This window comes from Mycolicibacterium sp. SMGY-1XX, from assembly GCF_059132455.1.
The window spans coordinates 973,666-1,087,557 of sequence record NZ_CP101139.1 but is presented as its reverse complement, the minus strand read 5'-3'; the positions used below and the strand labels follow the sequence as shown (position 1 = coordinate 1,087,557).

113 protein-coding genes and 1 riboswitch (2 of these 114 cut by a window edge) are annotated in these 113,892 nt (G+C 67.7%); of the genes, 53 read left to right on the top strand and 60 right to left on the bottom strand.

Going from position 1 to position 113,892, the window contains the following annotated elements:
* The 4 genes in view from NL241_RS05275 to NL241_RS05260 are tightly spaced (at most 30 nt apart) and all read left to right on the top strand, a layout consistent with a single transcriptional unit that may run on beyond the window.
* Positions 1–1,068, top strand: the 3' portion of a protein-coding gene (locus tag NL241_RS05275) for an LLM class flavin-dependent oxidoreductase (RefSeq protein ID WP_494396965.1). Its footprint begins 39 nt before the window's first position; only the last 1,068 of its 1,107 coding nucleotides appear in the window; its start codon lies off the left edge, out of view; the stop codon is at positions 1,066–1,068.
* On the top strand, positions 1,065–2,261 hold the full coding sequence (locus NL241_RS05270; protein WP_494396964.1) for an acyl-CoA dehydrogenase family protein: 1,197 nt from the start codon (positions 1,065–1,067) through the stop codon (positions 2,259–2,261). Before NL241_RS05275 ends, NL241_RS05270 begins: the two co-directional genes overlap by 4 nt.
* Entirely contained in the window at positions 2,261–2,776 is a 516-nt protein-coding gene (locus NL241_RS05265; protein WP_487696166.1) for a nitroreductase family protein, read from the top strand. The genes NL241_RS05270 and NL241_RS05265 overlap by 1 nt, the downstream gene beginning before the upstream one ends.
* A gap of 30 nt (positions 2,777–2,806) precedes the next feature.
* Positions 2,807–3,193 (top strand): YchJ family protein, encoded by a 387-nt coding sequence (locus NL241_RS05260; protein WP_487696165.1) that lies wholly within the window; start codon positions 2,807–2,809, stop codon positions 3,191–3,193.
* Here the strand turns inward: NL241_RS05260 and NL241_RS05255 are convergent, their stop codons facing one another.
* Both NL241_RS05255 and NL241_RS05250 read right to left on the bottom strand, forming a co-directional pair.
* Positions 3,194–4,477 carry an NtaA/DmoA family FMN-dependent monooxygenase gene (locus NL241_RS05255; RefSeq protein ID WP_494396963.1) on the bottom strand — a complete coding sequence of 428 codons (1,284 nt, stop codon included), beginning with the start codon at positions 4,475–4,477 and terminating at the stop codon, positions 3,194–3,196. It abuts the gene before it with no gap.
* Positions 4,474–5,382 (bottom strand): LLM class oxidoreductase, encoded by a 909-nt coding sequence (locus NL241_RS05250; protein ID WP_494396962.1) that lies wholly within the window; start codon positions 5,380–5,382, stop codon positions 4,474–4,476. Before NL241_RS05250 ends, NL241_RS05255 begins: the two co-directional genes overlap by 4 nt.
* A 157-nt stretch (positions 5,383–5,539) precedes the next feature.
* On the opposite strand from NL241_RS05250, the gene NL241_RS05245 reads away from it, so the two are divergent.
* From NL241_RS05245 to NL241_RS05220, 6 genes are read left to right on the top strand one after another with little or no spacing between them, the layout of a single operon-like run.
* Positions 5,540–6,496: an ABC transporter permease gene (locus NL241_RS05245; RefSeq protein WP_487696162.1), complete on the top strand. Its 957-nt coding sequence runs from the start codon at positions 5,540–5,542 to the stop codon at positions 6,494–6,496.
* Positions 6,493–7,341, top strand: a complete 849-nt coding sequence (locus tag NL241_RS05240; RefSeq protein WP_487696161.1) for an ABC transporter permease — start codon at positions 6,493–6,495, stop codon at positions 7,339–7,341. Before NL241_RS05245 ends, NL241_RS05240 begins: the two co-directional genes overlap by 4 nt.
* Before the next feature lies 1 nt (position 7,342).
* A complete protein-coding gene (locus tag NL241_RS05235; RefSeq protein ID WP_487696160.1) occupies positions 7,343–8,929 on the top strand; it encodes a dipeptide ABC transporter ATP-binding protein in 1,587 nt (528 codons plus the stop codon).
* Positions 8,926–10,554 carry an ABC transporter substrate-binding protein gene (locus NL241_RS05230; RefSeq protein WP_494396961.1) on the top strand — a complete coding sequence of 543 codons (1,629 nt, stop codon included), beginning with the start codon at positions 8,926–8,928 and terminating at the stop codon, positions 10,552–10,554. The genes NL241_RS05235 and NL241_RS05230 overlap by 4 nt, the downstream gene beginning before the upstream one ends.
* Positions 10,551–11,741: an acyl-CoA dehydrogenase family protein gene (locus tag NL241_RS05225; protein ID WP_494396960.1), complete on the top strand. Its 1,191-nt coding sequence runs from the start codon at positions 10,551–10,553 to the stop codon at positions 11,739–11,741. The genes NL241_RS05230 and NL241_RS05225 overlap by 4 nt, the downstream gene beginning before the upstream one ends.
* Before the next feature lie 19 nt (positions 11,742–11,760).
* Positions 11,761–12,540 (top strand): adenylate/guanylate cyclase domain-containing protein, encoded by a 780-nt coding sequence (locus tag NL241_RS05220; RefSeq protein WP_487696157.1) that lies wholly within the window; start codon positions 11,761–11,763, stop codon positions 12,538–12,540.
* On the opposite strand, the gene NL241_RS05215 is transcribed toward NL241_RS05220, so the two are convergent.
* From NL241_RS05215 to NL241_RS05205, 3 genes are all read right to left on the bottom strand, one after another.
* Positions 12,537–14,918: an AAA family ATPase gene (locus NL241_RS05215; RefSeq protein WP_494396959.1), complete on the bottom strand. Its 2,382-nt coding sequence runs from the start codon at positions 14,916–14,918 to the stop codon at positions 12,537–12,539. The two genes, NL241_RS05220 and NL241_RS05215, sit on opposite strands and share 4 nt — an antisense overlap.
* The gene (locus tag NL241_RS05210) at positions 14,866–15,552 is read right to left on the bottom strand and encodes a GAF and ANTAR domain-containing protein (RefSeq protein ID WP_487696155.1); all 687 of its coding nucleotides are present in this window, start codon (positions 15,550–15,552) and stop codon (positions 14,866–14,868) included. The genes NL241_RS05215 and NL241_RS05210 overlap by 53 nt, the downstream gene beginning before the upstream one ends.
* A gap of 73 nt (positions 15,553–15,625) precedes the next feature.
* Positions 15,626–16,231 (bottom strand): LpqN/LpqT family lipoprotein, encoded by a 606-nt coding sequence (locus NL241_RS05205; protein WP_494396958.1) that lies wholly within the window; start codon positions 16,229–16,231, stop codon positions 15,626–15,628.
* Positions 16,232–16,365: 134 nt separating this feature from the next.
* Between NL241_RS05205 and NL241_RS05200 the strand changes: the two genes are divergently transcribed.
* On the top strand, positions 16,366–16,827 hold the full coding sequence (locus tag NL241_RS05200; protein ID WP_487696153.1) for an Hsp20/alpha crystallin family protein: 462 nt from the start codon (positions 16,366–16,368) through the stop codon (positions 16,825–16,827).
* A gap of 2 nt (positions 16,828–16,829) precedes the next feature.
* On the opposite strand, the gene NL241_RS05195 is transcribed toward NL241_RS05200, so the two are convergent.
* Genes NL241_RS05195 through NL241_RS05185 form a run of 3 tightly spaced genes read right to left on the bottom strand, consistent with a single transcriptional unit; the run spans position 16,830 to position 19,478 of the window.
* On the bottom strand, positions 16,830–17,432 hold the full coding sequence (locus NL241_RS05195) for a GNAT family N-acetyltransferase (protein ID WP_487696152.1): 603 nt from the start codon (positions 17,430–17,432) through the stop codon (positions 16,830–16,832).
* Positions 17,429–17,881: a hypothetical protein gene (locus NL241_RS05190; protein WP_487696151.1), complete on the bottom strand. Its 453-nt coding sequence runs from the start codon at positions 17,879–17,881 to the stop codon at positions 17,429–17,431. The genes NL241_RS05195 and NL241_RS05190 overlap by 4 nt, the downstream gene beginning before the upstream one ends.
* 10 nt (positions 17,882–17,891) lie before the next feature.
* Entirely contained in the window at positions 17,892–19,478 is a 1,587-nt protein-coding gene (locus NL241_RS05185) for an ABC-F family ATP-binding cassette domain-containing protein (protein ID WP_494396957.1), read from the bottom strand.
* Positions 19,479–19,649: 171 nt separating this feature from the next.
* On the opposite strand from NL241_RS05185, the gene NL241_RS05180 reads away from it, so the two are divergent.
* Positions 19,650–20,090, top strand: a complete 441-nt coding sequence (locus NL241_RS05180; protein WP_494396956.1) for a cupin domain-containing protein — start codon at positions 19,650–19,652, stop codon at positions 20,088–20,090.
* Here NL241_RS05180 and NL241_RS05175 read toward each other — a convergent pair.
* The 4 genes from NL241_RS05175 to NL241_RS05160 all read right to left on the bottom strand — a co-directional run bounded on the left by NL241_RS05175 (position 20,087) and on the right by NL241_RS05160 (position 23,482).
* Complete coding sequence (locus tag NL241_RS05175; protein ID WP_494396955.1) at positions 20,087–20,797, bottom strand: 3-keto-5-aminohexanoate cleavage protein; 711 nt, start codon at positions 20,795–20,797, stop codon at positions 20,087–20,089. The genes NL241_RS05180 and NL241_RS05175 overlap by 4 nt on opposite strands.
* Positions 20,794–21,537: a VOC family protein gene (locus NL241_RS05170; RefSeq protein WP_494396954.1), complete on the bottom strand. Its 744-nt coding sequence runs from the start codon at positions 21,535–21,537 to the stop codon at positions 20,794–20,796. The genes NL241_RS05175 and NL241_RS05170 overlap by 4 nt, the downstream gene beginning before the upstream one ends.
* Positions 21,538–21,613: 76 nt before the next feature.
* Positions 21,614–22,375 (bottom strand): IclR family transcriptional regulator, encoded by a 762-nt coding sequence (locus NL241_RS05165; protein ID WP_487696146.1) that lies wholly within the window; start codon positions 22,373–22,375, stop codon positions 21,614–21,616.
* Positions 22,376–22,402: 27 nt separating this feature from the next.
* Complete coding sequence (locus NL241_RS05160; protein WP_487696145.1) at positions 22,403–23,482, bottom strand: phosphoglycerate dehydrogenase; 1,080 nt, start codon at positions 23,480–23,482, stop codon at positions 22,403–22,405.
* Positions 23,483–23,570: 88 nt separating this feature from the next.
* Between NL241_RS05160 and NL241_RS05155 the strand changes: the two genes are divergently transcribed.
* The 6 genes from NL241_RS05155 (at position 23,571) to lhgO (ending at position 29,705) form a co-directional block, all read left to right on the top strand.
* A complete protein-coding gene (locus NL241_RS05155) occupies positions 23,571–24,104 on the top strand; it encodes a tripartite tricarboxylate transporter TctB family protein (protein ID WP_487696144.1) in 534 nt (177 codons plus the stop codon).
* 3 nt (positions 24,105–24,107) lie between these two features.
* Positions 24,108–25,613, top strand: coding sequence for a tripartite tricarboxylate transporter permease (locus tag NL241_RS05150; protein ID WP_487696143.1), 1,506 nt, complete (start codon positions 24,108–24,110; stop codon positions 25,611–25,613).
* A 33-nt stretch (positions 25,614–25,646) separates the two neighbouring features.
* On the top strand, positions 25,647–26,648 hold the full coding sequence (locus NL241_RS05145; RefSeq protein ID WP_494396953.1) for a tripartite tricarboxylate transporter substrate binding protein: 1,002 nt from the start codon (positions 25,647–25,649) through the stop codon (positions 26,646–26,648).
* 25 nt (positions 26,649–26,673) lie between these two features.
* On the top strand, positions 26,674–27,285 hold the full coding sequence (locus NL241_RS05140) for an RraA family protein (protein ID WP_487696141.1): 612 nt from the start codon (positions 26,674–26,676) through the stop codon (positions 27,283–27,285).
* Between the two features lie 72 nt (positions 27,286–27,357).
* The gene (locus NL241_RS05135) at positions 27,358–28,470 is read left to right on the top strand and encodes an Ldh family oxidoreductase (protein WP_494396952.1); all 1,113 of its coding nucleotides are present in this window, start codon (positions 27,358–27,360) and stop codon (positions 28,468–28,470) included.
* Positions 28,467–29,705 carry an L-2-hydroxyglutarate dehydrogenase gene (gene lhgO, locus NL241_RS05130; protein ID WP_494396951.1) on the top strand — a complete coding sequence of 413 codons (1,239 nt, stop codon included), beginning with the start codon at positions 28,467–28,469 and terminating at the stop codon, positions 29,703–29,705. Before NL241_RS05135 ends, lhgO begins: the two co-directional genes overlap by 4 nt.
* A gap of 16 nt (positions 29,706–29,721) precedes the next feature.
* On the opposite strand, the gene NL241_RS05125 is transcribed toward lhgO, so the two are convergent.
* Positions 29,722–30,600, bottom strand: a complete 879-nt coding sequence (locus NL241_RS05125; RefSeq protein ID WP_494396950.1) for an amidohydrolase family protein — start codon at positions 30,598–30,600, stop codon at positions 29,722–29,724.
* A 33-nt stretch (positions 30,601–30,633) separates the two neighbouring features.
* Positions 30,634–31,410, bottom strand: a complete 777-nt coding sequence (locus tag NL241_RS05120; RefSeq protein ID WP_487696137.1) for a phosphoketolase family protein — start codon at positions 31,408–31,410, stop codon at positions 30,634–30,636.
* A gap of 109 nt (positions 31,411–31,519) precedes the next feature.
* Between NL241_RS05120 and NL241_RS05115 the strand changes: the two genes are divergently transcribed.
* The 3 genes from NL241_RS05115 (at position 31,520) to NL241_RS05105 (ending at position 34,676) form a co-directional block, all read left to right on the top strand.
* Positions 31,520–32,176, top strand: coding sequence for a response regulator transcription factor (locus tag NL241_RS05115; RefSeq protein ID WP_494396949.1), 657 nt, complete (start codon positions 31,520–31,522; stop codon positions 32,174–32,176).
* A complete protein-coding gene (locus NL241_RS05110) occupies positions 32,169–33,734 on the top strand; it encodes a GAF domain-containing sensor histidine kinase (protein WP_494396948.1) in 1,566 nt (521 codons plus the stop codon). The genes NL241_RS05115 and NL241_RS05110 overlap by 8 nt, the downstream gene beginning before the upstream one ends.
* Positions 33,735–34,118: 384 nt before the next feature.
* The gene (locus tag NL241_RS05105) at positions 34,119–34,676 is read left to right on the top strand and encodes a TetR/AcrR family transcriptional regulator (protein ID WP_494396947.1); all 558 of its coding nucleotides are present in this window, start codon (positions 34,119–34,121) and stop codon (positions 34,674–34,676) included.
* Here the strand turns inward: NL241_RS05105 and NL241_RS05100 are convergent.
* The 7 genes from NL241_RS05100 to NL241_RS05070 are packed head-to-tail and all read right to left on the bottom strand — an operon-like array spanning position 34,670 to position 42,460.
* Positions 34,670–35,836, bottom strand: a complete 1,167-nt coding sequence (locus NL241_RS05100; protein WP_494396946.1) for a class I SAM-dependent methyltransferase — start codon at positions 35,834–35,836, stop codon at positions 34,670–34,672. The two genes, NL241_RS05105 and NL241_RS05100, sit on opposite strands and share 7 nt — an antisense overlap.
* Positions 35,833–36,270, bottom strand: a complete 438-nt coding sequence (locus tag NL241_RS05095; protein ID WP_487696132.1) for a type II toxin-antitoxin system Rv0910 family toxin — start codon at positions 36,268–36,270, stop codon at positions 35,833–35,835. Before NL241_RS05095 ends, NL241_RS05100 begins: the two co-directional genes overlap by 4 nt.
* Before the next feature lie 3 nt (positions 36,271–36,273).
* The gene (locus NL241_RS05090) at positions 36,274–36,579 is read right to left on the bottom strand and encodes an antitoxin (RefSeq protein WP_487696131.1); all 306 of its coding nucleotides are present in this window, start codon (positions 36,577–36,579) and stop codon (positions 36,274–36,276) included.
* Positions 36,580–36,584: 5 nt separating this feature from the next.
* The gene (locus tag NL241_RS05085) at positions 36,585–38,978 is read right to left on the bottom strand and encodes a cation-translocating P-type ATPase (protein WP_494396945.1); all 2,394 of its coding nucleotides are present in this window, start codon (positions 38,976–38,978) and stop codon (positions 36,585–36,587) included.
* Positions 38,975–40,540: a serine hydrolase gene (locus NL241_RS05080; RefSeq protein WP_494398242.1), complete on the bottom strand. Its 1,566-nt coding sequence runs from the start codon at positions 40,538–40,540 to the stop codon at positions 38,975–38,977. Before NL241_RS05080 ends, NL241_RS05085 begins: the two co-directional genes overlap by 4 nt.
* Before the next feature lie 60 nt (positions 40,541–40,600).
* Positions 40,601–41,725, bottom strand: a complete 1,125-nt coding sequence (locus tag NL241_RS05075; RefSeq protein WP_487696128.1) for an MBL fold metallo-hydrolase — start codon at positions 41,723–41,725, stop codon at positions 40,601–40,603.
* Entirely contained in the window at positions 41,726–42,460 is a 735-nt protein-coding gene (locus tag NL241_RS05070; protein ID WP_487696127.1) for an enoyl-CoA hydratase, read from the bottom strand.
* A 147-nt stretch (positions 42,461–42,607) separates the two neighbouring features.
* On the opposite strand from NL241_RS05070, the gene NL241_RS05065 reads away from it, so the two are divergent.
* Positions 42,608–44,080, top strand: a complete 1,473-nt coding sequence (locus NL241_RS05065) for a carboxyl transferase domain-containing protein (RefSeq protein WP_487696126.1) — start codon at positions 42,608–42,610, stop codon at positions 44,078–44,080.
* Here the strand turns inward: NL241_RS05065 and NL241_RS05060 are convergent.
* Positions 44,059–45,681 (bottom strand): HNH endonuclease signature motif containing protein, encoded by a 1,623-nt coding sequence (locus NL241_RS05060; RefSeq protein WP_494396944.1) that lies wholly within the window; start codon positions 45,679–45,681, stop codon positions 44,059–44,061. The genes NL241_RS05065 and NL241_RS05060 overlap by 22 nt on opposite strands.
* Positions 45,682–45,752: 71 nt before the next feature.
* Between NL241_RS05060 and NL241_RS05055 the strand changes: the two genes are divergently transcribed.
* Positions 45,753–46,577, top strand: coding sequence for a VOC family protein (locus NL241_RS05055; RefSeq protein ID WP_487696124.1), 825 nt, complete (start codon positions 45,753–45,755; stop codon positions 46,575–46,577).
* On the opposite strand, the gene NL241_RS05050 is transcribed toward NL241_RS05055, so the two are convergent.
* The 4 genes from NL241_RS05050 to NL241_RS05035 all read right to left on the bottom strand — a co-directional run bounded on the left by NL241_RS05050 (position 46,548) and on the right by NL241_RS05035 (position 51,809).
* Positions 46,548–46,970 carry a hypothetical protein gene (locus NL241_RS05050; protein ID WP_487696123.1) on the bottom strand — a complete coding sequence of 141 codons (423 nt, stop codon included), beginning with the start codon at positions 46,968–46,970 and terminating at the stop codon, positions 46,548–46,550. The two genes, NL241_RS05055 and NL241_RS05050, sit on opposite strands and share 30 nt — an antisense overlap.
* A 49-nt stretch (positions 46,971–47,019) precedes the next feature.
* Positions 47,020–48,402 carry an LLM class flavin-dependent oxidoreductase gene (locus NL241_RS05045; protein WP_494398241.1) on the bottom strand — a complete coding sequence of 461 codons (1,383 nt, stop codon included), beginning with the start codon at positions 48,400–48,402 and terminating at the stop codon, positions 47,020–47,022.
* Positions 48,403–48,522: 120 nt separating this feature from the next.
* Positions 48,523–50,127 (bottom strand): AMP-binding protein, encoded by a 1,605-nt coding sequence (locus tag NL241_RS05040; RefSeq protein ID WP_494396943.1) that lies wholly within the window; start codon positions 50,125–50,127, stop codon positions 48,523–48,525.
* Entirely contained in the window at positions 50,124–51,809 is a 1,686-nt protein-coding gene (locus NL241_RS05035; RefSeq protein ID WP_494396942.1) for an AMP-binding protein, read from the bottom strand. The genes NL241_RS05040 and NL241_RS05035 overlap by 4 nt, the downstream gene beginning before the upstream one ends.
* Before the next feature lie 58 nt (positions 51,810–51,867).
* On the opposite strand from NL241_RS05035, the gene NL241_RS05030 reads away from it, so the two are divergent.
* On the top strand, positions 51,868–52,746 hold the full coding sequence (locus tag NL241_RS05030; RefSeq protein ID WP_487696120.1) for a LuxR C-terminal-related transcriptional regulator: 879 nt from the start codon (positions 51,868–51,870) through the stop codon (positions 52,744–52,746).
* A gap of 44 nt (positions 52,747–52,790) precedes the next feature.
* The gene (locus NL241_RS05025; protein WP_494398240.1) at positions 52,791–54,125 is read left to right on the top strand and encodes an NAD(P)/FAD-dependent oxidoreductase; all 1,335 of its coding nucleotides are present in this window, start codon (positions 52,791–52,793) and stop codon (positions 54,123–54,125) included.
* Here the strand turns inward: NL241_RS05025 and NL241_RS05020 are convergent.
* The 4 genes from NL241_RS05020 to NL241_RS05005 form a co-directional block, all read right to left on the bottom strand.
* Positions 54,112–55,710 carry a glycosyltransferase family 39 protein gene (locus NL241_RS05020; RefSeq protein WP_494396941.1) on the bottom strand — a complete coding sequence of 533 codons (1,599 nt, stop codon included), beginning with the start codon at positions 55,708–55,710 and terminating at the stop codon, positions 54,112–54,114. The two genes, NL241_RS05025 and NL241_RS05020, sit on opposite strands and share 14 nt — an antisense overlap.
* A gap of 128 nt (positions 55,711–55,838) precedes the next feature.
* On the bottom strand, positions 55,839–57,680 hold the full coding sequence (locus NL241_RS05015) for an ABC transporter ATP-binding protein (protein WP_494396940.1): 1,842 nt from the start codon (positions 57,678–57,680) through the stop codon (positions 55,839–55,841).
* The gene (locus NL241_RS05010) at positions 57,677–59,596 is read right to left on the bottom strand and encodes an ABC transporter ATP-binding protein (RefSeq protein WP_494396939.1); all 1,920 of its coding nucleotides are present in this window, start codon (positions 59,594–59,596) and stop codon (positions 57,677–57,679) included. The genes NL241_RS05015 and NL241_RS05010 overlap by 4 nt, the downstream gene beginning before the upstream one ends.
* A 116-nt stretch (positions 59,597–59,712) precedes the next feature.
* Positions 59,713–61,587, bottom strand: coding sequence for an ABC transporter ATP-binding protein (locus NL241_RS05005; protein WP_494396938.1), 1,875 nt, complete (start codon positions 61,585–61,587; stop codon positions 59,713–59,715).
* 99 nt (positions 61,588–61,686) lie between these two features.
* Between NL241_RS05005 and prrA the strand changes: the two genes are divergently transcribed.
* From prrA to NL241_RS04990, 3 genes are read left to right on the top strand one after another with little or no spacing between them, the layout of a single operon-like run.
* Positions 61,687–62,397 (top strand): two-component system response regulator PrrA, encoded by a 711-nt coding sequence (prrA, locus tag NL241_RS05000; RefSeq protein WP_487696116.1) that lies wholly within the window; start codon positions 61,687–61,689, stop codon positions 62,395–62,397.
* Positions 62,398–62,401: 4 nt separating this feature from the next.
* A complete protein-coding gene (locus NL241_RS04995; protein WP_487696183.1) occupies positions 62,402–63,751 on the top strand; it encodes a HAMP domain-containing sensor histidine kinase in 1,350 nt (449 codons plus the stop codon).
* A complete protein-coding gene (locus NL241_RS04990) occupies positions 63,748–64,953 on the top strand; it encodes a sensor domain-containing phosphodiesterase (protein WP_494396937.1) in 1,206 nt (401 codons plus the stop codon). Before NL241_RS04995 ends, NL241_RS04990 begins: the two co-directional genes overlap by 4 nt.
* A 4-nt stretch (positions 64,954–64,957) precedes the next feature.
* On the opposite strand, the gene NL241_RS04985 is transcribed toward NL241_RS04990, so the two are convergent.
* Entirely contained in the window at positions 64,958–65,320 is a 363-nt protein-coding gene (locus NL241_RS04985; protein WP_487696114.1) for an FKBP-type peptidyl-prolyl cis-trans isomerase, read from the bottom strand.
* Between the two features lie 10 nt (positions 65,321–65,330).
* A complete protein-coding gene (locus tag NL241_RS04980) occupies positions 65,331–66,068 on the bottom strand; it encodes an SDR family oxidoreductase (RefSeq protein WP_487696113.1) in 738 nt (245 codons plus the stop codon).
* Positions 66,069–66,104: 36 nt separating this feature from the next.
* On the opposite strand from NL241_RS04980, the gene NL241_RS04975 reads away from it, so the two are divergent.
* Positions 66,105–66,353, top strand: a complete 249-nt coding sequence (locus tag NL241_RS04975; protein ID WP_487696112.1) for a DUF2630 family protein — start codon at positions 66,105–66,107, stop codon at positions 66,351–66,353.
* Here the strand turns inward: NL241_RS04975 and NL241_RS04970 are convergent, their stop codons facing one another.
* The 6 genes from NL241_RS04970 to NL241_RS04945 are packed head-to-tail and all read right to left on the bottom strand — an operon-like array spanning position 66,354 to position 69,672.
* A complete protein-coding gene (locus NL241_RS04970; protein WP_487696111.1) occupies positions 66,354–66,650 on the bottom strand; it encodes a hypothetical protein in 297 nt (98 codons plus the stop codon). It abuts the gene before it with no gap.
* A 9-nt stretch (positions 66,651–66,659) separates the two neighbouring features.
* Positions 66,660–66,971 carry a hypothetical protein gene (locus tag NL241_RS04965; RefSeq protein WP_494396936.1) on the bottom strand — a complete coding sequence of 104 codons (312 nt, stop codon included), beginning with the start codon at positions 66,969–66,971 and terminating at the stop codon, positions 66,660–66,662.
* Positions 66,968–67,816 (bottom strand): hypothetical protein, encoded by an 849-nt coding sequence (locus NL241_RS04960; protein WP_494396935.1) that lies wholly within the window; start codon positions 67,814–67,816, stop codon positions 66,968–66,970. The genes NL241_RS04965 and NL241_RS04960 overlap by 4 nt, the downstream gene beginning before the upstream one ends.
* Positions 67,817–67,825: 9 nt before the next feature.
* Positions 67,826–68,347 carry a hypothetical protein gene (locus tag NL241_RS04955; RefSeq protein ID WP_487696108.1) on the bottom strand — a complete coding sequence of 174 codons (522 nt, stop codon included), beginning with the start codon at positions 68,345–68,347 and terminating at the stop codon, positions 67,826–67,828.
* A 6-nt stretch (positions 68,348–68,353) separates the two neighbouring features.
* Entirely contained in the window at positions 68,354–68,995 is a 642-nt protein-coding gene (locus tag NL241_RS04950; RefSeq protein WP_494396934.1) for an MspA family porin, read from the bottom strand.
* Positions 68,992–69,672: an MspA family porin gene (locus NL241_RS04945; RefSeq protein ID WP_487696106.1), complete on the bottom strand. Its 681-nt coding sequence runs from the start codon at positions 69,670–69,672 to the stop codon at positions 68,992–68,994. The genes NL241_RS04950 and NL241_RS04945 overlap by 4 nt, the downstream gene beginning before the upstream one ends.
* A 187-nt stretch (positions 69,673–69,859) precedes the next feature.
* Here NL241_RS04945 and NL241_RS04940 point away from each other — a divergent pair, with 187 nt between their 5' ends.
* From NL241_RS04940 to NL241_RS04930, 3 genes are read left to right on the top strand one after another with little or no spacing between them, the layout of a single operon-like run.
* A complete protein-coding gene (locus NL241_RS04940) occupies positions 69,860–70,339 on the top strand; it encodes an Rv2240c family protein (protein WP_494396933.1) in 480 nt (159 codons plus the stop codon).
* A gap of 24 nt (positions 70,340–70,363) precedes the next feature.
* Entirely contained in the window at positions 70,364–71,908 is a 1,545-nt protein-coding gene (locus NL241_RS04935; RefSeq protein WP_494396932.1) for a phytoene desaturase family protein, read from the top strand.
* Positions 71,909–71,945: 37 nt separating this feature from the next.
* Positions 71,946–73,346 carry an HNH endonuclease signature motif containing protein gene (locus NL241_RS04930; protein ID WP_494396931.1) on the top strand — a complete coding sequence of 467 codons (1,401 nt, stop codon included), beginning with the start codon at positions 71,946–71,948 and terminating at the stop codon, positions 73,344–73,346.
* Here the strand turns inward: NL241_RS04930 and NL241_RS04925 are convergent, their stop codons facing one another.
* The 7 genes from NL241_RS04925 to pdxH form a co-directional block, all read right to left on the bottom strand.
* The gene (locus tag NL241_RS04925; RefSeq protein ID WP_494396930.1) at positions 73,347–73,763 is read right to left on the bottom strand and encodes a MarR family winged helix-turn-helix transcriptional regulator; all 417 of its coding nucleotides are present in this window, start codon (positions 73,761–73,763) and stop codon (positions 73,347–73,349) included. It lies immediately after the preceding gene.
* Entirely contained in the window at positions 73,753–75,213 is a 1,461-nt protein-coding gene (locus NL241_RS04920) for an MFS transporter (RefSeq protein ID WP_494396929.1), read from the bottom strand. The genes NL241_RS04925 and NL241_RS04920 overlap by 11 nt, the downstream gene beginning before the upstream one ends.
* 126 nt (positions 75,214–75,339) lie before the next feature.
* Entirely contained in the window at positions 75,340–76,650 is a 1,311-nt protein-coding gene (locus NL241_RS04915) for a citrate synthase (protein ID WP_487696100.1), read from the bottom strand.
* A gap of 59 nt (positions 76,651–76,709) precedes the next feature.
* Entirely contained in the window at positions 76,710–77,384 is a 675-nt protein-coding gene (locus NL241_RS04910; protein ID WP_487696099.1) for a TetR/AcrR family transcriptional regulator, read from the bottom strand.
* A gap of 39 nt (positions 77,385–77,423) precedes the next feature.
* Entirely contained in the window at positions 77,424–78,065 is a 642-nt protein-coding gene (locus tag NL241_RS04905; RefSeq protein WP_487696098.1) for a TetR family transcriptional regulator, read from the bottom strand.
* Positions 78,066–78,133: 68 nt separating this feature from the next.
* Positions 78,134–79,426, bottom strand: coding sequence for an MFS transporter (locus NL241_RS04900; RefSeq protein ID WP_494396928.1), 1,293 nt, complete (start codon positions 79,424–79,426; stop codon positions 78,134–78,136).
* A complete protein-coding gene (pdxH, locus tag NL241_RS04895; protein ID WP_494398239.1) occupies positions 79,423–80,067 on the bottom strand; it encodes a pyridoxamine 5'-phosphate oxidase in 645 nt (214 codons plus the stop codon). Before pdxH ends, NL241_RS04900 begins: the two co-directional genes overlap by 4 nt.
* 294 nt (positions 80,068–80,361) lie before the next feature.
* On the opposite strand from pdxH, the gene NL241_RS04890 reads away from it, so the two are divergent.
* From NL241_RS04890 to NL241_RS04880, 3 genes are all read left to right on the top strand, one after another.
* A complete protein-coding gene (locus tag NL241_RS04890) occupies positions 80,362–81,480 on the top strand; it encodes a citrate synthase 2 (protein ID WP_494396927.1) in 1,119 nt (372 codons plus the stop codon).
* Positions 81,481–81,575: 95 nt separating this feature from the next.
* Positions 81,576–82,028 (top strand): VOC family protein, encoded by a 453-nt coding sequence (locus NL241_RS04885; RefSeq protein ID WP_487696095.1) that lies wholly within the window; start codon positions 81,576–81,578, stop codon positions 82,026–82,028.
* 43 nt (positions 82,029–82,071) lie between these two features.
* Entirely contained in the window at positions 82,072–82,866 is a 795-nt protein-coding gene (locus tag NL241_RS04880; protein ID WP_494396926.1) for an ABC transporter ATP-binding protein, read from the top strand.
* On the opposite strand, the gene NL241_RS04875 is transcribed toward NL241_RS04880, so the two are convergent.
* Entirely contained in the window at positions 82,856–83,944 is a 1,089-nt protein-coding gene (locus NL241_RS04875; protein WP_494396925.1) for a carboxylate-amine ligase, read from the bottom strand. The genes NL241_RS04880 and NL241_RS04875 overlap by 11 nt on opposite strands.
* Positions 83,945–84,046: 102 nt before the next feature.
* Between NL241_RS04875 and NL241_RS04870 the strand changes: the two genes are divergently transcribed.
* Positions 84,047–85,291: a YihY/virulence factor BrkB family protein gene (locus NL241_RS04870; protein ID WP_487696092.1), complete on the top strand. Its 1,245-nt coding sequence runs from the start codon at positions 84,047–84,049 to the stop codon at positions 85,289–85,291.
* Between the two features lie 22 nt (positions 85,292–85,313).
* On the opposite strand, the gene NL241_RS04865 is transcribed toward NL241_RS04870, so the two are convergent.
* Together NL241_RS04865 and NL241_RS04860 are read right to left on the bottom strand one after the other, a co-directional pair.
* Complete coding sequence (locus NL241_RS04865; protein WP_494396924.1) at positions 85,314–86,975, bottom strand: FAD-dependent oxidoreductase; 1,662 nt, start codon at positions 86,973–86,975, stop codon at positions 85,314–85,316.
* A gap of 2 nt (positions 86,976–86,977) precedes the next feature.
* Positions 86,978–88,006, bottom strand: a complete 1,029-nt coding sequence (locus NL241_RS04860) for an AurF N-oxygenase family protein (protein ID WP_494396923.1) — start codon at positions 88,004–88,006, stop codon at positions 86,978–86,980.
* A 149-nt stretch (positions 88,007–88,155) separates the two neighbouring features.
* Here NL241_RS04860 and map point away from each other — a divergent pair, with 149 nt between their 5' ends.
* The 3 genes from map (at position 88,156) to sepH (ending at position 90,989) form a co-directional block, all read left to right on the top strand.
* On the top strand, positions 88,156–88,932 hold the full coding sequence (gene map, locus NL241_RS04855; protein ID WP_494396922.1) for a type I methionyl aminopeptidase: 777 nt from the start codon (positions 88,156–88,158) through the stop codon (positions 88,930–88,932).
* Positions 88,933–88,936: 4 nt separating this feature from the next.
* On the top strand, positions 88,937–90,061 hold the full coding sequence (serC, locus tag NL241_RS04850; RefSeq protein WP_494396921.1) for a phosphoserine transaminase: 1,125 nt from the start codon (positions 88,937–88,939) through the stop codon (positions 90,059–90,061).
* Positions 90,062–90,179: 118 nt separating this feature from the next.
* The gene (gene sepH, locus NL241_RS04845) at positions 90,180–90,989 is read left to right on the top strand and encodes a septation protein SepH (RefSeq protein WP_494396920.1); all 810 of its coding nucleotides are present in this window, start codon (positions 90,180–90,182) and stop codon (positions 90,987–90,989) included.
* A 13-nt stretch (positions 90,990–91,002) separates the two neighbouring features.
* On the opposite strand, the gene NL241_RS04840 is transcribed toward sepH, so the two are convergent.
* The 3 genes from NL241_RS04840 to NL241_RS04830 are packed head-to-tail and all read right to left on the bottom strand — an operon-like array spanning position 91,003 to position 92,556.
* A complete protein-coding gene (locus tag NL241_RS04840) occupies positions 91,003–91,281 on the bottom strand; it encodes a DUF2537 domain-containing protein (protein ID WP_487696086.1) in 279 nt (92 codons plus the stop codon).
* Positions 91,282–91,291: 10 nt separating this feature from the next.
* On the bottom strand, positions 91,292–92,116 hold the full coding sequence (locus NL241_RS04835) for a TrmH family RNA methyltransferase (protein WP_494396919.1): 825 nt from the start codon (positions 92,114–92,116) through the stop codon (positions 91,292–91,294).
* The gene (locus tag NL241_RS04830; RefSeq protein WP_494396918.1) at positions 92,113–92,556 is read right to left on the bottom strand and encodes an Rv0880 family HTH-type transcriptional regulator; all 444 of its coding nucleotides are present in this window, start codon (positions 92,554–92,556) and stop codon (positions 92,113–92,115) included. The genes NL241_RS04835 and NL241_RS04830 overlap by 4 nt, the downstream gene beginning before the upstream one ends.
* A gap of 66 nt (positions 92,557–92,622) precedes the next feature.
* Between NL241_RS04830 and NL241_RS04825 the strand changes: the two genes are divergently transcribed.
* Positions 92,623–92,898, top strand: coding sequence for a DUF2530 domain-containing protein (locus NL241_RS04825; RefSeq protein ID WP_487696083.1), 276 nt, complete (start codon positions 92,623–92,625; stop codon positions 92,896–92,898).
* Between the two features lie 22 nt (positions 92,899–92,920).
* Here NL241_RS04825 and NL241_RS04820 read toward each other — a convergent pair whose 3' ends face one another.
* Positions 92,921–93,715 (bottom strand): DUF3027 domain-containing protein, encoded by a 795-nt coding sequence (locus NL241_RS04820; RefSeq protein ID WP_487696082.1) that lies wholly within the window; start codon positions 93,713–93,715, stop codon positions 92,921–92,923.
* A gap of 178 nt (positions 93,716–93,893) precedes the next feature.
* Between NL241_RS04820 and NL241_RS04815 the strand changes: the two genes are divergently transcribed.
* Both NL241_RS04815 and NL241_RS04810 read left to right on the top strand, forming a co-directional pair.
* Positions 93,894–95,483, top strand: a complete 1,590-nt coding sequence (locus NL241_RS04815; protein WP_487696081.1) for an MFS transporter — start codon at positions 93,894–93,896, stop codon at positions 95,481–95,483.
* Positions 95,480–95,974, top strand: coding sequence for a DUF2771 domain-containing protein (locus tag NL241_RS04810; RefSeq protein WP_487696080.1), 495 nt, complete (start codon positions 95,480–95,482; stop codon positions 95,972–95,974). The genes NL241_RS04815 and NL241_RS04810 overlap by 4 nt, the downstream gene beginning before the upstream one ends.
* Before the next feature lie 22 nt (positions 95,975–95,996).
* Here the strand turns inward: NL241_RS04810 and NL241_RS04805 are convergent, their stop codons facing one another.
* Complete coding sequence (locus NL241_RS04805) at positions 95,997–96,767, bottom strand: deoxyribonuclease IV (RefSeq protein WP_487696079.1); 771 nt, start codon at positions 96,765–96,767, stop codon at positions 95,997–95,999.
* A gap of 115 nt (positions 96,768–96,882) precedes the next feature.
* Here NL241_RS04805 and NL241_RS04800 point away from each other — a divergent pair, with 115 nt between their 5' ends.
* A complete protein-coding gene (locus NL241_RS04800) occupies positions 96,883–99,204 on the top strand; it encodes an esterase-like activity of phytase family protein (protein ID WP_494396917.1) in 2,322 nt (773 codons plus the stop codon).
* A gap of 48 nt (positions 99,205–99,252) precedes the next feature.
* Here the strand turns inward: NL241_RS04800 and NL241_RS04795 are convergent, their stop codons facing one another.
* Together NL241_RS04795 and NL241_RS04790 are read right to left on the bottom strand one after the other, a co-directional pair.
* Complete coding sequence (locus NL241_RS04795) at positions 99,253–100,257, bottom strand: glutathione S-transferase family protein (RefSeq protein WP_494396916.1); 1,005 nt, start codon at positions 100,255–100,257, stop codon at positions 99,253–99,255.
* Between the two features lie 29 nt (positions 100,258–100,286).
* The gene (locus NL241_RS04790) at positions 100,287–100,700 is read right to left on the bottom strand and encodes a cold-shock protein (RefSeq protein WP_487696076.1); all 414 of its coding nucleotides are present in this window, start codon (positions 100,698–100,700) and stop codon (positions 100,287–100,289) included.
* Positions 100,701–100,846: 146 nt separating this feature from the next.
* Between NL241_RS04790 and NL241_RS04785 the strand changes: the two genes are divergently transcribed.
* The 4 genes from NL241_RS04785 (at position 100,847) to NL241_RS04770 (ending at position 104,291) form a co-directional block, all read left to right on the top strand.
* Positions 100,847–101,248 carry a YccF domain-containing protein gene (locus tag NL241_RS04785; protein WP_494396915.1) on the top strand — a complete coding sequence of 134 codons (402 nt, stop codon included), beginning with the start codon at positions 100,847–100,849 and terminating at the stop codon, positions 101,246–101,248.
* Positions 101,245–102,297 carry a GTP 3',8-cyclase MoaA gene (gene moaA / locus NL241_RS04780; RefSeq protein WP_494396914.1) on the top strand — a complete coding sequence of 351 codons (1,053 nt, stop codon included), beginning with the start codon at positions 101,245–101,247 and terminating at the stop codon, positions 102,295–102,297. Before NL241_RS04785 ends, moaA begins: the two co-directional genes overlap by 4 nt.
* Positions 102,290–102,562 carry a MoaD/ThiS family protein gene (locus NL241_RS04775; protein WP_494396913.1) on the top strand — a complete coding sequence of 91 codons (273 nt, stop codon included), beginning with the start codon at positions 102,290–102,292 and terminating at the stop codon, positions 102,560–102,562. The genes moaA and NL241_RS04775 overlap by 8 nt, the downstream gene beginning before the upstream one ends.
* 240 nt (positions 102,563–102,802) lie before the next feature.
* A riboswitch (cyclic di-AMP (ydaO/yuaA leader) is annotated at positions 102,803–103,010 on the top strand.
* 9 nt (positions 103,011–103,019) lie between these two features.
* Positions 103,020–104,291: a transglycosylase family protein gene (locus NL241_RS04770; protein ID WP_494396912.1), complete on the top strand. Its 1,272-nt coding sequence runs from the start codon at positions 103,020–103,022 to the stop codon at positions 104,289–104,291.
* Positions 104,292–104,393: 102 nt separating this feature from the next.
* Here the strand turns inward: NL241_RS04770 and NL241_RS04765 are convergent, their stop codons facing one another.
* Genes NL241_RS04765 through NL241_RS04750 form a run of 4 tightly spaced genes read right to left on the bottom strand, consistent with a single transcriptional unit; the run spans position 104,394 to position 105,968 of the window.
* Entirely contained in the window at positions 104,394–104,819 is a 426-nt protein-coding gene (locus NL241_RS04765; protein WP_487697271.1) for a molybdenum cofactor biosynthesis protein MoaE, read from the bottom strand.
* Entirely contained in the window at positions 104,816–105,295 is a 480-nt protein-coding gene (locus NL241_RS04760; protein WP_494396911.1) for a MogA/MoaB family molybdenum cofactor biosynthesis protein, read from the bottom strand. Before NL241_RS04760 ends, NL241_RS04765 begins: the two co-directional genes overlap by 4 nt.
* Positions 105,292–105,777 carry a cyclic pyranopterin monophosphate synthase MoaC gene (gene moaC, locus NL241_RS04755; protein WP_487697274.1) on the bottom strand — a complete coding sequence of 162 codons (486 nt, stop codon included), beginning with the start codon at positions 105,775–105,777 and terminating at the stop codon, positions 105,292–105,294. Before moaC ends, NL241_RS04760 begins: the two co-directional genes overlap by 4 nt.
* 2 nt (positions 105,778–105,779) lie before the next feature.
* Positions 105,780–105,968 (bottom strand): hypothetical protein, encoded by a 189-nt coding sequence (locus tag NL241_RS04750; protein ID WP_487697276.1) that lies wholly within the window; start codon positions 105,966–105,968, stop codon positions 105,780–105,782.
* A 56-nt stretch (positions 105,969–106,024) separates the two neighbouring features.
* On the opposite strand from NL241_RS04750, the gene NL241_RS04745 reads away from it, so the two are divergent.
* The 6 genes from NL241_RS04745 to NL241_RS04720 all read left to right on the top strand — a co-directional run bounded on the left by NL241_RS04745 (position 106,025) and on the right by NL241_RS04720 (position 113,783).
* Positions 106,025–108,301 carry a helicase-associated domain-containing protein gene (locus NL241_RS04745; RefSeq protein WP_487697278.1) on the top strand — a complete coding sequence of 759 codons (2,277 nt, stop codon included), beginning with the start codon at positions 106,025–106,027 and terminating at the stop codon, positions 108,299–108,301.
* A 57-nt stretch (positions 108,302–108,358) separates the two neighbouring features.
* Positions 108,359–110,008, top strand: coding sequence for a DNA repair helicase XPB (locus tag NL241_RS04740; RefSeq protein WP_487697279.1), 1,650 nt, complete (start codon positions 108,359–108,361; stop codon positions 110,006–110,008).
* On the top strand, positions 110,005–110,355 hold the full coding sequence (locus NL241_RS04735; RefSeq protein ID WP_494396910.1) for a VOC family protein: 351 nt from the start codon (positions 110,005–110,007) through the stop codon (positions 110,353–110,355). The genes NL241_RS04740 and NL241_RS04735 overlap by 4 nt, the downstream gene beginning before the upstream one ends.
* A 12-nt stretch (positions 110,356–110,367) precedes the next feature.
* A complete protein-coding gene (locus NL241_RS04730) occupies positions 110,368–111,903 on the top strand; it encodes a PucR family transcriptional regulator (RefSeq protein ID WP_494396909.1) in 1,536 nt (511 codons plus the stop codon).
* A gap of 84 nt (positions 111,904–111,987) precedes the next feature.
* Positions 111,988–113,241 (top strand): NAD(P)/FAD-dependent oxidoreductase, encoded by a 1,254-nt coding sequence (locus tag NL241_RS04725; RefSeq protein ID WP_494396908.1) that lies wholly within the window; start codon positions 111,988–111,990, stop codon positions 113,239–113,241.
* An 86-nt stretch (positions 113,242–113,327) separates the two neighbouring features.
* Positions 113,328–113,783 carry a GreA/GreB family elongation factor gene (locus tag NL241_RS04720; RefSeq protein ID WP_487697285.1) on the top strand — a complete coding sequence of 152 codons (456 nt, stop codon included), beginning with the start codon at positions 113,328–113,330 and terminating at the stop codon, positions 113,781–113,783.
* A 2-nt stretch (positions 113,784–113,785) separates the two neighbouring features.
* Here NL241_RS04720 and NL241_RS04715 read toward each other — a convergent pair whose 3' ends face one another.
* Positions 113,786–113,892 carry the end of a trimeric intracellular cation channel family protein gene (locus NL241_RS04715; RefSeq protein WP_487697287.1) on the bottom strand. It continues 520 nt past the right edge of the window, so 107 of the gene's 627 nt are visible here — the last part of the coding sequence; its start codon lies beyond the right edge, outside the window; the stop codon is at positions 113,786–113,788.

Genomic DNA, 113,892 nt, shown 5'->3' with positions numbered 1-113,892 from the left:
ATCAGCGAGGGCTCCACGGCGCGGCAAGCCCTGCGCAACACTGTCGACCTGGCCCGCCATGCCGAGCAGTGGGGATACCGCCGCTACTGGGTGGCCGAGCACCATTTCGTGGCGGTGGCCAGCGCGTCGCCTGCTGTGCTGGTCGGCCTGATCGCAGCCGCCACCAACAGCATCCGGGTGGGCTCGGCGGCCGTCCAGGTGGGTCATCACACCGCCGCGGCGGTGGTGGAGGCATTCGGCACCATCGACGCCCTGCACCCGGGCCGTATCGATCTGGGGTTGGGCCGCTCGGGGCAGCGTCGCGCAGAAGCGTTGCGCGGCAGGGAGGAACCGGCCACCCAGGAAGCGAGAACCATTGAGGGCATCCCGTTTCCCGCACCGTTTCGCACCACGGAGCTCATCAAGTCCGAACGGTTCGCCGCCATCGGATCGGTGCTGCAACAAGGCGCCGACATCCCTGATTTCGACACCCAGCTCGACGACATCCTCGCTCTGCTCGGCGGGACCTTCCGCACCAAGGAACTGCACCTGTCCGCGACCCCGGGCGAGGGTGCCGACGTCCAGGTGTGGCTGTTCGGCAGCAGCGGCGGCCAGAGCGCGCAGACCGCCGGGGCACGCGGGTTGCCGTTCGTGGCCAACTATCACGTGAGCCCCGGAACCACCCTCGATGCCGTGGCGGCCTACCGCCGGGCTTTCCGGCCCTCCGCGGTCCTCGGCGCACCGTACGTGGTGGTCTCCGCAGATGTCGTGGTTGCCGAAACAGGTTCGGCAGCAGAATATCTGGCCAAGCCGTTCCCGCAGTGGGTACACAGCATCCGCAGTGGCCGCGGCGCCATCCCCTACCCGGACCCCAACACCGTCGAGGCCCTCACACCCGAGCAGACCGCGCTGGTACAGGACCGGATCACCACCCAGTTCGTCGGCACTGCCGACACGGTGGCCGACAAGCTGGATCGGTTGCAGCGCGCGACGGGCGCCGACGAGTTGGTGGTGACCACCATGACCCACGACCACCGGAACCGCCTTCGGTCCTTCGAACTACTGGCAAAAGAATGGGGCCCGACATGACCGCCACCGACACACCCACCGCCACCGTGATCAGCGGGACCAGCCCTCTGGCCGACGGCTTCCGCAGCCGGTTCTTCAGCGCCGAGGACTATCAACGGTTTCATGCCCGCGCCGCGAGGTACGACTCCGAAAACACCTTCTTCGCCGAAGATTTCGCCGAACTGCTGGACGCCGGCTACCTCAAGGCGTCGCTGCCGGAACAACTCGGCGGCCACGGGCTGTCACTCGAGGAGTTGACCAACGAGCAACGGCACCTCGCGTACTGGGCGCCGGCCACCGCACTCGCGGTCAACATGCACCTGTACTGGGGCGCCTCGGCCGCCAAAGCCGCCGAGCGCGGTGTGGCCGACGTCGGCTGGCTGCTCGACAGCATCGCCGCCGGGCAGGTGTTCGCCGCGGGACACGGCGAACACGGCAATGACGTCGGCCTCGACGACGCGCAGGTGCGCGCGGTTCCGCAACCGGACGGTTCCTACCGCATCACCGGTCGCAAGGTGTTCACCTCGTTGTCGCCGGTGTGGCACCAGATCGGGGTGCATGCGCGCGACGACTCCGATCCCGCCAATCCCAAGATCGTGCACACTTTCGTCGATCGTGACGATCCCGGTGTCCGCATCGAGGAGACGTGGAATGCCCTCGGTGTGCGGGCCACCGCCAGCCACGACACGGTCTTCGACAACGCTCACGCCGACGCGCACAAGACAGTGGCGGTGCATCCGGTCGGGCCCGACTACCCCGATTACGTTCTGCTGCTGCTGGCCTCGTACCTTCCGTTGCTGTCCAGTGTGTATTTCGGCATTGCCCGCCGCGCCCTCGACCTCGCGATCCAGGGCGCCCAGACCCGGACCTCGCTGCGGGCCGACGTAGCGCGGCACGCTCAGAAGCCCGCGGTGCAGCGGCAGATCGCCCAGGCCGAGATCAAACTGGAGGCGGTGTCGGCCTTCCTGACTTCGACCACCCACTACGACGAAGGACCATGGCCGTTCTTGCGCTCCCTGGCGGCCAAGGAGTTCGCCACCACCACCGCGCGCGAAGTGGTGGACATCGCGGTCCAGGTGGTGGGTGCGGCTTCTGTGTCGAAACGCCATGAGCTGGAACGACTTTTCCGCGACGTGCGCACCGGGTCGCTGCACCCGCCGAACACCGACGCGGTGTTGGAGGTCATCGGCGCGGCTGCATTAAGCTCACTGTGATGGAGACATGGGATGCCATCCGAGCGCGGCGCAACGTCCGGACCTACCGGCCCGATCCGATTTCGGACGCCGACCTCGACCGCATTGCCGAAGCGGGGTGGCGGGCACCGTCGGCGCGCAATCAGCAGCACTGGGACTTCGTGATCGTCACCGACCGTGAGCAGCTGCAGCGACTCTCGACGGTGTGGCAGGGCGCCAAGCACATCGCGTCGGCGCCGGCGGCGATCGCGCTGGTGATCCCCGAGCCCACGGATGAACGCAGCAAGCTCATCGACCGGTACGACCTGGGCCAGGCGACACTGGCCATGACCATTGCCGCCACGGACCTCGGCATCGGCACCGGCCACTCCTCGGTGGGCGAGCAGGAACTCGCCCGCGACATCCTCGGGGTGCCGGAGGGCTACCTGGTGGCCTTCCTCCTCGGTATCGGATATCCCGCCGACCGTCCGCTGAAGCCGATTCTCAACCCGGACCGGCGGCCATTCGACGAGGTGGTACATCGCGGCCGCTGGTAGGCCGTTGCCGGGGAGGCGGACAATGGTGGCATGCATCCCACCGACCCCTGTCCGTGCGGCAGCGGCGAACCTTTCGGTTCCTGCTGCCAGGCTATTCACCACGGCGAGCTCCCAGAGACCGCCGAGCAGCTGATGCGCTCGCGGTACAGCGCGTACGCCGTGGGCAACATGGACTACATCTGGCAGACCTGGCACCCGACCACCCGGCCCGTGGTGTCGATGCCCGACGCGGTACTGCCGTGGGTCAAGCTGGAGATCGTCGACACCGTGGGCGGCGGGCCCGGCGACGACGAAGGCGTGGTGGAGTACAAGGCGCACTACCGCGACGGTGAAGGGACCTCGGCACTGCACGAGCGCTCCCGGTTCAGTCGCAGAGCGGGCCGCTGGTTCTACGTCGAGGGCGACCTCTACGAGTAGTCAGGCGCCGATCCGCAAACGTTGCGGCACCACACCGCCGAACCGCTCGCGCAGCGTGGTTTCGGCGTAGGCACTACGGAACAGGCCGCGGTCACGCAGGATCGGGACCACTTCGTCGACGAAGATCTCCAACCCGTCGGGGAACACATCGGGCATCAGGTTGAACCCGTCGGCGGCACCGGCCAGGAACCAGCGTTCGATGGTGTCGGCGACATCCTCCGGGGAGCCGACGATCACCCGATGACCGGCGCCGCTGAATTCGCGCACCGCCTCCCGCAGGGTCAGATCGCGGCTTTCGATGAGCCGCACCACCGATTCCCGAAAGCCAAGGGAGGCAACGAAATTGGTGGGGTCGGCCACCGCACCCAGCAGGTGCTTGGGCACCGGTGCATCCAGTGGGTGACCGGTCAGGTCCTCTCCCAGCACCTGCGAGAGCCGTTCCAGGTCATGGCCTTCCGGCAACAGCGCGTTCTGTTCGTCGTAGCGCCGCTGCGCCTCGGCGCGGGTGCTGCCGATCGTGGTGATCAACCCCGGCAGGATCTTCACCGCGTCGCGGCTGCGACCGTGGGCCACCGCGACGTCCTTGACGTAACGGTAGTGGTCGATACCGGCGCCCAGATCGAGTTCGGCGGAGAACACCGCATCCGCCGACCGGCCCGCGAGGTCGCGGCCCTGCGGTGAACCACCGGCCTGAACCAGCAGGGGGTGCCCCTGCGCCGACCCACCCTGCGGCAATGTGCCTTGCACGGTGAAGAATTCGCCGCGATGATCGATGCCGCGGCCACCGAAGGCCGCGTCACGCCACAGCGCCTGCACCACGTCGACGAATTCGGCGGCCCGCCGGTACCGGACGGCACGGTCGGGGTAGTCGGCGAGGCCGAAGTTGCCGCCGGCGGCCGGTGAATACGTGGTCACGACGTTCCACGCCAGCCGCCCGCCGCTGAGCTGGTCCAGCGACAGCAGACGATGCGCGAGCTCCACCGGATCGTTGAACGTCGACGACAGCGTGCCGATCAGCCCCAGGTGCTCGGTTTCGGCGGCGATGGACGCCAGGATCACGCTGGGCTCCAGCGCCTGCGACGGGCGCAGCGCCGGATGTTCACGCAGCGCCGGACCGTCGGCCAGGAACAGCGCGTCCAGGGTCCCCCGCTCGGCCAGGTGCGCCATCCGCACGTAGTAGCCCGGATCGGCGAACGCGGTCGGCGCCTCGGTGGTGCGTTGCCACGAGCGGGTGTGGATTCCGAGGTTGAGGACGTTGACGTTCAGAATCACGTGCCGGGTCACAACCGACCTCCCGGATTGACGGCGCCGCTGAAGGCGAGTGGTTTGGTGGACAGATCGGGCTCCAACGGAACGGCTGTCCCCAGGCGCTGCCGCAGTGTGCCCCGGCGATCGGTGCCGATGAGGCCCCGCTGGTGCGCGACAGGCAGGATTTCGTCGAGCACCCGGTCCAGTTCATGGACGCCGACGCGCGCGAGGATCCCGGCGACGGGCGCGCTGAGCCCGCTCAGCGCCTCGGTGAGCCGTTCGGCGCCGCGCACCCGTACCACGGCCGGAACCTCGGGCAGCGGGTCGCCGTGGTCGATCACCACGAGGTCCGCGCCAACGACGCCGGGACCGGCCCACACCGGGAGGTCGCCCTGTACCGAACCGGGGACGTTCATGGGCCCGGAGATCCGGTAGGTGTTGCGCACATCGGCGCGGCGAATCTGGCTGGTGTCGGCGAACACCCCTGTCTCGTGGTCGGCGATCACCGACGACAGCGGCCACGTCCGCCACAGCGCGCGTACCGCCGCGACCGCGTCGGTGGTGTGCGCCGGGTCGAGCGATCGCTGAGTCCAGCTGTCCTGCAGGGCGTTCAAGGCGATACGGCGATCGGCCTCCAGGGCCAGCCACCCGGCCCGGCCCTGCGCCGCGTGATCGACCGACAGCAGTCGGCGCGCGAGGTTGTAGGGGTGGTCCCGATGCGCGGCGGCGGCCACCACCACACCGAGTTCACGGCTGTGCCGGGCCGCGATGGTGGCGATCACCGTCGGGTCGAGGTTCACCGAGTGCACCGGTTCGTCGCGTCCGGCGCCGATCACCCAGTAGGAAACCCCCGCGGCATCGAGCCTGCGGGCCAGCTCCGCCGGGGCGCGGGCACCGATTCCGTCACCGACGATCTCGATGCCGAAGGATGGAGACGACATCTGCTCGACGGTACGTCCGGATCTGCCGCAGCCAATCGTTGCGATCACCGAAAGCCGAAGTCGCCGAGTCAGTTAAGCCAGCGGTTCACAGTCGGCTTAAAACTCCTAAAGTCAGGAACTGTTCCCCACTCACCGGCACGCGGATACCTTGCCGCAGGTGTTCAGATTCGCGTTGCGACGCATCGGCCAGTCGATCGTGGTGATCGTCCTCGCCTACACCGCGGTATTTTTTGTGCTCAACGTGCTGCCGGGTGATCCCATCGAGACGCAGATCTCCAATCCGGAGAACCCGATCTCCGACGACGAGGCGCAGGCATTGCGTGACTACTACCGCCTCAGCGACCCGGTGATCGAGCAGTTCGGCATCTCCGTCCAGCGCCTGTTCCAGGGTGATCTCGGCTATTCACTCAACAGCGGCCAGGAGGTGTCGCGCCTGCTCGCACACGCCTTGCCGTCGACACTCGCGCTGGCCGGTGTGGCGTTCCTGTTGGCCGCCGCGCTGGGCTTCGTGATCGCGCTCACCGCGGTGTTCGCCCCGTGGCCCGCGGCCAGGGAGATCGCCAGGTCCATTCCGCCGGCGTTCCTGTCGATACCGGTATTCGTCACCGGCCTCATTGCGCTGCAACTGTTCTCGTTCAGCCTGGGCTGGGTGTCGGCTGTGGAAGATCAGGGACTCAGTTCCACGGTACTGGCGGCACTGCCGCTGGCGCTGCCAGTGGCCGCACCGATAGCCCAGGTGCTGATCCAGGGCCTGAGCAACGCCTCGGAGCAACCGTATGTCGAGGTGCTACGCGCCAAAGGCCTCGGTGAGGACCGGGTGATCTTCGGGCACCTGCTCAAGAACGGCTCCATTCCCACCGTGACCATCGTCGCGATCACCGTCGGCGAGTTGCTGGCCGGCTCGGTGATCACCGAGACCATCTTCAACCGCACCGGCATCGGTTATCTCACCGAAACCGCCGTGCGCAACCAGGACACCCCGATCATCCAGGCCGTCGTGATCACCGTCTCGGTGACCTTCGTGGTGATCAACCTGCTGGTGGACCTGGTCTATCCGTTGATCGACCCCCGCATCGAACGCCTCGTTCGCCAACCCCAGGCGGTGCCCGCATGACTGTCGTCGAAGCCCTCCCCCGGCTGAGTCTGCCCCGGTTCTCCCGGCGGCTCTCGATCAGCTGGTGGGACATCCCACCCCTGGTGTTCTTGCTGCTCGTGGCGGCCATGATCGTCGCACCCGGGCTGATCGCGCCCTACGACCCACTACAGGAGAATCCCGGCGACGCGCTCGCCGGGCCCAGCCTGGCCCATCCGTTCGGCACCGACTACATCGGCCGGGACCTGCTGAGCCGGGTGGTGGCGGGCACCGCGGCCACGATCGCGGGCTCGTTCATCGCCGTGGTGATCGGCCTGGTGGTGGGCACCGCGCTGGGGCTGGTGGCCGCTTACTTCGGGCGCGCCACCGACAGCATCATCAGCCGCATCGTCGATGTACTGCTGTCCATCCCGACGCTGCTGCTGAGCATCACGATCATCGTGGCACTGGGCTTCGGAACGGTGAATGCGGCCATCGCCGTGGGGGTTTCGTCCATCGCGGTGTTCGCCCGGCTGGCCCGGTCAGAGGTGCTGGCCACCCGCAATCTGCCGTTCGTCGAAGCCAGCGAGCACCTGGGCGCCGGGCACCTGACGCTGTTGTTCCGCCACGTGCTGCCCAACTCGTATTCCGCGGTGCTGGCGCTGGCGGCGCTGCAGTTCGGTACCGCGATCCTGGCGATCGCCTCCCTGAGTTTCCTCGGCTACGGGGCGCAACCTCCCGAACCCGAATGGGGACTGCTGATCTCGGAGGCACGCAACTACATCAACTCCAATCCCGGCTTGGTGTTCTTCCCCTCCCTGGCCATCGTGCTCACCGTGATGAGCCTGTCCCGGCTCGCACACCTCATCCGAAAGAAGGTCGGCTGACATGAGTTCACTGCTGTCGGTATCCCAGCTCACCGTGCAGTACCACCGCGGCCCGGTGGTGGATGAAGTGTCGTTCGACGTGAACGCCGGCGAAGTCGTGGCGGTGGTCGGGCAATCCGGTTCCGGCAAGTCCACCATCGCCCGCGCCGTGCAGGGACTGCTGCCGCACAACGGGCGCGTCACCTCCGGGGAGATCATCCTGGACGGCCGCCCCGTCACCGCGCTCTCGCAGCGGGAATGGCGTCAACTGCGCGGAACCACAGTCGGTTTCGTGCCGCAGGATCCACTCGGTTCACTGGACCCCTTGAAGAAGGTGGGCCATCAGATCGCCGAGGTGCTGGTGGTGCACGACCTCGCCTCCCGCTCCCAGGCGCGCACCCGCGCCATCGAACTGCTGGCACAGGTCGGTATCCCGGATCCGGCGCGCCGCGTCGACGCCTACCCCCACCAACTCTCCGGCGGACAACTGCAGCGGGTGCTGATCGCCATCGCGATCGCCGGGGACCCGAAGCTGCTGATCGCCGATGAACCGACCTCGGCACTCGACGTCACAGTGCAGCAGCGCATCCTCGAACTGCTCGACGAATTGCGCGCCGAGCGTGGTCTCGGCATCGTCTTCATCACCCATGACCTGGCACTGGCCGAACACCACAGCGACAAGGTGGTGGTGCTGCGTGACGGCCAGGTCCGTGAAACCGGAATCACCGCAGCTGTTTTGGGCGACCCTCAGGACGACTACACCCGTCAGCTGATCTCGGATGCCCCCGCGCTGTCACCGGACAAGTACCACCGGGTCTCCCCTGCCGCGGACACCGAGCCGATCCTGCAGGTGCGTGGCCTGGTGAAGCGATTCGGTGTGACGGCGGCGCTGGACGCGGTGTCCTTCGAGGTGCACACCGGCACCATTCACGCGCTGGTCGGTGAATCCGGATCCGGTAAGACGACGGCGGCCCGGGTGCTGGCGGGGCTCAGCGGTTTCGACGACGGTGAGGTGCGCGTCGACGGTGTGACCCGCCGGGCCGGCACCCGGTTCGGTGCCGCCGAGCAGCGGGCCCAGGCGCGGGTACTGCAGATGGTCCACCAGAACCCCCTGGCCGCACTCGATCCGCGCTTCACCGTCGAGGAAGCCGTCGGAGAACCGCTTCGGATCAACCGGATCGGTTCGCGGGCAGAACGACGTGTACGTGTGGCCGAGGCGCTCGACCGGGTGGGATTGCCCGCGACACTGCTGGGCCGGACACCGCGGGAGGTGTCCGGCGGGCAGCGGCAACGGGTGGTGCTGGCCCGGGCCCTGGTGTTGCGACCACCGGTCCTGGTGCTCGACGAGCCGACCTCCGCACTGGATGTCACCGTGCAGGCACAGGTGGTGGACCTGCTGGTCGAACTCCAGCGGGAGCTTTCTCTGACGTATCTGTTCATCTCCCACGACCTGAGCCTGGTCCGCCAGATCGCCGACGAGGTGAGTGTGCTCGAGCATGGCCGGCTGGTCGAAAGTGGGCCGGTGGCACAGGTTTTCGCCTCACCTACCCAGGCCTACACACAACGGCTGCTCGAGGCGGTCCCCGGATCCCTGGTACGGGCAGCATGAAGTACCTCATCACCGTGCTGGTGGCCGCGCTGCTCGCCGGCTGCACCGCTGACCGACTCGAACCGGCCGACGCCGGCGCGCCCCGGGGTGGCAACCTGGTGTACCTGGACGCCGAGGCCCCGGCCTCGCTGCAGATCCAGGTCAGTTACTGGCAGAACAGCCTGCTCAAAGACCAGATGCTGGACCGGCTGGTCTACCAGGATCCCACGACGTTCGAGTTCGTGCCGTGGATCGCGCAGAGTTGGACGGTCAACGATGCCGCCACCGAATACGAGTTCGTGATCCGCGACGGGGTGAGCTACAGCAACGGCCAACCGCTGGATGCCGAATCGGTGCGTCGTAATCTGCAGTGGCAGGCCGACGGCGACAAACCGAAGGGCATCACCCGCAACTCCTACTTCCCCAAGGTCAAGTCCATCACCGCAGACAACAGCACCCGCACCGTGAAGGTGTCGCTGAACGAGCCGTACGCACCGTTCATCGCCGTGCTGACGCTCAACACCGCGGGATTGGTGGCCGACGCGACCATCGAGGCCACCAAGGAAGAGCAGTCGGTGGTCACCAACCTGATCGGTTCGGGCCCGTTCTACGCCGAGTCCGAGATCCCGGACAAGAAGATCGTGCTGGCCAAACGCAAAGGCTATGACTGGGCGCCGGCGACGGCCCCGCATCAGGGTGAGGCATACCTCGACACCATCACCGTCATCCCGGTCACCGAGGACAGTGTTCGGGTGGGCGCGCTGCGGGCCGGCCAAGCCGATGCCATCCGCTACACCCAGCCGCCGGACGAACAACTGCTCACCGACGAGGGTTTCGACGTCCTCGGGTTACGCACGCCCGGGCTGGCCAACACCCTCGACGTCCGGCAGACCGCGCCGTACATGTCGGACATCAACGTACGCAAGGCAATCGGCTTCGGCATCGACCGCAACGAGATCCTCAGCACGCTCTACACCGACAACTGGAAACCGGCGCAGAACATCGTCACCAAGAACTTCCCCGGCTACACCGACCGCAGCGACGCGGTGCGCTATGACCACGACGCGGCGGTGCGCCACCTCGAGGCCGCCGGCTGGACGCAGTTCGACCAGGACGGCTACCGGGTCAAGGACGGCAAGCCGTTGTCGGCGTTGATCTACGTCGATGTCTATGACCACACCGCCAAACCCATGTACGAGCTGATCCAGCGCCAGCTGCGCCGCATCGGTATCCGTCTGGATATCCGGCAGACCGATTTCGCCAACTATCCGACCGCCAGCATCGAGGATTCGGTGGCCCTGCGGCGCAACGGATGGCCCACCGCCGACCCGGTGCGGCTGTGGCAGAACTACGGCAGCGAGTTCGGTGACCTGTATGCGCTCAACGGGTCCGACCCGAACATCGACCGGCTGCTGCAGGAGCAGATCACCGCGACCGATCCCGCGCAACGGCTGAAGGTGTTGCAGGAATACAACAACTACGTGATCGACAACGCCTACTCGATCCCCCTGCTCGAGGACACCCAGATCTTCGCCGTCGCGCCGCGGGTGCACGGTTTCGCCAACGCGGCGAACTCCGTACCGTGGTTCTACGGCGCGTGGATCGGTGAGGAACGGGACGCGACCGGAAGGGATTCCACCGCATGACATCGGTACTGGAGGGCACGGCAGTGGACACCGTTCTGCGCGAGATCGCGGCCGACTACCGTCGCCGCCTGCTCGAGGGCGGTACCGAGCCACCGCACCGCGGACTGGAACTGGTGCGCAGTCACCGCATCGGGGCGCTGCGGCTGGATCCCGGACTCGGCGGCGCCGGGTACACCGTGACGGAGTTCTTCGACTTCCTGATCAGCCTTGCCGCCGCAGACCCGGACCTCGCGCACATCCTGCGGGTGCACTTCGCGATCGTCGAAGATCTGCACCGCCTCCCCCGCCAGCCCGGCAGCGACCGCTGGCTCGCGGTGGTGGCGTCCGGCGGTCTGATCGGCGGCGCCAGTTCAGAGCTCAGCAGCCACCAGGTGGGAGGCCAGACCTACGACACCGCGTTGGCCGGCACCGGCAGCGGGTTACGGCTGCGCGGACGCAAGTTCTACAGCACCGGCGCGCAGTTCTCCGACTACCTGCGGATCACCGCCCAGGACGACGCGGGCGCGTCGGTGTCGGTGGTGATCCCGGTGGACCGGGCCGGTGTCATCCACGCCGATGACTGGGACGGCATCGGGCAACGTCACACCGGCAGTGGCACAACCATTCTCGACGACGTCGAGGTGTTCGACGGTGAGGTACTGCGGTTTCCCACCACCGTGGGCGTGGACCGCCGCCGTGGCGCCCTGCTGCAGCTGTACCTGCACACCATCGCCGCGGGCATCCTGCGTTCGCTGACCGCCGACGCCGCCGAACTCGTGCGCAACCGTGGCCGCACCTACACTTTCGCCGCTGCCGACACCCCACCGGCGGACCCGCAGCTGCTGGAGGTGGTCGGGGAGATCGACGCGGTGGCCTACACCGCGCAGGCACTGGTGCGCAGTGCCGCAGCCGAACTCGCTCCCGCGCTGGACGCTGCGCGCAGCACCGGACTGGTACCCGAGTTGGAGGTCGCCGCGTCGATCGCGGCCGCACGGGTCAAGGTCGCCATCGAGGAGCCGGCGCTGCGGGCCGCATCGCGCATCTTCGATGCCGGCGGCGCGTCCTCGACGCGCGCCTCGGCGCACCTGGACCGGCACTGGCGCAACCTGCGGACGTTGTTCTCGCACAACCCCACTGTGTACAAGGCGCGGGTGCTCGGCGATATCGCCGTCAACGGCGGGGCGCTGCCGGACTCCGGTTTCTTCTGATTCCGGCATAATCGCCCGGGTGACCACGGCGGCGCTGCTTCTGACCGCAGCCGTCGTGGCTCTGGTGGCCTCCACCATCACCTTCCTGGTGCTGTTCCTGGTGAGCCGCAAGAAACTGGCCGAAACCCGGGCGCAGCTGGAGCGTCAGAAGGGCCGTCGCCGGCGCCGCGGGGTCGCGCCCCTTGCCATCAAGACGGTGTTCCAGACCGCGGACATGCTGATCAACAAGGGCCTGGGCGCCGTGGTGCGCAACTCCATCGAAGACCTGGCCGGGTGGGCGCAGGTGGAGCGGCCCGACCTGGCCCGGCTGGTCGCCGACGGCAACGTCGTCCTGGTGTTCTCCGATATCGAAGGATCCACACAGGCCAATGCGGAGATGGGCGACCGGGCCTGGGTCAAACTGCTGGAGAAGCACAATCGGCTGGTCCAGGGCCGCGTCGACAAACATGGCGGGCATGTGGTGAAGAGCCAGGGCGACGGGTTCATGATCGCCTTCCCCGACGCCGGTGCGGCAGTGCGGTTCGGCACCGATGTCCAACGTGCGCTGCGTTCCGAGCAACAGGTCAGGGTGCGGATCGGGATCCACCTGGGCACGTCGGTACGGCGCGGCGACGACCTGTTCGGACTGGACGTCGCGATGGCGGCCCGGGTGGCCGATCAGGCCGACGGCGGCGAGACACTGGTCAGCGCGCCGGTGCGGGACGCGGTGCAGCACCTGGACGATGTCGAGTTCGGCGAACCCCGCGAGGTGGAGCTGAAAGGCCTGCGCGGCACGCACGTGTTGACGCCGGTGAGCTAGCGCGACTGGAGCCAATCGAAGAACTCATCCGCCGAGAACACCGGTTTACCCAACTCGACGGCCTTGCGCGCCTTGCCGGACTGGGTGCCCTCCTCGGCGGTCACCAGTACCTCGCACCGGGTCTTGGTCACCGATTTCACCGGCGCCAGACCGGCATCGGCGGCCAGACGTTCCATCCGCTCCCGCGGTACCTCCCGGCCGTCGGGATCCAGGGCGGTCCCGGTGAAGCAGATCCTTGCCCCGGGTGCCAGCACCTCGGCGATGTCGCTGTCCGAGTTCACGAGCATCGCGGTGTCGACCACCTCGACGCCGAGCAGTTTCTCGGCCTCCCGCAGCCGGGTCAGCGCGGTCTCGGTGAGCCGTACCCGGGAAGCGGCGCAACGCAATTGGTAGGCCGCGGTGTGGCGGGCGGCCGCGGCCCAGGGGGTGTCGAGCTCGACGACACCCGGGGTATCGGTGAGCAGCACCCGGCTCACGCCGCGGCTGACGTCCAGCAGCGCGGTCAGCCCGGGCAGGGTCACCGAGACCGGGGTGGGCACCTCGTCGTCTCGGGTGAGCAGGTGCCCGCACAACGACGTCTCCGGGTCGGGTTCGTCGAACGCCGTCGCCCCGGCATCGGCGGTGCCGTCGAACGACGCGAAGACCGACTGTGCGCGCTCCAGCGCGGTGCGGCCGGTGACTCGCACCCCGCGCAGCTCCACCCCCACCGGCATGACCGTGACATGGCCGAGCCGCTTGAGTTCGAAGTCGAGGAGTCCCAGCGTCTCGTCGATCCCAGGACCCACCGGGGTGCAGCCGGCCAGCATCGGGGCCAGCACGCTCCAGGCCTCGGCGAGTGTGGGCGCCAGCAGAACATCGGAGGCGGTGATGCCGAAGGCCTGTCTGGCGTCGGCGAGGTCGCGTTGTGGGTTGATCACCGAACTGATGGCGGTGCCGTCGCCGAAAGCCACCGCAAGTTCGACGGGGCGTGGCCGCGACATGCGGCCCTCGTCACCGACGGTCAGCATGCCGAGTGCACAGAACCGGCGGGGATGGTCGGTTTCGGTGGCGGAGTTCAGGAACCGCGCGATGCGCCGATCGGTCTTGAGGTCCTTCGGCAACACCGGGCGCTTGAGCACCAGGCCCTGCAGGGAGGTGGCACGGCTCAGCGCCACGTACAGCTGGCCGGTGGAGAACATACCGCCGGTGAGATCCACGATGAGCCGTTCCAGCGTCTGTCCCTGGCTCTTGTGGATGGTGATGGCCCACGCCAGCTTGAAGGGCAGCTGGGTGAACGAGCCGATGACCTCGTGGCGCAGCGCTCCCCCGTCGATGACGGGCCGCGTCGCTTCCCAACTGAACCGCCCCACCTCGGCGTCGGTACCGTCGGTGAAGTCAACGGTGACGCTGAGATCTTTCTTGTCCCAGTGTATTTCGGAGATACGGCCCAGTGTGCCGTTCACCCATCGGCCGGACTGGTCGTTGTTGAGCATCATCACCTGCGCGCCCACCTTGAACCGCAACAACTCGTCAGCCGGTGGATCGAACAGGCCGAGGTCACCGTGAACTGTTGCACGGGAGGTGAATTCGTCACCGTCGAGCTGTTCGAGGCGTTGCCGGTTGCGCGCCGACACCAGCCGGTTGGTCGGCGCCAGGGTGAGCCAGAACTCGTCCTCGGGCGGGGTGAAGCCCGGATCCGTGCGGGCATTGAGCTGCTCCTGGGCATGCCCCAGCAACACGCCTTCGCGGATTTCGTTGAGGATCGCGGCCATCCGGTCGTCACCCAGCTGGCGGAACACCGTCGTCAGCGCGACCGTCGGGAAATCGTCGCGGCCGAAACTGTCCGCCGAGAAGAAGTAGGGCGTCTCGTACCGGGTGGTGAAGAACGCGGCCTCGTGTTCGGTGACCACCGGCGGCAGCTGGTAGAGATCGCCCACCAACACGAGCTGCACCCCGCCGAACGGTGTGCCGGGCGCCGGCCCGAACCGCTGCAGTGCCGCGGCCAGCATGTCGAACAGATCGGCCCGGATCATCGAGGCCTCGTCGATGATCAAGGTGTCCAGCGACGCCAGGGTCTTGGTGAACCGGCCGGGCCGGTACGTACCGGTGCGGACGTCATCGAGGGTGGTGGTGGCGGTGAACCCGAACAGCCGGTGCACGGTATAGCCGTTGACGTTGAGCGCGGCGATGCCCGTCGGCGCCGCCACCACCACCTTGCGCGAGGTGGCGGCCATGAACCTGCGGATCAGCGTCGATTTGCCGGTACCGGCCTTACCCGTCAAGAACAGGTGCCGGCCACCACCCAGCAGCGCAAGGGCCGCCTGGAACTCGTCGGTGAGGACGAAGTCAGGCACCGCGGGTGTCGATGACCTGCTTGGCCACGTCGACGAGCTTGACATTGCCGGACTGCGACAGCTCACGCAGCATCTCGAAGGCCCGCACCGCGTCCACGTTGTAGCGCTCCATGATGATGCCTTTGGCCTGCCCGATCAGGTCGCGGCTGCTCAACGCCGACTGCAGCTGCTCTTCCTGGCGGCTGGCGACGATCGCCGCCGCGGCGTGGGCGGCCAGCACGGAGCCGATGGCCTCGGATTCCGCGTCGAACGCGCGCGGTTTGGTGGAGAAGATGTTCAGTGCGCCGGCGGTGCGCTGGGCGGTGTACAGCTTGAAGGACAACGCGCTGCGAAGGCCCAGCTCGAGCACCTGGCTCGAGTAATCGGGCCAGCGTTCCTCGGTCTCGAAATCGTCGGTGCGGACGATCAGGTCATCCACCGCGGCCTCGATGCACGGCCCTTGGCCGCTGACCACCTGCATGTGGTCGAGTTTGTACATCACGTCAGCGGTGGGAGCCAGGGTTTCGTACTTGCCACCCCTACCGAGAAGCAGAAGACCAGCGTGTTCAGCACCGGGCACCAGTTCGAGCACCGCCGTGGTGACGCCCCGGAGGACCTGCTCGACGGCCACCGGCACGGCGACCTCACGGGCCAGTGCGGCCATCCGCACCGCCAAGTCATGTTTCGACTCAAGCGTCATCCGCACACTTTCCCACAACTCGCCCGCCCGCGGCACACAGGTGCAATAACGCCGAGCGCGTGAAGCGCTGCCGTCAGGCGGTCGCGTTGACCTGGAACCCGGCCAGGATGTTCTCCGAGTCCTCTGCGTAGGTCGGCTCATCGGCGTCCACCGAACTCACCGTGACCGTCGTGAGGTACGTGGCGCCGTTGACGTCGGCCAGCACGCACAGCACCTTGGCCTTGCGCTCGGGAACGTTGCCCATCTCGGGGGCGGTGTAGCTGATGGTCTGGGCGGGGTAGCCGCACTGGGTGCCGGATTCGCTGGACACGCCGGTAGCGCCCAGTTGGCTTTCCAGCAGTTTGCGTTGCTGATCGAAGACCTGCGCCGAGTCCGCCGAACCATCTCCCGCGGTCTCGAAGGTGACCACGGCGTTGGGCGAGAAGTTGTCCGTGGTCAGGCCGGTGTTCACCATGACGAACCGGATCATCGGCGAGTTGAGTTTGTCGGAGGTGTCCCACCCCGGCGGTTGCGGGACGCGCAACTCCGGTTCCCCGTCGGCCTGTGGGCCGACCGTCGTCAGCGGCACGGACGAGTCGGCGCAACTGTGGTCGGCCTGAGGTTGGCCCTCGGTGGTCGACCCGCATCCGCTGAGGGCCGTGAGGGCAACCAGGACCGGCGCCAACATCGCTGTCCGCATGCCCTCAATCACATCACGCCCGGACCGAAATCAGGGCTAGCACTCTTGCATGGAGAGTGCTAATTTCGGTGGTGCACAGTGATAGCTGCCCGCTGAGGTGGCGGGCATCTGGTCGATCGAGGAGGTGTATTGCTGTGCTTCGCTTCGATCCGTTCAGTAACTTTGGGACCGACCTTGATGCTGTGGCCCGGGGCTTGCTGGCCAGCCAGGCTGGATCAAGCCGCAGTCCGCGGTTCATGCCGATGGACCTCTACAAGGTCGACGACCACTACGTCCTGACCGCCGATCTCCCGGGTGTGGATCCCGGTTCGGTGGACGTCAATGTCGACAACGGCACACTCACCCTGACCGCCCACCGGTCGGCGCGCTCCGAGGATTCGGTGCAATGGCTCGCCAATGAGCGGTTCTCGGGTACCTACCGGCGGCAGCTGTCCCTCGGTGAGGGCATCGACGTCACCGGTATCACCGCCACCTACGAAAACGGGGTGCTGTCAGTGACCATCCCGTTGGCGGAACGCGCCAAACCTCGACGCATCGAAATCACCCGCTCGGAATCCGCCAGGTCGATCGAACCGACCACCGTGGACGCCGACTGAGATCACCCCGTGGTGCGCGACAGTCTGAAGTCGAGATTGGCGCGCACCGCGGGCCACTCGATGTCGAGGATCGAATACACCACGGTGTCGCGGCGAGATCCGTCCGGCAGCAACTGATGGCTGCGAAGGATGCCGTCCTGTTTGGCGCCGAGCCTCTCGATCGCGGCGCGGCTGGTGGTGTTGAAGAAATGGGTGCGCAATTCCACTGCCACACAATCCAACACGTCGAACGCATGGGTGAGCATCAGCAACTTGGTTTCGGTGTTGACCCCGGTGCGTCGCGCCGACCCCGAATACCAGGTGTGCCCGATCTCCAGTCGCCGGTTGGCGGCATCGACGTGGAAGAAACTGGACGACCCCACCACCATGTTGTCGGAGCGCCTGCGGATCACGAAGGTGACCCCCTGATCACCGGCCTGCATGGCGAGTTGGCGGCGCACCCACAGCTCCGCGGTGTCGGGGGACGGCGCGTTGGTGAACCACAGCGCTCCGGCATCACCATCGGAGGCGGCCACCGCAACCTCCGGAATGTGCTCGGCGGTCAGCGGTTCCAGTACCGCCCAGCGGCGGCCGGTCAGTGTCACCGGCTCGACGAACCGACTCACCGCACTGCCCGCCGCGCTTTGAGCAGGGTGTCCACCAGCGCCCACAGTGAGCACACGACGGCGGCGGCCGCGGCTCCAGCACCGATGTAGAGGCCGTACGCGGCGACCACGGGCGCGGCGACATACAGCCGGTAATAGACCACGGTGAGCACGGCGATCAACACCGAGACCGCCACCGCCGCCCCGGCCGCGGCCCGCGGCGAGAAACCCCGTGCGGTCATGGCGCCGGCCACCATGAGCGCCGATGCCAGCAACACGATCAGCTGGCCCGCCCCGAAACCCGGGTGCAACGCCACGCTTCCGACTGTCCCGCCGACAGCGTTGGCGCGACCTCCACCGTTGGCCGTGGTGCTGACCCAGGGCAGCCACACGCTGACGGCCAGCACCGCCGCGGACAGTGTCACGAACCAACCGGGTGCGACCAACCAGCCGGTTCGGGGGTTTGCCATGTGCCCGACCCTATCTGGCTTCGGTGACGATGCCGGGGCCTGCCATCTCCAAGGTCCGGTCCAGGTCGAGCCTGCGCAGGAATTCGGAGTCGTGGCTCACCACCATCAGCGCACCTCGATACCCGCGCAGCGCGTCGACGAGTTGGTCGACGCTGGTGAGATCCAGGTTGTTGGTGGGTTCGTCGAGGATGACGAGCTGCGGCGGAGGATCGGCGAGCAGCAGGCGCGCCAACGCCACCCGGAATCGTTCACCGCCGGACAGCGTGCCCACCGGCCGGTGCACACTGTCGCCCTTGAGCAGGAACCTCGCCAACTGCCCGCGGATGCGTTCCGGCCCGGCATCAGGCGCCGCGGCGTGCACGGTGTCGAACACGGTCGATCCGTCATCGGAGGTGTCCATCCGCTGCGGCAGATAACCCACCCGATCGGTGAGCAGGCGTCCGGCGGCGTTCTCGTCGGAACGCAGCAGCGCCTCCAGGAAGGTCGTCTTACCGATGCCGTTGGGTCCCACCAGTGCGATCCGCTCCGGCCCCTGTACCAGCAACGGCCGGTCCACGCCCCGGAGTTCGGCGATACCGCGAGAAGCCGGCACCCCCGGGTCGGGCAGCTCGACACGGATGTGTTCGTCGTCGCGGACCCGGGCGGCGGCGTCGTCGGCGGCCTTCTGCGCCGCCTGTATCCGGTCGTCGTGGTTGGCGCGCAACTTCCCGGCCGAGACCTGCGCGGCCATCGCCCGGCCTCCTGCGACGATCTTGGGCACCCGCTTCTCCGCGAAGGCTTTCTTGGCCGTGCGATTGCGGCGGGCCAATACGGTCTCGGCCTGGATGCGCTGGCGCTTCTCCCCCTTGGCGGCCTGCTCGGCGGTACGAGCCGCCTGCATCGCGGCCGCCTGCTCGGTGTCCAGGTGCTCACGCCATGCCGAGTACGGCCCACCGAAGACCGTCAGCTCATTGCGGTGCAGTTCCGCGGTGTTGTCCATCTGCTCCAGCAGCGTGACGTCGTGGCTGACGATCACCAGCGCGCCCGGCCAGTCGCGCAGGCTGCCGTACAGCGCGGTGCGGGCGGCGCGGTCGAGGTTGTTGGTGGGCTCGTCGAGAAGGGTGACCGGCGCGCGCCGCAGCCGCAGCCCGGTGACCGCGATCAGCATGGCCTCGCCACCGGAGAGGGTGCCGACGCTGCGATCGAGAGTGATTGTGCTCAAACCCAATTCGTCCAGTGCCGCCCGTGCCCTGGTCTCGATGTCCCAGTCGTCGCCGACGATCTCGAAGTGTTCCTCCCGGGCGTCACCGGCTTCGATGGCGTGCAGGGCGCTCACGACGCCGGCGATCCCCAGCAGCTCGGCCACCGAAGTCCCGCCCCCCAGGGTCAGGGTCTGCGGCAGGTAGCTGACCTCGCCGCTGGTGACGATGCTGCCGGCAGTGGGCCGCAGCTGACCCGCGATCAGGCGCAGCAGCGTGGACTTGCCGGATCCGTTGGCGCCGATGAGCCCGGTACGGCCGGCGCCGAAGGCCGCGGTGATGCCGGACAGCGCCACCGACCCGTCAGGCCAGGTGAAGCCGACGCCGGTGAGAACAACGGAGGTGGATGAGTGAGTCACGAATGCTCCGGAACGGTTCAGTGATGGGAGCGCTGAACACCGGAGCCCCTGAGGGCGAGTCGACGGGGGTCAGCGCGCGGACGGCGCGGAACCGTTGATGCCTGTCATGTCCGCCACCGTATCCGCGGCTTGGCTTCCGGGCAAGCGGGTTTTGATCACTAGGCTGACACCATGACGGATCTTCCCGATTGGGCCCAGCAGCTCGACCTGGCTCCGCACCCCGAGGGGGGCTGGTTCCGCGAGACCTGGCGCAGTGACCTGACCATCGGCCCGTCTGCGCTGCCGCCGGATTACACGGGCCCCCGCAACGCGGGCACCGCGATCCTGTTCCTTCTGATGCCCGGGCAGCAGTCCGCCTGGCACACGGTGCGCAGCGCCGAATTGTGGCTCTACCACCGCGGCGGACCACTGCTCCTGGAGATCGGCGCCGAAAAATCAAGTGCCACAACACATCTGCTGGGCAGCGACATCACCGCCGGTGAGCATCCACAGGTTCTGGTGCCGCCGGGGCACTGGCAGCGCGCCAAACCCCGCGACGATCAGCCGTGCCTGGTCAGTTGTGTGGTGGTGCCGGGCTTCGACTTCGCCGACTTCGCCTTACACGCGCCCTAACTCAGCAGCCGGACGGCCGCGGCCGCCAGGTCGGCGTTACCGGACGCCGTCGACCCGTCGGGCAATTTCAGGGTGTCCTCCATCCCGATCCGGGTTTGCAGCCCACGCACACCGGCATGTTCGAGCAGTGGCCAGCAGCTGGTATCGAGTCCGTGCAACAGGATCGGTGCGGGCGAGCGGGCCGCCCGCACCTGGTCGATCAGTTCATCGGCCAGTGCGGCGTCGGCATCCTGGTCGAGTTCGATCATCACCCTCATACACCGCGTCGCGATATCGGAGGCCGCCCACGACGCGGCGGCCTCGGCTTGGAAGATCCCGACTTCCACCCCGAGGCCTTTCGACAGCAGCAGCTCGGCCAGCTCCGGCGAGCCGGGCTCATGCCAGTTCAGCGACACGAAGTCCGGCAACACATCCCAGGCCTCGATGGCGGCCAGCCGCTGCCCCGCGTCCGGCAGGGCCCAATATCCGGTGGTCACCCCGAGCGGAGTGTCGGGCAGCACCGCGCGTACCGCGGTGACCGCGGCGGCCACCGGGTCCGGCAGCAGAGAATCTCTGCCGTCCGCGGTTTTCGGATGCATGTGCACCGCCTGCGCCCCCGCCTGCACCGCCTCCACCGCAGCGGCGGCCAACTGCTCCGGGCGCACCGGCAGGTCCTTGTGCTCGTCGGGGGTGCGCGCGCCGTTGATGGCGGCTTTGAGGTACGTCACTGCAGCGATGACAGGTTGAAGCGGCCGCCGGTGGGATCGGCCACCGCGGCCAGCCGGCCGTACGGGGTGTCTTCGGCGGCCCGTAGGACGGTGCCTCCGTTGGCGGTGACGATCTCCAGGGTCGCGTCGACGTCCTCGGCGCCCAGGAACACCGACCATTCCGACTGCGTGACGAAGTTGGTGCCGTCCATGATCCCGAATCCCGGCTCGCCATCGAAAAGGGCGTTGGTGTACCGGAATTCGGGAGTGTCCGATTCGACGCGAGTCTGCAGCCCGAACACCGTCGAGTAGAAATCGACGGCGGCCGGGTAGTCGGTGACGGTGAGCTGGTGCCACACCGGCGCGCCGGCGGCGCCGGTGACCTCGAAACCGACGTGTCCGCCCGGCTGCCACAGCCCGGTCAGCGCGCCGGCGGCGTCGTTGAAGATCGCCATCGTGCCCTTGGCGGGGATTTCCATCGCGCCACTGCAGGACTGTCCGCCCGCGGCGGTGATGGCCTGCAGTGTGGCGTCGATGTCACCGGTGTGCAGGTAGGTGGTCCAGCCGTCCGGGGCGTTCCACTGCGGGTCATTGGGCATCAGGCCGGCGACGAGCAAGCCGTCCTTGGTGGCGTTGAGATAGCCGCCGTAGTTCTCGCCCGGCGAGGAGAACACCCAGCCGAACACCGCACCGTAGAACTGCTGGGCGCGGGCGATGTCGGAGGTGGCGAGGTCGATCCAGGTGGGGGCGCCGAGTGCCATCGTGGCTCCTTCGTGTGAGGTCGAATGTCACCGATGCAGACCGGGCCTCCCGGGAAAACTCATCGCACGCCGAGTCTCACCCGATCCGTTCCGCGATGGCAGACGCCGCACGGCGTACCTCGATCGACAGTTTCGGCACTCGGTCCTCGGTGAGGTCGAGGATGTCCCCGGCAACCTGCACCCCGGCAATGCACTCGCCACTGCTGTCGAGGATGGGCGCGGTCACCGACGCCACGCCGAACGCTCTGCCCTGCGCCGAGTAGTAGAAGCCGTCACGGCGGATTCTCGCCATCTCCTCACGGAACACCGCATCGGAAACCCGCTCCCCCACCGCGGGTTTGACATTCGCTTCGAGCGCGAGCGCTTCCTCGAGCTCCTCGGGCTGCAGATAGGCCGCCAGAACCTTCCCAGCACCCAGGGTCAGGGGCAGCCGTTCCCCGGTCGGCAGCACGTAGCGCATCGGAGCACTGCCCTCGATACGGGAGATCACTGCCCTCGAGAAGCCGGTGCGGGCGAACAGCGATGAGGTAAGACCGGTTGCCGAAGCCAGGTCTTGAAGCACGGGCCGCGCAGCGGCCACCAGTGGGCTGCTGGCGAGATAGGCGTGCGCTCCGAACAACAGCGCCAAACCGGCCCGGTACCCGCCCGACTCGTCACGTTCCACGCGGCCGCGGGCTTCGAGGACCTGGAGAATGCGCTGCGTGGTAGCAACGTGCAGACCCGCGCGGCGGGCGATCTCGGTGAGCCGCAGCGGCTGGGTGCTGCCGTCGAGCACCTCCAGGACGTCGATGGCACGGTCCAGCGAACGCATGTTGCTCGCGGCGGCGCCTTCGGCCATCGTCCGCCCCCTTCGTCCGCACGGCTCTCACACGACGTTCGGCCGGCGCACCCACTCGGCGTTTACAGCTGTCTCGGGCATTCCGCCTTGGAGAACTTCTATCACAGAGTGAGCGGCGACCACCCCTGAGCGGGAGCGCGCTTCGGCGGTGGCCCCGCCGATGTGCGATGTCAGCACGACATTGGGCAAGGTGCGGATCGCCGCGTCCGCAGGTAGTGGCTCATGCTCCACCACATCCAGCGCCGCTCCCGCGATCACCCCTGTGCGGAGCGCCTCCACGAGCGCCGCTTCGTCGATCACCGGGCCACGCGAGGTGTTGATCAGGTAGGCCGTCGGCTTCATCTGGGCCAAGCGCTGCTGGTCGATGAGGTGGTGGGTCTCCGGTCCGAGGAACAAGTGCAGGCTCACGAAATCGGAGCGGCCCAGTAGTTCCTCGAGCCCCACGGCTTCGACCCCCTGCGCAGCCGCGAACTCGTGGTCGATGACACGGTCATGGGCCAGTACACGCATGCCGAGCGCACGGGCGAGCAACGTGACGCTGCGCCCGATCGCACCCAAGCCGATGACACCCAGAGTCGCTCCGTCGAGTTCCCGCCCGGAGGGACGGCCCCAGCCACCTGCCCGGACATCCTCGACGACGGGTGAGATTCGCCGCGCGCACATCAGCAGGAAAGCGAGAGTGAGTTCGGCGACGGATTGCCGATTGACCCCGGGAGCGTTGCAGACGACGATGCCCTGCCTGCTCGCTGCGTCGACATCGATGGCGTCGTAGCCCACACCCGTACGGGCGATGACCCGTAGACCGGGCGAGGAGGCCAACACCTCGGCGGTGAACTTGTCCGACGCGGCGATCACTGCGTCGATGCCCGCGAGCAACTCCATGAGTTCTTCGGCAGAGCGGGCCCCTGTCAGCGGTGCGTGCACGGTGGTGAAACCGGCGTCACGCAGGAGGCGGTCGACGTGGTCTCCTGGCTCGAGGAACACCGAGGTGATGAGTATCCGGGCATCTGTCATGTGCGGGGCGCCTTCCTTGTCGCTGCGGTGTTTTCGCTGCGGTGTTTTCGAATGCGGTGTTGTCGCTGCGGTCCGCCCGGGTGATCCAGTCATGGACCGAGCCGACGCTTGACCTACGTCACTTCCCAATGCATCATAGGTCGATAATAACTATCACACAATGAGAACAACGAGGTTGCCCGTGACGACCATCAAACTCACCGGCGAGCAGCCGGGCGCCGAAAGGTCTTGGCTCGGCGTGGGTGTCGCCGCCGGACTGCTGGCGCTCGCCATCGCCGCCGGTATCGGCACCACTTCCTTGGGCTACTGGACATCGCTGGGACCCGGCCCCGGGTTCTTCCCGCTTTGCCTGGCGGTCATCCTCGCCGGGGCGTCCGTCGCATGGGGCATCAACCAGTGGCGCGGCAACACCGCCGACGTGCCGCCGAGCACCGAAGTGGCCGATACCGGCGAGGACACCAATTCGTCTCGCAGTATCGCCGCGATCGCCGCCAGCCTGGTCATCGTCGCGCTTGCCTTGGAACCGTTGGGGTTTCAGATCGCTGTCATGGCCTTCTTGTTCTTCCACCTGCGCATACTCGGCCGCCAGCGTTGGTCGGTCACCATTCCGCTGATGCTGATCGGGAGCTTCGGTGTGTTCGCCCTGTTCGATCTGGTGCTGGCCGTGCCACTCCCGACGTCGGCCATCCCGCTTCTGGCGAATCTGGGGCTGTGATCTATGGAGATTCTCGGTTACCTCGGTGAGGGCCTGGCCGCTGCCGCCACCCCGCAGAACCTGCTCTTCGCCCTCATCGGCTGCATCATCGGCACCGCCCTCGGCCTCCTGCCCGGCATCGGTTCCACCGCAGGTATCGCAATCCTGTTGCCGATCACTTTCGGCATGGAGCCCGCTTCGGCCATCATCATGCTCGCCGCCATCTTCTACGGCACCTCGTACGGCGGCACCATAACCAGCGTCCTCCTCAATATTCCCGGGGAAGGCGAAACCGCCATCACCTGCATCGACGGCTACCAGATGACGCTGCGCGGCCGAGCAGGCGCCGCACTGACCATCGCCGGATTCGGATCATTCATCGGCGGCACCGTTGCGACAATCGGCTTGATCATCGCGGCCCAACCGCTGTCCAAGCTCGGTTTGATGGTCGGTCCACCGGAGTTCTTCGCCCTGGTGATCGTCGGTGTCGCACTGCTGGTCGGTCTTGTCGGTAAATCCGTTGCCGCAGGCCTGATCTCAGCAGCCATCGGAATGCTGATCGCAATGGTGGGCATCGACCCGATTCAGGGCCTGCCCCGGTTCACCTTCGGTTTTCCCCATCTCCTGGACGGCATCAGCATCGTGCCGGTCCTGGTGGGCCTCTTCGGACTCGGTGAGCTGCTGCACGTCTCGGCGACCAGTGTGGCCAGACCACCCATCCCGCGGCTGCGCGACCTGTTGCCGACACGCACCGAAATCCGCCGGGCCGCACCAGCAATCGGACGCGGCACCATCATCGGCGGCATCATCGGCGTCATACCGGGTGTCACCAGCACCATCTCGTCTCTGCTGGCCTACAGCACCGAACGCAAGGTCGGGCGCCATCGCAACGAACTGGGCACCGGCGCGGTCGAGGGCGTCGCCGCACCGGAAACCGCCAACAACGCCCACGCCAACTCCGCGTTCATCCCGCTCTTCACCCTCGGTATTCCAGCCTCACCGGCGATCGCGGTGCTGATGGGGGCCTTCCTGCTCAACGGCCTGACTCCGGGACCGGCACTGTTCCAGTCCGAACCGGTTCTGGTGTGGACGGTCATCGCCAGCCTGTTGATCGGCAACGTCATTCTGGTGGTGCTCAACGTTCCGCTGGTCGGGCTGTGGACCCGCCTGCTCGCCATCCCCTACCCAGTGCTGCGGTCCTTGATCCTCGTGTTCATCATCGTCGGCGCCTTCGCCGTCAATCGCAGCGTCAACGACCTCTACATCATGATCGCGTTCGGCATCGTGGGCCTGCTCTTCCGCCGCTGCGGCCTGCCGCTGGCACCGCTGGTGCTGACACTCGTCCTCGGCCCGTTGCTGGAATCGGCGCTGCGACAGAGCCTTCAGATATCCAACGGGGATCCGTCAGTGTTCATCACCCGGCCCCTGGCGCTCACCCTTCTGGTGGTGGCCGCGCTCATCGTGGCGGCCTCCGCGCTGGGCAGCAGGTTCAAGCGCAAGGCACCACTGCCGGCGGACATCGAAAGCTAGAGAAATGCCGATAACCACCACCAAGGAGTCCTGTTGAAGATCCGTCGTATCCTCGCCCTTCTGGGGGCTGTGCTCGCCACCATCGTGTTGACCGCAGGTTGTGCCGGCATGCGCAGCAAGCCAGCTGAAAGCGCCGAAGGTGGCGGCTATCCGGAGGGACCGGTCACCATGATCGTCGCGTTCGATCCCGGCGGCGGCTCGGACATCGGCGCCCGCTTGCTCGCCGAACAGCTCGAAGACGAGTTGGGCCAACCGGTGGTCGTCGAGAACAAGCCCGGCGCCGGAGGTCAGATCGGGTACACCGCACTGGCGAACTCGCGCCCCGACGGCTCCACCGTGGGCCTGACCACAATCCCCGGCATCCTGGTCTCCGCTCTCGACAAGTCCCGCGGAGCCGAATACACCGTCGACTCTTTTACACCCAGCGCCATGCAGGTGTTCGATCCCATCGCCATCGCCGTGGCACCGGACAGTCCGTGGAAAACACTCGATGACCTGGTCTCCGCCGCGAAAGCCGCCCCCGGTCAACTGACCGCAACCACCACCGGCATCGGCACCACAGAACATTTCGCGCTCACGCTGTTCAACCAGGCTGCCGGAACCGACATCCGTCCGGTTCACTTCTCTGATGGTGCGGCGGCCAGTGCCACCGCGTTTCTCGGTGGCAACGTCGACATCCTGCTGAGCAATATCGGCGACGCCCAATCGACCGTCGACAGCGGTGGCGCCCGCTTCCTGGCCGTCATGTCCGAAGAGCGCAGCCCCTTCGCCCCGGACGCGGAGAGCACTGTCGAGAATGGCTTCGACGTCGTCCTCGGATCCTCGCGTGGGTACGCCTTTCCTGCGGGCACGCCCCAGCCGATCGTCGATCGCATGTCCGAGGCCATCGGAAAGGTGATGGAGCGCAAAGAGTTCCAAGATCAGATGAAGGATCTCGGGCTGGAGCCCAATTACATGAATGCAGCGGACTACACCGAGTTCTGGAAAGAACAGACCGATGTGTTCACCAACATGGTCGACCTCATCCACGACTGAGCCACCGCCACACGAAGGAGATCTCATGAACGACGCCGCACCCACCACACTGATCGAACGCCTCCGCCGCATCCCTGCCGCCAACATCGGTGACGGAATGCAGCGCCTGGGCTTACTCGACTCGTCGGTCCAGGCTGTCTGGCCCGGCGCCCGCGTCGCCGGTCCGGCCTTCACGGTATGGACCCGCTCCGGTGACAACCTGTTCATTCACAAGGCAATCGACGAATGCAACCCGGGTGACGTCATCGTCGTCAACGGTCACGGTGATCTCAGCCGCGCTTTGATCGGAGAACTCATCGGCGCCCGCGCTGCCGCAAAAGGCATCGCCGGGTTCGTCATCGACGGCGCGGTGCGTGATGCCGGCGGATTGCAGGGCTACGAGATGCCGGTGTTCGCCCGCGCCATCACTCCCGCCGGACCGTACAAGAACGGGCCCGGCCGGCTGCAGGTGCCGATCGCTTGCGCCGGCGTGGCTGTTCTTCCGGGCGACCTCATCATCGGTGACAGCGACGGTGTGGCCGTCGTCCCGCGGGGTATGGCCGAAGAGGTGACCGACGCCGCCGAAGCAGTGCAGCGTGACGAGGCCGAACGCCGAGTCACATACGAGAGCGGAATTCCCGCGGTGGCGCGAAGCTGAGTGGTCACCGCCAAGCTGAGTTTCAAGGAGGAGTGAGCTGTGGACGCAAGTCCAGACGACCCACGAGTGATCGTGACATCTGCCGCCGCGCTGGAGCACCTGATCCGGACGGTGTTCACCACTTGGGGACTTTCACCGGAGTCGGCGTCCACCGCCGCGCATGTGATGACCGACACCGATCTCGCCGGGATCGATTCGCACGGCCTGGCGATGCTGCCGGCATACGAGCGACTGCTCAACGCCGGGGACCTCAACATCGCCGCCGTTCCGGAGATCGTCAGCGAAGGCCCGTCGCATGCTGCTCTGGACGGGCACGGCGGACTGGGCCACATCGCGGCCACGCGCGCGGTGGACCTCGCCTCCACCATGGCCGAGAAAACCGGTACCGGCGTTGTGACCGTGCGCAATTCACATCACTTCGGCGCGGTCGGCCACTATGTGGCCCGTTCGGCGGCCCGCGGACTGGTGTGCCTTGCCGCCACCACCACACGCGTGGTGTCCGTGCTGCCCGCCCGGGCCGCGGCCCCACGCATGGGCACGAATCCTCTGGCCTTCGGCGCACCTACCGGCCTCGGATGGCCCCTGGTGATGGACATCTCCACCTCCACCGTTGCCAGCAACAAGGTCCGTGCGTACGGCCTGCGCAAGAAACCGCTGGCACCGGGGTGGGTGCTCGACGGCAGTGGTAACTCCATCGTGGATTCCGGCGATGCCCATGCCTTGATCCAGTCAGATGCACTCGGTGGGCTTTCCGCACTCGGTGGCACCGAAGACATGGCCAACCACAAAGGCTACGGTCTGGCCATCATGGTCCAGGTGCTCGCCGCCACGCTGTGCGGAGCCGCGTTCTCTCCGCTGCGCGCCAGTGGTGCCACTGATGACATCGGCCATTTCTTCCTTGCCCTCGATCCCGGTGCGTTCCGGAAGGACGGCGGGTTTGTCACCGACATCGATGCGATGATCGAGGTTCTGCACGCGACTCCGCCCATCGACCCTTCCCGCCCGGTCCTGATTCCAGGCCAGTGTGAGGAGATGTCCCGACGCCACCGGCGGGTTCACGGGATCCCGGTGCCCGGGGACCTCGCCGACGAGATCAGGAACCTGTGCGGCAGGCACGGGGTGCCGTTCACCTTGGTCGATGCCGCCAACAACGACCCCGCAAACAACCAGGAGAACGTTTCATGACGCCACACCGGACCGATGTGCTGATCGTCGGCGGGGGCATCGTCGGTTTGGCCACCGCCTGGAAGATCCAGCAGTTGCGCCCTGGCACAGCCGTCACGGTCCTGGAGAAGGAATCACGTGTGGCACAACATCAAACCGGCCACAACAGCGGAGTCATCCACTCCGGAATCTACTACGAGCCAGGCAGTCTCAAGGCCACCCTGTGCAAGCGCGGAGCCGACGAGACCAAGGATTTTGCGAAGAAGCATGGTATTCCGTTCGAAACCACGGGGAAGCTGCTCGTCGCGACCAACGCTGTGGAGCGCGACCGTATGCACGCGCTGTTCGAGCGCGCACAGACCAACGGCCTCGACGTCGAACTGCTCGATGCCGCCGCACTGAGGGCAGCAGAGCCGCACATTCGCGGGGTCGGAGCCATCAAGGTCGCCGCCACCGGAATCATCGATTACCGCCAGGTGAGCCGCACACTGGCCGAGCTCATCACCTCCGGCGGAGGCGCCGTACGAACCGGCGAGACGGTCACCTCCATCCGAGAGGATTCCGAAAAGGTCACTGTGCGAACAGGTCACGATGTCTTTGAGGCACACCACCTCATCGCCTGCGCCGGCCTGCAGGCCGACCGCATCGCCCGACTCGCGGGCCTCCACACCGACGTTCAGATCATCCCGTTCCGCGGCGAGTACTACGCACTACCCGAGTCGCGGCGTGGTCTGGTGAACCACTTGATCTATCCGATTCCAGATCCGGAATTGCCGTTTCTGGGAGTCCACTTGAGCCCCACCATCGACGGTGGGCTCACTGTCGGCCCCAACGCGGTGCTCGGCTTCGCGCGCGAGAAATACTCCAAGGGCAGCGTCTCGCTTCGCGACGTCGCCGAATACGCCCGGTTTCCCGGCATGTGGAAAGTCGCACGAGCCAACCTGCGTACCGGCATCCACGAGATGAAGAACTCGCTCTTCAAACGCGGCTACCTCACCGAATGCCGTAAGTACTGCCCTGAACTGACCCTCGGTGACCTCCTGCCGCGGGAAGCCGGTATCCGCGCCCAGGCAGTCCGCGGAGACGGGACGTTGGTGCACGATTTCCTCCTGGAGAAGACCCCCCGGAGCATTCACGTGCTCAACGCACCATCTCCGGCTGCCACCTCTGCCCTGCCCATCGGCGACACCCTTGCGCGCCAACTGTTCGCGCAGCCTTCCGAAGGCTCCCATGCGGCAGATCTGGCCGGTCGATGATGGGGGGCGTCGAAACTCATCGCACGCCGAGCACCCGCAGCGCGTTCTCCTTGTAGACCAGCGCGGCGACCGCCGGGTCGAGGCCGAGTGCCTCGAAGTCACGGCGCCAGCGCTGCAGCGTGATGTACGGAAAATCGGTACCGAACAACACCTTGGTCCGTAGTTGCCGGCTCATCGCCTTGACCAGCTGCGGCGGGAAGTACTTCGGCGAATAGCCCGACAGGTCCAGGAACACGTTGGCCTTGTGCGCGGCGATCGCGATCTGGGCGTCCACCCACGGCACCGCCGGGTGCGCCATCACGATCGTCAGGTCGGGGAAGTCCGCGGCGACGTCGTCGAGCAGCATCGGATCCGAGTACCGCAGCTTGATGCCGTGGCCCCCGGGCAGCCCGGACCCCAGACCGGTCTGCCCGGTATGGAACAGCGCCGGCACGCGCGCGTCGGCGATGGCTTCGTAGATCCCGTAGAACCGCCGGTGGTTGGGCTCGAAGCCCTGCACGCTCGGGTGGAACTTGAAACCGCGCACTCCCAGCTGCAACAGTTCGCCGACGCGCTGTACCGCGCCCGGATTCCAGGGGTCGACGCTGCCGAACGGGATCAGTACGTCGTTGTGGCGGGCGGCGCCGGCCACCAGGTCCTCGATGGAATTGGGCCGGTGCCCGGTGGCTGTTTCGGCGTCGATGGTGAACACCACCGCAGCGGCGTGGTGATCGCGGTACTGCTGGGCCAGCTCGTCGACCGTCGCCACCGGGCCCTCGCCCATCTTGAAGTAGGTCCGGGTGGCGTCCACCAGTTCATCGTCGTAGGCAGCGTGCCCGTGACAGTCCACCTCGACGTGCGTGTGAATGTCGACGGCGTCGACGCTGGCGAAATCCACTGCGCAGGAATACGTCACCGCGCGAGCTTAGTCAGAGCGGGGTCCGGCGCGTCACCAATCGGCGCTCATTCGCAGCTCACCCGTCGGCGCGGCCTGGGCGATCTCGGGGATCAGCTGTCCCTGTTCGTCGAACCAGTCCACCGGAATGACATCGGCCGCAGGCCAGTCAGTCGGGGTGCGCAGCACCAGCATCGGCCAGCGGGCCTCGCGCTGCGGATGGGGTGAGCCGGCAGCCTCGGTCAGCGCGGTGATCTCGTCGAGCGCCACATAGAGGGCGGCGGCGAAGCAGCGGTGCAACTCGCTGGTGTCAGTGGCATCCGAGGGGACTGCGCCCCATCCGATCTCGATGGGCTCCCAGCCACGGGCCCGGAACACCTCGCGCACCCCGTCACGATCCATGGACGGCTGGTACAGGATGGGCAGCACCGCGCCGTCGGTCAGCGGGTCGTGCAGGGAGCGGGCCTGCCAGGCGGTCACCGCCTCGTCCTCGTCCACCAGGGCGGCGACCGTCAGTCCCGGTTCGTCGAGGGCCATACCCACCGCGTAGGCCAGTGCGTAGGACCGGCCGCCGCCGTGCGCGGCGAAACCGCCGGTAGGCCTGCCGCCGGCGCGGGTGCCTTCCATCCTGGCCACCGCGTCCAGCGCGGCCATCCCGTCGCGAACTCCCAGGACGAAACGGATCCGCTGCTGACGGCGCACGATCATCCGATTCAGGTGTGCGTAGGTCAGGGTCACCGCCGCCACGCCGGGACGGTTGCCGCCGGGCAGGGCCGAGGCGACGTGATTGGCGGCCCGCCACCACGCGTCCACCCGATCGAGCGTGGTCATGGCGTCGACACTGCCCTGGTCAGGGTGGGTGTCACCAGAGAGCGCATGGCATCGGCACGGGGACTTAAGTCCCTACGTTCCGGGTACCGGGCGGCACTACTGTGGATTCGTGATCTCCGTCTTCCTCGTCGACGACCATGAAGTGGTGCGCCGCGGGCTCGTCGACCTCCTCAGCGGCGACCCGGATCTCACCGTCGTGGGGGAAGCCGGGTCGGTGGCCGAGGCGATGGCCCGGATCCCGGCCGCCCGGCCCGATGTCGCGGTTCTGGACGTCCGGTTGCCCGACGGCAACGGTGTCGACCTGTGCCGGGATCTGCTGGCTGCACACGATGAGCTGCGCTGCCTGATCCTGACATCGTTCACCGACGAGCAATCGATGCTCGACGCCATCCTCGCCGGCGCCAGCGGCTACGTGGTCAAAGACATCCGCGGTATGGAACTGGCCGCCGCCATCAAAGAGGTCGGCGCGGGAAAGTCGTTGTTGGACAATCGGGCTGCCGCTGCGTTGATGTCCAAGTTGCGTAGCGCCGCCGAAGAGGGAGCCGCACCGCAGGACGACCGGTTACGTGACCTGTCCGCCACCGAACGGACACTGCTGGAACTGCTGGGCGAAGGGCTGACCAACCGCGAGATCGGCGAGCGGATGTTCCTGGCGGAGAAGACCGTCAAGAACTACGTCTCCCGGCTCCTGGCCAAGCTCGGGATGCACCGGCGCACCCAGGCCGCCCTGCTGGCTGCCGAGATCCGGCAGAAAAACGATGGCTGATACCGACATTCGCAGTGGCCTCATCGAGGCCATGCTGGCCGTCACCGCGGGTCTGGATCTGGAGCAGACCCTCACGACGATCGTGCACACGGCGATGCGACTGGTGGATGCCCGCTACGGAGCGCTCGGCGTGATCGCCACCGAACCCGGCCCGCGCACCCTCGAGCGGTTCGTCTACGAGGGCATCGATGACGTCACAAGGGATCTGATCGGTCCGCTGCCGGCCGGGCACGGAGTTCTGGGCCTGTTGTTCCAGACACCGGAACCGGTACGCATCGAGAACCTCTCCGAACACCCGGTGTCGGTGGGGTTCCCGCCGAACCACCCGCCGATGCGGACCTTCCTCGGAGTTCCGATCAGGATCCGGGACCAGGTGTTCGGCAACCTCTATCTCACCGAAAAGCTCTCTGGTCAAGTGTTTTCGGCTGACGACGAAGTGCTGGTGCTGGCCCTGGCCGGCGCCGCGGGGATCGCGATCGAGAACGCCCGGCTGTATCACGCCGCACGCAGTCGCCAGATCTGGATCGAGGCCACCCGCGATATCAGCACCAACCTGCTGGCCGGTGATGACGCGGCCGCCGTGCACCGCCAGATCGTGGCGCAGGCGTCGGGTTTGACCGGCAGCACCTACAGTGCCCTGCTGATCCCCGACGACCTGGGCGAGCTGATGGTCACGGCAGCCACCGACACCGGACTGACCGGACTGGCCCTGCCCGTGGCAGGAACCGCCGTCGGACGTGCGTTCACAGACCGGATACCGTTGCGCACCAAGAGGTTCAGTGAACTAGGTGGCGAAGGCCCGGCACTGATCCTGCCGCTGCGGCAACCGGAGGCGACGATCGGTGTGCTGGTGTGTGTGGGTACCGAGGTCTTCAGCGCCGATCAGCTGGAGATGATGGCGGCCTTCGCCGATCAGACCGGCCTGGCTCTGCATCTGGCCGGGGTGCAGAGCCGCGCCGTCGCGACACTGCGGGAGCTCGACGTGTTGTCCGACCGTGATCGCATCGCCCGCGATCTGCATGACCACGTGATCCAACGGCTGTTCGCCATCGGCCTGGCACTGCAGGGCACACGCGGCGGCCAGAGTGACGACACACCGCGCCGTATCTCCGGGGCACTCGACGACCTGCAGGAGGTGGTCCAGGAGATCCGCACCGCCATCTTCGATCTGCACGGTGGCAGCGTCACCAGGCTGCGGCAGCGACTCGAGGAGGCTGTATCCCGGATGACGGCGGATTCGCCGGTGCGCGCCTCCCTGCATGTCAGTGGGCCGCTGTCAGTGGTCGACGCGGCGCTGGCCGATCACGCCGAAGCCGTTGTGCGCGAGACGATCAGCAATGTGGTGCGCCATGCGCGGGCGTCGACGGTCACCGTGAACGTGACCGTCGACGACAACCTGACCGTGGCGGTCGCCGATGACGGCTCGGGCTTTCCCGAGCACGTCACCCGCAGCGGCCTGGCCAATCTGGCGGCCAGGGCCGAGGAATGCGGTGGTCGGCTGTCGATCGACAGCGGCGCCGAGGGTTCGACGGTGACCTGGACGGTACCGCTGCCCTGAGGGCGGTTCGCCGTCGCCGCCGCGGTACATCAGCTGGTACCGGTCGATCTGATCCCGGACAAGGGGTTTGGCCCAGATGCTGGTTCCACCGGGGTTGCCCGGCTCCCTGGCCTCCTCGAGTTGGCGTGCGCCGAGGCGGAAGCCCGCGACGGCGATTGCCATGGCGACGGCGATGGAACCGCCCGACACAGCGGCCAGAACACCATTCCCCCAGGCCAGCGCGGCTACCGACAAGCCGAGCGAGACGAAGGCCAACAACACGAAGACGTACGAGATGTACGTGATCATCGCGGGGCCCGGTCTTTTCGTCAGCGACATGACTTCTCCTTTCCTTCCCAATACGCTACGCGTAGCGTATCGATACGGTCAGTGTAGCGTAGATTCATGACGCAGGCACGAAGCATCGAGGACCGGCTACGTGAGTCCACACTCGAGCTGCTCCGCTCCAGCGGACCGCAGTCGGTCACCGTCGAGGCCGTGGCCGCACATTCGGGTGTGGCGAAAACGACGATCTACCGTCGTCATCGCGACCGGCGGGCACTGCTGGCAAGCGCTCTGACACAGATGGCCTCGCCGCCGCCACCGGACCCGCAGGCCGACGCCGCGCAACGGCTGCGGTGGCTGATCACCCACGCGATCGGGATGGTGCGTGACGGCATCGGTTTCGGCGGCCTGGCGGCCTTGCTCACGAAGAACGACCCGGATTTCACGGCACTCTTCCAGGAGGTCTTGAGCGCCCAGCGCGCCGAACTGGCCGCCGCGATCGACGACACCAAGGCGAATGGTTGGTTGCGGGCCGACGTCGACAACGCCACCTTGATCGACGCGATAGTCGGCGCCTACATCGCCGAGTACGCCCGCAGCCAGAACATCGACAAGAACTGGGAGAAGCGGCTGTTCGACTTCTTCTGGCCGGCGGTGCGCCCCGCCGAGGATCAGTAGCCGCTGGCCCCGGATGCGGTGGTCTTGACGGCCAGCACCTGATCGGCGCCCATGCGGGCCTCCTCAAAGGCCAGCCGGCCACCGACGAGATGGAGCCGCCACGCCCGGGTGACCTCGGGGCCGACCAGATCGACGAACTGCTCATGGTGCACTTCGAACGTCTCGATCCAGGCATCGACGGTGCGGACGTAGTGCTCACGCATCGACTCGATCCCGCGGATCTCGAGGCCGGTCTCCTGCAGGTGACGCACCGTCTGCCACAGCGGGCGCAGGTGCGTGTCCGCAACGGTGTACGAGGGGTCGATACCCTGCGATTTCTGTTGCAGCAGAAGCCGTCCCCGCGGTTTCAGCGCATCGAACATGACGGCCGCGTACCCCGGATACCGAGAGTCACCGACGTGCTCGCCCATCTCGATGGAGCTCACCGCGTCGAAAGCGCCTGCCGCCTCGGGCAATTCGCCGAACTCACGGTAATCCTGCAGCCGCACCTCGACGGCGGCACTGAGACCCCGCTCGCTGGCCCGGACCGCGATGAACCCGCGCTGCTGCTCCGACGCCGTGATGCCGGTGGCGTGCACTCCGTAATGCTCGGCGGCGTGCAGGATCAGCGCGCCCCAGCCGCAGCCGATGTCGAGCAGTCGCATTCCTTCGCGCAGGCCGAGTTTGCGGCACACCAGGTCCAGTTCCGCGGTCTGCGCGTCGTGCAGGGACTGCCCGGACTCCGAGAAGTAGGCAGCGGAGTAGGCCATGTGCTCGTCGAAGAGCAACGCGTAGAAATCCACGGGCAGGTCGGCCGGCCCCTGCGTCAGCGGCGGTGTGGGCGGGGGCCCGAGCGCACCCAGCCGCGCAGCGGTCGTGGCCACCTTCAGCCTGGACACCCGACCGCGGGACGACGGCCTGGCGCGGGCCGCCTGCCAGGCCCGCCGTAGGGCATCGGCGAGGTCGCCCTCGACGTCGACATCACCAGCGACGTAAGCCCGGGCCAGACCGACTTCGCTTGGCGCCCACAACAATCGCCGCAACGCCCGCCGATTGCGGATCACCAGCACCGGCGCGTCACGCGGACCGGCCTCGGTGCCGTCCCACGCCCGCAGCCGCACCGGCAGGGCACTGCCGGTCACCTCACGGATCAGGTCGGCCAACCGGCCCGCTGACGTCATGCCGGTGCAAACACCGTCTTGAACCGCTGCAGCGACTCCTGGATATCGCTCTTGAGCGCCCCAGCCACCAGCATGCCGATGGGCCCGAACAACGCCGGGCCACCCAGATGGACGTCGAACTGCACGGTCGAGCCGCTGGGGGCCGGCCGCACCTTGCCCATCAACTTGACCTTCACACCCCCGCGGCCGTTGCCGTTGAGTGTCATGGCCTCGGGCGGCTTGAAATGCACGATGGTCCAGCTGACCCGGTTCATCATCCCCATCACCTCGACGATGGAGTCGATGACGGTGCCCTTTTCCAGGACGTCGGGCAGCGGGCTACGCCACACCCGGTGGATCGAGAGCCACTCCTTGTACCGCGAGAGGTCCGAGGCGCACTCCCAGGCCTGCTCCGGCGGCAGAGGTACATCGACGGAGACGGACAGTTTTGCCATGACTCAGTTCGGGGTGGTCGGCGGAACCGGCGGCGACGGTGGCGTCGGAGGCGTCGGGGGCACCGGAGGATTCGGCGGCGTCTGCGGTGCGGGCGGCGGAGGTGTGGTGCCCCCATTTGCCGTGCCCTCATTCGCCTTGGCCGCCGCTTTCCGGGCGGCGTCCTGCACCTTGTTCACCGTGCCCGCGTACTTGCCGTGTGTCCTCTTGTCCACGACGTCGCCGGCCTTGTCGATCACCGTGTCCACCTTGTCGGCATTCTTGGCCAGCAGGTCTTTGCCCGTTTTCAGTGCTTTGTCGAGAAATCCCATGTCTCTCAACTTACCCGCCAGAGCCGCCGCTCCTCTCCGAGTAATCGGCCCTGCAACCACCACAGCACCTCGATGACCAGCGCCGCCAGCACCCCGATGATCAACGCGGTGGTGGTCACTTCCACATTCGACGGGTCGAGCATGAACTTCTCCCTGGCCAGCGGGATGGCGAAGATCACGACGTAGGCCAGCCCGGAGGCCGCCACCAGCGCCACCCGCCACCACTCATAGGGGCGAGCCACACACGCCAGTACCCACACCGCCGACACCAGCAGCGTCATCAGCGCCGCCGTCGACGCCTGCGTCTGCACCTGCACCGGGGCGTCCTGACCCTCGTAGGCCAGCAGGTAGGACACAAATGTCGCCGTGCCGACCACCAACCCGGTCGGAAGCGCCGCCACCATGACGCGACGGACGAAGCCCGGATGCGCCCGCTCGGTGTTGGGGGCCAGCGACAGGACGAACGCGGGGATGCCGATGGTGAACCACGCGGCGATGGTGACGTGGATGGGCTGGAAGGGGAACAGCAGCGGGTCACTCCCGAAGAGTTCGGAGCCCAGCCCGGCGATGCCGACCAGCAGCGCCAACAGCACCGAGTACACCGTCTTGGTGAGGAAAAGGTTGGAGACGCGCTCGATGTTGCCGATGACGCGACGGCCCTCGGCCACCACGTAGGGCAGCGTCGCGAACTTGTTGTCCAGCAACACTATCTGCGCCACTGCCCGCGACGCCGGGCTGCCGGAGCCCATCGCGACGCCGATGTCGGCGTCCTTGAGCGCCAGCACGTCGTTGACACCGTCCCCGGTCATCGCGACGTTGTGGCCGCGGGCCTGCAGCGCGTGCACCATGGAGCGCTTCTGATCGGGCCGCACCCGGCCGAACGTGGTGTAGTCCTCCAGCGTTTCGCCCAGTGCCTCCGTCTGGTCCGGCAGGTCACGGGCGTCCATCGCCTCACCCTGCAGACCCAGTGAGCCCGCAACCGCCCCCACCGACACCGCGTTGTCGCCCGAGATGACCTTCACCGACACCTTCTGTTCGGCGAAGTACTCCAGGGTGCCGCGGGCGTCGGGCCGGACCTTCTGCTCGAGGACCACCAGAGCCACAGGCGTCACCCGCCCCGGTGCGCCGGGCGCGTCGACCTGGTGTTCGCACGACCCGACCAACAGCACCCGCAAGCCCTTGGCGCCGATACGCTCGGCGTCCTCCGCGGCCGCCGATGCCGGATCCAGCAGCACATCGGGCGCACCGATCACCCAATTGCCGTGCCCGTCGAACGAGATGCCGCTCCATTTGGTGGCCGACTTGAACGGCGCCACCGCGGTGGCCGTCCAGCCGGGTGAGTGCGGGTAGGCCTCGGCGATGGCGAGCATGCTGGCGTTGGGCCGCGGGTCGGCGGAAGCCAGCGACGCCAGCACATCCGATGTGTCGCCGCCGCCCAGTGCTTTGACCTCGGACAGGCGCATCCCGTTCTCGGTCAGCGTCCCGGTCTTGTCGGCGCACACCACATCGACGCGGGCCAGGCCCTCGATGGCAGGCAACTCGTTGACCAGGCACTGACGCCGGCCCAGCCGGACCACCCCGACGGCGAACGCGATCGAGGTCATCAGCACCAGACCCTCGGGCACCATCGGCACCAGCGCACCGACCATACGCAGCACCGATTCCCGCCAACTGGCGTCGGTGGTGAACAGCTGGGTGTAGATGATCAGCGCACCGGCAGGCCACAGCAGCCAGGTGATGAACCGCAGGATGATGTTGATGCCGCTGCGCAGTTCGGATTTCACCAGGGTGAACTTGCTGGCCTCCTCGGCCAGCTTGGCCGCGTACGCCTCCCGGCCCACCTTCGTCGCCCGGTAGGCCCCGGCGCCGGCGACGACGAAACTGCCCGACATCACGTGGTCGCCGGCGTCTTTGGCGATCGGGTCGGCCTCCCCGGTGAGCAGGGATTCGTCGACCTCGAGATTGCTCTCCTCGACGATCACCCCGTCGACGACGATCTGGTCGCCGGGCCCGAGCTCGATGATGTCGTCGAGCACCACTTCGTTGGGCGCCAGCGGCCCGGTGCCCGATCTGCGTCGCACCGTCGGTTTGGCCTGCCCGACGATGGCCAACTGGTCCAGGGTCTTTTTCGCGCGCAGCTCCTGGATGATGCCGATACCGCTGTTGGCGATGATCAGCAGCCCGAACAGCCCGTTGATCAGGGAACCGGTGGCCAGCACGATCAGGAACAGCACACCGAGGATGGCGTTGATGCGGGTGAGCACATTGCCCCGGATGATCTCGGAGACACTGCGCGCAGCCCGGGTGGGCACGTCATTGGTCTGGCCGGCGGCGACCCGCTGGGCTACCTCGGCGTCGGACAGACCGGCGGCCGTGTCGAGAGCGGGTGTCTCGGTCATCGGGTGAAGGTCCCCCTCTGTTCGGTGTCGTAGTACTCCAGCGTCAGCCGGTCGCCGTCGAAGGTGGCTTTGGAGATGCTCCCCGGCGGGGAGTTCTCCGTGACGAAGCTGAACGTGAAAGTGTTTCCATCCCAATGCTTCAGCGGCCACACCTCACTGTGTGGCCCGACGGCCAGGCCGAGGGTGCCGCCGGCTTCGGTGACTCGTGCGTCGCCCCAGTAAGCGTTGCGATAGGTACCCACCAATTGCTGCAACGGAGGTGCCGGTGCGGGGTTGGGCGGCGGGGTCTGCCCCACCAGCGAGCCGACCGGTGCATCCATCTGGGCGAAGGCGTTGCCGTACAGCGTGCGCCAGTCCTCGCGGACCTCGCCGAACTGAACCAGATCGGCGAACTCGGCGGTCAGCGTCTCCACCAACCCGACGGGGGTGGCATTGCTCAGCGCGACGATCCCGACGTCGGCCGACGGCAGGATCACGAAGTTGGTGCCCGCACCGAGTTGGAACGCACCCGAGTGGCTGAGCGTCGTCCTGGCCGCCGATGAGCTGCCGACGTTGAAGCCGTAACCGTAGAAGCCCGAACGCATCGCGGGCTCGGTGCCGCGATCGGAGACCACCTGCGGGGTGAGGGCGGGCAGCAGCGCGGCCGGCGAGGCGATCTCGTTGCCGTTGAAGGTGCCGTCCGCCAGCACCATCGTCAGCCAGCGCGTCATGTCGTTCAGCGACGAACTCGCCCCACCCGCCGGTGACTGCGCGTCCGCGTTGCGCTGATACAGCGGCTGGAAACCGCCGTCGATCGCGATGTGCCCGACCGCCTTGTTGGGCCGGGCTTCGTAGTCGGCGAACCGCGAGCTGGTGGAGGTCATGCCCAACGGTTTGTACAAAACCTCATCCGACAGCTGCTCCCAGGTGGTCCCGGCGCCGGCGGCCACCGCCTCCGCACCGGCGGTGAGCCCGAAGTTGGTGTAGGCGTAGGAGATTCGATACGGATCGAGTGGAAGCTGAGGGAGCCGGTCCAGCACTTCGCGGCGGTCGTAACCGAGGTCTTCGAGTTCGTCGCCGGCGTGGTCGGGAAGGCCGGACCGGTGCGAGAACAGGTCACCGACGGTGACCATCCGGGTGACCGTGGGGTCCGACAACGCGAACCAGGGCAGCTTCTCCACGACCGGGGTGTCCCAGCTGATCGCGTTCGCGGTGACCTGATGTGCCACCACGGTGGCGCTCAGCGACTTCGACAGCGACGCCAGCTGGAACACCGTGTCGGGGTCGATCTTGTTGGCGGGGTCATCGCCGGCGCGGTTGTCCTTGACCCCGAAACCCTTGGCGTAGATGGTCTTTCCACCGTGGACGACGGCAACAGCCAAACCGGGGATGCCGGAGGATTTCATCAGGTCCCCGGCGATGCCGTCGAGCTTGGCCACCGCGTTCTCTACGGCGTTCTCCGGCAGCGGCATGGCCGGCACCAGCGGCGGCGGCACCAACTCGGCGCTCGGTGCCGCACCGGCCTGCGTGGTGCTGGTCTCAGCCGGTTCCGAAGGTGCCGCGCAGCCGGCGACCATGAGCATCGATACCGCTGCGATTCCGGCACGGACCAGGCAGAAGTTCACAGCGAGAACCGTAACCGGTCAGAACCGCCACCACGGGTCTAATTCGGGGTCCGGCGTGGTCGCCAGCTCCGCACCCACGCGCTCACCCGGGCGGGGCACCGCGGCCGTCACGTTCTCCGCCCGCGCCGCGACCAGCATCCGCTCCACCGGCTCCGACCACGGATGCGGCGCCAGCCGGAAAGTTCCCCAGTGGATCGGCACGAACAGCCCCTTGCCGGGGTCGGTGACGTCGCGGTGGGCGCGGACAGCCTCTTCGGGGTTCATGTGGATGTCGGGCCAGCCCGGGTGATACGCACCCACCGGCATCAGGGTCAGGTCGAAGGGGCCGTATTCGGCTCCGACGTCGGCGAAACTGGCGGTGTACCCGGTGTCACCGCCGAAGAAAGCGCGGTGGCGTGGCCCGATGACCGCCCAGCTGGCCCACAACGTGGTGTTGCGGGTGAGGAAGCGCCCGGAGAAATGCCGCGCCGGGGTGCACACCAACGTCAGCTCGCCCAGCTGGCCGGACTGTCCCCAGTCCAGTTCGACGATCCGGTCCTTGGGGACATGCCACTCACGCAGGTGCGCCCCGATGCCGAGGGGGACGAAGAAGGTGGATCGCTGGCTGCGGGCCAGCGCCTTGATGGTGTCGACATCCAGGTGGTCATAGTGGTCGTGGCTGATGATCACCGCATCGATGGCGGGCAGGGCCTCCAGCGGCGCAGGCACCTGGTGGAGGCGCTGCGGGCCGACCGCACGTGACGGTGAGCAGCGCCGGCTCCACACCGGGTCGGCCAGGATCCGGTAGCCGTCGACCTCGATGACCGCCGAGGAGTGGCCGTACCAGGTGACCGCCAGCTCGGCGGCCTCGACGCCGGTGACCGGCGTGACCAGCGGGATCTCCCCCTGCGGCGTGCTCGCGCGATTGAGCACCAGGTCGCGGACCAACATGCCCTGCTCCTGCGCCGACAGCGAGATCGTCGACGACGGCTCCGTGTTGTGGAACACCCCGTCGCGGAAATTCGGCGACCCCTTGGCCACCGCGGCGATGGCACCGGGGCCGGCACCGAGCGCCGAGGGCGTGCCGTGCAACGCGCGCAGCGCCCAGCCACCCGTCACCAGGGTGGCGGTTCCACCGACGAGTCTGACTGCACTTCTCAGCATTCAGGCACCCTGGAAATTCGGTGGACGCTTCTCCAGCCGGGCGACCTGAGCTTCGATGACGTCCTTGCTGCCCCACGCCGCGTCGAACAGCTCTTTGTGGTGTGGTGGCATTTCGGGCAGGTAGGCACCGTCGTCGTTGAGGACACGTTTGGAGTGCCGCAGCGACAGCGGCGCCAGCCCGGCGATCTCGGCAGCCCAGGCCTGCGCGTCGGCCAGCGTGCCGATCCGGTTGGCCATCCCCGTTTCCAGCGCCGTCTCTGCGCTCAACCTCTCCGCGCCCAGCAGCATGCCGCGGGCCCGGCCGTAGCCGACCAGGCTGGCCAGCCGGTGCACACTCCAGTTGTCCAGCGCCAAGCCGTATTTGGCGATCGGGAACCAGAAGTAGGCGTCGGGGGCGACAACCCGCAGATCGCAGATCATCGCCAGCTGCAGACCCGCGCCGATGGCCGGGCCGTTGATGGCGCCGATCACCGGAACCGGTACCTGGTCGATGGCGATGTTGAGAGCAACCGCCTTGTCCGGGAAGTCGGCGGCGAAGACGTCACCGGACAGATCCGCCCCGGCGCAGAACACCGTGCCCGCGCCGGTGAGCACGATGGCGCGGACGTCCTTGGCCGCTTCGGCCTGGATGGTCTCACGCAGGCCGTCCACCAGTTCGCTGTTGAGCGCGTTGCGCCGCTCCGGACGCTGCAGCTCGATGGTCGTGACGTTCCCGTCGCGGGTGACACCGATCATGCAGTCACAGTACTTAACTCCATCCGACTTCCTCGCTCCTCCTCGCCTCGTCCCTCGGCGCATCGATCGACTCGGGGCTCAAAGTCCTCGCTCCTCCTCGCCTCGTCCCTCGGCGCATCGGTCGACTCGGGGCCTAGCCTCATCCTCGTGAGCCGCATCAGCGCCGTTGAACTCCGCGACACCGTGCTCGACGAGGGGTCGTTCCAGAGCTGGGACGTTCCTCCCGTGGACGTCGGCCCCAACGACAAATACGCCGCCGAACTGGCCGCCGCCCGCGAGGCCACCGGCCTCGACGAATCGGTGCTCACCGGCGAAGGCACGGTGTTCGGGCGCCGCGTGGCAGTGGTGGCGTGTGAGTTCGACTTCCTGGCCGGATCCATCGGCGTGGCCGCCGCCGAGCGGATCACCTCCGCCATCGAACGGGCCACCGCGCTGCAGCTGCCGCTGCTGGCCTCACCCAGTTCCGGCGGGACCCGCATGCAGGAAGGCACCGTCGCATTCCTGCAGATGGTGAAGATCGCTGCCGCCGTCACGCTGCACAAACGTGCGCACCTGCCCTACCTCGTGTATCTGCGGCACCCGACCACGGGCGGGGTGTTCGCGTCCTGGGGCTCGCTGGGGCACGTGACGGTGGCCGAGCCCGGCGCGTTGATCGGGTTCCTCGGCCCGCGGGTCTACGAACATCTCTACGGCGAGCCGTTCCCGTCGGGCGTGCAGACCGCGGAGAACCTGCAACGGCACGGCGTCATCGACGGGGTGGTGCCGCTGGCGTCATTGCGCCACACCTTGGATCGCGCGCTGAAGGTGGTCACCGACTGCCCCGAATCGACCCCTGCCGCCGAGCCCGATGGTGAACTGCCCGACGTTCCCGCGTGGACGTCGATCGAGGCGTCGCGCCGGCCCGACCGGCCAGGGGCGTCGCATCTGCTGCGGCACGGGTGCACCGAGCGGGTGTTGCTGTCCGGGACCGGCCAGGGTGAGGCCGCCTCCACCACGCTGTTGGCGCTCGCCCGGTTCCAGGGGCAACCCGCGGTGGTGCTGGGTCAGCAGCGCGTGACCGGCGGCTTGGTGGGCCCGGCGTCGCTGCGCGAGGCCCGCCGCGGGATGGCGTTGGCCGCCGGTTTGGATCTGCCGTTGGTGTTGATCATCGACACGGCCGGGCCGGCACTGTCCACCGAAGCCGAGCAGGGCGGGCTGGCCGGTGAGATCGCGCGGTGCCTCTCGGATCTCGTGACCTTGGAGGTACCGACCGTGTCGGTGCTGCTGGGCCAGGGCAGCGGCGGGCCGGCGCTGGCGATGGTGCCCGCTGACCGCGTGCTGGCCGCGCTGCATGGCTGGCTGGCTCCGCTGCCACCCGAGGGTGCCAGCGCCATCGTATTCCGCGATACCGATCACGCTTCGGAACTCGCTGCGGCACAAGGGGTTCGGTCACGCGATCTGCAGCGCAACGGAATCGTCGACGTGGTGGTGGGCGAATATCCCGACGCCGCCGACGAACCCGTGGCCTTCTCCGAACGGATGTCGCGTGCCATCGCGGTGGAGTTGGCCGCGCTGCGTGAGCAACCTGCATCGGCGCGGGTGGCGGCGCGGTTGGATCGCTACCGGACGTTGGGGTTGTAACCCCTAGAACGGTGGTTCGTCGTCGTCCGGTGTGGGTGGTGGTGGGGGTGGGCGCCAGTCGGCGCTGATGTGTTCGTCTTCGTCAGGATCGTTGACCCAGGTGCACCAGGGACTGGTCGACGGTGCGCCTTTGAACCAGAAGAGTTTGAACCGCATCTCGTTGCGCCACTGACGGTCAGCGATCTCCTTGGCACGGGCCTGATTGACCCGCCGGGTCTCGGCATTCGCCGCGCGTTTGGCCGCCGCCCCGGCCCGCGCCGCGGCGATGCGTTTCGCTTTCTCGGCGCGGTGGTTGCGCCGCCGCGGCGTCGGCGCCGCACACGCGAGGTCATCAAACAACTCCGCCCCCTCGGGGGTGCTGCGATACACCCACCGGTGGGCGACGTCCAGATCACCGTGCCATCAACCAGCTGCTGACTCTGCCACCCACCGACCCCGGCATGAAACGTCTTGAGCCGGTGATGCACTCGACACTTCGGATCCAGATTCCACGGCACCGTCCACCCACCACGCAACGGCTGCTGATGATCGAAGGCGACACTGTGATCCACATCCGAGCGCCACGCCGAGCGATTGCAGCCAGGAAAACTGCACGTTAAAGACCGGCACCGCACCCACCGCAGCACCGCCGCCGAGGGCTGATACTTCACCAACTCACGCCCGTGCTGCGCCGGCGGCGCCACCGTACGTACCAGCGCCCCATCTTCGGCGATCTGACGGACCTGCTCGGCATCGATGACGCCGTAGCCGTCCAGATAACCCGGCTCGTCGCCGTCGCCGGTCACGGTGGCCGCCGGGGCAATCACATTGATGACAAACCGGGGCCCACCCGGACCGGCCTCGGCCTGCTGCGCGGCGGCCGCCGCGGCGGGGCAATCGGCGTCGCCGCACTCACATCGCAGCACCCAGCGGCGCTCCGCCAGCGGCGTCAACGCATCTACTCGGCGCTGCTCCAGGGTGCGCGGATCCTTCGGGCACACCGTGGCCGCCAACTCGGTCAACGCCTGGTCGAACACCGCGCCCGTGGCCACCGGCACCGACCCACGTACTCCGGCCGTCCCGTTCGGCAACGCCGTGACCACGATCTTGCGCGCAGCATCAGCGCGCACCCGCCGCTCCTTGGCCGCCGCCGGATCCACCCGCCGAATCGCGGTATCCACCGCAGCAAGCAGACGGGTACGCGACCAGCGCTCCCACCCCGACAGCTTGGCCGCCAGATTGCGGTCCACATCCCGCACCGCGTCATGGCCGAGGTAATCGGTGCGGGTGACGATGGCCTTCGTCGACTCCCAATCCAACCGCCCCGAGGCCAACAACCCGAAAGTCTGCGGCAAGCGGGTATCCAGCGCGTCGGCATACCCCACCAGTTTCGACGCCACCGCCGGGGCGACCCCCAACGCCGGACCCACCTCCGCCACCGTACGGGCGAACCCGGTGATCAGCGCATACCCCGGATCCGGATCGTCGCTTTCGGCCTCCAGGGTGCGCCGCCACAACAGCGGCGCAATGGCCGCCATCCGATGCGCCCACACCGCCGACTCATCGAGGCGGGAGCACTCCACCTCATTGAGTAACGCAGACGCATCGAATGTCTCGAACATGTGTTCGATCATGCCATCGGGGGCCGACAGAATCCGGTGAGTTTGTCAGACCCGAGGAGCACCCTGAACCCATGACCGAAACCCGAACCTATCCGCACGGCGTGCCCTGTTGGGTCGACGTCGTGGCCACCGATCTCGATGAGGCCAAACGCTTCTACAGCGGGCTGTTCGACTGGACGTTCCAGGACGCCATACCTGCCGACGCGCCCGGTAGCTACCTGATCGCCACCCTGGGCGGCCGTGATGTCGCGGCCATCTCACCCGCCGAGGAGGGTGAGGAGGTGGCCTGGCGCACCTACATCGCCGTCGACGACGCCGACGCCACCGCGCAGGCAGTCGAAGCTGCGGGCGGCACCGTCACCCTGGCGCCCGTCGATGCCGGCCCGGGCGGTCGGCAGGCGGGCTGCCTGGATCCACGTGGGGCCGCGTTCCGGTTGTGGCAGCCGCGAAATCGGCCGGGCGTTCAGGTGGCCAACGAGCCAGGGTCGTGGAACTTCAGCGATCTGCAGACCTCGGACCCGCAGGCAGCGGCGGCGTTCTATGCGCCGTTGTTCGGCTGGGAAATCGATGATGTCGGCTTCGCGACGCTTATCCGCCGTCCCGGCTACGGCGACCATCTCGAGGCGACGGTGTACCCCGACATCCGGGCGGTGCAGTCGGAGATCAGCGCGCCGCCGGGCTTCGCGGACGCCGTGGCGTGGCTGGCTCCCGCTGACACGGATTTCTGGCAGGTGACCTTCGCGGTGGCCGACCGGGACAGCTCCGCGGACACCGCTGACGGGCTCGGGGCCACCATCGTCGCCACCGAGGACACCGCGTGGACCAAGACCGTGACCATTCGCGATCCGCAGGGCGCGCTGCTGACGTTAAGCCAGTTCACCCCGCCCGGCGCCTAACCTGGCCGCGCGCTCACGAGTGCGGTAGAACAACACCACCACCGCGGCGGCCACCTCAACCAGGGCGATGACGGTCGCAAGAGCCATCAGCGCTGACGGCGCCGATACCGCCGTCAGGTGCAGCGGTGCGCCGTGCTGGTGTGTGCTCCCGCCGAGGTGCACGGCCACCATGCCGAGATTCATCAACGCCACCAGCGTCCAGGCCCGCAACGAGCCGTCCCGCCACAGCTCCCAGGCGCAGAACAGGCACACCCCGAGCATCGCCACCAGCAGCGCTGCGATGGCCGGTGCGCCGGCGTGCCCCAGCATGAGCGCGTGCAAGGCCGCCGAGCACACCGCCAGCAGCGCGCACAGGCGCCGACCGGTGAGGGCGCAGGCGCGACCGACGGACATGGTTCAACTCTGACACCGCTGGGCCACCTCCGCTGGGTGAACCGCGTTCTCAGACACGCGCGGGCACCGACAGCGGCTCGGACACCTTGTCCGCCAGTGAGTTGTCGGTGAACGCGCCGCGGTAGCGGGCGGCCGGATGGGTCGAGGGCACGCGGTCAGCTCCCCCGCCGGACAGCTTGTGCCGCAACGTGCCCGACTTGTCGGTCGAGATCAAACCGCGTCTGCGGAGCTCGGGAAACAGCAGCTCGGCGATATCGCTGAAGGTGTGCGGGCGCACCGCATGGAAGACGTTCACCCCGTCGATCCCCGCGTCTCGCCACTCCTCCAGTTTGTCGGCGACCTGTTCGGGGGTACCGACAATGCGGCTGCTGCGTTCGAACGCGCGGCCCAGATCGGCGATCGTCGGGTCATCGGTACCCGCGGACTCGCCCGCCCAGCGCGCCCAACCCTGCACACCGCGGAACTCGCCGAGCTGCGAAAGTGGTGTCTCCAAGGGCAGCGCTCCGGCGTCGATACCGGCGTCACCGAGGATGTGGCACAGCACGCCCTCGACGGACAGCAGCTCCTCCATCCGGGCTTCCTTCTCACGGGCCTCGTCCTCGGTGCGGCCCACCACCAGCGAGAGCCCCTGGAAGAACTTGACGTCATAGGGGTCGCGGCCGTAATCGGATGCGAGGGAACGGGTTTCCTCGATCAGGCCACGTGCCGACGCCGGATCCGGGCTGGAGATGAACACCCCTTCTGCGTTGCGGGCCGAAAAGCGTTGCCCCACCGGGGAAGCGCCGGCCTGGAACAGGAACGGGACCCGCTGCGGTGACGGCGCGACGAAGTGCGGCCCCTCCACCGAGAAGTGCTCACCGACGTGGTTGATGCGATGGATCTTGGAGGCGTCGGCGTGCACGCCGGCGGCTTTATCGGCGACGAGGGCGCCCTCGTCCCAGGAGCCTTCCCACAACTTGTAGGCAACGTCGACATACTCCGCAGCGATCTCGTAGCGCAGGTCGTGCTCGATGAGCTTGTCGTGCCCGTAGTTGCGATAGGTGTTGTCGGAGAAGCTGGTGACGATGTTCCAGCCCACCCGGCCACGGGTGTAGTGATCCAAAGTCGAGATGCGCCTGGCGAAGTCGAACGGCGGGCTCTGCACGATGGAGCTGGTGTACACCAGGCCGATGTTCTTGGTGGCGGCGGCCAGCGCCGAGATGAGCACCGACGGGTCGTTGGTCGGGATCTGCATGCCCTCGCGGGCCACCAGCTCATACGATCCGTTCCACGGTGAGCGCAACCCGCTGACATCGGCAAAGAACAGCAGGTCGTAGCCGGCCCGATCGACTTCCCGGGCCAGCTCGGTCCAGTGCTCCAGAGAGTTGATCTGGTGGTTCTCGGCCGACGGATCGCGCCACAGCCCGTGGATGACGTGCGACGGCGTGTTCATCACGAATGCCGAGTAATACAGCGGACGGTTTTTGGGCGGTTTTGGCACCAAGCCACCCTAGGAGCGCCACTGCCGGCCGTCGGGGGTTCAAATCAGCGTGGTCGGAACTCGTGGCCGGAACTAGAGCCCCAGCAGCCGCGTCGACTCCTCGCGCATCTGCACCTTGCGGACCTTGCCGGTCACCGTCATCGGGAACTCGTCGACGATGTGCACATAACGCGGGATCTTGAAGTGCGCCAACTTGTTCGAGGCGAACGCCCGAAGTGCCTCTGCATCCAGCGGTTCACGGTCGGCGCGCATCCGGATCCACGCGCAGATCTCCTCGCCGTACTTGACGTCCGGAACACCGATCACCTGCGCATCCTCGATGTCGGGATGGGTGTAGAGGAACTCCTCGATCTCGCGGGGGTAGACGTTCTCGCCACCGCGGATGATCATGTCCTTGATCCGGCCCACCACATTGCAGTAACCGTCGTCGCGCATCACGGCCAGATCTCCGGTGTGCATCCACCCATCGGAATCGATTGCCTCGCTGGTCTTCTCGGGATCATCCCAGTAGCCCAGCATCACCGAGTAACCGCGGGTGCAGAACTCGCCTGGCTCACCGCGGGGTACCACCTCACCGGTGTCGGGATCGACGATCTTGATCTCGACATGGGGATGTGCGCGCCCGATCGAGGCGGTACGCCGCTCGAGATCGTCGTCTATCAGGGTCTGACACGACACCGGCGAGGTCTCGGTCATCCCGTAGGCGATCGCCACTTCGTCCATGTGCATATCGGCGATGCAACGCTTCATCACCTCGACGGGGCACACCGCACCGGCCATGATCCCGGTGCGCAACGACGACACGTCCTTGTCCGCGAAATCAGGGTGGCCCAGCATCGCGATGAACATCGTGGGCACGCCGTACACACCGTTACAGCGTTCTGCGGCAACCGCATCCAGGGTTGCCCCCGGATCGAAACCGGGCGCCGGAATGACGATGGTGGCGCCGTGGCTGGTACACCCGAGGTTGCCCATCACCATGCCGAAGCAGTGGTAGAACGGCACCGGGATGCACAACTTCTCCCCGGGTTGCAGCGCGATCATCTCGGTGACGAAGAACCCGTTGTTGAGGATGTTGCGATGCGAGAGGGTGGCACCCTTGGGGAATCCTGTTGTACCGGAAGTGTATTGGATGTTGATCGGGTCGGTGTTGCGCAGCTTCGCACCCCGGGCGTGCAGCTGATCGGCGGAGACGTCCGCCGACCGGGCGCACAACCGGTCCCAGTCCTCGGTACCGAGGAAGATCACATCCTGGACGTCGGCACGCACCTCGGCCACCATCGTCACGTAGTCGGAGGTCTTGAAACCCGTCGCCGCGATCAGCGTCCGCACCCCGGATTGCCGTAACACGTAAGCCAATTCATGTGTCCGGTAGGCCGGGTTGATGGTCACCAGCACGGCGCCGATCTTCGCCGTCGCGTACTGTACGAGGACCCATTCGGCGCAGTTCGGAGCCCAGATACCCACCCGGTCACCCGCCTGCACACCGAGTGCCATCAGGCCGCGCGCCACCACGTCGACATCGGCGTCGAACTCGCGGTAGGTCCAGCGCCGGTCACCCGCCACATCGACCAGGGCGTCCACGTCCGGGTACGCGGCCACCGTGGCCTCCAGGTTGGCCCCGATCGTCATCTCCAGGATCGGGGTGTTCGTCGGTCCAGAGTCGTAAGAGTTCACTGCACCAGGTCCTCATAGCGGTATTCGGTGGCGATCGGAGCTCCGGCCTGATGGGCCTCCTCTTCCCGGCGGCGCAGCTCGACGCGCCGGATCTTGCCGGAGATGGTCTTGGGCAGCTCGGAGAACTCCACCCGCCGCACCTTGAGGTAGGGGGCGAGGTGGTCACGGGCGTGCTCGAGGATGGCCTTGGCGGTCTCTTCGGACTCCTCCCAACCCGCGGCCAGCGCGATATATGCCTTGGGCACCGCCAGCCGGGTGGCGTCGGGTTGCGGAACCACGGCCGCTTCCACCACCGCGGGATGCTCGATCAACACGCTTTCCAACTCGAACGGCGAGACCTTGTAATCGGAGGACTTGAACACGTCATCGGTGCGGCCGATGTAGGTGATGTAGCCGTCTTCGTCGCGGCTGGCGACATCACCGGTGTGGTAGTAACCGCCTGCCATGACGGTGGCGTTGCGCTGCGGGTCCCCGAGGTATCCGGTCATCAGGTTCAGCGGGCTGCGGCTCAGGTCCAGACAGATCTCCCCCTCGTCGGCCAATTCGCCACTCACCGGGTCGACGAGCACCACCGGGACACCGGGCATCGGCCGGCCCATGGACCCGGCTTTGACCGGTGCGCCCGGGGTGTTACCCACCTGCAGGGTGGTCTCGGTCTGACCGAAGCCGTCGCGAATGGTCAGCCCCCACGCCCGTTCCACCTGCGCGATGACGTCCGGGTTCAGCGGTTCCCCGGCGCCCAGGACCTCACGCAGGCCTTCCGGTTTCGCACCGAGATCGGCCTGGATCAGCATCCGCCACACCGTCGGGGGCGCACAGAAGGTGTTCACCTTCGCCCGTCGCAACTGGTTCAGCAAGGCGGTGGCATCGAAGCGGGCGTAGTTGTAGACGAAGATCGTGGCCTCGGCGATCCACGGGGCGAAAAAACAGCTCCAGGCGTGTTTGGCCCAGCCCGGCGAGCTGATGGCCAGATGTACGTCACCGGGTTTCACGCCGATCCACGCCATGGTCGAGAAGTGCCCGACGGCGTAACTGATCTGAGAATGCTCGACGAGTTTGGGCTTGCTGGTGGTACCGGAGGTGAAGTAGATCAACATGGGGTCGTCCACCGAGGTCACCGCTTCGAACTTCTGCGGCTGTTCGTCGTAGGCGTCGGTGTAGGTGTGCCAGCCGTCCACGGGCTCGCCGACCACGATGCGCGTGTAGTCGCCGTCGACCTGCGCGAACTTGGCGGTGTCGGCGGTGTTGGCGACGACGAAGCGTGCGCCGCCGCGGCTGATCCGGTCACTCAGATCCGCCGCGCCCAGCGCCCCGGTGGTGGGCATGATGATGGCGCCCAGCTTGGCGATGGCCAGCATGGCCTCCCACAGTTCGACCTGGTTCCCCAGCATCAGGATCACCCGGTCGCCCTTGCCGACGCCCCGCGCGCGCAGCCACACCGCCACCCGGTCGGAGCGTTGTGACATCTCGGCGAAGCTGACCTTCTGCTCGGAGCCGTCGGCTTCGACGATCCACAGGGCCGGCCGGTCATTACCGGCGGCAATGACGTCGAACCAGTCGACGGCCCAGTTGAACGTGCCGGTCAGACGGGGCCATTCGAAGCTCGCGACCGCTTTGTCATAGTCGCTGATGACGTCGACCAACTGGTCGCGCGCGCTGCGGTACAGATCGGTGTTGCTCATACCAACTAGGATCTACGTCACAGTTGTCCGTGCACTACCCCCGAAAGAGGGTGAATTCGTGACCGTGCTGCGGCCGCGCGACACTGACGCGGTTCGTGCCGAACTGCGTGGCATTGCGGCCGAGGCCGCCGTACCGGTGCTCTTCGGCGGCGAGGTACAGGGCGGCAGCCTGTTGCTCACCGAGTTCGTGGGCACCCGCACCAGTGGACTGCGCGGCCTCACCGTGCACCGCAACTCCGGCCTGGGCGGCGCGAGCATGGTTTCCGGCCGCGCACTGTCGGTGTCCGATTACCGCAACGCCGCGTCCATCACCCACGACTACGACGCGCCGGTGCTGACCGAGGGCATTCGCAGTGTGCTGGCCGTACCGGTGGTGGTCGACGGTCAGCCGCGGGCGGTGCTCTACGGCGCGCACCGGGCCAGCGCGCCGATCGGCGGACGGACCGCCGAACTGATGCTCGCCGCGGCCCACCGGCTGGGCCGCGAGCTGCACGTACGCGACGAGGTGGACCGGCGGATGCGGCTGCGCGAGGCCGCCCTGGCCGGCGCCATGGGCGCCGACGAAGACGTCCGCGCGGTACACGCCGAGCTGCGCCGGCTCGCCGCCGCGGCCGAAGCGCCCACCCCTGCGCAGCTCCAGGCGCTGGCCGATCAGTTGGCGGGCGGAGTGACGGGCGCACCCGGTGCGCCGCTGGGCCGGTCGCCGAGCCCGAGGGACGAGGGCGACAGCGGGCCGGCCCCATACAAACTGAGCGGACGCGAGCTGGATGTGCTGGCCCAGGTGGCGTTGGGTTGCACCAACGCTGAGGCGGCGCAACGTCTTTCATTGAGGCCGGAGACCGTCAAGAGCTACCTGCGCAGCGCCACCACCAAACTGGGCGCCCGTACCCGCTACGAGGCCGTGTCCAAAGCCAGGTTGGCCGGACTGCTGCCGTGACCCTGGAGACCGACTACCTGGTGATCGGTGCGGGTGCCACGGCAATGGCGTTCGTCGACACCCTGGTCGGTGAAACCTCCGCACAGGTGGTGATGGTGGACCGCAACCACCAGCCCGGCGGGCACTGGAACACCGCGTACCCGTTCGTGCGGCTGCACCAGCCGTCGGCGTACTACGGCGTGAACTCGCGCCGGCTCGGTACCGACACCATCGACAGCGTGGGCCTCAACGCCGGGTTCTACGAGTTGGCCGGTGGCGCAGAGGTGTGCGCGTACTTCGACACCGTGATGCGGGCGCACCTGTTGCCGACCGGACGCGTGTCGTACTTCCCGATGAGCGAGTACCTCGGTGACGGCCGGTTTCAGACGTTGGGCGGTGAGGTGGTCGAGGTGACGGCGCGGCGACGCATCGTCGACACCACTTACGTCGGGGTGACGGTGCCGTCCATGCGGCCACCGCCCTATCCGGTGGCCGACGGTGTGCGGTGTGTGGCACCGAATGAGTTGCCGCGCCTACCCTCTCATGATCACTATGTGATCGCCGGCGCGGGCAAGACCGCGATGGACACTGTTCTGTGGCTGTTGCGCCACGAGGTCCGGCCGCAGCAGCTGACGTGGATCAAACCGCGCGATTCGTGGCTGCTGGATCGTGCCGCGATCCAGCCCGGGAAGACGTTCGCCAAACGCGTACTCGCCGACGTCAGTGCACAACTGCGCGCCGTCGACGCGGCCGAGTCCGTGGACGACCTGTTCACCCGGCTCTCCGACGCCGGCTGCCTGCTGCGCATCGACGAGTCGGTGACCCCGCAGATGTACCGGTGCGCCATCGTGTCCGCGGCCGAACTGGAGCAGCTGCGCCGCGTCGAGAACGTGGTGCGCATGGGTCACGTGCTGGCCATCCACAGCGACCACGTGGTGCTGGAACACGGTTCATTGCCCGCGCAGACCTCGACCCTCTACATCGACTGCAGCTCGGACGGTCTGGGCAGCCGCGGTGTGGCCACCGTGTTCGACGGTGACACCATCACGCTGCAGACCGTGCGCACCTGCCAGCCGGTGTTCAGCGCGGCCGTCATCGCCCACGTCGAGGCCGCGCACGCCGACGACGCCACCCGCAATGCCTACTGCCAACCGGTGCCGAACCCGCACGAACCGCTGGACTGGCTGCGAATGATGTTGGCTTACAACAGCAATCAATTGCGGTGGTTCTCCGACCCGGACATGATGGCATGGCTGGACACGGCGCGGCTGAACGTGCTGAGCCACGCAACGGCAGCGGTGAGCGAACGCGCCCGGGCCAAGATCATCGAGATGCTCTCGTCGCAGTTGCATCGCACCAACACCAAGCTGGAGATGCTGCTGTCCGTCAGTTCCGGGTGAATTCCCAGATGTCACCGCCCAGCGGAATCAGCGGGACGACGCGGGCGGGCACCCGCGTGGGATTGCGGTAGCCGGCCTGCTCCAGCCTTGCCAGGATCCGGTCTCGATCCTCGTCGGTGTTGTCGTAGGCGCTCGACGCGGCATAGAACAACCGGTCACCGGCGGCCGACAGATCCGGGAAATTCGTCGCGAGCTCGTGCTGCGGCGCGGCATACACCGCGGTGCCGGGATCGGCATGCCACAGCACGGCGGGCAGGACCCCGATCGCGGCGGTATCCGCGATCAACGCATCGGCCTGCCGGATGTCGAGAACCTGCTGCTGTTCGGACCGGTGCCAGACGAACACCGACGTGCCGATGAGCGCGCCGACAAGCAGCACCGGAACCACCGCGGCCGACACGGCGTGCGGAATCTCGTGGTGGCGGGCGTGCGCCAGTTGCGCGACGGCCACGAACAGCAACGGGGTGAGGAAGTGCAGGTATTGCAGGCCGATGGCATGCACGGGGCTGACGCACAGGACATACAGCGCCACGACGACGCACCAGGTGGCGACGGCGGTGAATGCCGGTAGGTACTCGATGCTGATCATCCCCGGCAGCGAGCGTGGCCGGCTCCTGGCAGCCTTGATCGCGAAGCGCACCACCAGGTAGGTGGCGACGAACCCGACCAGCACATTGAGCACGTTGACCACGATGAAGACGGGGTTGTGCCAGTCGAGCAGGCCGTACGGCAGCGGGTAGGCCCAGTCCAGCGGGTCGAAGATCTGGAACGTCGTCGCCAGCACCGACCCCACCCGTTGCGCGAAACCGGCGAACGTGAACGCCTGGGCCTGCCTGTCGGCGCGCTCCAGCGATTCGAGGAAACCGGGGTGTAGCAACAGGGACACCACCACCGCGGCCAGGACGGTTCCGGCCATCCGCAGGACCGGGGTGTAGGCGGCGCGGCGGGCCAGGACGGCGGCCGCGAACAGCAGCATCACGGCGGCGGGGATGACGAAGTGGAATTGCGTCAGCAGCCCCGCTGCCACGACGACGCCGATGGCCACCACATAACGGTCCTGCCGCTTTGTCAGCCACAGGACGACCAGAAGCAGCAGCAATGCGGTGAGCATGGAGAACAACGCGTACTGACGCACGACGGCCAAGGCCGTTCGGGTGGGCAGGCTGAGCATCCACGCCAGCGTCGCCACAAAACTCACCGGCGCCGACACCGACAGCACCCGGCACACCGCGTAGATGACGATGACACCGACAACCAGGATCACCAGATTCAGGAGCAAGCCGGCGGTGACCGAGACGCCGAAGACGCCGAACCAGCTGTGCAGTAGCCAGAAATACAGCGGCGGATGGATGTCGTAGTGCACCAGATCCTGGCTGATCTGCCCGAAACAGCCGAAACCCTGCCACTGCCAGTACTGCTGCCAGTCCGACGCCGCGACCCACGCCGCGGTGGGAATCGACTGCTCGTAACGGCCCTGATTGCAGGTGGCGCCGATGACGCTGATGACGTCGTCGTGGTCAATCAGGACGACGGCGGCCAGCCTCGGCAGATACACCGCGATGCCGACCAGGACGAGTGTGAGCACCAACCAGCGATCGGACGTCTTGTGCTGTACAGACGTCGTGATGCGGCCAAGTGTCATCGATTCCCGCCCCGGTATCGCCCCCACGATCTCGCGCGGTCGACACTAGCGGTTTCGACGTGCCGCCGAGGTCAAGCCAGCGAATGCACCCAGGCCTGGTGCAGTGCGGCGTAGTGACCGCCGGTGTCGCGGATCAACTCGGCGGGCGGGCCGTCCTCGATGATGCGGCCGTGCTCGAGCACCAGCACCCGGTCGGCGACCTCCACCGTCGAGAGCCGGTGTGCGATCACCAGGGCCGTGCGGTCGGCCAGCACCGTCTCCAGCGCCTGCTGCACCATCCGCTCGCTGGGGATGTCCAGCGACGAGGTGGCCTCGTCGAGGATCAGCACCGCGGGGTCGGCGAGGAAGGCCCGCGCGAACGCCACCAGCTGACGCTGGCCGGCCGAGAGCCGGCCGCCGCGCTTGGCGACGTCGGTGTCGTAGCCGTCCGGCAGCGCGGTGATGAACCTGTCCGCGCCCACGGCCTCGGCGGCGGCACGCACTTCGGCGTCGGTGGCCTGAGGTTTACCGAAACGGATGTTGTCGGCGATGGTGCCGTCGAACATGAAGTTCTCCTGCGTCACCATCACCACGTGCCTGCGCAGTTCGTTCTGGTCGAGATGGCGCAGGTCCGTGTTGTCGAGAGTGACGGCGCCCGAGGTGGGGTCGTAGAACCGGGCGATGAGTTTGGCGATGGTGGTCTTTCCCGCGCCGGTGGTGCCGACGAGCGCAACGGTCTGCCCGGCGGGCACCGTCAGGTCCAGATCGGGCAGCACCGGCCGGCCCGGCACGTACTCGAAGCCCACGTGCCGGAACGCGACCTCACCGCGCACCTGGTCCAGCCGCGCAGGGGCGGCCGGGTCGGCGATCGCGGGAGCGGTGGCCAGCACGCCGGCCAACTTCTCCAGCGCGGCGGCCGCCGACTGGAAGGTGTTGAAGAACTGGGTGATCTCCTGCATCGGTTCGAAGAACATCCGCAGATACAGCAGGAACGCGGCCAGTGTGCCGATGGTCATCTCGCCGTGCAGCACGCGGTAACCGCCGTAGAGCAGCACCACGCCGGTGGTGAGGTTGCCGACGAGTTTGACGCCCGGCATGAAGACGGCCAGCAATTTGAACGTCTTCTCGTTGATGTCCTTGTACCGGTCGGCGACTTCTTCGAAGATCTCCTGGTTGCGCTGCTCGCGACGGTAGGCCTGTACGGCCTTGATGCCCGTCATGGTCTCGACGAATTGCACGATCACCAGTGCCGCGCTCTCGCGGACCTCGCGGTAGGTCTTCGCCGACTCCGAGCGGAACCAGGCCGCCATCAACAGCAGGATCGGGAAAGCGACCAGGCACATCAGACCCAACCGCCAGTCGAGCACCACCAGCAGCACCGCCGTGCCGAACAACGTCAGCACCGCGGTGATCAGGCTGTCGAAGCCGTTCTGCAGCATTTCCTGAATGGCGTCGACGTCATTGGTGGAACGGCTGACCACCCGGCCGGAGGTGTAGCGGTCGTGGAACGCGACATCGAGGCGGCCGAAGTGCCGGAAGATCCGCCGCCGCAGTTCCAGCAACGCACTCTGACCGATGCGACCCGACCGGCGCAGGAAGAACATCCGGCTGATCGCCTGAACCAGCACCACCGCGCAGAGGGTGGCCACGATCAGGATCAGTTCGCGTGCCGAGCCGCCGTCGACGATGGGCGGGATGCCGTGGTCGATACCGCGCTGGATCAGCAGCGGCACCGTCAGCCGCGCGGCGTTCTCGATGACAACGACGACGGCCAGGATCAGCACCGCCGTCTTGAACGGGCGCAGCAGGTCGAACAACAGCGCTTTGGCCTCGCGCCGCCGCGGCTGCTGCTCATCGATGGGCAGGTTATCGTCCTGCTGGTCGTCGAAGCGGCCGCGCCACCCGGCACTCTGGCGCGAGGTGGTGACCGTCATCGCCGCTCCCCTTCCATCCCGGCGAATTCGCGTGCGGCGCAAGCGTCTTCGGTTGCGTGCTGTTCGCAGTATTCCTGCTCGAGTTCGGCACGTCCGTCGGTCCAGCCCGGTTCGGGTTCCGCGCCGTCGTCGAGTTCGTCATCGGCGGCCAGCAGGTACCGGTAGGCCGGCACCGTCTCGAGCAGTTCCGAGTGGGTACCGACGTGGGTGATCGTGCCGTTCTGCAGCAGCGCCACCTGATCGGCCAGCAGCACGGTCGACGCGCGGTGGGCGACGATGATGCCCGTCACCGACACGAGCACCCGGCTCAAGGCGTCGGTGACCGCCGCCTCGGTGTGGACGTCGAGCGCCGACAGGGTGTCGTCGAGTACCAGGATCTTCGGGCCGGCCAGGATGGCGCGAGCCAGGGAAAGCCGTTGCCGCTGCCCGCCGGACAGGCTCATGCCCTGCTCGCCGATGCGGGTGTCCAGGCTGTAGGGCAGGTCGTAGACGAACCCCGCCGCGGCCACGTCGATGGCCTCGGACAGGTCGGCTTCAGAGGCGTCGGGGCGGCCCAGTTTGAGGTTCTCGGCCACCGACATCGAGAACAGCGTCGGGTCCTCGAACGCCGTGGCCACCGCTTCCCGCAGCGCGGGCAGGCTCAGCTCGCGGATGTCGGTGCCGTCGACCCTGATCTCACCCTCGGTGACGTCGTAGAGGCGTGACAGCAGCGCCGCCAGCACCGACTTGCCCGAGCCCGTCGCACCCACCAGCGCCATGGTCTGCCCCGGTTCCACGGTGAGGTTCACATGACGCAGCGCCCAGTCGTCGTCGGCGGCGTCAGGGAACCGGAAACCGACGTCGACTAGTTCGAGACGGCCACCGCGCGGAGTGTCGGCCTCGGGCCCGTCGGTGATCTCACGGGGGGCATCGAAGATCTCGGCGATGCGGTTTGAGGCGGTGAACGACTCCTGCATCATCGACAGCAGGAAACCCAGTGAGGCGATGGGCCACACCAGCGACAGCATCATGGTGATGAACGCGACGAGCGTGCCCATGGTGACCGCCCCGGTGCCGGCGGCGTAGGCGCCGAAACCGAGCACGATGATCAGCGTCAGGTTCGGGATGATCTCCAGCAGGGTCCAGAACTTCGCGGACACCCCGACTTTCGCGATCTGGGTGTCGTACAGCTTGGAGGCCTGGGCGTCGAACCGGTCGTAGACGTACTGCTCGCGACCGAACGACTTGACCACACGCACCCCGAGGGCGGCCTCCTCGACGTGGGTGGCCACGTGGCCGGCCTGGTCCTGGGCCAGCCGGGACAACCGGGTGAACTCGCGCTCGAAGTGCAGCACCGTCAACGTGATGGGCACGATGGACGCCACCACCACCACACCCAGCGGCCAGTACATGGCCAGCAGGATGCCGGTGACGACCACGATCTGGATGGCGTTGAGCACCAGGAACACCAGCCCGAACGACAGGAACCGGCGGATGGACGACAGGTCGTTCATCACCCGGGACAGCAGCTGCCCGGACTGCCAGCGGGTGTGGAACGACATGGGCAGCACCTGCAGCCGGGCATACAGGTCCTTGCGGATATCGGCTTCCACACCCATGGTGGCGCGCGCGACCAGCCAGCGGCGGATGAACCAGAGCACCGCCTCGGTGATGCCCACACCGAGGGCGGCCGTGCCGAGGATCCACAGCCCCCGCTGGTCTTGCTGCCGGACCGGGCCGTCGATGACCGCCTTGGTCATCAGCGGGATCGAGATGGTGGCCACCAGGCTGGCGAGCGCGACGAGGATCATCGCGATCCACCGCGTCTTGTACGGCTTCAGGTACGGCAGCAGGCGCAGCAGATCCGAGGCGGAGCGAACTCTGGCCGGGGCAGGCGCGATCGCCGGTTCCGAGCGGAGCCCGTCGTGCGCGCGCATCAGATCACCACTTTTCGTCTCGTGTCGTACTCCAAGTCATAGACCACGCCGCCGACAGGAACACCGGTGCTGACCCCCGCATTCCAGATTGCCACGCTTGTCTAATCAATAACGGGTCAAGCGGCCTGTCGACCGAACTGCGTTTCGTACAGTTCGGCGTACCGGCCACGCCGTGCCAGCAACCGCTCGTGGGTGCCGCGTTCGACGATGCGGCCGTCTTCGACGACCAGGATCAGGTCGGCCGCGCGCACCGTGGACAGCCGGTGCGCGATCACCAGCGACGTCCTTCCGGCCAGTGCCTCCGAGAGTGCCTGCTGCACAGCCACTTCCGATGAGGAGTCCAGTGCGGCCGTGGCCTCGTCGAGAACCACCACCCGGGACTTGCCGAGTAGCAGCCGGGCGATGGTCAAGCGCTGCCGCTGACCACCGGAGAGGCGGTACCCGCGTTCACCGACCACCGTGTCGAGCCCGTCGGGCATGTCGGCCACCACGTCGTCCAGCCGGGCCCGGCGCAGCGCGGCCCACAGTTCGGCGTCGGTGGCCCCGGGTTTGGCCAGCCGCAGATTCGCACCGATGGTCTCGTGGAACAGGTGCCCGTCCTGGGTGACCAGCCCGACGGTGTCCCGCAGGGACTGCGCGGTCAGGTCACGCACGTCGACCCCGGCCAACCGGACGGCGCCGGAGTCGACGTCGTACAGGCGGGCCAGCAGGGACGCGATGGTCGACTTGCCCGCACCCGAAGACCCGACCAGCGCAATCATCTGACCGGGCTCGGCACGGAACGAGACGCCGTGCAGTACCTCGGCACCGCCGCGGTCGTCCAGCACGGCGACCTCCTCCAGCGAGGCCAACGACACCTTGTCCGCGGACGGATAGCTGAACCGCACGTCGTCGAAATGGACGGACACCCCGCCGTCGGGAACGGGGCGGGCGTCGGGTTTCTCCTGGATCAGCGGAACCAGGTCCAGCACCTCGAACACCCGCTCGAAGCTCACGAGCGCCGACGCGATCTCGACGTGGGCGTTGGCAAGTGCGGTCAGTGGGGCATAAAGACGGGTCAGCAGCAGCGCCAGCGACACGATGGCACCGGCTTGCAGTGCACCGCCGATCGCCAGCACCCCGCCCAGGCCGTACACCAGCGCCAGTGCCAGCGCCGACATCAGCGTCAGCGAGTTCATGAACGTCGCCTGCAGCATTGCGGTCTTGACGCCGATATCGCGCACCCGGCCGGCCCGGGCGGCGAACTCCCCGGATTCGCTGGCGGGATTGCCGAACAGCTTGATCAGCGTCGCCCCCGGAGCGGAGAACCGCTCGGTCATCTGGGTGTTCATGGTGGCGTTGTGGATGGCGCTCTCCCGGCTCAGCCGGGCCATGGTGCGGCCGATCCGGCGCGCAGGCAAGAGGAACAACGGCATCAACACCAGCGACAGCAACGTGATCTGCCAGGAGATACCGAGCATCACCACCAATGTCAGGGTCAGCGTCACCACGTTGGTGACGACGCCGGACAACGTGTCGGAGAAAGCGCGCTGCGCACCGATGACGTCGTTGCCGAGGCGGCTGACCAGCGCCCCGGTGCGGGTGCGGGTGAAGAAGGCCACCGGCATGCGCTGCACGTGATCGAACACCGCGGTGCGCAGATCCAGGATCAAACCCTCACCGATGGTCGACGACAGCCAGCGGGTCACCATCGCGATCCCCGCTTCGGCCACCGCCACCGCGGCGATCACCAGCGCCAGGATGACGATCACGCGGGCGGCGCCGCCGTGCACGATCTCGTCGACCACGCGCCCGGCCAGCAGCGGGGTGGCCACCGTCAGCAGCGCACTGACCACGCTGATCGCGACGAACAGGCCCAATCGGCGGTGGTGCCGGGCCGAGAACGTCCAGATGCGTCTGAGCAGCGAGGTATCGGCCAGTGCGCGCAGGTCAGCACGATCTGACTTGATCTGCCGGTACAGCGTGTGCCGGGCTACGGTCTCGATGCTCATGAATCCACCGTAGGACCTCAACTAATGTTCAGGTCAAAAGCTTCCCGTCAGGAAGGTTGCCAACGCGCCTTCCCGACACACAGGACTCGATCAGGCAAGATGTCGGGCATGGACAGTGGATCGGCCTCACCCCGGGTCTTGGTGGTTGACGACGATGCCGACGTGCTCGCTTCGCTGGAACGCGGGCTGCGGTTGTCCGGATTCGAGGTCTCGACCGCCGTCGATGGCGCCGAGGCACTGCGCAGCGCCACCGAAACCCGCCCCGATGCGATCGTGCTCGACATCAACATGCCCGTCCTCGACGGGGTGAGCGTGGTGACCGCACTACGGGCTATGGACAACGACGTGCCGGTGTGTGTGCTCTCGGCCCGCAGCTCGGTCGACGATCGGGTGGCCGGCCTGGAAGCCGGCGCCGACGACTACCTGGTGAAACCTTTTGTGCTGGCGGAACTGGTGGCGCGGGTGAAAGCGCTGTTGCGTCGCCGCGGCGCCACGGCGACGTTCTCCTCGGAGACCATTTCGGTGGGCCCGCTGGAGGTCGACATCCCGGGCCGGCGCGCGCGGGTCAACGGTGTGGACGTCGATCTGACGAAACGCGAGTTCGACCTGCTGGCGGTCCTGGCCGAACACAAGACCGCGGTGCTGTCGCGAGCCCAGCTGTTGGAGCTGGTGTGGGGTTACGACTTCGCCGCCGACACCAACGTCGTCGACGTCTTCATCGGATACCTTCGGCGCAAACTCGAAGCCGGTGGCGCCCCGCGCCTGCTGCACACCGTTCGGGGCGTGGGGTTCGTCCTCAGGACGCAGTGACACCGTGCTGTCGCGGATCCTCACTCGGACGCCCTCGCTGCGCACCAGGGTGGCCTTCGCGACAGCCATCGGCGCCGCGATCGTCGTGACGATCGTCGGCGCCATCGTCTGGGTGGGCATCACCAACGACCGCAAGGAACGACTGGACCGGCGCCTCGACGAGGCCGCCGGATTCGCCATCCCGTTCCTGCCGCGCGGGCTCGCCGAGATCCCCCGCTCCCCCAACGACGCCGACGCGGTGATCACCGTGCGCCGTGGCGGCGAGGTGAAATCGAACACCAACGTGATCCTGCCGCAGTTGGACACCGACTACGCCGACACCGAGATCGGTGGTGTGCGCTACCGGGTCCGCACGGTCGAGATGGCCGGCCCCGCCGGCCCCATGTCGGTCGCGGTGGGTGCCACCTACGACGACACCATCACCGACACCAACAACCTGCACCGGCGGGTGCTGCTGATCTGTGGTTTCGCCATCAGCGCCGCCGCGCTGCTCGGGTGGCTGCTCGCGGCGTTCGCGGTGCGGCCGCTCAAGCGGCTGGCTCAGCAGACCCGGACGGTCGACGCCGGCGACGCGGCCCCCGAGATCGAGGTGCGCGGCGCCAGTGAAGCCGTCGAGATCGCCGAGGCCATGCGCGGCATGGTGCAACGGTTGTGGAAAGAGCAGGACCGCACCAAGGAGGCGCTGGCGTCGGCACGCGACTTCGCCGCGGTGTCCTCCCACGAACTGCGCACCCCGTTGACCGCGATGCGCACCAACCTCGAAGTGCTGACCACCCTGGATCTGCCCGATGAACAACGCAAAGAGGTGCTGGGCGACGTGGTTCGCACCCAGTCGCGGATCGAAGCCACGCTGTGGGCGCTGGAACGCCTTGCGCAGGGCGAACTGTCGACCTCCGACGACCACACCACCGTCGACATCACCGAACTGCTGGACCGGGCCGCCCACGACGCGATGCGCATCTATCCCGACCTCGAGGTGTCGCTGGTGCCCGCGCCGACCGTCATCATCGTCGGGCTGCCCGCCGGCCTGCGCCTGGCCGTCGACAACGCCATCGCCAATGCCGTCAAACACGGCATTGCCACACACGTGCAGCTGTCGGCGGTCAGTTCCCGCGCCGGCGTCGAGATCGCCGTCGACGACGACGGGGTGGGAATCCCGGAGGAGGAACGCGAGCAGCTCTTCGAGCGATTCGCCCGCGGTTCCACCGCGTCGCACTCCGGCTCCGGACTGGGCCTGGCGCTCGTCGCCCAGCAGGCCCAATTGCACGGCGGCACAGCCACCTTGGAGTCCAGCCCCCTGGGCGGCACCCGCCTGATGCTGCGGTTGCCCGGGCCGGGACCGACGACCCGGTGAGCATCGAAGCCGCCGCCCGCGGTGTGGGCATGGTGCCCGCGTTCCAGCCCATCGTGTCGCTGCCCGATGAGGCGGTGGTCGGGTTCGAGGCGCTGGCCCGTTGGCCGCAGGCCGCCGCCCTGGGGCCCGCCGCGGTGTTCGCGCACGCGCGCGAGCACGGCGACGTCGACCAGCTCGACCAGATGTGCATCACGATCTCGATCGAGCAGGCCTTGCGGTCGACGCTGCCGGACGGAGCATTGCTGTCGGTCAACTGCGAACCGGCCAGCACCTACCGGCCAGTGACACCCGCCAAGGAGCATCTGCAGGTGATGTTCGAGATCACCGAACGCAGCATGCTGGTGCAGCCGCATCTCCTGTTGAAGAAGGTGGCGGCCCTGCGCGCCGACGGTCACCTGATCGCGTTGGACGACATCGGCGCTCATCCCGATTCCTCGGCGCTGCTCGACGTCATCTCCCCCGATGTGATGAAACTGGATCTGGCACTTGTGCAGTCACAGCCGGACTTCCGGCAGGCCCAGACGTTGTCGGCCGTCCTGGCCCATCACGAGCGCACGGGCTCGGTGATCCTCGCCGAAGGAATCGAAACCGACGCGCACCTCGAACAGGCTCTCGCCGTGGGCGCCCAACTCGGCCAGGGCTACCGGTTCGGCGCCCCGGCGGCACTGCCCGACGCCATCACCGGTGGTTCGTGGGCGTCGCGGTACGGGGCCGGCCAGCCCGCCAGACTCGCAGCGGACTCACCGTTTGCGCTCGTGGACGGGCACCGCCGGGTGCGAACGGCGCGCAAGGAAACCGTGCTCGCGTTGTCCCGGCACATCGAGGCACAGGCCCAGCGCGCGGCGGATCCACCCATCATGCTGGTGGCCCTGCAACGCTCAGAGCATCTGAGCCCCGCCACGAGGCGGCGCTACCGAGCGCTCGCCGAGCGGTCTCCGCTGGTGGCGGTGTTCGGCGAGCACATGGTCGCCGAACCCGACGCGGGTCTTCGCGGGGTGGCGTTGGGCAGCGACGATCCCATGTGTCTGGAGTGGACGGTGGTGGCCCTGGGACCCCACACCGCGGCCGCGCTGATCGCCAGGGAACATCCGGGCAACACCAGTCACACGCCGGACGGAGATCGCCGCTTCGATTTCCTCGTCACCTACGACCGCCAACTGGTGAGCGAGACGGCCCACAACATGCTGGGCCGGATCCGGTAGCGCTCTAGCGGGTGCCCAACAGGTCGATCACGAAGATCAGGGTCTTGCCCGACAGCCGATGTCCGCCGCCGGCGGGGCCGTAGGCCTGCTCCGGCGGGATGGTCAGCTTGCGGCGGCCGCCGACCTTCATGCCGGGGATGCCGTCCTGCCAGCCCTGGATGAGGCCCCGCAGTGGGAACTCGATCGACTGGCCACGGTTCCAGGAGCTGTCGAACTCCTCACCGGTGTCGTACTCCACGCCGACGTAGTGCACCTCGACGTTGGCGCCCGGCACGGCTTCGGCACCCTCGCCGACCACCAGGTCTTCGATCACGAGCTGGCTCGGCGCGGGGCCGTCAGGGAATTCGATCTCCGGTTTTGTGCTCACCGGCCTCACCCTACTGTGGTGTCTGCAGCCATTCGGTGGGTCTGAGCAATACGACCTCGGGCACGATGCAGGCCGGCGACAGCCGGGTGGTCATCCGCACCACTTCGGCGACGTCGGTGGGCGCGATCATCTGCTTTGTGGGGATTCCGTACGGCTGCGCCATCGGGGTGTCGACGACGCCGGGACAGATGACCGTGGCCCGGATCCCCGACGCGGCGAGTTCGTCGTGCAGCGCCTCGGTGAATGCCACCACCCCGGCCTTGGTCGCCGAATAGGACGCCAACGTGGCCTCGCCGCGTTTACCGGCGTTGGAGGCCGTGCTGATCACCTGGGCGGTGCCGCGCAGCGCCACGGCCTTCACGAGCAACGGCAGACTCTTGGCGGTCAGCAGGATCGGGGCGCGCAGGTTCACCGCCCACTGCTCGTCGAGAAAACCGGCGGTGATCTCACCGACCGGTCGATGACCGGAGATGCCGGCGTTGTTCATCAGCACGTCCAGCGCGCCGAACGCCGCGCCATGACGGGCGACGACGTCATCGAGAAAACGTTCGTCGGCCAATGAGCCGGCGGCGGCCTGCACCGGTGGTCCCGGCTTCTCGGTCAGCCCGGCGACGGCCCGGTCCAGCTTGTCGGCATCGCGCCCGACCACGGTGAGCGCGAACCCCTCCTGCCGCAGAACGTGAGCGACGGCCAGACCGATACCGCTGGACGCACCCGTGACGACGGCGCTGCGGTGCTGAGATTGCATCTGCGTATTCTCGCCGCTGTCAGGCACACTGGTCAGGTGGCCAAAGACCAGGACATCCTCGCCGAAGTGAACAAGCTCGTCGCCGAGGAGAAGGAGCTGCGGGACAAGTTGCAGCAGCACGAAATCGACGAGTCCGAGGAGCACCAGCGGTTGCGGGCGGTCGAGGTCCAGCTCGATCAGTGCTGGGACCTGCTGCGGCAGCGGCGCGCACTGCGCGAATCCGGTGGCGACCCCGCATCAGCGCAGGTGCGGCCGGCCAATGAGGTCGAGGGTTACCTGAACTGACTACTGCGAGCCGTCGGCCGGGCAGTTCACCATGACGTAGGCCAGCGGCGACGCGTGGACGTCGATGTTCGTCACGGTGCATTCCGACAGCGGGATGTCCGACGGCTCCCCGGCGGTCCACTGGACCTTGACGTCGTAACCCTGACTGGTCAGGGTGCGCACGGTGTCACCCGGTGATTCGGTGCCGGCTTCCGGCGGCGCGGGCAGGGCGGGCGTGGGCTCGGCAAGCGCAATCGGCGCGCTGACCACCAAGGCGACCGCCATGCTGGACGCGATGAACCATGGAGCACGCAACATGTCTGTTCCTTACTGCGAGGTGTCCGGCGGACAGCTGATCATGATGTAGGCCAGTGGGGCCGCATGGACATCGATATTCGTCACAGTGCAGTACTTGAGCGGGATATTCGACGGATATCCGCTGACCCACTCGATCTCCACGTCATAACCCTGCTTGCCGAGCGTCTCGATGGCGTCCATCGGCGCCTGCGTCCCGGCCATCGGCGGGGTGGGCAGGGGTGTTGTGGTGGTGGGTGTGGGCTCGGCGCCTGCCGGCGGGGCGACGATCAGGGCGGCGGTCACCTTGGCGGCGAGTGCCCAGAGCGTGCGTGATCGTGTCACTCGGCCTCGGTACCCGAATCCGCGTCGGATACTTCGCTTTCCGAGGTGTCGGTCTTGTCGGAGTCGGTCTCGTCGGTGACGTCAGACTCCTCGGTGACGTCAGGCTCCTCGGTGACGTCAGACTCCTCGGTGACGTCAGGCTCCTCGGTGTCTTCGGTGTCGTTGATGTCTTCGGTGTCCTTGGGCTTCTCGTCCTGCTCGTCGCTGGTCTCGGGCTCCGGTTCAGCCTCCACGGCGGCCCTGTCCGCGACATCAGCGTCGATATCGGTGTCGTCGATATCGGTGTCATCGATATCGGTGTCGTCGAGCCCAGGGTCGTCGACCTCCTCCACCGGGCCGGCGGCGACGTCGCCCGACGAGGGCGTCGGGATGGGCGGGATAGACCGGCCCACCAACTTGAGGATGGTGTTGGCGGCCGAGATCAGATCGTTGAGCGACGTGATCACCGCGTCGGACTGCCCGCTGATCAGTTGCAGCGGAATGCTGACCACCAGCAGTGGTCCGGCGACCAGCAGATAGCCCGCCGCGGCGAGGGCATCCACAAAGTCGATCGGTGTCAGCGGTGTGGCCGGCGTGTCGCCTACGCCGTCGGCGTCGATATCGTCGTCGGGGGCGGCGGCGGCTGCGATCACCCTCGGCGCCGGCGTCGAAACCGATTCCACCGCACGCCGATACACCACAGTCAGCGGCGGAGGCAGAGTGGCACTCGATGCGGTCAGTGCCACATTCGGACGATACGCGACGGGCACGGGCTCTTCGGCGGGGCGGGACTCGCTCACCGGCAGCACCAGGCAGGCCGTCACCGCCGCGGACAATGCGGGGCGGATGAAAGTGGCTGCGCGCAAGGTCTTCTCCTACTGCTGTGGTGGCTCTGTGGGCAACGGCTTGCCGACACCTTCGACCGGGTTCTGCCCCAGCAACGCGCCCTCCAGCCCGCCGGCGCGGTAAGTGTCAACCAGGCGCTTGAGGTAGTCGATGCTGGAGATGTTCGCGTTCTCCTGGCCGGGCTCGACACCGACGATCTGACCTTCGCCGGGCGCGGCCGGAATCACGTTCTGCGGCAACAGGTACTGGTTGTTCCACGGGTTGAGGTTCGGCGCGGTGGCCGGTACGCCCGAGCCCGGCGCCGATGGCACCGCGTGCTGGCCGAGCACGTATTCACTGACGGTCTGGCCTGACAGATCCGGCGGTGCGGGCAGACCCCCGACCGACACCGGGGCACCGGCCTGCGCCAGCGGGAACAACGGCGACGCCGGCGGAGGCGGCGGGTTGGGTGGCGGCGGTGGGGGTTCGGCACCGGCGGCCCCGATCGATGACATCGCGGCTGCCACCCACAATGCGCCAAGCGCAACGAATTTGACGACTACTCTAGTCATCGGGCGTCACACCACCATGGCGACGCCGTAGTAGGCGACGATGTCGTCGGCGGTCTCGGTCGAGCTGGTGAGGATCGCATAGGACCGTAGGAACGACTGGCCGATGCAGCCGTCGATCTTGATGTGGATGTCCTTGAGCGTGACGCGCGGCGCCGTGCCCTCGAAGCTCTTGGTGGTCACCGTCGAGGTGATCACTTCACCCGGCTGCGGGAACACCTCCATCTGTGCGGTCACCGGGATGTTGGTGTTGCCCAGCCCCAACGGCCCGACGCTGGGCTGGAATCCGACCGAGCCGTTGAGTTTCACGACGTTCAGTTCGATACCGCAACCGATCTGGTAACCGACCTCGAGGGTGCCGCCCTGCACGGGTGCACTCCCGTCACCCTTGACGGTGCCGGTGAAGGTGCCACCGACCAGGTACTCGCGCGACGACGCCGCCGTGGTCAGCGGTGCGATGGCCAACTGGGTCTCGTCCTGTGCTCCGACGCTGAGCTCCCAGCCGTCAGGCGTGACGACGAAACCCGGCGGTTCCGAGGCGACCGCGCCGTTGGGCGGCGCCACGTCGGGAACAGGTTCGGCGGCCGCCGAAGGAACTGCGGTGAAAGCGATCAGCGCTGCCGACGCGGCCGCGGCGATGCGGCGGATCATACGACGGTCACCTGTCCCGCGTAGGTCACGATGTCATCGGTGTCGGCACTCGAACTCTTGAACGTCGCGTAGGACTGGATGAAGGACTGGCCGACACACCCGTCGACCCTGACGCGGAACCCGGTCACCGTCACCCGCGCCTCTTTGCCCTTGTAGTCCTTCTGCCCCACCGGCACTGTGGTGACGGTGCCCGGCCTGAGGTTGATCTTGATTTGGCCGTTGACCGGGAACTGCACCGCTCCGATCACGGCGTTGGACCCGAAAGTCGGTGTGGCGCCCACAGATCCGAGCATCTCCACGGGGCCGCCCACGATACCGCAACCGATCCGGTACCCGACCACCAACGAACCACCCTTGAGTGCAGTGGGACCTTCACCGGCGACCGTGCCGGTGAACGTGCCGCCGACCAGATACTCCCGCGACGTCAGCGCCGTCGTCAGCGGCGCCACCGCAACCCGGGTCTCGTCGTTGCCTGCCACCGTCAGCTCCCACCCGTCGGGCGTCTGGAGGTAGCCGGCGGCCGCGGGAGCAATGGCTCCGTTGGGCGGAGGAGGCGGCGGCGGTGCCGCGTCGGCGACCGGCTGCGGGTCGAGCACCGGCTCCGCAATCGCCTGTGTCGGGGTGCACAGCGCCACTGAAAGCGCAGCCAACACCATGGCCGTCCCGCGAATCCGCATGTAAGAAACGCCTCTCCTGGCTTCGATTCGCCTGAAATCATCGAGGTGGTAAATGTCCGAACAGCAAACAGCCGGAGAATAGTGCGAGGCCAACCGCCGTCGCAGACTCGTTCCCCTCCGGGAACGGGACGTTCACACGGAATTCAGCGCTTCGACGCCGTCGCCCTCGATCGTCAGTGAGCGACATATGCATCGAAGGTCGGAGGCTCCCATCAAGCTCGTTCCCGCCGCGTTCATTGCCGGGTGTGCTGTTGCGATGGTGCTCAGCCCGCTCGCGTCGGCGGAACCGGCACCCAGCCCCGAGGCCGTGGCCGCCTGCACTCAGTTCGCGACCGCCCTGGACATGGCCTCGCTCAGTTACACCGACTTCGCCAACGGGCTCGCGCTCGGCGAGACCTACGACGACGCGACACTGCGGGCCAGCAATGTGTCCGGCCGGACCGGGCTGCGCCTGGCCGTCACCACCGCGCTGAACGCCTCCCATACGCCCGGCGTGGCTCCGGAGGTCTCGGCGCCGATGCGCGCCTGGTCGATGGGCGCCACCAAGCTGATGCTGCTGATGGGCCTGCGTTCCGACGTCGACCGTTTCAACACCGCGGCCACCAGCCTCAACGCGCACACGGAAGCGGCGCAGGCGGCGTGCGCGGCGGCCGGGACGCGCGCCTGAGGTCCGGCAGCGGACACTGGTCGGATGACACAACCGCATCGTGACGTCGTGATCGTCGGCGGCGGGCACAACGGCCTGACCGCCGCGGCGTATCTGGCGCGTGCCGGGCTGCAGGTCACGGTTCTGGAGCGTCAGGACCACGTGGGCGGCGCCGCGGTGTCCGCGCAGGCGTTCCCCGGTGTGGATGCCCGACTGTCGCGGTACTCGTATCTGGTCAGTCTGCTGCCGAAACGCCTCATCGAGGACCTGGGGGCCTCGATCCGTCTGGCCCGACGCCGGTACTCCTCCTACACCCCTGACCCGGCCACCGGCGGTCGGACCGGTCTGCTGATCGGGCCGCAGTCCACCTTCGCCGCGGTGGGCGCCGAAGCCGACGCCCCGGGTTTCGACGAGTTCTATCGTCGGGCGCGCATGGTCACCGAAAAGCTCTGGCCCACAATGTTGCAGCCGTTACCGACCCGCACCCAGGCACGGCAGCTGGTGGGCGACTCCGCGGCATGGGAGGCGCTGATCGAGCAACCGGCGGGCGTCGCGATCCGGGATGCGGTTCTCAACGATCTGGTGCGCGGGGTGGTCGCCACCGACGCACTGATCGGCACATTCGCCGATCTCGACGACGAGTCGCTGCCGCAGAACATCTGTCTGCTGTACCACCTGCTCGGCGGAGGTACCGGCGAGTGGGACGTGCCCATCGGCGGAATGGGCGCGGTGACGGGCGCGCTGGCGACGGCAGCAGCCCGGTTCGGGGCGCAGATCGTCACCGGCGTCGACGTCGACGCGGTATCCCCGGACGGTGTGGTGAGCTATCGCACGGGCGAGCAGAGTGCCAGCGTCCGAGCGGGATTCGTCCTCGCGAACGTCACCCCGACGGTGTTGGCGGGGCTGCTGGGCGAACCCGCCCCCGAAGCGGCGCCGGGGGCGCAGATCAAGGTCAACCTCCTGCTGAAGCGGCTGCCGCGGTTGCGTGATTCGTCGGTGACCGCGGAGCAGGCATTCGGCGGCACGTTTCACATCAACGAGACGTGGAACCAACTGGGCGCCGCCTACGCCCGCGCGGCCGGCGGGGAGATTCCCGATCCGCTGCCATGCGAGATCTATTGTCACTCCCTGACCGATCCGTCCATCCTGTCACCGGAACTACGGGCCACCGGCGCCCAGACCTTGACGGTCTTCGGGTTGCACACACCGCACACACTGCTGGCCGGGGCAGATCTCGATCGGATGCGGGATCGACTCACCGACGCTGCGTTGGCGTCGTTGAATTCCGTTCTGGCCGAACCTATCCAGGACGTGTTGCTCACCGACGGTAACGGCCGGCCATGCGTGGAGGCCAAGACAACTGCCGACCTGGAGGCGACGCTGGGGATGACGGCGGGCCACATCTTTCACGGCGCATTGAGCTGGCCGTTCGCCGAGGACGACGATCCGCTGGACACACCTGCGCGACGCTGGGGCGTCGCCACCGCGCACGAGCGAATCTTGATGTGCGGGTCTGGATCTCGACGCGGCGGCGCGGTTTCGGGAATCGGTGGCCACAATGCGGCCATGGCAGTGCTGGAGAGCCGGTAGCCGAAAATTTGTCGTACCCCTCTGCGAGGATGTTGGCATGTCCTCGAACGCAACATCTTTCGCTGCTCCGGAGGTGTCACCCAAGGAGCGGCTCGACGTGTTGTTCGACGAGGCCGCGGAGTTGACCGGGCAGCGCAACGCCATCGACGGCCGCATCGTGGACATCATCGCCGAAATCGACCGCGACGGCCTGGCGGGGATGACCGGCGCCCTGTCCATACCAGCACTGGTGGCCTGGAAACTCGGGGTCTCTCCCCGCAACGCCGAAATCATCACCGCCATCGCCCAACGGCGCGACGAGTTCACGCACTGCACGGACATGCTGCGCGAAGGGCGGGTGTCCCTGGATCAAGTGGGGGTCATCGCCGAACGCGCCGCCGACGGCTCCGATGACCACTACGCCCAGCTGATCCCGTACGCCACCGTCACCCAGATCCGCCACGCGGTGAAGCTGGAAACCCCACCCACACCCACCCTCGAACCGCCACCCGAGCCGGAACCCGAGTACGAAAAAGAACCCTGGGAGCTCAAGCCAGCGCCCTGGGAAAAGAAGGAAGGGGCGACATCCGAGCCTGCCCCCGAACCGGAACCCCAGCCCGAGCCGGAGTCACGACCGGACCCGCCACGCCGGCAATCCAAGCGGTCGATCACCCAGACCAGCGACGACGAATCGGTCACCTGGCACATCACCTTGCCCCACCACGAAGCCGCAGAATTCCAGGCCGCCCTGGACTCCCACCGCGACGCCCTAGTTGCCGAGTGGAAACGCGACCACGCCGACTACACCACCGAGACCACTCCGCCGTTCCCCGTCCCTGTCGACGGATTCATGAGCCTCGTCCGGGCGGGCTGGGACGCCGACGTCGCGGCCCGCCCGCACGGGCACCGCACCACCGTCGTCGTCCACCTTGACCTCGAATCCCGCATCGCCGGACTACATGTGGGCCCGCTGCTCTCTGATGACGACCGCAGGTACCTGCTGTGCGACGCGACGTGCGAGGTGTGGTTCGAACGCGACGGTCAGGTCATCGGATCCGGGCGCGAGACCCGCACGATCAGCCGCCGGCTACGCCGAGCACTCGAGCACCGCGACCGCGGCACCTGCGTGGTCCCCGGCTGCGGCGCCACCCGCGGGCTGCATGCCCATCACATCCGGCACTGGGAGGACGGCGGCCCCACCGAACTCGAAAACCTCTGCCTGGTCTGCCCGTACCACCACCGGGCGCATCACCGCGGTCTGATCACGATTACCGGACCCGCCAGCCGCCTGGTGGTCACCGATGCCTTCGGGCGCCGACTCACCAACCGCTCACTGGCCCGACCACCCACTGTCACACCCACCAGTACCCCTACCGCCATCCCACCCTGCCCCGGCCCCACCGGGGAGCGTGCCCAATGGTGGTGGTACACCCCCTACCAACGACCTGCAGCCAGCTGACTAGCCGCCGGCGAGTTTGTCGACGATCCGCCGCAGCGCCGTGAGATCGGTTTGGTCCAAGGCCGAAAGAGCTTCGGGTGCCGGGTCTTCGACAGCGTCGATGGCTGCGACCACCGCCCGGCCCTGGTCGGTCAGGGAGACCAGTTTCGAGCGGCGGTTCGACGGGTCGACCTCACGCGTGACCAACCCGCGGGCTTCCAGGTCGTTGACGGCCACGGTTGCCGCCGGGGCGTCCATGATGGCGTGTTCGGCGACCTGCTTGACCGTGAGCGGTGAGCGGACCAGGCGTTTGATGATCCGGATCCGGGAGAACGGCAGTCCGGACACCTCGACCACGGCGCGCTGCCACGTGTCGCGGTTGTCGAAGACGAAGCGCAGCAGGTCTTTCCAGACCTCGTCAGCGTCGTTACGCGGCATGCACCCTCCCCTGGTCTGGAGACGTCCCGGCGATCAACGGGGCTACCCGCTCGGCGGAACGCATCGCCCGCTTCGACGTCGAGAACAGTCCCAACGTGAAGATGGTGACACCGAACCCGGCCACCACGAACCACAGCGGCCGTGCGGCGTCGCTGAAGTCGACAGTCGATGAGGCCAGCGCGGCTCCGGCGACCGAACCGCACAGCGCCACACCCACACTCACTCCGACCTGCCGGCTTGTCGACGCCACCGCCGAAGCCGCACCGGCACGGTCCAACGGCATGCCGCTGACCGCGGTGTTGGTGATCGGAGCGTTCACCACCGAGAAGCCGATACCGAAGACGGCGAAGACCACCAGCACCGCCCAGATCGGGGTGTCCACGTCGAGGAACGTCAGCAGCACCGCTGCCGTCGTCAACAACGTCCCCGACGCCAGCAGTGACGGCCGCGGGCCGAACCGCCCGACGATGCGCCCCGACAACGGCGAAAAGATCAGCGCGCCAATGGCGATCGGCAGGTAAAGCAGGCCCGTCTCCAGCGCGGTGAAGCCGCGGAATCCCTGCAGATACAGCGCCATCATGAACAGGAACGCACCCCATGAGGCGAACGCGGACACCGCGATGGCCGTGGCGGAGGCGAAGGGAATGCTGCGGAAGAAGCGAAGATCGATGAACGGGTCATGGCGGCGGGATTCGAATCGCAGGAACGCGACGAATGCCACCACCGTGGCGGCCAGCACCGAGACCGTGACGGGATGACCCCAGCCCAGTCCCGGGCCCTCGATGAGCACGAAGACGATGCCGAACAGGAACGCCGCGCCCAACACCTGTCCGATGGGGTCGAGATCACGCATGGTCGCCGACTTGCTCTGCGGTACGAAGATCGCGGTGAGGACCAGTGCCAGCGCACATACCGGCAGGTTGACCCAGAACACCGCGCGCCAGTCGACGTACTCGATCAGCGCACCGCCGACCGTCGGGCCCAGCGCCATGGAGATGCCCACCACCCCGCCCCACATGCCGATTGCCCGCGCGCGTTCCACCTTGCCGGTGAAGACGTTGGTGATGATGGACATCGCGACGGGATTGAGCATCGACCCGCCGATCGCCTGCACCAGCCGGGCCGCGATCAGCATCTCGATGTTCGGCGCGAGGCTGCAGAGCAGCGAGCCGAGCGCGAATGCCGCCAGCCCGATCTGGAAGACGGTGCGCCGGCCGAACCGGTCGCCGGTCGCGCCGGACAACAGCAGCAGCGACGCGAGCACCAGGGTGTAGATGTCGATGACCCACTGCAGCTGCGACGCAGAGGCGTCGAGATCGGTGCGGATGGTCGGGAGCGCGACGTTGACGATCGTCGCGTCCATCGACACGATCAGCAGGCTCAGGCAGCAGGAGAAGAGGATGATCGCCTTGCGGCGGCCACTGAGCTGCCCGACAACAGTTGGATTCACACAATTATTGTGTATCTACAACTGTTGCTGGCGCAAACATGCCAGGTCAGCGCGGTACGAGCGCACGCGTTGGTACGTGACACGCCGCGTCTGGATGTACAGACACGCGCGCTCGGCGGTGATTGGTCAGCGCTGGTCCATCGTGATGTAGTCACGTTCGGTGTAGCCGGTGTAGATCTGGCGCGGACGGCCGATCTTGTTGGGCTCGCCGTGCATCTCGCGCCAGTGTGCGATCCAGCCGGGCAGCCGGCCGAGGGCGAACAGGACGGTGAACATGCGGGTGGGGAAGCCCATGGCCCGGTAGATCACGCCGGTGTAGTAGTCGACGTTCGGGTAGAGCTTGCGCTCGATGAAGAAGTCGTCGGTGAGCGCGATCTCCTCGAGTTCCTTGGCGATGTCCAGGAGCTCGTCCTTGACGCCGATCTTGCCCAGGATCTTGTCGGCCTGCTCTTTGACGATGCGGGCGCGCGGGTCGTAGTTCTTGTACACGCGGTGCCCGAAGCCCATCAGCTTCACGCCGTCTTCGCGGTTCTTCACCTTCTTGACGAAGGTCTGAACGTCGTCGCCGCCGTCGCGGATCTTCGACAGCATCTCCAACACGGCCTGGTTGGCGCCGCCGTGCAGCGGGCCCCACAGTGCGTTGATACCGCCGGAGATCGAGGTGAACAGGTTGGCCTGCGAGCTGCCGACCAGGCGCACCGTCGAGGTGGAGCAGTTCTGCTCGTGATCGGCATGCAGGATGAACAGCATGTCGAGGGCGCGGACGATCTCCGGGTCCACCTCGTAGGGCTCGGCCGGGAACCCGAACGTCATGCGCAGGAAGTTCTCCACCAGCGTCAACGAGTTGTCCGGGTACAGGAACGGCTGCCCCTCGGACTTCTTGTAGGCGTAGGCGGCGATGGTGGGCAGCTTGGCCAGCAGCCGGATGGTGGACAGCTCGACCTGCTTGGGATCGAACGGATCCAGGGAGTCCTGGTAGTAGGCACTCAACGCGTTGACCGCGCTGGAGAGCACCGGCATGGGATGCGCGTTGCGGGGGAATCCGTCGAAGAATCGCTTGAGATCCTCGTGCAGCAGGGTGTGCCGCTGGATCTGCGTGGCGAAATTCTCCAGCTGTTCCGGGGTGGGCAGTTCGCCGTAGATCAGCAGATAGCTGACCTCGATGAACGTCGACTTCTCCGCCAGCTGCTCGATCGGGATACCGCGGTAGCGCAGGATGCCGGCGTCGCCGTCGATGTAGGTGATCGCCGACTTCGTCGACGCGGTGTTGACGAACCCGCCGTCGAAGGTCGTGTAGCCCGTCTTTGCCAACAACGACCCGAGTGCGATGCCATCGTCACCGTCGGTCGCGTGCACGATCTCCAGGTCGATCTCCCCGCCCGGGTACCGGAGAGTGGCGGTGTCCTGAGATGAAGCCTGGGAATTACTGTCGGCCACAAGATCCCCTTCTGCGCTCGGCGGCAGCGACTACGCTGTCTGCCCCTAAAAGGTAGTCGCTAGCGTTGAGCCGTGCCTGCGGGGGGCGGTTGGCCCGGTTGCGAAGTCGGTTCCCAAGGCTGCCAAGTCCGTACGAACGTCTGGTACGCCGCGGTGATACGGGCGCCGACGATCTCGGGTTCGATGGGCGGCTGCCCCGGTGTCCCCAGTCCGTAACACGCGGTGTTCATCACCACCGTCCAGCTCCCGACCACCACGTGCACCGCCTCGTGGTCGGTGGACAGACCCATCCGCTTGGCGGTCTGGACCACGGTGGGAAAACGGTCCGGCTCGGGACGGAACGGAATGCTGGCCATCGCCAGACTGGCCGAGGAGTTCACGATCTCGATCAGCGCCGCCATCCTCTTGAAGCTGGCCGGGTCATCGATCACCGCGAGATGCGCCCGCCACAGCGCCTCGTACTCGGTGATGTCGCTGGGCTGAACGGCCAGCTCGGCGGCCACGAAGCAGGCGACGTCCTCGACGATCGCCGTGATCACCGCGTCTTTGGTGGGGAAGTACCGGCTGAACGTGCGAGGAGACACCTCCGCCGCATCGGCGATCTGTTCCACCGTGGTGTTGTCATAGCCCTGCTGCAAGCACAGCTCGACGGCCACATCGACCAACGTGGACCGGGTGCGGATCTTCTTGCGTTCCCGCAAGCCGGGGACTCTGTCCGCGGCGCCATCTGCCACACCACGAATGCTAGCCGCGGGGTTGACGGCCGCCATGTTTCAGCCGGTCAGCTCGGCGGTGAGCGCGCAGAAGTCGGCGAACATGCTCTCGATCCGGGACACCATCAGGTCCGGGCCCAACACGTGGCCCTCGCTGTCCACCACCAGGTCGCCGCAGGCGGTGACGATGATCGCCGACCACACCGACATCACCATCCACACCCTGCGGTCGGAGACATCGGTGCCCATCCGTTCGGCCAACGCCGTCACCGTGCCCATCGGCCGGAAATCCGTTGCCGCCGCCTTCAGTGCCGGTGTCGAGTTGATGATGCGCAGCATGAGCACGATGCGTTCAGTGGTCAGGCCCGGGACCGCACCCTCGGACACCGCCCGCAACACCGTGATGTGCGCGCGGTGCAGGGCGTCGAGAACCGGTACCGAGTAGGGAATCTGGGTGAGTTCCGCGGCCACCGCGTCGACCAGGTCTTCCAACAGGGTCATCACCACGGCGTCCTTGGTGGCGAAGTACCGGCTGAAGGTCCGGGGCGAGACGTCGGCGGCAGCGGCGATCTGTTCGACGGTGGTGCGCTCGTAACCCTGTACGAGGCAAAGTCGCACCGCAGCGTCGATCAACGTCGCGCGCGTGCGCTGTTTCTTACGTTCCCGCAGCCCGGGCACGGTACCCCCCAGCAGATCGACCACGATTCCGCATCGTAGCCGGGCAACCGATCATCGTGTGGCTAACTGCCGATATCTGCATTCTGCAGTCGTCATACATTGTCAGTGTCGGACTTTTCCGACATCTGGCCGACGCGGTAACGGATGAAGGCAGGCACCACCAACACCGCTATCAGCACGCCGATCACCACCAGCACTCCCCCGCCGGCAGCAGCGACTGCGGTACCCAGCGACGCCGCCGCGGCGCCGTGCAGCGCATCAGCGATTCGCGGGCCCCCGGCGACCACAACGAGGTAAACCCCCTGAAGACGGCCGCGCAGCTCGTCGGAGGCCGCCTGCAGCAGGATCGTGTTCCGCAGGGCCGAGGACACCATGTCCGCCGCGCCCCCGATGGCCAGGCAGCCGACGGCCACCCACAACAGCACACCGGCCCGGCCACCGGCGAATCCGGCCGCCACACCGAACCCCACCACCGCCAGGCCCCAGACGACGATGGCGATCACGACGGCCAGGCCCTGTCTGCGAACCCGCGGCAGCCAGCCGGAGAACACCCCACCGGCCACCGCGCCGATCGACATGGCCGCGGCCAGCAGCGCCATCGTCGTGCCGCCGTCGACGGGACCGCCGAAACTCTCGTGCGCCATCTGCGGGAACAGCGCCCGCGGCATGCCGAGGATCATCGCGATCAGATCCACCATGAAAGACATCAGCACCACGGTGTTGCCGGCCAGATAGCGGAAGCCATCCAGCACCGCGCCGATGCCGAGTCTCGACGAATTGCCGTCGCTGGGCGGGGCCGGCATGGCGGCCAGCCGGAACGTCGCCCAGATCGGCAACAGGCAGGTGATGGCGTCGATCAGATACAGCGTCGACAGATCCACCCACGCCAACAGCAAGCCCGCCAGCAACGGACCGACGATCGCGCCGAACTGCGTCACCGTGATGTTCAGGGAGTTGGCCGCGGCGATCTGGTCGCTGGGCAGCATGCGCGGGATGGCCGCGGAGCGGGTGGGCGAATTGATGGCATAGAACGCCTGCTGCACCGCGAGCAGACACAACACCAGCCACACGTTGTTCAGCTGCAGCGCCGCCTGGGCCCACAACAGCAGCGACGACACGGCCAGCCCGCACGAGGCGATGATCAGCAGCACCCGGCGGTCCATCGCGTCGGCCAGTGCGCCGCCCCAGAGTCCGAAGACGATGAGCGGCGCCAGCGCGAACAGGCCCGCCAGGCCGACGTAGGCCGAACTGTTGGTCAGCGCATACACCTGCACCGGTACGGCGAAGATCGTGAGATTGGCCCCGATGACGGTGGGGATGCCCGCCCACCACAGCCGGCGGAAATCGCGGTGGCGAAGTGGTGCTGTGTCGGCGAACAGCCTCACGGCTGCAGGCGCTCGATCCGCCCGTCCGCCGGCGTCACCCGAATGCGGTTGTGCACCCGGTTTTCTCGGCCCTGCCAGAACTCGACGACCTCAGGGGCGATGAGATACCCGCCCCAGTTCGGCGGTGCCGGGACCTCGGCCTGGTCGGCGAAGCGCGCGGTGACGTCGGCCAGCTGCGCAAGCAGCGCAGCCCTGGACTCGATGGGCCGGGACTGGTGCGAGGCCCACGCCCCGAGCTGGGAACCACGCGGACGCTTGGACCAGTAGTCCTCGGTGACGGCGCGGTCGACCTTGGTCACCGGGCCGCGGACATGAACCTGACGGCCCAGCTGATACCAGGGGAAGGTGATCGCGGCGTACGGCGTCGCGGCCAGCTCGTCACCCTTGTCGGAGTCGTAGTTGGTGAAAAACGAGACACCGGCCTCGTCGACGCCTTTGCACAGCACCGTCCGGCTCACCGGGCGCCCGTCGCGCACCGTGGCCAGCACCATGGCGTTGGGTTCGGCGACGCCGGCCCCCTCCGCCTCGGCAATCCAGTTGCGCAACAACACCAACCAGCCCTGCCTCGGATCGGTGCCGAGCCAGTCGGAGTCCAGATCGGGGCTGCCGTCCTTCTCCACTGAGCCGTATTCCACCCGCATTGCCGCGAGACGGTCGCGTTCCGGTTCCACCACCGGGGTCACAGTACGCCCACGGCCGGTCAACGAGGTCGAGGAACGAGACCGAGGAAGGGCCGGCCGCGAGAGCACGGCCGGTCAACGAGGTCGAGGAACGAGACCGAGGAAGGGCCGGCCGCGAGACCACGGCCGGTCAACGAGGTCGAGGAACGAGACCGAGGAAGGGCCGGCCGCGAGACCACGAACGTTCAGCCCCACGTCACCGACTGTTACCGGCCAGTAGCGACGCCCGGCACGTCAGGTGCGACAATCCTGGCCATGACTGAGGTGCCGAAGGATTTTGTGCCCGGCCTGGCGGGCGTGGTGGCGTTCGAGACCGAGATCGCCGAGCCCGACAAGGACGGTGGGGCCCTGCGCTACCGCGGCGTCAACATCGAGGATCTCGTAGACCAGCGAGTCACCTTCGGGGACGTGTGGGCATTGCTGGTCGACGGCGAATTCGGCCGTGGCCTACCGCCTGCCGAGCCGTTCCCGCTGCCCATCCACACCGGCGATGTCCGCGTCGACGTCCAGGCCGGGCTGGCGATGCTGGCGCCGATCTGGGGGTACAAACCGCTGCTCGACATCGACGACGACACCGCCCGCGATCAACTGGCCCGCGCGTCGGTGATGGCGCTGTCCTATGTGGCGCAGTCCGCCCGCGGTATCTACCAGCCCGCGGTGCCGCAGCGCGTCATCGACGAATGTTCAACCATCACAGCACGTTTCATGACCCGCTGGCAGGGTGAACCCGACCCCCGGCACGTCGAGGCCATCGACGCGTACTGGGTGTCGGCCGCCGAGCACGGCATGAACGCCTCCACCTTCACCGCGCGGGTGATCGCCTCCACCGGCGCCGATGTGGCGGCCTCGCTGTCCGGTGCGGTGGGCGCGATGAGCGGTCCGCTGCACGGCGGCGCGCCGGCCCGGGTGATCCCGATGATCGAGGAAGCCGAGCGGACCGGCGACGCCCGAGCGGTGGTGACGGGCATCCTGGACCGCAACGAGAAGCTGATGGGGTTCGGGCATCGCGTCTACCGCGCCGAGGACCCGCGGGCCCGGGTGCTGCGGGCGACGGCCAAACGCCTTGGGGCGCCGCGCTACGAGGTGGCCGCGGCACTCGAGCAGGCCGCGCTGACCGAGCTGCGGGAGCGTCGCCCCGACCGGGCGATCGAGACCAACGTCGAATTCTGGGCCGCCGTGATCCTCGACTTCGCCCAGGTACCCCCGTCGATGATGCCGGCGATGTTCACCTGCGGCCGTACCGCCGGGTGGTGCGCCCACATCCTCGAGCAGAAACGTCTCGGCAAGCTGGTCCGGCCGGCGGCCATCTACGTGGGCCCCGAGCCCCGTGGCCCGGAATCGGTGGTCGGCTGGTCGAAAGTGAAACGGGGATAGCCGCCGCGGAGCACGATGAGTTTCGGTACCGCGGCAGGTCTTGATGGCAGGACCCGGTATTCGACCGTGGGCCACCTCAACACCAAGGAGCCGACATGGCGATCGAAGTGCACCCGGCAGTCTCGCCGCATCTGGTTGTCGACAACGCAGCTGCGGCCATCGATTTCTACGTCGCGGCGTTCGGCGCCACCGAACTCGGCCGCCTTCCTGGACCCGGCGGCAAGATCGTGCACGCCGCCCTGCAGATCAACGGGTCGACGGTGATGCTCAACGACGACTTCCCCGAGATGACCGACGGGAAGTCCACCACGCCGACGGCCCTGGGCGGCTCCCCCGTCACCATCCACCTCACCGTCACCGACGTGGACACCTGGTTCGACCGGGCGCTCGGTGCCGGCGCCACGGTGGTGGCGCCGCTGGAGGACCAGTTCTGGGGTGACCGGTACGGCGTGGTGCGCGACCCGTTCGGGCATCAGTGGTCCCTGGGCCAACCGGTCCGCGAGGTCAGCATGGAGGAGATTGCCGAGGCGATGCGCGAGCACCAGTGACCCCGGTTGCGCATTGTGGTCCTACCTCTAGCAAGCTGGTGGTATGCGCGATGTCATCGAACTCGAGGATGTGACCTTCCGACGTAACCACAAGCAGATCCTCGACGGGATCTCCTTCAGGGTTGCCGAGGGCCAGCACTGGGCGTTGTTGGGGCCCAACGGCGCCGGTAAGACCACGATCCTGGGGTTTTGCGGCGCAGAGACGTTTCCCACCTCAGGTGTGGTGCGGGTACTGGGCGGCCAGCTCGGCAAGGTCGAGCTGGCCAAACTCCGCAAGGCGATCGGCCATGTCAATCCGCGGCACCCGTTGGACTTCCCGCTGAAGGTGCGCGAGGTGGTGCTCACCGGTGTCACCGGGACCATCGACCTCCCGATGCGGTGGACGCCTGCCCCCGAGGATCTGGACCGGGTGGACGCCCTGATCGACACCCTGGGACTGGGGCATCGCGCCGAGGACCGCTGGACCACGCTGTCGCAGGGCGAACGGGGGCGGGCGCTCATCGCGCGCGCTCTGATCGCCCAGCCGCGACTGCTGCTTCTGGACGAACCGTCGACAGGTCTGGACCTCGCTGCGCGTGAACAGCTGTTGGAGACGGTGGACACGCTGTTCCGCGGGCACCCCGAGCTGGCCTCCATCACGGTGACCCACCACCTCGAGGAACTGCCCAGCGCCACCACCCATGTGCTGCTGCTGGCGCAAGGGCGCATCGTGGCGCAGGGACCGATCGAGACCACCCTGACCAGTGACGCGGTGTCCACGGCATTCGCCCATCCGGTCGACGTGTTCACCGAAGCCGGGCGGTGGACCGCGCGGGCGGTCGCCAAGATCAACCGGTAGTCCCGCGGGTGTCGGCGATCAACTGATCCACGACGTCGGACAGACAGTCGCGGCGCCGCAGTGCCCGCCGTTGCCGGGCCGCCGAGGTGCCGCAGCGGAGTTGCCGGCGCGCCAACTCCTCGACCTGCTCCCAGTCGCCCGCCGCCTCCAACTGCGGCCGCAACAGGTTGACCAGATCGGTCACCACGGCGGCCGCCGGGCGGGCGGCCGGCCCGGCCGGGTCGACCAGATCGCCTTCCAGGCCCGAGCGAGCAGCCCGCCACAGCGCGGCCCGGGCCAGCGGTGCCGGCATGGGCTGCGGCGCTGTGCCCGCGCGCAGGGCGTCGATCTCGCGGCAGACCATGGCGCGGAAGAGCCCGGCGATCAACACGATGGTGTCCGTCGACGGGCAGCTGTCGCAGATCCGCAACTCCAGCGTGGGCGCCGAATTGGCCGGGCGCACATCGAAATACGCCATCCCCGCGTCCGTTATCACACCGGTGGCCACCAGGTCGGCGATCAGCCTGTCGTAGGCGGCGGCATCAGGCACCGGCGCTGCCGACCCCGTCGTGGGCCAACGCTGCCAGATGAGGGTCCGGAAACTGGCGTAACCGGTGTCGGCGCCGTCTGCCCGGAACGGCGAGCTGGCACTGAGCGCCAGCAGTGTCGGCAGATAGGGCACGACCCGCTGCGCGACCGCGACCGACTCGTCCCGGTCGGCGATACCGACATGCACCTGCGTACCGCAGATCAACTGTTCACGGGCCAGCAGCTGATAGTCGGCCAGCATTCGCCGGTACCGCGGGGTCTCGGTGACCTGCAGTTCAGCGGGCAGCGCGAGCGGCACCGACCCGGCTGCCACCACCCCGATGCCGGCCGGGGCCGCCTCGGCGAGCAGTGTTCGACGGTGGAATCGAAGCTCCTCTCGCAGTGCATCGAGGGTTGTCACGACATCGCTGTTGGTCTCGACCACACAGCGCTGCAATTCCGCGACATAGCTCGACGACAGGTGCGCCAGCAGTTCGGGGGCCCGGCCGGTGAGCCGCCGGGTATGCACGTCGACGAGATGGAACTCTTCTTCGACTCCGAGAGTCCGCATCTGATTCTCCTCCGGCGGCAAGCCCTGTCCCCAGATTTACCTGGACGTCAACCGCGCAAACCAGAGCGGTTTGAGGATGACGACACCGGGCATCAAATTCCCGTGCAGTCCCAAGCGAATTCCAGTCACCGTCAGCCCACCGTGGTGCGCAAGAGCCGTCCGAGTACGTTGATGGGCGCCTTCGCCGCCGGCGTCGCGACGGGAACGTTTGCGAGCAAAAAACGGGCGAGCTCGCCGCAGACACACGTCCGCCCACCGGAACTCCTCGATTCAGAGCCCGAGGCGCCGGAGGACACGAGCGAACCGACCACCACCGACACCGCTGCGCGGCCCGACCCCGACGACCCGCGCAAGCCGGAGTCGCCCACCGAACTGACCAAACCCTCGCTGAAGTACGTGCTGCGGCAGACCATCGGTGAATTCGGTCGCGATCAGTGCACCGACCTGGCCGCGGCGCTGACGTACTACTCCGTGCTGTCACTGTTCCCGGCACTGGTGGTCGTCGTCTCCCTGCTGGGCGTCATCGGGCAGGGCGAGAAAACCGCGGACACGATCCTGCAACTCATCGGCGACATCAGCCCCGGTGAGGCCGCGAACACACTGCGCCAGCCCATCGAACAGCTGGTATCCGCGCCTTCGGCCGGGTTCGCGCTGGTGGTCGGCATCGTCGGCGCAGTGTGGTCGGCTTCGGGTTATGTCGGCGCATTCGGGCGGGCCATGAACCGGATCTACGAAGTGGAGGAAGGCCGCTCCGCGATCAAGCTGCGGATCCAACAGCTGCTGCTGACCTTCGCCAGCCTGATCGTGGTGTCGCTGGTGGTGCTGATGCTGACGATCAGCGGGCCGGTGGCCGAGGCGATCGGTGGCGCCCTGGGGGTGGGTGAGACCGCGCTGACGATCTGGAACATCGCGCGGTGGCCCCTGCTGCTGATCTTGGTGATCGCCGGGGTGGCACTGCTGTACCACTCCAGCCCCAACGTCGAGCAGCCGAAGTTCCGCTGGGTCAGCGTCGGTGCGGCCATCGCGATCGTGACCTGGGTGGTGGCGTCGTTGCTGTTCGGGCTGTACGTGTCGAATTTCGGCAGCTACAACAAGACCTTCGGCGCGCTGGCCGGTGTGATCGTGTTCCTGCTGTGGTTGTGGATCACCAACCTGGCCCTGCTGTTCGGCGCGGAGGTGGATTCCGAACTGGAGCGCGGCCGTCAACTCCAAGCCGGTATGGCCGCCGAGGACGACCTCAAGCTACCGCTGCGCGACACGAAGACCATCGACAAGACCAAAGCCAAAGAACGCCAAGAAATGCAGCGCGGCAAGCGTCTACGCAAGACGCGGGGACGCACGGACTAGTGTGCCGTCTCGATGGTGCGGCTCAGCCTCGTAGAGTTGCCAGCAGCCGTTGCCGCGCACTCGGTTTCGGGGCATTGGCCGCTGCGGTCAGCATCTCGTCCACGGTGACGAACTTGATGCGTGGCCGGTTGGTGGCCTCACCCCTGGCGACCTCGGCCGCGTCGATGGCCTGCCAGCCCGCCGCGTCCACGACGTCGGGTTGGCGGGTACGGACCAGGCGGTCCAACGCCGACGCGCGCTGCCCGGGGTCGACGAGCACGCCGTCGTTGTAATCGGCGACCACGTTTTGCACGGTCTCCAGCGCGCAGGACTTGTTGGTGCCGATGAATCCGGTGGGCCCGCGTTTGATCCACCCCGCCACGTAGACGCCTGGCCGCACCCGGCCGCCGTCGTTGGGTACCACCGAGGTGGCGTCGTCGAAGGGCAGGCCGTCGATCGGCCTGCCGCGGTATCCGATGGAGGTCAGGAGCAGACCGGCCGGAACATGTTCCGTCACATCGGTTCCCGTGACGGTGAACTCCACGCCGCTGACCTTGCCCTCGCCGAGGACGCGGTGCGGTGTCAGGTGATAGGCCAACCGGATCCGCGGCCGGGAGATCGGGGCCGAGCTGTCCCCCAGCTTGATCAGGATCTCCAGCTTCGCGCGGGTCAACGGGTCGGTGGCGGTCTCCAGATCCCGCCTCACTCGCATCTGATCGGCGGCGTCGAGGACCACCTCGGACTCCGAGGTCAGCCCGATCAGCTCCGGCAGGGTGAACGCCGAGTCCGCCGGTCCGCGGCGGGCGGCGATGACCACCTCGCGGACCTTGGATTCCCGCAGGGCAGCCAGTGCATGGTCGGCGATGTCGGTGCGGGCCAGCTGGTCCGGGTCGGTGGTGAGGATCCGTGCGACGTCCAACGCGACGTTGCCGTTTCCGATGACGACGACGCGCTCGTCACCGAGATCGACGGGCAGGTCCGTGTAGTCCGGGTGCCCGTTGATCCAGGCCACCATCTCGGTGGCCGTGGCCGTGCCGGGGAGGTCCATGCCGGGGATGGTCAACCGGCGGTCATTCGGCGCACCGACCGCGTACAGCACCGCATGATGGTGCTCGGCCAGGTCCGCGTGCCGCAGATGCTTGCCGACCTCGACGTTGAGGTACATGGTGAATCCGCGGCGGCGGGCGATCCGGTCGAACAGCGCAGTCACCCGTTTGGTGTTCTGATGGTCGGGGGCCACTCCTGCCCGCACCAAACCGTAAGGCGTGGGCAGCTTCTCGAACATGTTGACCCGCACACCTGGCTGGGTCAACAGCTCGTCGGCGGCGTACATGGCCGCCGGCCCCGACCCCACGATCGCCACCGTCAGTGGCTTGCGGCCCTGGTGCACCATCGGCGCGGGCAGCACCGGCGCCAGCTTCGACGTCGGCGGCAGCTTTTGCCCCTCGGGCCGTTCCGGGTAGAACGCCGCGTTGAGCGGGATGAACGGCAACTGCTCGGCGGTCAGCTTGGAGTCCGCGGCGATGGCGCCCACCGGGCAGGCGCTGACGCAGGCTCCGCAGTCGACACACGCGTCGGGATCGATGTAGAGCATCTCGGCGGTGGCGAAGCCCGGCTCATCCGGCGAGGGATGGATGCAGTTGACCGGGCACGCGTAGACACAGGACCCGTCGCTGCAACACGACTGGGTGACAACGTGCGGCATGGCTACGCGACGTTCACCAGGTGCGCCCGCTGCGGTTCACTGCGGTAGCGCGACGGCTGGCCGTTGATCTTGCAGAGCCGCCAGATCAGCCGGGCAGCGGGGTTCATCAGGCCGGTCTCTTCGCACAGCATCCGCACGTCGCCGAACATGTCACGCAAGAACTGCCGCGACTCCGGCGAGCCGAAGAAGACGTCCTTCTTCACCGACCTCGGGATGTCGAATTCCTTCCAGAACGCCTTGGGCGGCACGACGATCGCCTGGCACAGCACCCGCATGATGATCGGCACCTGCAGCGACAGCCAGAATCGCTTGGCGCGACTCATGTGCGGCACCCGCTTGCGCAGGTATTCGTGGGCGAAGGAGATGTGGCGCGCCTCCTCGGCCACGTGAATGGCCATGACACGCTCCATGATCGGATGCAGCGACCGGCCTTCACGCAGAATGTTCTTCTGGGTGTGGTCGATGGGCTCTTCACCGGCGAGCACGCCGAAGAAGAACACGACGGGCAGCGGGCCGGCGGCCAGCGGGATGAGCTGCGAGAGCCACTTGAGCATGCGCGGCATACCGGGTACGTCGGCGCCGATGCGGTTCACCATCTCCTGGAACATCATGGTGTGGTTGCACTCTTCGACCGACTCGTGCAGGCAGTACCGGTATTCGGGTGAGCCGTTGGGCACCCAGAAGGCGTAGTTCATCAGGCCGCGGATCAGGATCGACTCGAAATGCAGGCCCACCTTGGCGACATTGGCCTGGCGCCACATGCCGATCTCGATCTGCCGTTGCCGCGGCTGCGCCTGGTACCAGGGGTGCTTGCCGAACGGGTCCGTCCCCGTGAGGATCCAGCGCTCGTCGTTCGGGGTCACCGCGAACTCCGGGGAGTCCCAGTCGATGTCGGTGTAGGGATTGAAGTTGCGTCGCACCGACCCCTCGGACAGTGTGGTCAGCATGTCGACATACTGCTGGTCGTCGCGCACTTCCATGTTCTTGCGCCAGCGGCGGATGATGCGAGTCCGAGCGGTCTTGACAGCCATGGCTGAGCCTCCAATGCCTCGAATGAGGTTTACATTCGTATGCTTGCTGTCCAATAACAGTACCCGCGGTCCCAGGAATCAAAAAGGGCTTTCTGCGCAGTGTGTGCCAGCCGGGTTATCCACATCACATGTGAGGCAAACCACACTTCATGGTTGAGCTGAAGACCGCAGCCGAGATCGAACACATGGCCGCCGCAGGCGCGGTGGTCGCCGAGGCCCTGCACGCGGTGATCGCCCATGCCGCGCCGGGCCGGACCACCCGCGACCTCGATGCCGTGGCCGCCGAAGTACTGGCCCGGCACGGGGCCACCTCGCCGTTCCTCAACTACCACCCGCGCTGGGCTCCGTCGCCCTTTCCCGCCGTGCTGTGCACCAGCGTCAACGACGCCGTCGTGCACGGCATCCCCACCGACGAGGCGCTGGCCGACGGTGACCTGGTCTCGGTGGACTTCGGCGCCATCCTCAACGGCTGGGCCGGTGACGCCGCCCGCAGCTTCACCATCGGCACCCCCCGCCCCGCAGATTCCGACCTGATCGCCGCGACGGACGCCGCGCTGGCAGCGGGTATCGCCGCCATGCAAACCGGCAACCGCCTGGGCGACATCGGCCACGCCATCGCGGCGTCTGCCCGCAGCAACGGTTACGGCCTGCTGGCCGACCACGGCGGGCACGGCATCGGCCACACCATGCACGAAGATCCGCATGTGCCCAACGAAGGGCGCCGCGGCAAGGGCATGAAACTCAAACCCGGCCTTGTTCTGGCCATCGAGCCGATGCTGATCGCCGACGGCTCCGAGGACTACCGCCACGATCCCGACGGCTGGACACTGCGCACCCTCACCGGCGCCCGGGCCGCACACAGTGAGCACACCGTGGCCGTGACGGCTGACGGACCACGAATACTCACCCTTTCCGGCACCCAATAGGGTGGTGACCATGGCCGACCAGCTGACGATCCCCGACGACATCAAGCCCGCCGACGGACGGTTCGGCTGCGGCCCCTCCAAGGTGCGCCAGGAACAACTGCAGGCACTGGTGTCCAAGGGCGCCGAGCTGTTCGGCACGTCGCACCGCCAGGCACCGGTCAAGAATCTGGTGGGCCGCGTCCGCGACGGGGTGCGCGCCCTGTTCTCGGTGCCGGACGGCTATGAGGTGATCCTCGGCAACGGCGGCTCCACCGCATTCTGGGACGCCGCCGCGTTCGGGCTGATCGATAAGCGTTCGCTGCACCTGACCTACGGCGAATTCAGCTCGAAGTTCGCCTCCGCGGTGGCCAAGAACCCGTTCGTCGGCGATCCCCTCATCATCAAGGCCGACGCAGGAAGTGCGCCGGCGCTGCAATCCGATCCGTCGGCCGACGTGCTGGCCTGGGCGCAGAACGAGACCTCGACCGGTGTCGCCGTTCCGGTTCAGCGCCCCGACGGATCCGGTGACGCGCTGGTGGTCATCGATGCCACCTCCGGTGCCGGCGGCCTGCCGGTCGACATCACCCAGGTGGACGCCTACTACTTCGCGCCGCAGAAGAACTTCGCCAGCGACGGCGGCCTGTGGCTGGCCGTCATGTCCCCCGCCGCGTTGGCCCGCGTGGAATCCATCGCGGCATCCGGGCGCTGGGTCCCGGAATTCCTGTCGCTGCCGATCGCGGTGGACAACAGCCTCAAGAACCAGACCTACAACACCCCCGCCATCGGCACCCTGCTGCTGATGGCCGAGCAGCTCGACTGGCTCAACGGCAACGGCGGCCTGGACTGGGCCGTCAAGCGCACCGCGGACTCGTCGCAGCGGCTGTACTCATGGGCCGACAAGACCTCCTACACGACGCCGTTCGTCAGCGATCCCGCGCTGCGCTCCCAGGTGGTGGGCACCATCGATTTCAACGATGACGTGGACGCCGCGGCCGTCGCGAAGACGTTGCGCGCCAACGGCATCGTCGATACCGAGCCGTACCGCAAGCTCGGCCGCAACCAGCTGCGCGTGGCGATGTTCCCGGCCGTCGACCCCGACGACATCTCAGCGCTGACGACGTGCATCGACTGGGTGGTCGAAAGACTCTAGTTCGAACGGCCCGGCATTCCGGTTCGGCCAAGCCCCGCGTGTCATCCCGGCAGGAGCTCCGCGCTGCCGTAAGGTGCCTGATACTCGGGCCCGGCACGGTGGCCCCAAGGAGGTCGCCATGCGAGATCTGAAAGTCGTTGGACTCGATGTCGATGGCAGGCACATCCTGTTGGAAGACGATGACGCCCGCGGCCCGTCTGACACCTATCGCTTGCGCATCAACGACAAGGTGCGGGCCGCCGTTCGGGGGGACAAGGCCCGCCTCGACCAAACCCAGATGGACATCGAGGTCACCAGCATGCTGCGTCCCAAGGACATCCAGGCCAGGATCCGCGCCGGCGCCTCGGTGGAACAGTTGGCCAAGAGTGCGGGCGTCGAGATCTCCCGCGTCGAACGCTTCGCCCACCCGGTGCTGCTGGAACGGGCCCGGGCCGCCGAACTGGCGGGCGCGGCGCACCCGGTGCTGCCCGACGGCCCGTCGGTACTGACCCTGCGCGAGACCGTGATCACCGCGCTGGTGGCGCGCGGTCTCAATCCCGACTCGATGAGCTGGGACGCCTGGCGCAACGAGGACGGCCGCTGGACCGTGCAGATGGGGTGGAAGGCGGGCCGCTCGGACAACCTGGCGCACTTCCGCTACGCGCCGGGCGCACACGGCGGCACCGTCACCGCCGTCGACGATGCGGCCAGCGAGCTGATCAACCCGAACTTCGACCGGCCGCTTCGGTCGGTCGCGCCGCTGGCGCAGTTGGACTTCGACGCCGTTGTCGAACCGCCCGCTCCGGCTCCGGCACCCGCGCCGACTCCGCAGCCCGAACCGGAGCCGGCACCACAGCCCGAGCGTCCCGCCCGGGCGCGCAAGGCCAAGCCCGCGGTGCCCGCCTGGGAGGACGTGCTGCTCGGCGTCCGCTCCAGCGGCGACCGCTGACTGCCCGCTGGTGCTACGCCGCCCCTGAGGCCACGAGTCCCACCAGCGTGATCCAGGCGACGGCCACACCGATGCCGGAGCCCAGCGCGAACCACCGCACCACGGGCTTGTAGCGCCATCCCCAGACCGTCGGGGCCAGACCGCCGACGGCCACCAGATTCAGACCGATCGCCAGCAACGGATGCACCCGGATCAGGCCGATGCTGAGCACCACCACGGCCGCGCCGGTGACGGCGGCGACGAATGCGGCGACGGTCAGACCTGTGCCCCAGGGCGTGGATTCGTCGGTCACGGCGCCGATCCTAAACGCGTGCGCGTTCGTAGAACGCCAGCGCGGCGGCGGTGGCCACGTTGAGCGAGTCGGTGCCCCGGGCCATCGGGATGCGCACCCGTACATCACTGGCGCGCATCGTCGATTCCCGCAAGCCCGGGCCTTCCGCGCCGACGAGCACGGCCACCCGCTGACCGGCCAACTCCGGAATGGCTTCCGCCATCGGCAGCGCCGCCGGGTCGGGCGTCATCGACAACATCCGGAAACCGTTGTCCCGCAAAATCTTCAGATCCCCCGGCCAGGTGGCTGCCTTCGCGAAGGGAACCAGCAGCGCGTGGCCCATCGACACCCGCACGGCGCGCCGGTACAGCGGGTCGGCGCACCCGGCGCCGAAGATCACGGCGTCCACGTCCAGCCCGGCGGCATTGCGGAAGATCGAGCCGAGATTCTCGTGGTCGTTGACGCCTTCGAGCACCGCGATGGTGCGGGCGCCGGCGATCACGTCGGTGACGGTCAGTTCCGGTGCGCGGCGGGCGGCTGCCAGCACCCCACGGTTGAGGTGGAAGCCCACCACCTCGGCCATCACCTCGGGGCTCACCCGGTAGTACGGCGCCGAGGATCCGGTCAGATCGGCGGCGAGTTCGTCGTACCGGCGGGCGGTGCCCAGCAGCGCGTGCGGCGTGAAACGCGAGGCCAGCATCCGCTGCGCGACCAGCACTCCCTCGGCGATCACCAGGCCTTTGCCGCTGGGCAGATCGGGGCGCCGGTCGATGCTGTTGAGGTCGCGGAAGTCATCCAGCCGGGGGTCGGCCGGGTCGAGCACGTCTATCGGCTGTCGACCGGGGCAGGTACTCACGCGCTTTCGTCGACGATGGCCGACATCAGGTCGGCCGCCCGTTTGAGAGTCACTTGTTCATCATGGCCGAGTTCGGCGAGCTTGCGGTGCAACCACTCCTGGCTGGCGCGACGTTCGGACTCCACCAGGTCGACGCCGGCCTCCGACATCGAGACCAGCACCTGCCGGCCGTCCACCGGGTGAGCAGTACGGGCCACCAGACCCAGCTCGGCCAACGACGCCACCACGCGGGTCATCGACGGCGGGCGAACCCGTTCGCGGACCGCGAGCGCACCCGGCGTCATCGCGCCCTCCTTGTGCAGCGTCGACAGCGCCGACAGCTGTGACATCGACACCGGAGACTCGGGCCGGCGGAACCTCAACTGGCGGGCCATCCGAACCACGGCGAGCGAGAGGTCGCTGGCAAGACGCGGGTCGAGCCGGGTGTCGACGTCTTTCACATCGCAAACGATACGACAGGTGCGACAACGAGATCGGCAACCGGGGTTCGACTAGGTTGGACGGTGATGACCCCTGATTCCCCGGCCGCCCCGGAGCCACCGCCGCTGCCACCCGGTCTGCTGGAACCGTGGCGGGTCATTGCGGTGGGCGCGGCGGCATGGGTGGTGGTCATCGTCCTCGCCTTCACGGTGCCCGCGCTGCACGAGTGGCGCCCGATCAGCATCGCCGGCTTGGCCACGGGTGTGGTGGGGACGTCGATCTTCCTGTGGCAGAAGAGCGCGGCGCAGCGTGGTGCGCGTGGCGCACAGACAGGCTTGACCATCCGCAAGAACCGCACCTGACCGACGCGAGCGGGAGCACGCGTCAGTCGGTGACCGGGTTGTGCGCGACGTCGATCACACCGTCGTCGTACGGATCGAACAGCGGGGACCCCGCGCCCGCCGGCGCGGGAGTGTCCGAATGCGCACCGCAGCCGTAGGAGTGATCGACCACGTGGCCGTCGGCGGCCATCTCATTGGCGCAGACACCGAACAGCGGGCCCAGCGCACCCGCCAGCGGAAGGTAGAACCCGCAGTCCCGGCACACCCGCTTCGTCGACCGGGCCATCGCCGACCCCGGCCCGTAATCACCGTCGTGCCAGCGTTGGGCGGCGTCGTCGCGCCCCCACTGGCTGAGCACCTGCCGCCGGCCGAGGCCGATCTCGGCGGCCGTCTCGTCGATTTCCGGGTCGCCGCTGAGCAGGAAACCGGGCACCAACCGGGGGTCGTCGGCCGGCGGGGCGAGCAGATCGCCCGGGCTCAGGTCACCGGGCTGGACACGCTGATCCCACGGCACCCACTGCGGCGCGAGCAACGCCGTCGGGCCGGGCACGAGCACGACTTCACTGATGGTCGCGTGATCAGCACCCGGGTAAGCCGCCACCACCACCGCCCACTGCCAGCCCCGATAGCCGGGCAGATCGGCGAGGAACCGGTGGGTGGCCGACGTCGGATCTTCGTGGGTGGCGCCCAGATACTCCCCGACAGAGCCGCCGCTGAACTCTTCGACCGCGGCACGCGCGAGATCGACGGCACCGGTGAGCAGGGACGCCAGAGCGTCGGAGGTCACCTCGGTGGTCGGTTCTGCCGGTGCTTCCGTGGATTCGGTCATGCTGTCCATCGCCTCTCATATTGCCTGAGCCGGCGGACAGGAGCCACACCGGTAAGCCACCCGACCCTGGCGGGATCGATGAGGAACAATCGACGCTGTGTCCCCGGGGTGGCGAGATCAACCGACTCCGGGCCGGAACTCCGGCCCGAACCGTCGGCGACCCCACGATCCCGACGAGCATCCGGGCATGGCGAATTACCCCAGTGATGAGCCGGATCACCGCAGTGCGCGACGGCAGCCGTCCACCCCGAGCGCCAACCGGTACCTGCCGCCACTGGGTGAGGAACGCGCCGACGACGCCCAGCGCACCGACCCGTCACAGCGGCACCCCGACCCGGACGGGGCCCAGCGCATCACCGTCACGCGCGCTGCCCGGCAACGCAGCCGCGAGATGGGGTCGGCGGTGTACGGACTGGTGCATCGCGCCGCCACCGCCGACGGCGCCGACAAATCCGGGCTGACCGCACTCACCTGGCCGGTGGTGGCCAACTTCGCAGTCGACGCCGCGATGGCCGTGGCACTGGCCAACACCTTGTTCTTCGCCGCCGCCTCCGCGGAGAGCAAGAGCAAGGTGGCGCTGTACCTGTTGATCACCATCGCGCCGTTCGCGGTCATCGCGCCGTTGATCGGGCCCGCGCTGGACCGGTTGCAGCACGGCCGCCGGGTCGCACTGGCACTGTCCTTCGGATTACGCACCGTGCTGGCGCTGGTGCTGATCGCCAACTACGACAGCGCCACCGGCAGCTACCCGTCGTGGGTGCTCTACCCCTGCGCGCTCGGGATGATGGTGCTGTCCAAGTCGTTTTCGGTGCTGCGCAGCGCGGTGACCCCTCGCGTCATGCCGCCGAGCATCGACCTGGTGCGGGTCAACTCACGGCTGACGATGTTCGGCCTGCTGGGCGGCACCATCATCGGCGGCGGTATCGCCGCCGGGGTGGAGTACGCCACCACCCGTCTGTTCAATGCCCCCGGGGCCCTGTTCGTCATCGTCGGCATCACCTTGGCCGGGGCCTGGCTGGCCATGCAGATCCCGCGCTGGGTCGAGGTCACCGCCGGCGAGGTGCCCGCGACATTGAGCTACCACGACCACAGCGCCCCGTCGCGACACCACCCACCGAAGTCCACCAACTCGCTGCGCCAGCCTCTGGGCCGCAACATCATCACGTCGCTGTGGGGGAACTGCACCATCAAGGCGATGGTCGGGTTCCTTTTTCTCTATCCGGCCTTCGTGGCCAAATCGCATGACGCCAGCGGGTGGGAGCAACTGGCCATGCTGGGCTTGATCGGCGCGGCCGCCGGAATCGGGAACTTCGCCGGGAACTTCACCGCCGCGCGCCTCAAGCTGGGCCGGCCGTCGGTGCTGGTGGTGCGATGCACCATCGCCGTCAGCGCCGCCGCCCTGGCCGCGGCCGTCGCGGGAACCCTCGTGGTGGTGGCGATCGCCGCGCTGATCACCTCAGGCGCCAGTGCCATCGCGAAGGCATCGCTGGACGCCTCCCTGCAGGACGACCTGCCGGAGGAATCGCGGGCGTCGGCGTTCGGCCGGTCGGAGTCGGTGCTGCAGCTGGCGTGGGTGCTCGGCGGCGCGATCGGTGTGCTGGTCTACACCGAACTGTGGGTCGGGTTCACCGCCATCACCGCCCTGCTCATCCCACTGTTGGCCCAGACCATCGTCAGCTTCCGCGGCAACTCGCTGATCCCGGGCTTCGGCGGCAACCGCCCGGTGATGGTCGAGCAGGAAAGCGTGGATCACTCGGTCGTGGGGTCGCGAAAGTGAAAAAAGCTGTCGCAGCGGCCACTGCCGCGGTGGTTGTGCTGGCGTCTGCGGGCACCGGCACCCTGGCCTGGGCGCTCACCCGGGACGCGGACGGTGAGCAGCTGCCCGAGATCAGCGCGTTCACCGGCGGGCACCTGACCCGGGTCGGCCCCTTCCTGTACTGCAATGTGCTCGACCTCAACGACTGTGCGACGCCGGAGAACCAAGGCGAGCTTCGCGTCACCGAGCGCAACCGGGTGCAGCTGTCGGTACCGGAGGCCATCGCAGCGGCGCCGTGGCGGCTGGTGGTGGTCTATGAAGATCCGGACAACACCACCATCAGCACCTTCCGCCCGGACACCCGGCTGGCCGCCACCATCCGGACTGTCGATCCACAGCGGGGTCGCGTGACGGGTCTGGCCGTGCAGCTGCTGACCCTGGTGACCGACGAGTCCGAGGAGATCCGCGAGGTACCGCACGCGGAATGGTCCATCCGGTTCGTCTGGGAGTAGCCGACTCCGACGCGCCGGCCTGTCAGCGCGCGTGAGTGCGCAGGTACTCCAGATCCGACGCGATGCCCTCGCCCGGGGTCTCGATGATCACGTCACTACCCGCTGCCCGGCAGATATCGGCGATGACCTGCGAATCAAAGGTTCCCGCATCAAAATTCGCGTGCCGGTCGGCGCCGGAGTCGAAGGCGTCGCGCGAGTTGTTGGCGTGGATCAGGTCGATCCGGCCCGTGATCGCCTTGACCCGGTCGACGATGTGGTCGAGTTCCTCGCCGCCCGCCCAGGCGTGGCAGGTGTCGAGCACGAAGCCGGGTTCGTACTGCCCGACGGCATCCCACAGCATGGCGAGGCGGTCGAACCTGCGGGCCATCGCGTTCTCTCCACCCGCGGTGTTCTCGATCAGGATCGGCAGCGGGAACCCGCCGGCCTCCTCCTGCCGTTCGAATGCCTTGCGCCAGTTCTCCACGCCGACGGCCGGGTCATCCTTGGCGGTGACGTGTCCCCCGTGCACGATCAGGCCTTTGGCTCCGATACCGGCGGCGGCCTCGGCGTGCTGCAGCAGCATCTTGCGGCTGGGGATGCGGATCTTGTTGTTGGTGCTGGCCACGTTGATCAGATACGGCGCGTGAATGTAGATGGCGAGATCGCTGTCGCGCAGCGCGTCGGCGTGCGGATGCGGCGGCGGCTTCTTCCAGCCTTGAGGGTCGCCCATGAAGAACTGGACGGTCTCGGCACCGATGGCCTCGGCCGCCGTCAACGGATCGGTGGAATCGACGTGTGCGCCCAGTAAAGCCATGCCGCCAGCCTAATCCGTGGGTGTGACGAGTCCCCGGCCGTCGGCGACTACCCGACATCTGCGAGCCACCCGTGATTCACCGTCGGCTCACCTGTGGCCGAAAAGCTCACTCGCCATGAATGCAATTCAGTCGGGACGCTTCCTGGCGGTCGCTGCCGCCACCACACTGCTGGCGGCGGGGTGTTCCGCCGAGTCGTCCGAGGCACCGGAAACCCAGGAGAACCCGAGCACCCCGCGTGCCACCTCCCCGATCGACTGGAACCTTCCCGACGCCGAGCGCTACCACCGGCAGGCCACCTACCCCGTCTATCTGAACAGGCCGCCGACCGAGCCGATCGACACCGAGACGGTGGCCGAGATCTCCACCGTCAGCGACGACGGCAATGTGGTGATCTACACCGATGCTCCGGCGAAGCGGATCGGTTTCGTCGACATCACCGACCCCGCAGCCCCGAAGGGGCTCGGTGTGCTGTCGCTGGCCGAACTCGGTGACGCAGATGATCAACCCACCTCGGTGATCACCCATGGCGAATTCGTGCTCGTCGTCGTCGACACCACCGGCGGCGACTTCGCCAACCCGAGCGGGCGCGTCGACGTGGTCCGCATCAGCGACCGCACCCGCGTGCGCAGCATCGATCTGCAGGGCCAGCCGGACTCCATCGCGGTGAGCGGAGACGGCCGCTTCGCTGCGATCGCGATCGAGAACCAGCGCGACGAGGAGTTCACCCCCGACGGCGGCGAGGAAGGCGATTTGCCCCAACCACCAACGGGTTTCGTGCAGATCGTCGACCTCGAGGGCGCGCCGGAGGCCTGGAAGTCACGCCGCGTCGACTTCGACGTCGAGGCCGCCCGCAGCGCCGGACTGGACACCCCCGAGGACCTCGAACCCGAATACGTCAGTATCAACTCCAGGGGCCAGATCGCGGTCACACTGCAGGAGAACAACGGCGTGGCCGTCATCGACGGCCTCACCGGCACGGTGCGCAAGATATTCAGCGCGGGCACGCAGTCGGTGAACGGGATCGACACCAAAGAAGACGGCAGTATCGATCAAACCGGTTCGATCGAGGAGTCGCCCCGCGAACCCGATGCCATCGGCTGGATCGACGACCAGCACGTGGCCACCGCCAACGAGGGCGACTGGAAAGGCGGCACCCGCGGCTGGACCATCTTCGACGCCGGCACCGGCGAGGTGGTGTGGGACGCAGGCAACACCTTCGAACAGCTCGCCGTGCGCACCGGCATGCACATCGAAGGCCGTTCTGAGGCAAAGGGTCCCGAACCCGAGGGGCTGGCGATCACCGAGATCGGTGGCGTACCCGTCGCGCTCGTCGCCTCGGAACGCAGTAACTTTGTTGCCGTCTATGATGTTTCGGATCCGGCCGAGCCGCGCTTCCGCCAGATGCTGCCGACGACACCGGGACCGGAGGGCACTCTCCCGATTCCGCAGCGGAACCTGCTGGTGATCTCCTCGGAGACCGACGACGCCGAAGCGCGCGTCCGCGCGTCGGTCAGTGTGTACGGCTACGGCGACGGTTTCGCCCAGGGCGGTGTGGCGTTCCCGTCGATCGTGTCCGGTGACGTCGACGGCGCGCCGATCCCGTGGGGAGCCCTCGGTGCGCTCAGCGCCGACCCGGCCGACCCGAACCGCCTGTTCACCGCCACCGACATCGCCTACGGACCCACTCGTGTGCTGGGCGTGGATGTTTCGCAGCAGCCCGTGTTGATCGACAGCGCCCTTCCGGTCACCGAGGACGGCGCACCGGTCACCCTCGACGTCGAAGGCATCTCGGCCCGGCCCGACGGCGGGTTCTACCTTGCCGTCGAAGGTGAGGAAGGCCCCGGCAACGAACTGGTCCGGGTGGCGGCCGACGGAGCCATCGAAGAGCGGATCACGCTGCCGGAGGAGATCGCGGCGGGTCTGGGCGGGCAGGGACTGGAGGGAGTTGCAGTCGACGGTGACATCGTCTGGGTGGCCCTGCAACGTGAGGTCAAGGGCGACCCGGCCGGAGTCGTCCGGCTCGGCCGGTACACCCCGGGCAGCAGCGAGTGGGAATGGTTCGGCTATCAGCTGGAGAGCACGGCCGTCGACGGCGATTGGATCGGGCTGTCCGAGATCACCGTTCACGACGGCGCGCTGCTGGTGCTCGAGCGTGACAAGCTGAACGGCCCGGACGCCCGGATCAAGGCTATCTACCGGGTGGGCCTCCCCGACGAGGCGGGCTCGACCTCGGCCGGCCAGGCCCCGCCGGTGTTGCCGAAGACCCTGGTGCGCGATCTGCTGCCGGATCTGCAGGCCACCAAGGGCTGGGTGCAGGAGAAGGTCGAGGGAATGACGGTGGGCGGCAACGGAAATCTCTACGTCGTCACCGACAACGACGGGCTCGACGACGCCAGCGGCGAGACGGTGTTCCTCGACCTCGGCCCCGTCGTTTAGGGATTTCGGCGCGCTGGTAACCGCTGAGCGGTTACCAGCGCGCCGAAATCACTTGGCTCCGTGACCCAGCGGCACCTGTTCACCCGGAGGAGTGGTCCCCGGTGGGGTCCCGTCACCGAAAGGCCTGCCGCCCAGGGACTCCCGGCCGTGCGGTGACAGCCAGTTGACCAGATCCGGGCCCTTGGGCACCACCTTCGTCGGGTTGATGTCGGTGTGCACCATGTAGTAGTGCTGCTTGATCTGCACAAAATCAATGGTGTCGCCGAAGCCGGGGGTCTGGAAAAGATCGCGGGCGTACCCCCACAGCGCAGGCATCTCGGCCAGCTTTGTCCGGTTGCACTTGAAGTGGCCGTGATACACCGGGTCGAACCGCGCCAAGGTGGTGAACAACCGCACATCGGCCTCGGTGATGGTGTCGCCCACCAGGTACCGCTGCGTCGACAACCGATCCTCGAGCCAGTCCAGCGCGGTGAACAACCGGTCGTAGGCCGCATCGTAGGCGTCCTGTGAGCCGGCGAACCCGCAGCGGTACACCCCGTTGTTCACCTCGGTGTAGATCCGCTTGGCCACCTCGTCGATCTCGGCGCGCAACGGCTCGGGATACAGCTGCGGGGCGCCGTCGCGGTGGTGGGCCGACCACTCCGTGGACAGATCCAGCGACATCTGCGCGAAGTCGTTGGTCACCACCTGACCCGTCTCGATCTCGACGATCGCGGGCACCGTGATGCCCTTCGGGTAGTCCGGGAAGCGGGCGAAGTACGCGTCCTGCAGCCGCGGGATCTTCAGCACCGGGTCCACGCCGCCGGGGTCCAGGTCGAACGTCCAGCTGCGTTCGTCGTGCGTCGGCCCGCAGAAACCGATCGACAACACGTCCTCCAGGCCCAGCAGCCGGCGCACGATGATCATCCGGTTGGCCCATGGGCATGCCCGCGCCACGATCAGCCGGTAACGCCCGGGCTCCACGGGATACCCGTCACGACCGTCGGCGGTGATGCGGGTGGTGATGTAGTTGGTGTCCCGGTTGAACTCCGAGCCCTGGGCGACGTAAGCCATGCGGCTAGATTGCCCGACCGGGCGTGCGTTTACGCGTCGAGTTCGCGCGCGACGGCCTTGACCACCTCGGAGACCCGGCGCGCCACCTTGCGGTCGGGGTACTTGCCCTTGCGCAGTTCGGGCTGAACCGTGCCTTCGAGCAGGGTGATCAAGTCGTTGACCATGCCGTGCAGTTCGTCGGGGGTGTGCTTGTGCTCGGCGGGGCCGGCAGCCTCACGCCGGGTGCGCGACAGGCTGGGCGGCGGATCGAGCAGCTTGACCTGCAGCGCCTGCGGCCCACGCCGGCCGGCGGCCACACCGAACTCGACCTTCTGACCGGCCTTGAGACCTTCCACGCCCGCGGGCAGCGCCGAGGACCGGACGTAGACGTCCTCTCCTTCTTCCTGAGAGAGGAAGCCGAAGCCCTTCTCGGCGTCGTACCACTTCACCTTGCCGGTCGGCACTGGTCTCACCTGCTTGTCTGACAGAGTCTTGGCAACATAAGTAAGCGTCCCGCCTGCGCAGGACGCAATGACGCTGATCCTACTCGGCTGGCACCCCGGCCAGCATCCGCGTTACTCGGTAGGCTGGCGGTACCCCTGGAGGAGCGATGCGCCTGATATTGAACGTCATCTGGCTGATCTTCGGCGGCCTCTGGTTGGCATTGGGCTACCTGTTGGCCGCGTTGATCTGCTTTGTCCTGATCATCACCATTCCGTTCGGATTCGCGTCACTGCGGATCGCGGCGTATGCACTGTGGCCGTTCGGCCGGACCATCGTCGACAAGCCGGGCGCCGGGTCCGGAGCCCTGATCGGCAATGTCATCTGGGTGATCGTCGCCGGAGTGTGGCTGGCGATCGGTCATATCGTCAGCGCGGTCGCCATGGCCGTCACGATCATCGGCATCCCGCTGGCGATCGCGAACCTGAAGCTGATCCCGGTGTCGTTGATGCCGCTGGGCAAAGAAATCGTTCCGGTGGACGACGTCCGCCGCGTGGGAGCGTCTCTGTGACCGTCACCTCGCTGGGCCTCCCCCAGGTGCAGCGGGCATTGCCCGCCGCTCCGGCCGACGGCCCGTTGATCGACACGTTCGGCAGGGTGGCCACCGATCTGCGGGTCTCGCTGACCGATCGGTGCAACCTGCGCTGCACCTACTGCATGCCCGCCGAGGGCCTGGAGTGGATGCCGCGCACGCAGATGTTGAGCCCCGACGAACTGGTTCGGCTGTTGCGTATCGCGGTGACGCGCTTGGGCATCACCACCGTGCGATTCACCGGCGGTGAGCCGCTCCTGGTTCCGCACCTCGAGGACGTCGTGGCCGCGACGGCCGCGTTGTCCCCCCGGCCCGAGATGGCGATCACCACCAACGGGGTCGGCTTGGCGCGGCGTGCCGACAGCCTGGCCAAGGCCGGACTCAACCGCGTGAACGTGTCCCTGGACACGGTGGACGCCGCCCACTTCGCGGCCATCACCCGCCGCAACCGGCTCACCGACGTGATCGACGGCCTGGCGGCGGCCAAGCGGGCGGGGCTCGGCCCGATCAAGGTCAACGCGGTACTCGATCCGGCGACCGGGCGTGACGATGTGGTGGCGCTGCTGGAGTTCTGCCTGGCGCGCGACTATCAACTCCGGGTCATCGAGCAGATGCCACTGGACGCCGGGCACCAGTGGCGTCGGGGCGAGGTGTTGACCGCCGAGGACATCCGGACCATCCTGTCGCGCCACTTCACGCTCACCCCCGACCCACGCCCGCGCGGCTCTGCTCCCGCGGCGCTGTGGCGCGTCGATGGCGGGCCTGCCACCGTCGGGGTGATCGCCTCGGTCTCTGAAGCGTTCTGCGCCGCCTGCGACCGCACCCGCCTCACCGCGGACGGTCAGGTGCGTAACTGCTTGTTCGCCACCTCCGAGACCGACCTGCGTGTGCTGCTGCGCAGCGGGGCCGACGACGCGGCAGTCGAGCAGGCCTGGCGCGCGGCGATGTGGAGCAAGGCGGCCGGGCATGGCATCAACGACCCTGATTTCGTCCAGCCGGCACGTCCGATGAGTTCCATCGGTGGCTGAGGGTTCCGGCACCGACATCACGTTCGTGGTGCGCTACTTCGCCGCGGCCAAGGCTGCGGCGGGTGTCGACGAAGAGAAGGTGACCGTGCCTGCGGGCACGACGGTGGCCGACCTGATTGCCGGACTGAGCCGTCGTGATCCACAACTGGACCGGGTGCTGCAGCGGTGTTCATTCCTTTGTGACAGCATCGCAATCCGCGACACCCAGACCGTGATCGAATCGGGACAGACAGTCGACGTCTTACCCCCGTTCGCCGGCGGATAGCCGTGATTTACATCACATCACGATTCGATAACAAGCTGGCTACGGGGGAATAGCCGGCCCATCGGACCTGGGAAAACGTCTTCCCGTAGTGGTCTTTTAGAGCCCTTTTAAGATTTGCCGAGCGCCGAAACGCCAGGACAGAGCCGAGGTGACGCGTCGGTTTGAAGGCATTACCGTTCACTCCCAGGCCAGCCGAGATCTACCCAGCGGCAGGCCCATCCCGCCTGCAGCGCCTAGCTCCATCCATGTAGGCGGGGTCCGACAAACAGATGGATGGAGGCGGGGGACCCACCCGGTCCACCGAGATGTACCCACGGAGATCGACATGGAACCGCCCCGCGGTTCCTTGGGGTGAAGCCGACGGCAGCTGGAAGCAGCTGCAGCCGGCCGGGCAACCTCTCCAGCCCGAACCCGACAGCTGACCTCGCAGGCGCCACAGAGAGGACAACACCGACCTATGAGTGGACGGCATCGTAAGCCCACTACATCGGCCACAACAGTCGCGAAGGTCGCCTTCACGGGCGCAGTGATCGGCGGAGGCAGTCTCGCTCTCGCCGGTCAGGCCAACGCCGCTCCCGACAGCGAGTGGGACACCGTGGCCAGCTGCGAATCCGGCGGCAACTGGGCCATCAACACCGGCAACGGCTACCAGGGTGGCCTGCAGTTCGCCCCCAGCACGTGGTCGGGTCACGGCGGCGGCGAATTCGCCCCGTCGGCTCACCTGGCCACCAAAGAAGAGCAGATCGCCGTCGCCGAGCGCGTGCTGGCCAGCCAGGGCAAGGGTGCCTGGCCGGTGTGTGGCCGCGGACTCTCCGGTGCCACTCCTCGCAACGTCGTGGCCGATCCCGCACCGCTGAACGCCCCGCTGGATGCGGCCGGCCTCAACGGCGTGCCGCTGCCCGCGGCTCCGCTTCCTCCTCCGCCGCCGGCCCCGCCGGCCCCTGAGGTGCTGCCCCCCGCTCCCGGCGTGGTCCCGGTCGCCTTCACCCCGGCTCCTGAGACCCTGCCGCCGGCCCCGCTGCTGCCGCCGCCCCCACCGGCGCCCCCGGTTGATCCGGCCGTGGTCGTCGACGCCTCACTCGCGGTTCCGGCCCCGGCCGCCCCCGCTGCCGACCCGGCCGCCGACTGGACGTTCGCCGATCCGGCTGCCGCGCCCCAGCAGTGGTCGCTCGACGCCCCGGCTCCGCTGGCTCCCGTCCCGGCGCCGGCCGAGCCCGCGCCGCTGCCGCCGCCGCCGGCGCCCGCGCCCGCCCCGGCTCCTCTGCCGCCCGCTCCGGCTCCGCTGGCCGCTCCGGCCCCCGATCCGCTGGCGCCGCTCAACGGCGTCGCGGTCCCTCCGGCTGCCTTCGACGCCGCCAACCAGATCGCCAGCGGCGAGATCCCCGCCGTCCCGCAGGAGATCCCGCACCTGCCGAGCCCGGAGAACTTGCCGCCGGGTGCCAGCGAGGTTCCGGTGGGCCCGCAGGACGGCGCCAACGTCACCTACCTCAAGGAACTGTGGCACGCGGTTCAGACGCAGGAGATCAGTGGTGGCGACATGCTGCTCGCGCTGGCTCAGCGTCCGCTGACGTCCGGGCCGGCTCCAGCCGCCGCGCCGCCGCCTCCTCCTCCGGCCGCGCCGCTTCCGGGCGAGCCCGCTCCCCTGCCCCCGGCTCCGGGAGCACCGCTGCCGCCGGCTCCGGACGCGCCGCTGCCGCCCGCTCCTGGCGCGCCGCTGCCGCCGGCCTGAGGGATCCCGTAGCAGTCGTCGAGACTGCGTTCAGGGTTGTGATGCTCTGTGCATCACCGCCCTGGGCGCAGTCTCGAACTGTTTGTGGCCCCTATGAGCGAGTCAGGCGCTGTTGACCCATTCGTCGGTACCGTCACCGAAGAACTGGTGCTTCCACACGGGCAGCCGCTCTTTGACGAGGTCGACCAGCAGCGCGCAGGTCTCGAAGGCTGCCTTGCGGTGATCGGCGGCCACCGCGGCCACCAGAGCCGCATCACCGATGGCCAGCGGCCCCACCCGATGACTGGCCGCGATGGCCCGTACCCCCACCGCCGCAGCGGCGATCTCGGCCAGGACCTCGGCCATGGTCTGCTCGGCCAGCGGGTGCGCCGAGTACTCCAACCGCAGCACCTGCCTACCGCCGTCGTGATCACGCACCACACCCGCGAACCCCACGACGGCGCCGGCGGCCTCATGAGAAACCAGCTGCTCGTGTTCGCTCAACGAGATCGGCGCCTCGGTGAGCGCGGCCCGCAGAACCAGAGTCATCGCCGATGGTCCTCTCCGGCAAGCTGATCGAGCGCGTGGTGCACCACATCGGTGAGCACGGTGAGCCCGTCGCGCACCCCGCCGGGTGAGCCGGGCAGGTTGATGATCAGCGTGCGGCCGGCGACCCCACACAGGCCGCGGGAGAGCACCGCCGTCGGCACCTTGGGCAACCCGGAGCGCCGGATCGCATCCGCCAGGCCCGGGATCTCGTAATCGAGCACCCCCGCGGTCTGGGCGGGGGTCGCATCCGTCGGCGAGATACCCGTGCCACCGGAGGTGATCACCAGCTCCGTCCCCGCGTCGACCGCAGCGCGCAACGCGTCGCCGACAGCATCGCCGTCTGGCACCACCTGCACGTCAGGGTGTGAAAAGTCATGTTGGGCAAGCCAATCGGAGATGATCGGCCCGCACCGGTCCTCGTAGACGCCGGCGGAAGCGCGGGTCGAGGCGATCACCACTTGTGCGGTTCGCGTCATCGGGTCCAGGTTCCGGTGCGCCCGCCGGCCTTGCTCAGCACCCGCACGTCATGGATGCTCGCCGCCGGATCGACGGCTTTGATCATGTCGTACACCGTCAGCGCCGCGACACTCACGGCGGTCAGCGACTCCATCTCCACGCCGGTGCGGTCGGTGGTCTTGACGGTGGCCGTGATGTCGATGTGTTCGGGCCCCACCTCGAAGTCGATGTCCACCCCGGTCAGCGCCAGGTGGTGACACAGCGGGATCAGGTCGCTGGTGCGCTTGGCGGCGAGGATGCCCGCCACCCGCGCGGTCGCCAGTGCGTCGCCTTTGGGCAGTCCCCCTGAGGAGATCAGGCCCACCACTTCAGCGGTGGTCCGCAGCGTGCCGGCCGCCACCGCGGTGCGTTTGGTGGCCGTCTTGTCCGAGACGTCGACCATGTGCGCCGCGCCCCGGTCGTCGAGGTGCGACAGGGGGTTGGACCCTGCGCCGCGTGCCACCGCTACTTGTTGACGACGGTGACCGGGTGGACGTACGGGATTTCCGACAACGGCAGCGGAAACTCCAAGTCACCGAAGGGCGAGAGCGACCCGGTGCGGTCGGAAACGAGTTCGCTCACCGCGTGGTCATCGGGCCCGACCTCGGGCCAGCCGTTGTCGACATACTTCTTCTTGTCAGCCACGGGAGCCATTCTGACAGGTGATGAACGAATGGCGCGCACGAGAACCTGTTTTACGCTGGTCATCGATGACCAAGCACACCCCAGGCGTCCCGCTCGGCGCCTGGCTGGCCGACCTGCCTGACGAGCGGCTCATCCGCCTGCTGGAGTTGCGGCCCGACCTGGCACAACCACCGCCGGGCAGCATCTCGGCGCTGGCGGCTCGCGCACAGGCACGTCAGTCGGTCAAGGCTGCCACCGATGAGCTGGACTTCCTGCGTCTGGCCGTGCTGGACGCGCTGCTGGTACTGCATGCCGACACCACCCCGGTCCCGGTGACCAAGCTGGTCGAACTCGTCGCGGGCCGGGCCCCCGAGCCCGTTGTCCTCCAGGCTCTCGACGACCTGCGCCAGCGCGCTCTGGCATGGGGTGATCCGCAGGTCCGGGTGTCCGCCGAGGCCGCTGCCGGGCTGCCCTGGTACCCGGGACAGGTCATCCTCGAGGACCCCACCCGCACGGCGGAACAGATCACCGCGCTGCTGGCCGATCTCGACGACCCGCAACGCGATCTGCTGGAGCGCCTGCTCGAGGGGTCTCCGGTGGGTCGCACCCGTGACGCCGCGCCGGGAACCCCTGCCGACCGCCCGGTACCCCGCCTACTGGCCGCCGGCCTGTTGCGCCAGGTCGACGACGAGACAGTGATCCTGCCGCGTCAGGTCGGGCAGGTGATGCGCGGTGAGGAACCCGGGCCGGTGCACCTGGCCGCCCCGGAACCCGCCGTCGCGTCCAACCCGGTCAAGGACGTCGACGCGGTGGCGGCCGGAGCCGTCATCGACCTGATGCGCGATATCGACGTGCTGCTCGAGACGCTGGGCGGTACCCCGATCCCCGAGCTGCGCAGCGGTGGGCTCGGCGTCCGTGACATGAAACGGCTCACCAAGCTCACCGGCATCGGCGAACCGCGCCTGGGTCTCATCCTGGAGGTGTCGGCCGCTTCCGGTCTGATCGCCAGCGGCATGCCCGATCCGGATCCCGACGACGGCGGCCCCGGGCCGTTCTGGGCGCCCACCATCGCCGCGGACCGGTTCGCGGAGCTGCCGGTGGCCGAACGCTGGCACATGATCGCCGGTACCTGGCTGACCCTGCCCGCCCGGCCCAGCCTGATCGGCCACCGGGGACCCGACAACAAGCCCTACGCCGCGCTGTCGGATGCGCTGTACTCCACTGCCGCTCCGCTGGACCGGCGGCTGTTGCTGACGGTGCTCGCCGAGATGCCGGCCGGCGCCGGGGTGGACGCGGCGTCGGCGTCCCGGTCGATGATCTGGCGGCGCCCGCGGTGGGCGGCGCGGCTGCAACCCGAGCCGGTCGGACAACTCCTGGAGGAGGCCCACGCCCTGGGCATCATCGGCCGCGGCGCGCTGACCTCGCCGAGCCGCGTGCTGACCGACCACTCCGGCGAGAACACCGACGAGGCCGCCATCGCGGCCATGACGAAGGTCCTGCCGCCACCCATCGACCACTTCCTGCTGCAGGCCGACCTCACCATCGTGGTACCGGGACCGCTGGAGCGTGACCTTGCCGAGGAACTGGCCTCGGTGGCCACCGTGGAATCGGCGGGTGCGGCGATGGTGTACCGGGTCAGCGAGCAGACGATCCGCCGCGCACTCGACACCGGCCGCAGCGCCAGCGCGCTGCACGCGTTCTTCGCCAAGCATTCCAAGACGCCGGTGCCCCAGGGGCTGACGTATCTGATCGACGACGTGGCCCGCCGCCACGGTCAGCTGCGCATCGGCATGGCGTCGTCGTTCATCCGGTGCGAGGATCCTTCGCTGCTCACCCAGGCGCTCGCCCTCCCCGGCGCAGCGCAACTGGAGCTGCGGTTGGTGGCGCCCACCGTGGCGGTCTCCCAGGCCGCCATCTCCGAGGTGCTGGCGGTGCTGCGCAACGCCGGACTGGCCCCGGCCGCCGAGGACGCCTCCGGCGCCATCGTCGACCTGCGTGCCCGCGGCGCCCGGGTGCCCACGCCTGCGCACCGGCGCTTCTTCCGGCCTTTGCCCAGCGCGCCCAACCGGGACACCCTGGCCGCCGTGGTGGCGGTGCTGCGCAAGGTGGTGGCGCTGCCGCTGCCCGGGTCTGGCGGCGAGCGGGTGGATCCGCACCGCGCAATGGCATTGCTGCAGCAAGCGGCACATCGACAGGCCTCCGTCGTCATCGGTTACATCGACGCCGCGGGCGTGGCCACACAGCGCGTGGTGGCGCCGATCTCGGTGCGCGGCGGCCAGTTGATGGCTTTCGATCCGGCGTCCGGCCGGGTGCGCGACTTTGCTATCCATCGCGTGACGTCGGTGATGTCGGCCGAAGACTGATAATGGGGGATGTCTTCGCGCCGTCTAGAGCGCAGCAATCAGTGAGGAGGGGCGTAAGTGACCGACGGACCCCTGATCGTCCAGTCCGACAAGACCGTGTTGCTCGAGGTCGACCATGAGCAGGCCGGTGCCGCACGCGCGGCCATCGCCCCGTTCGCGGAGCTGGAACGTGCCCCCGAGCACATCCACACCTATCGCATCACCCCGCTGGCCCTGTGGAATGCCCGGGCCGCCGGCCACGACGCCGAGCAGGTGGTCGATGCGTTGGTGAGCTTCTCCCGCTACGCGGTGCCGCAGCCGCTGCTCGTCGACATCGTCGACACCATGGCCCGCTACGGCCGCCTGCAGCTGGTCAAGCACCCCACCCAAGGTCTGACGCTGGTCAGCCTGGACCGCGCTGTGCTCGAAGAGGTGCTGCGCAACAAGAAGATCCAGCCGATGCTCGGCGCGCGTATCGATCCCGACACCGTGGTCGTGCATCCGAGCGAGCGCGGCCGCGTCAAGCAGATGCTGCTGAAGATCGGCTGGCCGGCCGAGGACCTCGCCGGTTATGTCAACGGCGAAGCCCATCCGATCACACTGGCCCAGGACGGCTGGCATCTGCGCGACTACCAGGAGATGGCCGCCGATTCGTTCTGGGCCGGCGGTTCCGGTGTGGTGGTGCTGCCCTGCGGCGCGGGCAAGACGTTGGTGGGTGCGGCGGCCATGGCCAAGGCCGGGGCCACCACCTTGATCCTGGTCACCAACACCGTGGCCGGCCGGCAGTGGAAGCGGGAGCTGATCGCGCGGACCTCACTGACCGAGGAGGAGATCGGCGAGTACTCCGGCGAGCGCAAGGAGATCCGCCCTGTCACCATCGCGACGTATCAGGTGATCACCCGCCGCACCAAGGGCGAGTACAAGCATCTGGAGCTGTTCGACAGCCGCGACTGGGGTCTGATCATCTACGACGAGGTGCACCTGCTGCCGGCGCCGGTGTTCCGGATGACCGCCGATCTGCAGTCGCGCCGGCGGCTCGGCCTGACGGCCACATTGATCCGCGAGGACGGCCGCGAAGGTGACGTGTTCTCCCTCATCGGCCCCAAGCGCTACGACGCGCCGTGGAAGGACATCGAGGCTCAGGGCTGGATCGCGCCGGCCGAGTGCATCGAGGTCCGGGTCACGATGACCGACAACGAACGCATGCTGTACGCCACCGCCGAGCCCGAGGATCGTTACAAGCTCTGCGCCACAGCGCATTCCAAAATCGCGGTGGTGAAATCCATCCTGGCGCAGCACCCCAAGGAACAGACGCTGGTCATCGGGGCCTATCTCGACCAACTCGATGAGCTCGGTGCCGAACTCGATGCCCCGGTGATCCAGGGTGCCACCAAGAACGCCGAACGCGAGAAGCTCTTCGACGAGTTCCGTCGCGGCGAAATCCGCACGTTGGTGGTCTCGAAGGTCGCCAACTTCTCCATCGATCTCCCGGAAGCATCTGTGGCCGTGCAGGTTTCAGGCACCTTCGGCTCGCGGCAAGAGGAAGCGCAGCGGCTGGGCCGGTTGCTTCGCCCCAAGGCCGACGGCGGCGGCGCGGTGTTCTACAGTGTGGTCGCCCGCGACAGTCTCGATGCCGAGTACGCCGCGCACCGGCAGCGTTTCCTGGCCGAGCAGGGGTACGGCTACGTCATCAAGGACGCCGACGATCTACTGGGCCCCGCCGTATGACGGTGCACCGCGTGGTGCCCGTCATCACCGTCGCCGACATCACGTCGGCAGCCGCCGGATACACGCGCACACTCGGCTTGACCGTGGTGATGGATCACGGTTGGATCGTCACGCTGGCCGGCGCGGACAATCAGCACCAGCTCAGCCTCATGACCAAAGACCGGACGGCACAGGTCAATCCGTCGGTGTCGGTCGAGGTTGACGACGTGGACGCCGCCTACGAGTCGGCAGTACAGGCCGGCCTGGAGATCGTGCACCCGCTCAGTGACGAGCAGTGGGGTGTGCGGCGGTTCTTCTTCGCCGACGCCTCAGGCAGCGTTGTCAACGTGCTGAGCCACCGCGCCTGAGCAGGGGCTTGCATGGTCACCTTGGACCGGCTCATCAACGTGCTCGGCGGCTACGGCATCCAGCTGAAAGCATGTGCCATTCCGCGCTCGACGGAACTGCGCTCCGTCGTACTGCACGAGGAACGCGACGTCGTGGGCGATGTGTTCCTGGGAGTCGGCGCCGGGCCCCTGGACTCCGCCCTGGTGTGGGCCCGCGCGGCGCGCGCGAAAGTACTACTGGTCCGGGAAGACGACGTCGACGTCGCTGACCTCCCCGAGCACACCGCCATCATGACGGTCGCGGCCGACGTCTCCTGGAGCGAGGTCGCCGCCGTGGTCTTCGGGTTGGTGCTCGAAGGCAGGGAAACCGAATCCGGGCGCGGCCCCACCGATCTGTTCGCGCTGGCCGACAGCCTGGCCGACGCGGTGGGCGGAGCCGTCACCATCGAGGACCGCCAGGGCCGGGTATTGGCGTATTCACGGTTGCAGCAGCACGCCGACAGCGCCCGGGCCGAGACCATCCTGGGCCGCGAGGTGCCGCAGAGATTGCGCACGTTGTTCGCCACGCGTGGCGTGGCCAAGCACCTCGCGACATCGGACACCCCGGTGTTCCTTCCGCCGGCGCCGGCCGACGGGCTGTCGGGGCGCATGGTGGTGGCCGCGCGGGCCGGCCGGGAAGTCCTGGGCTCGCTGTGGGTGGCCAGCCCCACTGAGCTGGAGGGCGAGCGGCTGCGGGCCCTGACCGACGGCGCCCGTATGGTGGCGTTGCATCTGTTGCGGTCGCGGGCCAGCGCAGATCTGGAACGCCAGGTGGAATCCGATCTGGTGATCGGACTGCTCGACGGCACCGTCGATGCGCCCACGGCCATCAGCAAGCTGGCGCTGCCTGCCTCCGGTTTGCGGGTCATCGCGCTGCGCGCGCGCCTCGGCGAGGAGCTGCACGCTGCCCTTCTGATGGCATTCGAACGCGCGACCACGGGGTTCGGCTGGTCCCGACCCGGCCGCAGCACCCTGGCGGCCACCACCGTCTACACCATCCTGCCCGGCGAATCGGCCGGCAGCGCCCGGCGCTGGGTCGAGGACCTACGGGCGGCGCTGCCGAGCGAATCTCTGATACATGCCGGAATCAGTGGTATGGCAACAGTTTTGGAGTTACCCACAGCGCGCGACGAGGCCGACGAGTGCCTGGCGATGCATGAGCTGCGAGGCGACGCCGCGGGCGACGCACCCGCGTACGACGAGTCCTGGGATGACATCGTGCTGCAGCGGTTGCGGATCGCCGCACGTCTCGGCCGCACCCCGCAGCGTGGCCCGGTGGGCGATCTGAGCCGGCACGACGAGCTGCACGCCACGCAGTACGTCGCCACTCTGCGTGCCTGGCTGGCCGCCCAGGGCGATCTCCACGAGGCCGCGGCTCGGCTGGGCGTCCACGACAACACCGTGCGCTATCGGATGCGCAAGATGGCCGAGGTGACCGACCTCGATCTCACCGACGCACGCAAGCGTTTCGCCATGACGGTGGAACTGGCCGCCACCGACGAGTTGTCCGGGAACGACAAACAGCCATAGTCAGATTGTCAGCTCAGGCCAACACCGTGCACCGTTGCAGTCGCCACCATCGATGGAGACAGCGGATTCAACGGAGGTGAGCTGATGGGCGGCGTCGACGGGTTCGACGGGGGGCCGCGCTCGGTGATCGTGGTGGGCGCGGGCATCGTCGGTTTGTCCACGGCGTGGTTCCTCGCCGAACGCGGCGTCGAGGTGACGGTCATCGACCGCAGCGGTGTCGCGGCCGGCGCGTCCTGGGGTAACGCCGGCTGGATATCGCCGGCCCTGACGATCCCGCTCAACCACCCGTCCGTGTTGACCTACGGACTGCGCTCGCTGCTGAATCCGGCTGCACCACTGCATATCCCGGTCAGTGCCGACCCTGGATTGTGGTCGTTCCTCATCCGGTTTGCGGCCAACTGCCGCCGCGCGTCGTGGGACCGTGCCGTACAGGCGAATCTGCCGTTCAACGAGGAGTGCCTCGAGGCGTTCGATGTGCTGACGGGCAACGGGGTCGACGTGCCGACCACCGACGGGCCCATCACGGCGTTGTTCACCGATTCCCGCCACGCCGAGCATGTGATGGACGAACTCCGCGCCTTGCAGCGCGCCGGTCAGAGCCTCGACTACCGGCGGCTCACCGGGCAGGAACTGCGCGATCAGACACCGCTGGCGTCACCGGCAGCCACGATCGGGGTGAGTGTCGAAAATCAGCGGTTCGTCGACCCGGGCCGCTTCACCCACGCCCTCGCCGGCGCGGTCACGTCGCTGGGCGCCACCATCTCCTCAGGGGAGGTCATCGAGGTGCAACCGGGGGCCCGCGAGGTACAGGTGCGCCTGCGCGCCGGGTCATCGCTGAGCGCGGACGCCGTCGTGCTCGCCACCGGGGCGTGGCTGTCGCGGCTGGCCGGGCGCTGGGTCCGCACACCGGTCCGCGCCGGGCGCGGCTACTCGTTCACCGTGCCCGTGGAGCGCCCCGTGCCGGGGCCGGTGTACCTGCCCGAAGTCCGGGTGGCGTGCACGCCGTACCAGGGTGCGCTGCGGGTGGCGGGGACCATGGAGTTCCGCGACCCCGACGCGCCGGCCATCGCGGCCCGCATCGCTGCCATCGTCGACTCTGCCGCGCCGTTGCTCACCGGGGTGCGCTGGGACCAGCGCAGCGACGAATGGGTGGGTCCCCGGCCGGTCACCTCCGATGGGCGTCCGCTGATCGGTGCGGTGGCCCGCGGCGTGTTCGTCGCCGGCGGTCACGGCATGTGGGGTCTGGCGCACGGCCCGGCCACCGGCCGGCGGATGGCCGAACTGATCAACACCGGAAAGCGCAGCGCGGCACTGCAAGCCGTCGACCCCCTGCGCTGATCTAGGACTTGCACCCAGTCGTCAGGGGCGGCGCATCGGCCCGCCCCTGACGGCAATTCTCGAACTCACTTCACCCGGGAGGGAAAATGACAACAGCACAACCGATTTGGATGACACCGCAGGCACACAGCCGGCTCACGGCCGAACTGGCCTTACTGAACAGCCTCAGCGCCACCGAGCCGGTGGACGACGACGACGCCAACACCGTCGCCGTGCAACGGGCCCGCCGAACCCGAATCCAGCGGATCCACGATCTGCTGCTGAACGCTGTTGTGGGACAGGACCCGCCCGATGACGGTGTCGCCGAACCGGGCATGGTCCTGACGGTGCGCTTCGGCGACACCGACGAGACCGAGACATTTCTGCTCGGCGTCCGCGGCGCCGAGTACGGCGAGCTCGAGGTGTACACCACCACCTCTCCCCTGGGTGCCGCACTGCTGGGCGCCCGGCCGGGTGATCAGCGCGAATACTCGGTGCCCAGCGGGCGATTGATGAAGGTCACGCTGCTCGAGTCAGTGCCCTACGGTCTTCACACCGGCTGACCTCAACGGTGACCACGCGCGCGGGGAGCGTGCAGGTCGAAGTAGACACCGACCATCCGGAGCACGAAACAGACTGCGGCGGAACCGAGTGCGGCCACGGTGCCATGGT

Coding starts and splice junctions, on each gene's coding strand:
- NL241_RS05270 (WP_494396964.1), top strand. CDS start 1,065: ATGACCGCCACCGACACACCCACCGCCACCGTGATCAGCGGGACCAGC.
- NL241_RS05265 (WP_487696166.1), top strand. CDS start 2,261: ATGGAGACATGGGATGCCATCCGAGCGCGGCGCAACGTCCGGACCTAC.
- NL241_RS05260 (WP_487696165.1), top strand. CDS start 2,807: ATGCATCCCACCGACCCCTGTCCGTGCGGCAGCGGCGAACCTTTCGGT.
- NL241_RS05250 (WP_494396962.1), bottom strand. CDS start 5,382: ATGTCGTCTCCATCCTTCGGCATCGAGATCGTCGGTGACGGAATCGGT.
- NL241_RS05240 (WP_487696161.1), top strand. CDS start 6,493: ATGACTGTCGTCGAAGCCCTCCCCCGGCTGAGTCTGCCCCGGTTCTCC.
- NL241_RS05235 (WP_487696160.1), top strand. CDS start 7,343: ATGAGTTCACTGCTGTCGGTATCCCAGCTCACCGTGCAGTACCACCGC.
- NL241_RS05230 (WP_494396961.1), top strand. CDS start 8,926: ATGAAGTACCTCATCACCGTGCTGGTGGCCGCGCTGCTCGCCGGCTGC.
- NL241_RS05225 (WP_494396960.1), top strand. CDS start 10,551: ATGACATCGGTACTGGAGGGCACGGCAGTGGACACCGTTCTGCGCGAG.
- NL241_RS05215 (WP_494396959.1), bottom strand. CDS start 14,918: ATGTCAAGCTCGTCGACGTGGCCAAGCAGGTCATCGACACCCGCGGTG.
- NL241_RS05210 (WP_487696155.1), bottom strand. CDS start 15,552: ATGACGCTTGAGTCGAAACATGACTTGGCGGTGCGGATGGCCGCACTG.
- NL241_RS05205 (WP_494396958.1), bottom strand. CDS start 16,231: ATGCGGACAGCGATGTTGGCGCCGGTCCTGGTTGCCCTCACGGCCCTC.
- NL241_RS05190 (WP_487696151.1), bottom strand. CDS start 17,881: ATGGCAAACCCCCGAACCGGCTGGTTGGTCGCACCCGGTTGGTTCGTG.
- NL241_RS05180 (WP_494396956.1), top strand. CDS start 19,650: ATGACGGATCTTCCCGATTGGGCCCAGCAGCTCGACCTGGCTCCGCAC.
- NL241_RS05170 (WP_494396954.1), bottom strand. CDS start 21,537: ATGGCACTCGGCGCCCCCACCTGGATCGACCTCGCCACCTCCGACATC.
- NL241_RS05165 (WP_487696146.1), bottom strand. CDS start 22,375: ATGGCCGAAGGCGCCGCCGCGAGCAACATGCGTTCGCTGGACCGTGCC.
- NL241_RS05160 (WP_487696145.1), bottom strand. CDS start 23,482: ATGACTGGATCACCCGGGCGGACCGCAGCGACAACACCGCATTCGAAA.
- NL241_RS05150 (WP_487696143.1), top strand. CDS start 24,108: ATGGAGATTCTCGGTTACCTCGGTGAGGGCCTGGCCGCTGCCGCCACC.
- NL241_RS05140 (WP_487696141.1), top strand. CDS start 26,674: ATGAACGACGCCGCACCCACCACACTGATCGAACGCCTCCGCCGCATC.
- lhgO (WP_494396951.1), top strand. CDS start 28,467: ATGACGCCACACCGGACCGATGTGCTGATCGTCGGCGGGGGCATCGTC.
- NL241_RS05120 (WP_487696137.1), bottom strand. CDS start 31,410: ATGACCACGCTCGATCGGGTGGACGCGTGGTGGCGGGCCGCCAATCAC.
- NL241_RS05110 (WP_494396948.1), top strand. CDS start 32,169: ATGGCTGATACCGACATTCGCAGTGGCCTCATCGAGGCCATGCTGGCC.
- NL241_RS05105 (WP_494396947.1), top strand. CDS start 34,119: ATGACGCAGGCACGAAGCATCGAGGACCGGCTACGTGAGTCCACACTC.
- NL241_RS05100 (WP_494396946.1), bottom strand. CDS start 35,836: ATGACGTCAGCGGGCCGGTTGGCCGACCTGATCCGTGAGGTGACCGGC.
- NL241_RS05095 (WP_487696132.1), bottom strand. CDS start 36,270: ATGGCAAAACTGTCCGTCTCCGTCGATGTACCTCTGCCGCCGGAGCAG.
- NL241_RS05090 (WP_487696131.1), bottom strand. CDS start 36,579: ATGGGATTTCTCGACAAAGCACTGAAAACGGGCAAAGACCTGCTGGCC.
- NL241_RS05085 (WP_494396945.1), bottom strand. CDS start 38,978: ATGACCGAGACACCCGCTCTCGACACGGCCGCCGGTCTGTCCGACGCC.
- NL241_RS05080 (WP_494398242.1), bottom strand. CDS start 40,540: ATGCTCATGGTCGCCGGCTGCGCGGCACCTTCGGAACCGGCTGAGACC.
- NL241_RS05075 (WP_487696128.1), bottom strand. CDS start 41,725: ATGCTGAGAAGTGCAGTCAGACTCGTCGGTGGAACCGCCACCCTGGTG.
- NL241_RS05070 (WP_487696127.1), bottom strand. CDS start 42,460: ATGATCGGTGTCACCCGCGACGGGAACGTCACGACCATCGAGCTGCAG.
- NL241_RS05060 (WP_494396944.1), bottom strand. CDS start 45,681: ATGTTCGAGACATTCGATGCGTCTGCGTTACTCAATGAGGTGGAGTGC.
- NL241_RS05055 (WP_487696124.1), top strand. CDS start 45,753: ATGACCGAAACCCGAACCTATCCGCACGGCGTGCCCTGTTGGGTCGAC.
- NL241_RS05050 (WP_487696123.1), bottom strand. CDS start 46,970: ATGTCCGTCGGTCGCGCCTGCGCCCTCACCGGTCGGCGCCTGTGCGCG.
- NL241_RS05045 (WP_494398241.1), bottom strand. CDS start 48,402: ATGAACACGCCGTCGCACGTCATCCACGGGCTGTGGCGCGATCCGTCG.
- NL241_RS05035 (WP_494396942.1), bottom strand. CDS start 51,809: ATGAGCAACACCGATCTGTACCGCAGCGCGCGCGACCAGTTGGTCGAC.
- NL241_RS05025 (WP_494398240.1), top strand. CDS start 52,791: ATGGCGTTCGTCGACACCCTGGTCGGTGAAACCTCCGCACAGGTGGTG.
- NL241_RS05015 (WP_494396940.1), bottom strand. CDS start 57,680: ATGACGGTCACCACCTCGCGCCAGAGTGCCGGGTGGCGCGGCCGCTTC.
- NL241_RS05010 (WP_494396939.1), bottom strand. CDS start 59,596: ATGCGCGCGCACGACGGGCTCCGCTCGGAACCGGCGATCGCGCCTGCC.
- NL241_RS05005 (WP_494396938.1), bottom strand. CDS start 61,587: ATGAGCATCGAGACCGTAGCCCGGCACACGCTGTACCGGCAGATCAAG.
- prrA (WP_487696116.1), top strand. CDS start 61,687: ATGTCGGGCATGGACAGTGGATCGGCCTCACCCCGGGTCTTGGTGGTT.
- NL241_RS04980 (WP_487696113.1), bottom strand. CDS start 66,068: ATGCAATCTCAGCACCGCAGCGCCGTCGTCACGGGTGCGTCCAGCGGT.
- NL241_RS04970 (WP_487696111.1), bottom strand. CDS start 66,650: ATGTTGCGTGCTCCATGGTTCATCGCGTCCAGCATGGCGGTCGCCTTG.
- NL241_RS04955 (WP_487696108.1), bottom strand. CDS start 68,347: ATGACTAGAGTAGTCGTCAAATTCGTTGCGCTTGGCGCATTGTGGGTG.
- NL241_RS04950 (WP_494396934.1), bottom strand. CDS start 68,995: ATGATCCGCCGCATCGCCGCGGCCGCGTCGGCAGCGCTGATCGCTTTC.
- NL241_RS04945 (WP_487696106.1), bottom strand. CDS start 69,672: ATGCGGATTCGCGGGACGGCCATGGTGTTGGCTGCGCTTTCAGTGGCG.
- NL241_RS04940 (WP_494396933.1), top strand. CDS start 69,860: ATGCATCGAAGGTCGGAGGCTCCCATCAAGCTCGTTCCCGCCGCGTTC.
- NL241_RS04935 (WP_494396932.1), top strand. CDS start 70,364: ATGACACAACCGCATCGTGACGTCGTGATCGTCGGCGGCGGGCACAAC.
- NL241_RS04930 (WP_494396931.1), top strand. CDS start 71,946: ATGTCCTCGAACGCAACATCTTTCGCTGCTCCGGAGGTGTCACCCAAG.
- NL241_RS04925 (WP_494396930.1), bottom strand. CDS start 73,763: ATGCCGCGTAACGACGCTGACGAGGTCTGGAAAGACCTGCTGCGCTTC.
- pdxH (WP_494398239.1), bottom strand. CDS start 80,067: ATGCGGGTGGAATACGGCTCAGTGGAGAAGGACGGCAGCCCCGATCTG.
- NL241_RS04890 (WP_494396927.1), top strand. CDS start 80,362: ATGACTGAGGTGCCGAAGGATTTTGTGCCCGGCCTGGCGGGCGTGGTG.
- NL241_RS04885 (WP_487696095.1), top strand. CDS start 81,576: ATGGCGATCGAAGTGCACCCGGCAGTCTCGCCGCATCTGGTTGTCGAC.
- NL241_RS04880 (WP_494396926.1), top strand. CDS start 82,072: ATGCGCGATGTCATCGAACTCGAGGATGTGACCTTCCGACGTAACCAC.
- NL241_RS04875 (WP_494396925.1), bottom strand. CDS start 83,944: ATGCGGACTCTCGGAGTCGAAGAAGAGTTCCATCTCGTCGACGTGCAT.
- NL241_RS04865 (WP_494396924.1), bottom strand. CDS start 86,975: ATGCCGCACGTTGTCACCCAGTCGTGTTGCAGCGACGGGTCCTGTGTC.
- NL241_RS04860 (WP_494396923.1), bottom strand. CDS start 88,006: ATGGCTGTCAAGACCGCTCGGACTCGCATCATCCGCCGCTGGCGCAAG.
- map (WP_494396922.1), top strand. CDS start 88,156: ATGGTTGAGCTGAAGACCGCAGCCGAGATCGAACACATGGCCGCCGCA.
- sepH (WP_494396920.1), top strand. CDS start 90,180: ATGCGAGATCTGAAAGTCGTTGGACTCGATGTCGATGGCAGGCACATC.
- NL241_RS04825 (WP_487696083.1), top strand. CDS start 92,623: ATGACCCCTGATTCCCCGGCCGCCCCGGAGCCACCGCCGCTGCCACCC.
- NL241_RS04820 (WP_487696082.1), bottom strand. CDS start 93,715: ATGGACAGCATGACCGAATCCACGGAAGCACCGGCAGAACCGACCACC.
- NL241_RS04815 (WP_487696081.1), top strand. CDS start 93,894: ATGGCGAATTACCCCAGTGATGAGCCGGATCACCGCAGTGCGCGACGG.
- NL241_RS04805 (WP_487696079.1), bottom strand. CDS start 96,767: ATGGCTTTACTGGGCGCACACGTCGATTCCACCGATCCGTTGACGGCG.
- NL241_RS04800 (WP_494396917.1), top strand. CDS start 96,883: ATGAATGCAATTCAGTCGGGACGCTTCCTGGCGGTCGCTGCCGCCACC.
- NL241_RS04795 (WP_494396916.1), bottom strand. CDS start 100,257: ATGGCTTACGTCGCCCAGGGCTCGGAGTTCAACCGGGACACCAACTAC.
- NL241_RS04785 (WP_494396915.1), top strand. CDS start 100,847: ATGCGCCTGATATTGAACGTCATCTGGCTGATCTTCGGCGGCCTCTGG.
- NL241_RS04770 (WP_494396912.1), top strand. CDS start 103,020: ATGAGTGGACGGCATCGTAAGCCCACTACATCGGCCACAACAGTCGCG.
- NL241_RS04765 (WP_487697271.1), bottom strand. CDS start 104,819: ATGACTCTGGTTCTGCGGGCCGCGCTCACCGAGGCGCCGATCTCGTTG.
- NL241_RS04760 (WP_494396911.1), bottom strand. CDS start 105,295: ATGACGCGAACCGCACAAGTGGTGATCGCCTCGACCCGCGCTTCCGCC.
- NL241_RS04750 (WP_487697276.1), bottom strand. CDS start 105,968: ATGGCTCCCGTGGCTGACAAGAAGAAGTATGTCGACAACGGCTGGCCC.
- NL241_RS04745 (WP_487697278.1), top strand. CDS start 106,025: ATGACCAAGCACACCCCAGGCGTCCCGCTCGGCGCCTGGCTGGCCGAC.
- NL241_RS04735 (WP_494396910.1), top strand. CDS start 110,005: ATGACGGTGCACCGCGTGGTGCCCGTCATCACCGTCGCCGACATCACG.
- NL241_RS04730 (WP_494396909.1), top strand. CDS start 110,368: ATGGTCACCTTGGACCGGCTCATCAACGTGCTCGGCGGCTACGGCATC.
- NL241_RS04725 (WP_494396908.1), top strand. CDS start 111,988: ATGGGCGGCGTCGACGGGTTCGACGGGGGGCCGCGCTCGGTGATCGTG.
- NL241_RS04720 (WP_487697285.1), top strand. CDS start 113,328: ATGACAACAGCACAACCGATTTGGATGACACCGCAGGCACACAGCCGG.